The organism is Rhodococcus zopfii NBRC 100606 = JCM 9919 (assembly GCF_001895025.1).
In the GTDB taxonomy this organism is placed as follows: domain Bacteria; phylum Actinomycetota; class Actinomycetes; order Mycobacteriales; family Mycobacteriaceae; genus Rhodococcus; species Rhodococcus zopfii.
Map to the genome: position 1 here is coordinate 56,883 of NZ_BCXI01000008.1, position 88,875 is coordinate 145,757.

Consider the following 88,875-nt stretch of genomic DNA (forward strand, 5'->3'; position numbering starts at 1 on the left):
TACACAGATCTGTTGTGGCCCACGCTGCAGGCGGTCATCGCCCTCGGCGGGTCCGGTGTCATCGAGGACATCGACGCCGAAGTGATCGATCGCGCAGGCCTGCCCGACACGGTGCGGACCGTGCTCCACGGCGACGGTCCCGGCACCGAGATCGAATACCGGGTGGCGTGGGCGCGCACCTACCTCAAGGGTATGGGTCTGCTGTCGAACACCCGCCGCGGTGTCTGGAGTGTGACCGACCGGGGACGGGCGGTGCGCGAATCCGAAATCAAGCCCATGCAGGTGGCGTACACGGCGGAGAAGCGCCGCAAGCGGCTGGTTCGCACTGCGTCGTCGGGCGCTCAGGTCGTGCCGCTCGCGGCGGCACCCGAAGATCCCGAGCTCTGGCGCGAACCGGTCCTGGCCGCCGTCGCCGAGCTGCCCGCCGACGGCTTCGCGCGGATGGTCACCTCGGTGTTGCGCGCCGCCGGCTTCACGACCCTGACGATCCCCGCGCCCGGTTCCGTGCCGGACAACGAACCGGACGACGCGGATGCCGACGTCGAGGGCACCGGTGTGCTGCGGATCTCGCTGCTCAGCTTCTCCGTCTTCTTCCGGTTCGTGCGCGGCCCCGAGCGGGCCGGAGCCGACGTCGTCCGGGAGTTCCGTGCCGCGATGGTGGGTCGCGGCGACAAGGGTCTGCTCGTCTCCACCGGTTCGTTCGCCGATGACGCACGGGCCGAGGCGCATCGGCACGGTGCACCTCCGATCGACCTGATCGACGGTGACGGTCTGTGCGACCTGCTCAAGGAGCACGGGCTCGGGGTGCGGACCACGGTACGGACGGTGGAGGACGTCGCGCTGGTGCCGGCGTACTTCGCGGACCTCGCCGGGCGTTAGGGACCCGCCCGTCCGGCCCCTTTCCCGTGTTGCCCCTGTGACTGCTGGGGATGTGGTGCAATAACGGATGGTGCCCACGACCGAACCGGCTGAAGCGAGGTGCGATGAGTCTTTCTCGTCGAGAACTGTTGCGGTATGCGGCAATCGGCTCGGGAGCGGTGTGGCTGTCCGCCGTCGCTGCGCCCGGTGTCGCCCAGGGCAGGGAGGTCCTCGGCACGATCGTCGACTATTCGGCGGATGTGCCGTCGCCGCAGTCGATCCGCGCGGCCGGGCACATCGGCGCGATCCGCTATGTGTCGGATCGACGGCCCGGCGCCGAGTGGATGCTGGCCAAGCCGCTGACCGCGTCGGAGGCGACGGAGCTGACCCAGGGCGGGCTCGAAGTCGTGTCCTGCTATCAGTTCGGCAAGGCGGACACCGCGGATTGGCGGGGCGGTTTCGACGCCGGTGTCGAGCATGCGACCCGCGGTCTCGAACTGCATCGGGCGGCCGGGGGACCCGACGACCGTCCGATCTACGCGTCGATCGACGACAATCCGACGCCGGCCGAGTTCGCGACGATGATCGCCCCGTATCTCCTGGGCTGGCAGTCGGTGGTCGGCCGGGAGAACACCGGGGTCTATGCGAACTCTCCGACGATCGACCACGCCGTGGTCGCGCAACTCGGTTCGTACTACTGGCAGCACGATTGGGGTACCCCGAAGGGATACGTCCATCCTCTGGCGAACCTGCATCAGATTCCGGGGCAGAAGGCGATCGAGGGGATCGGCATCGACGTCAACCACGTGCTCACCGCGGACTACGGGCAGTGGTCGCTCACAGCCGGGTAGAGCTCCCGGGTATCAGCTCTGGCAGTGTTGCGCCGGATCGGTTTCGGCGGCGGTGACCACGAGGGTGGGATGCTCGGATTCGGGTGCGGTGTGGTCGCCGCGCCACGACAGCAACGACCAGCGGGACAACCCGGACAGGGCCGAGCCGAGACTGCCGAACGACAGCGACGACAGGGCCGAGCCGGCCGACCCGATGGACAGGATCGAGCCGACACTGCCGATCGACAGGATCGAGTAGGCGGATCCGATCGACAGGATCGAGCCTTCCGAACGAATCGACAGGATCGACCGGTGCGACCCGATCGAGCGGATCGAGCGGGTCCGGTCGTCGCCGCGGCGATTCCGGGCACCGCAGGAGATTTCGGCCATGCTCCGGTCTACCACGCCGTGACGGCTGACCGGAAGCGTTCACGAAACGACGAGACCGCCGGAGCGGGTGCCCCGGCGGTCTCGATCGACACGACGGTCTAGCTCGACGCGGTGTTGCGGATCAGCGCACCGAGATCAGGCCGATGGTCGGCAGGAAGGTGCACGAGCGCGGCTCGGCATCCGCCTTCTGAGTGGTGATACCGCCCGAGATCACGGCGACGACGTTGCCGGATCCGGTGTCGGCGATCGCGCTGAGGGTCGCCGGGCCGTCCGGATTGATCTTTGCCTCACCGGTGAGCGGCTGCGAGCCGGTCCGGCCGTTGGAGACGTTGATCCAGCTCACGGTGAGCGGGCTTTTCTGAGTGTCGGCGAGCGGCGCGGTGCCCAGCGCAGTGAAGACGAAACCGGTCTGGCCTGCGGCAGGTCCCGGAGGCGGCAGCTTCGACGGGCCGGGGACGGCCAGGGCCGTGCCGACCGAGTCTGCGGTGTCGCTGATGCAGCCGTCACCGAGGGTCGGGTACAGGAACTGCGTGATCACGACGCTGTTCGGGTCCGGGAGGTCGGGGCCGCCGCCGCCGCTGCCGTCCAGGAACGTGATGACACGCTTCAGCGTCGCCTTGATCGAGTCGGGCAGCTCGGAGTTCTCGAGCAGCTCCTTGGCCTGCGCGAGCAGGTCGTTCTTGCCGTCGTCCGCGATATCGGAGGGGCCGGCAGCGGCACCGGCGATGGCCGGGGCGAGGGACGCGAGCGCCTCGATCTCCGCGGGATTCGCGACCTGGTTCGCGAACAGGTTGGTCAGCGCCTCGATGGACAGGTCCGCAGGCACCTCGAAGGGCAGGGCACTCGTGATCTGGGCCAGATCGGGAATGGCCGGGGCCGGTGGAAGCGGTTGCGCGACCGCGTGCGTGGGCACGATCAGTCCCGCGGTGGCGGCGAGTGCGCACGTGATGAGCGCCCGTCGCATTCCTCGAGTACGAAGCACTGTTCCCCATCCTTGTCGTTGACGCCCTCGGCGACCCTGCGGGCCAACGAGAGCTGACGGCTCGAGGAGACACTCTATGTAGGCCCCCCGTTCGGTACAAGCCATAGCGCTTGATTTGCGCCGACGGCAGGACCTGCGGGGAGTGTAACTACAGTGTCTTCCGAATGGTGGTATCCGGTAGACCGTAACCCCTCCCGCGTGTTACTGCTGGGGTTGGAGATAAAACTGTTACTCCCCGGACCAGCACTTTCGGAGCGTTCGCACCGAGCCGATAGTCTCTATCCCCGGTCCTCGGGTGAGCGGGGGCCTCTGGGATGCGCCCGGTTCTCGGGTGCGCCCGGGCCGACGACCACGGGAGGCTGCGCCGCAGTGCCACAATCCGTCCGCCCCCCGCACAGGCCGAATTCGCAGCGCGTGTCGTGGTGCGCGGCACTGCTGCTCGTGTCCGTCACCGCCCGGCTGCTGTGGGCCTTCCTCACCCCCAACGGCCTGAACCTCGTCGACCTGCACGTCTACGTCGAGGGCGCGGCGAGCCTGCTGCAGGGCGATCTCTACGACTTCACCTACTCGCAAGACACCCCCGACTTCCCGCTGCCGTTCACCTACCCGCCGTTCGCGGCGATGGTGTTCTTCCCGCTGCACTACCTGCCGTTCGGATTCGTCGGCCTCGTGTGGCAGCTGCTCACCGTCGCCGCGCTGTACGGCATCGTCCGGATCGCTCTCGAACTGCTCTTCGGCGCCGACGCGCATACCACCCGATGGACATCCGTAGCGCTGGCGTGGACCGCGATCGGCGTGTGGACCGAACCGGTCCGCATGACCCTCGACTACGGGCAGGTCAACGTCTTCCTGGTGCTCGGCATCATGATCGCCGCGCGCAGCAGCCGCTGGTGGCTCTCCGGCGGCCTCGTCGGAATCCTGGCCGGCATCAAACTGACCCCGGCGATCGCGGGGCTGTACTTCCTCGCGCGCCGCCGCTGGTCCGCCGCCGTGTTCTCCGGCGTCGTGTTCTTCGCGACCGTCGCGATAAGCGTGCTGGTCCTCGGTGAACAGGCCCGCAGGTACTTCACGACGTTCTTCGGTGATGCGGACCGGGTCGGCCCCGTCGGATCGGTGTGGAACCAGTCGCTGCGCGGCGCGCTCAGCCGCATCGTCGGCCACGATGTCGGCACCGGGCCGCTGTGGCTGATCGCGGTCGTGCTCTCCGCGGCGCTCGCCTACGCCGCGTGGCGTGCGCTCGGCCCCGACGACCGGCTCGGCACGCTCGTCGTCGTCCAGCTGTTCGGGCTGCTCGTCTCCCCGATCTCGTGGGCCCACCACTGGGTGTGGGTCGTCCCGATGCTGGTGTGGCTCGTCTACGGCCCTCTTGCGCAGCGACGCGGCACCCGCGTGATCGCGGCGTGCTGGGCGATCACCACACTCGTCGGAGTGCCCTGGCTGCTCGGCTGGGCCCAGGACTCCATCTGGGAAATCTCGCGGCCGGCCGTCCTCTCATGGCTCGGCGCCGCGAACGCCGTCGGCGCGCTCGCGGTCTACGCGTGGATCGTCCACGCCGGACGGACACAGCCACCCGCGGAACCGGTCACTCCCCGGCCAGCGAGTCGATCCGGCGGGCGAGAGCCGGATCGGCGGCCGTGATCCCGCCCGCGGAGTGCGTCGAAAGCCTGTACGTCACCTTCCGCCACCGGATGTCGATGTCCGGATGGTGGTTCGCCTCCTCGGCGGCCTCGGCCACACGAGACACCAGGGCGATCGCGTCCGGAAAGGTTGCCGATTCGATGGTCCTCACCAGTGAATTCCCCTCCCGGCTCCAGCCCGGAAGGCCGGTGAGTGCGGCGTCGATCTCGGTATCGGAGAGAAGGTCGGCCATGACCCATTCTGGGACGATGCAGCGCGTGACCGCAACGGTGAGGAGCAGGCGATGACCGACCGGCCGGGCGAAGTGGTGGCGGCCGCGCTGTTCCGCGACGGCCGGCTGCTGCTAGCGCAACGCACCCGGCCCGCCGAACTCGCGGGACTGTGGGAACTACCCGGCGGCAAGGTCGAACCCGGGGAAACCGTCGAGGACGCGCTGCGCCGCGAACTGCGCGAGGAACTCGGCGTCGAGGTCTCCGGCGGCGAACGCATCGGAGCGGCAGTGCCCCTTCCGGACGGACGGATGCTGTGCGCCTACCGCGTCCAACTGGTCGCGGGTGTTCCCGCCCCGCTCGAACACTCCGCGCTGCGATGGGTCGATGCGGCGGAACTGTCGACCGTGCCGCTGGTGCCGAACGACCGCGAATGGCTACCGGACCTGCAGGAACATCTACTGCGGAGACAGTAGAATCCGCGCCGCGCTCAGGCCGCGCGGGAAGTCGATGCGCTCAGGCCGCGCGCGCCTTCGCGAGCCGTTTCTCGAGTTCCTTCTTGCTGAGATCCTCGTGCTCGATCTTCTTCATCCGCATGATCACCACCGGGCACTTGATGCACCGGACCTTCTTGCGGCAGCACTTCTTCTTCGGGGTGAGACGCGCGACCTTGCGCACCTTGACCTTGCCCACTCGCGTCCCACCCTGCCTTCCACGGACGTCATCGCAGTCGCCGACCGTGGAAGGCAGGTTAGCATTCCCTTATCGGGTGGGGCGAGGGCCGTGCACGGGGAAGTTCCCTCGCACGACGCAACGCGGATCCGTCGATTCCTTCACGTCGCGCAGGCGGCGCAACGTGTCGGGCGCGAACGCGAGATCGACGCCGTCGTGGTGCCCGAGCATCGACAGGGTCGTCGGCCCGGCGTACCACGGCTGCAGGATGTCGAGGGCCACGTCGATCGCCGCCTGTGCCGGCGCCGTCGCCTCGGGCACCGGTGCCATCGCCAGCATCATCGCGACATACTCGCCCGCGACCGGTCCAGACGCTGCCGGCAGCGTGGGATCGTCACGGAACGCGCCACCCAGATGCCGGATCTGAGCCTGCACCAGCCCGCAGGCGGGATCGGACGCGTGGGTCAGCAGCGCGGTGAGTGCGTCGTCGTCCAGCGAGACCAGCGACGCGGACCCGGTCACCGCCGGTGTCGGATCGACCGGCTCCTCGCACACGTCGCCGATCGCGCTCGGCTGCAGCGCGCCGATCGTGCTGCGCAGCAGCGTTCCGGCACCGGCGATCGGGCGCAGCAGCATCGCAAGGGTCGCGGCGCCCCCCAGCAACACCGCGTCCACCGCGCAGAACGACCGACCCCGAATCTCCTCCGGCAACTCCGGGATCGGCGGGAAATGCAGCACCGACGCGAAGAGCGTGAGCTCCCGCGGTGCCACCGTCGTGACCTCGGCGAAGGCCCGCCAGACGCGGGGAGCGTCCTCCACCGGGAACAGCAGTCGCCCGCCGGTCAGCTCCGGTGCCGGCACCAGCGCGATCTCCATTGCCGTGACGATTCCGAACTCGCCGCCGCCGCCGCGCAGCGCCCACATCAACGACGCGTCGGTGGAGTCGTCCACCCAGCGGTGGGCTCCGGTCGCGTCGACCAGCTCCACCGCCCGGATCGTGGCGGCCCCGGTGCCGTGGGCGCGACCGAACCAGGACAGGCCGCCGCTGAGACAGAAGCCCACGACCGTGACGTCGGGGCTCGAGCCGACCAGGCCGGTCAGGCCGGTGCCGTCGAGCGCGGACTGCAGTTGTCCCCACTTGACGCCGGCGCCGACCCGCGCGACGCGGGCGTCGGCGTCGATCCAGATGTCGTCCAGGGCGGCGGTGCGGATCAGCAGTGATCCGTCCGTCGCGGTCGTGGCGCCGTGCCCGCCGGGCTGCGCACTCACCGGCAGCGAATGGTCGATCGCGAAGCGCACGGCGTGCACGACGTCGGCCGCGGTCCGGGCGTGCAGCACCGCGCACGGGTGTTGCGGCACAGCCAGGTTCCAAGCCTGCGCGGCGTGGACGAACTCGTCGTCGGCGGGCAGAGTCAGGGCGCCTTCGATGCGGGCGGCAAGGTCGGGGAACGGGATCCGCGAGGCGGTCGTCGGTGTTGTGGTCATGTGGAGAAGCGTCGCCGGGCCGGGCCGGTGGCAACATCCCCGGAATGCGGGTAATTCCATCCCCCAGGTTTCTGGGGTGTACCCCGTCTGGCAGGTCCTGCACACTTACCCGGTGAGGACCTTCCGCGCCGAGGCCGCCCGTGCCGGCATCGAGACCCTGTCCCGTGCCGGTCTGCCGTGGGACATGTTCGGGATGGAGGCGCTCGACGTCCTGGGGAGGGCGGTGCCGTTCGAAGGGGTGTGCTTCGCCACCATCGATCCGGCGACCACCCTCGTCACCAGCTCCATCAAGGTCGGGATCGACGATCCGTGCGAGGAGATCTTCGCGCACCACGAATACGTGGAGGATCGGGTGAGCCTGTTCACGGATCTCGCCCGCCGCGATGTGGGCGTGAGCATCCTGCACGACGAGACCGCAGGCGACCCGCACCGCAGCTCCCGGTTTCGCGAGCTCATCGAGCCCGTCTTCGGATTCGGGCACGAGATGCGCGTCGCAATGAAGGCCGGCCGGAAGACCTGGGGTGGGATGGCCGTGTATCGGGCCCACGAATCCAGCGGCTTCAGCCCCGCCGAGGCGGATTTCGTGCGGAGCGTGTCCGGGCTGATGGCGCTCGGGGTCCGCGCCGGGCTGATCGCCACCACCGCGCAGGCGAGAACGGATTGGGCGGCACCGCTGGACGGACCTGCCGTCGTGATCTTCGACGCTGCCGGCGATGTGGAGATGGCCACACCCGGTGCCGAGCAGCGCGTCGAGGAGCTCGGGGGATCGTTGTGGACGAGTCCGCCGCCCGCGCTGACCTCCACCGTCGCAGCCGCGCGTTCGCTGCAGGCCGGCCGGACAGGCTCGGTGCCGCGACTGACCGTGCGCTCGCGGACCGGCGAGTGGCTCGTCGTGCACGCGTCGCCCCTGGCCGGTCGCGGCGAGGGCACCCGGATCGCGGTGACCATCGAGAAAGCCGGGGCCTCGGCGCTGTTTCCGCTGGTCGTGGCCGCGTTCGGGCTGACCGGTCGCGAAGGCGACGTCGTCGAGAGGGTGCTGCGCGGTGACAGCACGACGGAGATCGCGCGACGTCTGCACCTGTCGCCCTACACCGTGCAGGACCATCTCAAGTCGGTGTTCGCCAAGGCGGGCGTCACCAGTCGCCGCGAACTGATGTCGACGGTGTTCTTCGACCACTACGCCACCCGCAAGAACGGTGCAGTGGGCTGCGACGGATGGTTCGACGACGCCGCCCCGGACGCCGGATAGACGTGGCGAACATCACGTTGTAGCGCCTGGGCTGGCATAACCGTGGTTCGTCGGCGCGGAGACGGCTCTGCGGCCTGTAGGATATTCGAGGCCGCAGTGCCTGCGTGGGCCGGTTCCGGTCGCGTCGGTGTTTCGCATTCGCGTCGCGGCCACCGATACGAAATGCCGTACGGGCGAGGTGCCGACCGGGTCCAGTGCCGTGTGGCCGGACTACAGCCAGGAGAGCCATCGCGTGAGCACCGCTGATTTTCGGAACGTCGCCATCGTCGCGCACGTCGACCACGGAAAGACCACCCTCGTCGACGCCATGCTGCGCCAGTCGGGCGCCTTCGCCGAACGTGCGGAACTCGTCGACCGGGTCATGGACTCCGGCGACCTCGAGCGCGAGAAGGGCATCACCATCCTCGCGAAGAACACCGCCGTGCACCGCCACCACCAGGACGGTGCGGTGACGGTCATCAACGTCATCGACACCCCGGGCCACGCCGACTTCGGCGGCGAGGTCGAGCGCGGCCTGTCGATGGTCGACGGTGTCGTGCTGCTCGTCGACTCCTCCGAGGGCCCGCTGCCGCAGACCCGTTTCGTGCTGCGCAAGGCGCTCGCCGCCTCGCTGCCGGTGATCCTCGTCGTCAACAAGACCGACCGCCCCGACGCACGGATCGCCGAGGTCGTCGAGGAGAGCCAGACGCTGCTGCTCGACCTCGCCTCCGACCTCGACGACGAGGCCGCCGAAGCCGCCGAGCTCGCGCTCGAGCTGCCGGTGCTCTACGCCTCCGGTCGCGAGGGTAAGGCCAGCCGGAAGCAGCCCGAGAACGGCCAGGTTCCCGACGCCGAGAACCTCGACGAGCTGTTCGACGTCCTGCTCGAGTGCATCCCCGCCCCGAAGGGCAACCCCGAGGCCCCGTTCCAGGCACACGTCACCAACCTCGACGCCTCCGAGTTCCTCGGCCGCCTCGCGCTGCTGCGCGTCCACAACGGCAAGCTCCGCAAGGGCGACACCGTCGCGTGGATGCACGCCGACGGCGTGAAGAACGTCAAGATCACCGAGCTGCTCAAGACCGTCGGTGTCGACCGTCAGCCCGGTGAAGAGGCCGTCGCGGGCGACATCGTCGCCGTCGCCGGTATTCCCGACATCATGATCGGCGACACCCTCGCCGACGTCGACAACCCGGTCGCGCTGCCGACCATCACCGTCGACGAACCGGCCATCTCGATGGTCATCGGCACCAACACGTCGCCGCTCGTCGGCCGCGTGAAGGGACACAAGCTCACCGCCCGCATGGTGAAGACCCGCCTCGACTCCGAACTCGTCGGCAACGTGTCGCTCCGCGTCCTCGACATCGGGCGCCCGGACGCGTGGGAGGTGCAGGGCCGCGGCGAGCTGGCACTCGCCATCCTCGTCGAGCAGATGCGCCGTGAGGGTTTCGAGCTGACCGTCGGCAAGCCGCAGGTGGTCACCCGGACCATCGACGGCAAGCTGCACGAGCCCTACGAGGAGCTGACCATCGACAGCCCCGAAGAGCACCTCGGCGCCATCACCCAGCTCCTCGCCAACCGCAAGGGCAAGATGGTCCAGATGATCAACCACGGCACCGGCTGGGTCCGCATGGAGTTCATCATTCCGTCGCGCGGCCTGATCGGTTTCCGCACCGACTTCCTCACCGAGACCCGCGGGACCGGCATCTCCAACGCGATCTTCCACGGCTACGCGCCGTGGGCCGGCGAGATCCGTGCCCGGCACACCGGTTCGCTGGTGTCCGACCGTGCCGGCTCGGTCACCCCGTTCGCGATGATCCAGCTCGCCGACCGCGGCACGTTCTTCGTCGAGCCGGGCAGCGACACCTACGAAGGTCACGTCGTCGGCATCAACCCGCGTGCCGAGGATCTCGACATCAACGTCACCCGCGAGAAGAAGCTCACCAACATGCGCTCTTCGACGGCAGACGTCATGGAGACCCTCGCCAAGCCGATCGAGCTCACCCTCGAAGCCGCGCTCGAATTCTGTGCCGTCGACGAGTGCGTCGAGGTGACGCCGGAGGACGTGCGCGTGCGCAAGGTGCACCTGTCGGCGACCGACCGTGCCCGCGCGCGTTCGCGCGAGAAGGCCCGGAACAAGTAGCAGCCCGGGTGGTGGGCCCCGGTCGATGGGGCCACCACCGAGGCCGTTTCCGACAGAGGGAGGCTCGGTTGTTGCGTTCGCGCGTCCGGAGACGGCGGTGGCCACTGATCATGGCCGCTGTGACCGCTCTGGCCACGGGGTTGTCCGGCTGCACTGCCGATCCGCCCCCGCCGATCGAACAGACCGAGCCGACCCAGACCCCCGCGCCCGTCCCGCAGCGCAACACCGTCGTCGTCGCGATCGACGACATCGGCGCCGGGTTCAACCCGCACCTGCTCGCCGATCAGTCGCCGGTCGGCAACGCCGTGGCCGAACTGGTGCTGCCGAGCGCATTCCGGCCGGTGCCGAACCCCGGGAACCCGGCGATCGTGGACCGGGTTCCCGACGAGTCGGTGCTCGTGTCGGCCGAGGTGACCTCCCAGAACCCGTTCACGGTCACCTACCAGTTACGCACCGACGCCCAATGGTCGGACAGTGCCCCGATCGCCGCCGAGGACTTCCGCTACCTGTGGCAGCAGATGATCACCCAGCCCGGGGTCGTCGACCCGTCCGGGTACCGGTTGATCGAGAACATCGCCTCGTCCGGGGGCGGCAAGACCGTCACCGTGACCCTGCGCGAGCCGTATCCGGCGTGGCGGGAACTGTTCACCGATCTGCTCCCCGCGCACCTGGTCAAGGACACGCCCGGTGGGTTTGCCACCGGACTGGCCGAGTCCATCCCGGTGTCCGGGGGCCGCTTTTCCGTCGACTCGGTGGACCGCGGCCGCGGTGAGATCCTGCTCGAGCGCAACGACCGCTTCTGGGGGCTGCCCGCACGGCCCGACGAAATTCTGCTGCGCCGCGGCGGCACCGACTCGCAGCTGACCGACTCGATGCGCACCGGCGACGTTCAAGTCGCGCAGATTCACGGCGGCTCTGCCCTGCTCGCCCAGCTGGGTGCGGTTCCCGGCGTCCGGGCCGGCACACAAATGCAGCCGCGCACCCTCGATCTGACCCTCAACGCGCGGACCCCGGAATTCGCCGATCCGCGCGTGCGCCGTGGCGTGCTGGGTCTGCTCGACCCGGACCTGCTCGCCACCGTCGCGGCGGGAACCGAATCCGCGGTCGTCCCCGCCCGCGCCCAGGTGTTCGCGCCCTCGGACCCCGGCTACGCGCCGTCGGCGCCGCCGCGACCGACCCGGGAACAGGCCCTCGGCTTGCTCGCCGAAGCGGGATATCTGCCGGTGGCACCGGCGGTTCCGGTCGACGTTCCGGACGGGCTGCCCGTGGCGACCACGGCCGCCCCCGCGACCACACCTGCCCCGGCACCCGAGACCGAAACCGAAGGACTGCTCGTCCGTGACGGGGTGCCGTTGAGCCTGGTGATCGGTGTCGCCGAGGACGCCGGGGTTCCCCTCGCGGTCGCGCGCACCGCGGCCGACGTCCTGCGCGGCGCAGGCATCCGCACGACGGTCACCGCGCTGCCCGCCGACGAGCTGTACGGCGAAGCCCTCGTGGAAGGCAGCGTGCACGCCGTCGTCGGCTGGATGCGCGCCGGGAACGATCCGGCGACCGCCGCACTGTCGCGATTCGGTTGCCTGCCCGTTCCGCCGGCCGCGAGGGATACGACCCCGCGGGACACTGCCGACGCCGACCCGGCGGCCACCCCGGCCTCGGCCGCGCAGACCACCCCCGACGCCGAGGTCATCGAGGAGGACGCGGTGATTGCGCAGCTCGAGGCTCCCAGCAACCTGAGCTCGGTGTGTGACCCGACGCTGACCGCGGACCTCGACGCGGCGGTCCGCGGCACCGGCGACGCGCGCGAGATCCTGACGGCCGCCCAGCCGAAGCTGTGGGATCTCGCCGTGAACCTGCCGATCCTGCAGGACCGCACGGTCGTCGCGGCCGGCCCCGGAATCGACGGGGTATCGCTCGCCGGTGCGGTACCCGCGGGTGTCGTCGCGGACGCCCACGACTGGTGGAGGGCGACCCCGTGACCGCTGCTGCCCGCCGGCTGCTGCTCGTACATGCCCATCCCGACGACGAAACCCTCACCACCGGCGGCGTCATCGCCCGATACGTGGCCGAGGGCGCCGAGGTCACCGTCGTGACCTGCACGCTCGGTGAGGAGGGCGAGGTCATCGGCGACGACTGGGCGCAGCTCGTCGCCGGTCGTGCCGATCAGCTCGGCGGCTACCGGATCCTGGAACTGACCCGCGCGCTCGCCGCGCTCGGTGTCGCCGCACCCCGCTTCCTCGGCGGTGCCGGCCGCTGGCGGGATTCCGGCATGGCCGGCACCCCGTCGGCGGAGAACCCGCGAGCCTGGGTCAACGCGAACCTCGACGAGGCGGTGTCCGCTCTCGTCGCCGTGGTGCGGGAACTGCGCCCGCACGTCGTCGTCACGTACGACCCGGTCGGCGGCTACGGCCATCCCGACCACATCGCCGTGCACGAGCGTGTGACCGCCGCGGTCGAGGCCGCCGCCACCGATGCGTATCCGGACGCGGGGGAGCCGTGGGCCACCCCGAAGCTGTACTGGACCGTCACCGAACAGAGCGCACTGCGGGACGGGCTCGCCGCCCTCGGCGACCTCCCTGCCGGCTGGGCCGCACCGGGCGCCGGCGAGCTGCCGAGCGTGCCCGACGAGCAGGTCACCACCGCCGTGGACGTGAGCGGGGTGCTCGACGCGAAGCGGACCGCGATGGCCGCGCACGCCACCCAGGTGGTCGTCGCGCCGGGCGGCGCGGCGTTCGCCCTGTCGAATCTGATCGCGCAGCCGGTGCTCGCCGAGGAGCATTTCGTGCTCGTGCGGGGCACGCTCGGGAACGTCGACGTGTCCGGTCGAGAGCGTGACCTCTTCGCCGGTCTGACGTAGTGTGACGGCTGTCGCTCCGGAGTGACTCTGCTCACATTCGTTGTCCGGGTGGCCCTGATCACGGGGAGATGTGGATGTACAACTGGTCCGTCCAGAACCAGATCGTCGCGTTCGTGGATTCGTTGCGGCCCTACGCCGATCAGATCCACGCCGACTACTACCACGCGCTGTACGGTTTCGCCGATCAGCAGAGTCACCTGCTGACGATGCTCGGCTATCCACCGGTTCCCTGATCGGGCGCGCCTGCGAACCGCCCCCCGAGGTGCGCGACGACGGTCGAGAGGCGCACTATCGAAGCCATGACGGTCGATCCCGCCACCGCAGCAGCCGACGCGCCCCCCTCCGATGCCCCACCCCGGACCGGGGTCGTGGCGTTGCTCGTCGTCGACGGCCTGATCTGTGCGGTGCTGTCCGTGCTGTTCCTCGGCATGTACATCGGCTCGGTGCCGTTCCCGATCTCGATCCTCGTGGCCGCGGTCGTGAATCTGCTGCTCGTGATGGCGGTGCGCACCGAGACCGGATCTCTGGGGAAGGCCACGTGGCCGCTCGTGGCCTGGGCCGTCGGGTTCGTGTTGTGCCTGGCCGGTGGGCCGGGCGCCGATCAGCTCGCGGTCGCGGACTGGCGGATCCTGCTGCTGCCGATCGCCGCGCTCGGCCCGGCCGGGCTGTACCTGTTCAGCGCGCGCATCAATGCCATCACGAACGCAGTCCGGCAGTCTCAGCCGCAGAAGTGAGCACGTCCGTCAGCATCGCCGGGGTCAGCCGCCCGGTGAACGTGTTCTGCTGACTGACGTGATAGCACCCGAACAGATGCAGCGGTTCCCGGTCCGGGGACGCCGCCGGCAGTTCGGCGTGCGCGCCGTGCCCGAACCGCGGTAGCGGTCGCGGGATCACCCAGCCGGCGGCGGCGAGGACCGGTAGCAGTGCCTGCCAGCCGAAACCCCCGAGCACGATTACCGAGCGCAGGGTCGGGGCCAGCAGTGTCAGTTCCCGGTCCAGCCAGTGGCGGCACGTGTCGCGTTCCGCGGTCGTCGGACGGTTCGCGGGCGGTGCGCAGTGCACCGGCGACGTGATCCGGGTGCCGTGCAGGACCAGACCGTCGCCGGGGCGGGTCGCGGTCGGTTGCGACGCGAGCCCCGCCTCGTACATCGCGGCGTACAGGAAATCTCCGGACCGGTCGCCGGTGAACATCCGGCCGGTGCGATTCGCGCCGTGCGCAGCCGGGGCCAGCCCCACGATGAGCAGCGCCGCGTCGGCCGGTCCGAAACCCGGCACCGGGCGGCCCCAGTACTCCTCGTCGCGGAACGCGGCGCGTTTGTCGCGCGCCACCTGCTCACGCCAGGCCACCAGCCGCGGGCAGGCGCGGCAGTGCACGAGCCGGTCGTCCATCTCGGCGAGGGTGTGCAGATCCTCGTCGGGAGGCCACGTCATCGGTGCTCCCTCGCCCACACGTCGCCGGCGCCCGGGGTTACCGCCTCGACCAGCGACCACGCCTGTTCCACCGGCAGATCCAGGACCTCGTAGTGCCCGACGCCCGCGGGTGTCGCAGCAACGACGGTGGCGACGCCGGCCCGCCGCTGGAAGAACGACTGCCGCACGGTCCAGCCGATGATGCCGTCGGCTTCGAGGCAGACCCGCTGCCGATCCAGCGACCCGCTGCGGGTGATCAGCCACCCGGGCAGGACGGCGTGCCCCAGACTGCGGTACCGGTCCCAGGCCAGGCCGGCCGCGACCGGTATCAGCAGAGCGGCACCGATCCACACGGGGAGTGGAACCGTCCGTCCGGTGACCGCCGTCGCGACGGCCGCGACCGCGAGGGCGGCGAGGACGGGCAGGACGGCCCGGGTGTAACGGCGCCGCCGCGCGGCCGGGCCGTGCGGCCGCAGCGGTGTCGCCGGCAGCGCCGGGTCGCGCACCACCGCCGTCGCGACGCGGTGCGCCTCGGCGGCGGGAGCCGCGGGCAGCAGCAGCGAGGATTCACCGCGCTCGGCCGCGACACCGGTCATGATCGCGTCGAGCCGGGCCCCGCCGGCGATCCGCAGGGCGAGCGGTTCGCGCAGCACCGCGCCGCGCAGCCGCGCCCGGTCCAGCGTGGTGTGCCGCACCCGCAGCAGACCGTGACCGATGCGCAGGGTGCGGCCGTCGTCGGTGACGAGCAGATTTCCGTAGAGCAGCAGGTATCGCACGCAGGCCGCGGCACTCGCGACCGCGAGCAGCGCGGCGACCGCGACCGCGACGGCGAGGACCGGTCCGGCCGCGGTGGCCCACGAGATGCCGCGCTGCACGGTGCGGGACTCGGCGAGGCGTTCCCCGATCCCGTACTGGAATGCCAGGCCGGCGACCGCGGCGACCGCGACGAGCCCGGTCGTGGAGAACGGTGCGTACCGCACCCAGGAGGGTTGCAGCCGGGCCAGCTCGGTTTCGGTGGGGGCGGCCGCGGCGGCGGGACCGTCGCCCGGGGCGGTGTGCGCGGACAGCAGCGACTCCCGCAACGCCGGCACCGCGCCGATCGCGAGGCCGTCGAGTTCGAACCGGTTGCGGTCGCGGCCGCCGCCGGTGGCCTGGCCGGTGCCGATCCGCACCGACGCGAGCCCGAGCAGCCGGTGCATGACGCGACGGTCGACGTCCACCGAACGGATGCGGCTGCGCGGAATCGACAGCACCTGCCGCTGGAGCAGCCCGCGCCGCAGCTCGACGTGCGCCGGCCCGATCCGGTAGGTGGTGGTGAACCACCGCAGGACACCGATGACGACGAGCAGCCCGGCGACCGCCAGCCCCCATCCGTGATTGCCGCTGCTGCTCCCGACGACCACCGACACGGCAAGCACCGGCAGCAGGCGGAGAATCTCCTGGACGGGATGGACCAGCAGCATCCGGGGATCCAGGCGCAGCCACGGCTGTTCCGCTTCGGCGGCGAGCGCGGCGGGACTCTCCGATTCCGGGGGGACGGGGTCGATGCTCATGTCGCATCGACCCCGTTGCGGCCGGCGATCTCGGTGAGCCGCGCCGTCGTGGCGTCGGCGACCGCGACGTCGAGTGCGGCGATCTCCACGGCCCCCGCCGACGACGCGGTGGTGACGGTGACCGTCGCGAGTCCCAGCCACCGGTCGATCGGGCCGCGCTCGGTGTCGACGGTCTGGATCCGGGAGATCGGCGCGATGCGGCGTTCCTGCGTGAACCATCCCGATCGGGTGTAGACGGCGGTGTCGCTGATCTCCCAGCGGTGCACCCGGTACCGCCACATCGGGACGATGCCGACGTGCGCGGTGGCGAGCGCGACCGTCGCGACCGCGGCCGCGACGTGCCACGGCCCGCGCCCGTGGTCGACGATCGCCCACACGATCTGCACGCCGACGATCGGAATCCACAGCAGCGCGGCGTTCACGGCCCACAGCAGACGGGCCTTCGGGCTCGGCCGCCAGGCGGGATCGGCCATCGGCACCGGGGCCGGGGGAACGGTCCGGGCGTCGGGTCTGCCCACGTCGGAATCCGGTGTCAATTCGTGCTCCTCGTCGCAGGGCGGGTCGTCCCCGAGTATCTCGCAGTGCTGGGGCCCGGAGTCAGGCCTTCGGTTCGGCGGGTGGTGGGAGGTGATCACGGGCCCGGATCGGTCGCAGCCGTTAGGCTCGGTCGTACCGGCAGGCCCGGCACGCGGGCCGGCCGGTCGAAACGAGGAGGACTGTGATGACCGGATCAGCACGCCCCGACGAATTCGCCGGACTGCCCGAGGCCGATCGGATCGAGCAGGCCACCGACGCATACGACGACGAAGCCGCAGACGACGTGGTGCCGGACCAGGTTCCGCTCGAGGTCGATCCGGGCGATGCCGTCGAACAGAGCCTGTCCGTGCCCGAAGACGAGGACTATCCCAGGGAGTGAACACCCGAAGGTGGCACCCGTCGGAGTCGTGGCGCATGATCGGCCAATGACCCGCTCCACTGACGACGACGCTCCCGTCACAATTCTTCCCATGCCTTCGGTTCGCCCCGGCGCCGCCGGGCGGGCCGGAGAGCGGGCTGTGCCGGGGATGCGACGCGCGTTGCGCCGGGCTCGCGACGGGGTGACCCTCAACGTCGACGAGGCGACCGTGCTGTTGCAGGCGCGGGGCGCGGACCTGGACGATCTGTGCGCGTCCGCGGCGCGGGTGCGGGACGCGGGTCTGCTCGCGGCGGGACGTCCGGGCATCGTCACGTATTCGCGGAAGGTGTTCGTACCGATCACCCGCCTGTGCCGCGACCGCTGCCACTACTGCACGTTCGTCACCGTGCCCGGCAAGCTGCGCGCGGAGGGGCGAGGCATGTACCTCGAACCCGACGAGATCCTCGAGATCGCGCGGCAGGGAGCCGAGCTGGGATGCAAGGAAGCGTTGTTCACGCTCGGTGACCGGCCGGAGGACCGGTGGCCCGAGGCGCGGCAGTGGCTCGACGAACGCGGCTACGACTCGACCCTCGACTACGTGCGGGCCATGGCGATCCGGGTGCTCGAGGAGACCGGCCTGCTGCCGCACCTGAACCCGGGCGTGATGAGCTGGGCGGAGATCTCACGGCTCAAGCCGGTCGCGCCGTCGATGGGCATGATGCTGGAGACGACGGCCGAGCGGTTGTTCACCGAGAAGGGGCAGTGCCACCACGGTAGCCCCGACAAGGACCCGCAGGTGCGTCTGCGGGTGCTCACCGACGCCGGCCGGCTCTCGGTGCCGTTCACCACCGGCATCCTCGTCGGCATCGGTGAGACGTTCACCGAACGTGCCGAGTCGATCGCTGCGATCCGTAAGTCGCACAAGGCATTCGGTCACATCCAGGAAGTCATCGTGCAGAACTTCCGGGCCAAGGACGACACCGCGATGCGCGAACACGACGACGCCGGGCTCGACGAGTTCCGGGCCGCGATCGCTGTGGCCCGTCTGGTGCTCGGACCCGGGATGCGCATCCAGGCACCGCCGAACCTCGTCTCGCACGACGAGTGCCGGGCTCTGCTCGCCGCCGGTGTCGACGACTGGGGTGGGGTGTCGCCGCTGACCCCCGACCACGTCAACCCGGAGCGGCCGTGGCCGAACCTGGACACGCTCGCGCAGCTCAGCGCGGACGCCGGATTCACCCTCACCGAACGGGTCGCCGCGCAGCCGCAGTATGTGCTGGCCGGCGCGCCGTGGATCGACCCGCGCATCGCAGCCCACGTGCGCGCCCTGTCCGATCCGGCGACCGGGCTCGCGAAGGACGTGATCCCGTCCGGGCTGCCGTGGCAGGAACCGGACATCGACTGGGAGTCGTCCGGGCGTATCGACCTGAACTCCGAGATCGACGTCACCGGCCGCAACACCGAGCACCGCTCGGACCTGGGCAGCGCGTTCGGTGACTGGGAGACCGTGCGCGAACAGGTCCTCGCCCTCGGGGCGAGCGCGCCCGTGCGGGTCGACACCGATGTGCTCGCGGCCCTGCGCGCGGCCGAACGCGACCCCGCCGGCTGCTCCGACGCCGAGTACCTGGCTCTCGCGACGGCCGACGGTGCGGGCCTCGAAGCGGTCGTCGCCCTCGCGGACACGCTGCGCCGCGACACCGTCGGCGACGACGTGACGTACGTGGTGAACCGGAACATCAACTTCACCAACATCTGCTACACCGGCTGCCGGTTCTGCGCGTTTGCGCAGCGCAAGGGCGACGCCGACGCGTTCACGCTGTCCGCGAGCGAGGTCGCGGACCGGGCGTGGGAGGCGCACGTCGCCGGTGCCACCGAGGTGTGCATGCAGGGTGGCATCGACCCGGAACTGCCGGTCACCGGCTACGCGGACCTCGTACGTGCGGTCAAGGAGCGCGTTCCGTCGATGCACGTGCACGCGTTCTCGCCGATGGAGATCGCGAACGGCGTCGCGCGCAGCGGCATCTCCACCCGCGACTGGCTGATCGAACTGCGCGAGGCCGGCCTGGACACCATCCCGGGCACCGCCGCCGAGATCCTCGACGACGAGGTGCGCTGGGTGCTCACCAAGGGCAAGCTGCCGACCGCCGAATGGATCGACGTCGTCACCACCGCGCACGAGGTGGGGCTGCGGTCCAGTTCGACGATGATGTACGGGCACGTCGACCAGCCCCAGCACTGGGTGGGGCACCTGAACGTGCTCCGCGGCATCCAGGACCGCACCGGCGGTTTCACCGAGTTCGTGCTGTTGCCGTTCGTGCACCAGTCGTCGCCGCTGTACCTCGCGGGCGCGTCCCGTCCCGGCCCGACGATGCGCGACAACCGCGCTGCGCACGCGCTGGCCCGCATCATGCTGCACGGGCGGATCGACAACATCCAGACGAGCTGGGTCAAGCTCGGTGTCGCCGGGACGCAGGCGATGTTGCAGGGCGGCGCCAACGACCTGGGCGGCACGCTCATGGAGGAGACCATCTCGCGGATGGCGGGCTCGCAGCACGGATCGGAGAAGACCGTCGCCGAACTCGTCGCGATCGCCGAAGGGATCGGCCGTCCGGCACGCCAGCGCACGACCGCGTACGCGCCCCGCGCGATCGGCGTCAGCGTTCGCTGACAACCACGTCCGGGACACTTCCACGCAGGCCTCCGGACGGGTCAGGGCACCCTAATTCGCGGGGGTGGCCGACCGGCGGGGGATACTGGACGGCGTCGGGGGCCGCGAGCAACCGATCCGGGCGGGACCGCGCAGGTCGGCGGGCACAGTGAGAGGCAGGGAGAACAGCAGTGACGTACACGATTGCGGAGCCGTGCGTGGACGTGATGGACAAGGCATGCATCGAGGAATGCCCCGTCGACTGCATCTACGAGGGCGGTCGCATGCTGTACATCCACCCCGACGAATGCGTGGACTGCGGTGCGTGCGAACCGGTGTGCCCCGTCGAGGCGATCTTCTACGAGGACGACGTGCCGGACGAGTGGTCCGCGTACGTGAAGGCGAACGTCGACTTCTTCGACGACCTGGGCTCGCCCGGTGGTGCCGCCAAGCTCGGCAAGGTCGACTACGACCCGCCGTTCATCAAGGCGCTGCCTCCCATGGGCGAGGATTGAGTTGTCCGCTACGGTGACCACACGCGCACGACGTTCGGTGGCGAAGACCCTGCCGGACTTCCCCTGGGACTCGCTGACCGACGCGAAGGCGAAGGCGTCGGCGCATCCGGACGGCATCGTCAACCTCTCGGTCGGAACCCCGGTCGACCCGGTTGCCCCGGTGATCCGCGAGGCACTCGTCGCGGTCGCGGAGGAGCCGGGCTATCCGACGACCCACGGCACCGCCGAACTGCGGGCCGCCGCCGTCGGAGCGCTGGCCCGCCGCTACGGCATCAGCGGTCTCGACGAGTCGGCGATCCTGCCGGCGATCGGGACCAAGGAAATGATCGCGTGGCTGCCGACCCTGCTCGGTCTCGGCGCCGACGATCTCGTCGTCATTCCCGAACTGGCCTACCCGACCTACGAGGTGGGGGGTCTGCTCGCCGGCGCGCGACTGATCCGTGCGGACGGCCTCAACCGGCTCGGCCCGGAGGGCGCGGCGCTGGTGTTCGTGAACTCCCCGTCGAACCCGACCGGCAAGGTGCTCGGCCTCGACCACCTGCGCAAGGTCGTCGACTGGGCCCGCAGCCGCGGCGCGATCGTCGTGTCCGACGAGTGCTACCTGGGTTTGACCTGGGAAGGCGAAGCGCTGTCGATCCTGCACCCGAGCGTGTGCGACGGCGACCACACGGGCCTGCTGGCCGTGCACTCGTTGTCGAAGACCTCGAACCTGGCCAGCTACCGCGCCGGGTTCGTCACCGGAGACGCCGACCTGGTCGCGGACCTGCTCGAGGTGCGTAAGCACTCGGGCATGATGCTGCCGCTGCCGATCCAGTCCGCGATGACCGCGGCGCTGCTCGACGACGAGCACGAGAACGTTCAGCGCGAAAGGTATCGCGCGCGACGTGAGGTGCTGCTCGCGGCGGTGCGCGGCGCCGGCTTCACCGTCGACCATTCGGAGGCCGGGCTGTACCTGTGGGCGACGCGCGGCGAGGAGTGCCGCGCGACCGTCGACTGGTTCGCCGACCGCGGAATTCTGGTGGCGCCGGGCGAGTTCTACGGTCCCGGCGGTGTACAGCACGTGCGGATCGCGCTGACCGCGACGGACGAGAGGATCGCCGCGGCCGCATCCCGACTCGGCTGAACGGGCTCGGTAACCCGAACAACCGGTCACCCGCAGGTAGATTGGCGCCCGTGAGCACCTCAGGCGACGATCCGCGATCTGTGGTGCTCTATGTCCTGTTCGTGATGCTCGCGACGCTGCTTGCGCTGCGGTGGTCCGGCGCACGGGATTTCCGGACGTTCCTGTGGCCACCGCCCCTGGCCGCGACGGTGCTGTGGCTCGTCGTCGCGGTGCCGTCGCTGCTGCAGCTCGCCGTGCCCGCGCTGAACGAGATCTTCCGGCGCAACCCCGTGCAGATCCGCGACGACGGCGAATGGTGGCGGGTCGTGACATCGGCGTTCGTCCAGGACGGGGGAGTGGCCGCGACCTTCGCGAACCTGATGTTGCTCGCTCTGCCGGCCGTCGCGGGCGTGCGCGTGTGGGGGCCCGGCCGTGCGATCGCATTGTTTGCCGCCGGGCAGTTGCTGTGGGGGTTGTTCACGTCGTTCGTGTCGCCGTCCGCCGGGGCCGGTTGCTCCGCGGCGGCGTTCGCACTGGCGGCCGCGACCGCGGGACTGTGGTTGGCGGTCGGTGCGCGCCGGATCGAGCTGGCGATGTCGCTGGCGATCCTTTCGATGGGCGCGTTGCTGCTGCTGATCGACGACGCGCACGGTGTGGCCGTGCTGTGCGGAATGCTGCTCGGTGCGGTGCTCGGCACCGTGATGCCGCCGACTCGTCAGGTCCCGGCAGCGGCGGTCGGCGCCTGAGCGTGCGGGCTGTGGGAAGGTGATGCGGTGTCTGCACTCCTGTCCTCGCTGAACCCCCTCGCCGTCGCGCGCGGCGACGACCTGCCCGACGCCGTCCGCATCGACGGGCACACCCTGTCCCGCAGCGACATCCTCGGCGCTGCGACCGCCGTCGCGGCGCGGGTTGCGCGGGCCGAGCGGGTTGCCGTGCTCGCGACCCCCACCGCGGCGACGGTCGTCGCGATCGTCGGCGCGCTGCTGGCGGGGGTGACGGTCGTTCCGGTGCCGCCGGATTCCGGTCCGGCCGAGCGCGCCCACATCCTGAACGATTCCGGTGCGCAGGCGTGGCTGGGTGCGGCACCCGAACCGGACGGAGCCGGCCCGCAGCTGCCGGTGATCGCGGTGCGGCTGCACGCACGGGACTGGCACGCGCTGCCCGAGCCGGACCCGGCCCGTATCGCGTTCGTGCTCTACACCTCGGGCACGACCGGAGCGCCCAAGGGTGTGCTGCTGAGCCGTCGCGCAATCGCCGCGGGTATCGATGCGCTCGCGGAGGCGTGGGAGTGGACGGGCCGGGACACCCTGGTGCACGGGCTGCCGCTGTTCCACGTGCACGGGCTGATCCTCGGTGTTCTGGGGCCGCTGCGAGTGGGCAGTCGATTGATCCACACCGGCAAGCCGACTCCGCAGGCGTACGCGGAGGCGCAGGGAACCTTGTACTTCGGGGTGCCGACGGTGTGGTCGCGGGTCGTCGAGGACGAGGAGGCGGCACGGGCGCTGAGCGGGGCGCGGCTGCTGGTGTCCGGAAGCGCCCCGTTGCCGGTGCCGGTGTTCGAACGGCTGCGCGAGCTGACCGGTCTGACCCCGATCGAGCGGTACGGGATGAGCGAGACGATGCTGACGTTGAGCACCCGCGTCGACGGGGAACGTCGTCCCGGATGGGTGGGGACGCCGGTGCGCGGAGTGCAGACCCGGTTGCGGGACGAGCACGGTGCCGGGGTGCCGCACGATGGCGAGAGCATCGGAGTACTGCAGGTTCGCGGGCCGATGCTGTTCGACGGCTACCTCAACCGCCCCGACGCGACCGCGGAATCACGAACCGACGACGGCTGGTTCGTGACCGGCGACGTGGCTGTGATCGATCCCGACGGCTTCCACCGCATCGTGGGGCGCGAATCGACCGATCTGATCAAGTCGGGCGGGTTCCGGGTCGGGGCCGGCGAGATCGAGACGGTTCTCCTCGGGCACCCCGCGGTGCGTGAGGTCGCGGTCGTCGGGGTGCCCGACGACGACCTGGGGCAGCGCATCGTCGCGTTCGTCGTACCGCGTCCCGGTGGTCCGGCGGTCGACGAAGGAGAACTCATCAATCTTGTAGCGCAACAACTTTCGATCCACAAGCGACCGCGCGAAGTGCGGGTGGTGCGGGACCTTCCCCGCAACGCGATGGGGAAGGTGCAGAAGAAGCTGCTGAGCGGGTAGGGTCCGCTGCCGGGGATGGGCCCCGACGGTGGCGGAGTTCCGTGAGAAATCTGTGACTCGGGGTTGCGCATTCCGCCCCCGAGGGCGGATTGTTCTCTGCACAGTAGGTTCGTCTACTCATTGGGGGGTTGAAACATGTCTGTGACCGATCACGTGCGTCCGACGGTTCCGGGGGGAGGCGAACCCGCCTTCGTCGTCGACGGGAAGCCGGCATCGATACCGCTGCGTGATCTGCCGGCGGTCGCGCGGAAACTCGTGGCGCACTTCGCCGACCACGTCGCGCCGTGCTCGTTGCGGCCCGGCGACTCGCTGCGCGGCGACGTCACCGACGTCACCGTTCGATGCCTGCGCATCGCGATCCACCTGCTCGACGCGGGCGAACTGCCGTCGGACGCGGACCTGGCCGAGCTGCGCAGCAGCGCCGCTCAGTGGGCGCGCGCCGGTTTCCGGCTCGAGTACATGCTGCGCATCTACCACGAGGGCATCCGCCTCGGCTGGGAACTCGTGACCGACCGCGCCGGTGAGGGCGACATCGAGTCCGTCGCCGCCGCATCCCGGTTGTGGATGGCGCTGCTCGAGCGTGTCACCGTCGCGGCCACCACCGGTTTCGTCGCCGAACTCGACGCGATCAAGCGGGAACGGGACGTCGCCGCACAGGAACTGGTCACCGCCCTGATCAGCGGGCAGGACGCGGCCGCGGTCGCACGGCGGTCCGGGCTCGAGCTGGCCGACGGATATACGGTGCTCGGCCTGGCACTGGCCCGGCACCCCGACGCCCGCAATCCGCACGTGCGGCAGGACGTCGTCGCCCGTCGTACTCTGCGTCGCGTCGAGGTCGAACTGGAGGCGGCGTGCGAGGGGCGGCAGTTGTCGCTGCTCGGGCCGGAGGGCGGCACGGTGCTGCTCGCGGGTGCGCGCAGCGACGAGGCCATCGCGATGCTGCGCGAGCGTATCGAGGTGGTCGCGGGTGTACCGGTGACGATCGTGCTGGTTCACTCGACGGTCTCCGAGGTGCCGGTGGGGGCGCAGCAGGCTCACGAACTGCTCGATCTGGTCCGTCAGCTCGGGCGCCCGGCCGGGGTGTACCGCATGCAGGACCTCGCGCTCGAATACCAGCTCACCCGCCCCGGCCCGGCGCGCGAGTACCTCGCGCGGGTGCTCGAGCCGCTCGACGAGACCCCGGAACTCGTCGAGACTCTCGAGACGCACATCGCCCACGATCTCAGCCGGCAGCTCACCGCCCGCACACTCCACGTGCACGCCAACACCGTCGACTACCGGCTCAAGCGCATCGCGCAGCTGACCGGGTTCGACCCCACCCGGCCGTCCGGGCTGCGGCAGTTGCAGGCAGCGATCGTGGCTCGCAGGCTGGAGGGCATTGTCGCAGAACAGACGACCGGCCTCACGATCTTGTAACGATTGCATTTCGTGACCGATATAGTGTGACTGGCGTCATATCGGGGGGTATAGCCCTCCACGTCGAATCGGTCTCGGGAGGAGTCGTATGGCGGTGCCCGACGCACGGAAGCGTCGCCCCACGAGGCGGGCCGCGGCGTATCTCGTGGTCGTTGCGGTCCTGCTCGGGCTCGGTGCCGGTGTGGCGGGAGCCGTCCGCTCCTGGCAGGACCGGTGCGAAGTCGTCGACCGATACGCCCTCGCGGTGGCTCCCGGGATCGCGGACGCGGTCACCGACGTGCTCGCCCGTGCCGACACCGGATGCACGAGCTTCACCGTCTCGGTCGCCGAACCCGGCGACGTCACCGGCCTGCTCGGCACCGGCGAAGGGGCACCCGACCTGTGGATTCCGGATTCGGGCTCGTGGGCGACCCGCGCGTCGGCAATCGCGTCCGGTCCGGTGCAGACGATCCTCACCCCGATCGCGACCACGCCGGCGGTTCTGGTCGCCCGCGTCGGGCAGGTGCCCGAGGTGGCGACCTGGCGCGCCGCTCTCGCCCTGCCGAACCTGCGTCCGGGCAATCCGTTGCGCACCGGGATCGCGGCGTCCGCGATCCGCGCGGCACTGGCCGAAACCGAGGACGATGCCGTCGCGATCGGAACCGTCCGCACCGCGATGGCACCTCTCGCCCAACGCGAGAGCGACCGCGTCGACGAGCCGCCGGCCGGATCTGTGCTGTTCGACCTGATCGCGTCGGACGGGGGTGTCGGCGTCGGAACCGAGCAGCAACTGCAGGAGTACATCGCGAGCCACGCGCCCGAAACGGCAGCGCCCGGAACCGTCGCGCTCGAGGCCGTGGTGCCGGACAACGGAAGCATCCTGCTCGACTACTCCCTGGTGGTGACGTCCCCGGAGCCGGAGCGACACCGCGCGGCGACCGCTGCGGCGCGGGTGCTTGCGGATGTGTTCGCAACCCAGTGGGCGCGGGATGTCTTCGTCGAGCACGGATTCCGCGATCCGGCCGGTCACGCCCTGCCCGACGGTGCCGGACTCGGGGAGATCACCACGATGACCCTCACCGACGAGAGCATCGCCCAGGAGACGCTGCGAGCCTGGGCAGTGCTGGCTCTGCCGATCCGCACGCTGGTCGCCGTCGACGCCTCCGCCTCGATGAACACATCGGTCGGCGGATCCACCCTCCTGCAGCTCACGGAACAGGCGGCGCGCTCCGGAACCGCGATGTTCCCGGGCAGCGTGCAGGCCGGTCTGTGGGTGTTCGCCGACGACCTCGGCGAGAACGGGCAGGACCACCGCGAGGTACTGCCCATCCGGCGGCTCGACGCCACGGTGGGCGGGCACACGCAGCGGGAACTGATGAACTCGCTCAGCACGGCGGTGGGCTCGACGGCCGGCGACCGCAGCGCCGTCTACGACACGACTCTCGCGGCGTTCCGGCAGATGCAGGCCACGTACGATCCGCGCGCGATCAACAGCGTCATCGTCCTGACCGACGGTGAGGACGACGAACCGGACGGCATCAGCGAGGAAGACCTGATCGCGACCCTCGAACGCGAGCAGAACCCGGCCCGGCCCGTCATCGTCGTCACGGTCGGCATCACGGCCGGTGCCGACGCGGAGGCGCTCGCGGCGATCTCCCACGCCACCGGCGGTACGAGCTACATCGCGCAGGAACCCGGCGACATCTCCGCGATCTTCGTCAGTGCCCTCGCGGACCGGGCCGGTTAGGGACCGGCCGGGTGCGCCGTTGCCACATCCATCCGATCGCGGCGATCACCAGGAACAGCACGAGCGTCGACAGCAGTTGGACGCGTGCGGTGTCGTCGAACAGCATCAGGACGATGAACATCCCGAGCAGGGCGAGCGTGACCCAGCTCAGGTAGGGGAACGCCCACATGCGGACCGTGAGGACGCCCTCGCGCTCGAAGCGGGGCCGCAGACGCAACTGTGCCACGACGATGAAGATCCAGATCGCGAGCAGTGCGGAGCCGACCGCGTTGAGCAGGACCTCGAGCAGCGTCTCCGGGAGCAGCCAGTTCAGCAGCACGCTGACGAATCCGAAGAACACCGACAGCAGCACCGCGTTGCGCGGCACCCCCGTCCGGGATAGCCGGCCCAGGGCGGCGGGACCGTCACCGCCGCGGGACAGAGCGAACGCCATCCGCGACGTTCCGTAGACGTTCGCGTTGAACGCCGACAGCAGCGCCACCACCACGACCAGTTCCATGAACCCGGACACGTACGGGATGCCCGCCATGTCGAGCACGGACACGAACGGCGAATCCTCGTTGCTGCCCGCGACGGTCCACGGCAGTACCAGCACCATGATCGCGATGGAACCCAGATAGAACAGGCTGATGCGCCAGACCACGGTGCGCACCGCGGTCGCGATGGACCGTTCCGGGTCGCGGGATTCGGCGGCGGCGATGGTGACGATCTCGATGCCGCCGAACGCGAACGCGACCGCGAGCAGACCCGCGGCGATCCCGGCTATACCGTTGGGCGCGAATCCGTCGCCGTCGCCGAGCAGATGTGTCAGCCCGACCGGTTCGGTCCCGGGCAGCAGGCCGAACACCAGCAGCACACCGATGACGAGGAACCCGATGATCACCGCGACCTTCAGTGCGGCGAACCAGAATTCGAACTCGCCGAAGTTCGCGACCTTCGCGAGGTTGACGACAGCGAAGAACGTGACGAACACCAGGGCGACGACCCACTGCGGCACCCCGGGCATCCACGAGCTCACGATGCTCGAGGCGCCGGTGATCTCGACGCCGAGCACCATGATCAGCATGAACCAATAGAGCCAGCCCATCACGAAGCCCGCCCACCCGCCGATGCCGATGCGCGCGTAGTGGGAGAACGAGCCGCTGGCGGGCAGTGCGGCACCCATCTCGCCGAGCATCCGCATCACGAAGATGATCATGATGCCGGCGAGGACGTACGAGACGATCACCGCGGGACCGGCGGCGGCGATGCCGACACCGGACCCCAGGAACAGTCCCGCGCCGATCGCCGAACCGAGCCCCATCATCGTCAGGTGCCGGACCTTCAGGCCGGTACCGAGATCCTCGATGTCCGTTCGCGATCGACCGGCTTCCGTCACGGTTCTACTCGACGATGGGTGCGAATCAGTCGTTGGCGTGCAGGGCAGCGTTCAGCTCGACTCCGGTGCCCTTGTTGGGGACGACCTCGACCGCACCGCTGACCGAGTTGCGGCGCAGCAGCAGGTTCGACGCGCCACTGAGGTCCTTGGCCTTGATAACGGTGCCGTCCGGGCCGGTGACCTTGGTGCCTGCGGTGACGTACAGCCCGGCCTCGACGATGCAGTCGTCGCCGAGCGAGATGCCGACACCGGCATTGGCGCCGAGCAGGCAGCGCTTGCCGACCGAGATGACTTCCTTGCCGCCGCCGGAGAGCGTGCCCATGATCGACGCGCCGCCGCCGACGTCGGAGCCGTCGTCGACGACCACCCCGGCCGAGATCCGGCCCTCCACCATCGAGCTGCCGAGCGTGCCGGCGTTGAAGTTCACGAAGCCCTCGTGCATGACGGTGGTGCCGGGCGCGAGGTGCGCACCGAGGCGCACGCGGTCGGCATCGGCGATGCGCACACCGGACGGCACGACGTAGTCCACCATGCGGGGGAACTTGTCGACCCCGAACACGGTGACGTGACCGCGGATGCGCAGACGGGAGCGGACGATCTCGAAGTTCTCGACGGCGCACGGGCCGAAGTTCGTCCACACGACGTTGGCGAGGAGACCGAAGATGCCGTCCATGTTCTGCCCGTGGGGCTGAACCAGGCGGTGCGAGAGCAGATGCAGGCGCAGGTACGCGTCGTGGGCGTCGACCGGAGCCCGGGAGAGGTCCGCGATCGTGGTGCGCACCACGACCTGGGTGACCTCGCGGGCCTCGTCGGTGCCGACCAGCAGCGCAAGGTCCGACGGGATGTCGGTTCCTTCGAGTCGCTGCGTGCCCGTCTCGCCGTATTCACCCAGCGTGGGGGCCGGGTACCAGGTGTCGAGGACGGTGCCGTCCGCCGCGATGTTCGCGATGCCTACTGCTGATGCTCCCTGTGCACTCACGGTCGAGAAGATTACGCGAGGGCATCGTCCTGCTGCGCCTGCCCTGTGAAAATCAGGCGTTCCGTATCGTGCATCTATGCCCGTACCGCGTCTGAACCTGCACGCCGATCCCGTCGAGTTGACCGCTGCCCTGGTGGACATTCCCAGCGTGTCGCAGGACGAGGCGGTGATCGCCGACGCGGTCGAGACCGCTCTGCGCGAGCAGACCGCCGGGTTCGAGGTGGTGCGCTGCGGCAACGCGGTGCTCGCCCGCACGAATCGCGGTCTGGGCAGCCGCGTCATGCTCGCCGGGCACCTGGACACCGTGCCCATCGCCGACAACGTCCCGTCCCGCCGCGACGGTGATCTGCTGTGGGGCTGCGGCACCGTCGACATGAAATCGGGCGACGCGGTGTTCCTGCATCTGGCGGCGACGGTCACGGACCCCGCGCACGACCTGACGCTCGTCTTCTACGACTGCGAGGAGATCGCGGCGCAGTTCAACGGCCTCGGCCGGATCGAGAAGGAACTGCCGGACTGGCTGGCTGCGGACGTCGCGATCCTCGGTGAGCCGACGGCCGGCCAGATCGAGGCGGGTTGCCAGGGCACGCTGCGGGTACGGCTGACCACGTCCGGGGTGCGGGCGCACTCGGCCCGGTCATGGCTGGGGGACAACGCGATCCACCGGCTCGCCCCGGTGCTCGAGCGGCTGTCGCGGTACGCCGCGCGGTCGGTGGACATCGACGGTTGCGTGTACCGGGAAGGGTTGTCGGCGGTGCGCGTCACCGGCGGTGTCGCCGGGAACGTCGTGCCCGACGCCGCCGACGTCGACGTGAACTTCCGGTTCGCGCCGGATCGCACGGTCGAACAGGCGCTCGCTCACGTGCGGGAGGTGTTCGACGGTCTCGACGTCACGCTCGAACTGACCGACGCCTCGCCCGGTGCGCTGCCCGGCCTGTCGGATCCGGCGGCGGCCGCGCTGGTCGAGGCCGCCGGCGGCCGGTTCCGCGCCAAATACGGCTGGACCGACGTCTCGCGGTTCGCTGCGTTGGGCATTCCCGCCGTGAACTACGGGCCGGGCGACCCGAATCTCGCGCACAAGCGTGACGAACATGTCCCGGTCCAGCAGATCACCGATGTGGCCGCGGTGCTGCGCGCCTACCTGTCCCGATAGCGTGGCCCCCATGTCAGGCGACTCCGAATCCGAGCGGCGGAAGTCCCGCGCCAAGATCGTTCAACGCGGACCCGTGCAGTTGCGCGGTGATCGCGCGGTCGAGACCACCACGATGGACCAGCGTCTGCTGGACCGTCGCGGACCGACCGACTGGGTGCACACGGATCCGTGGCGGGTGCTGCGCATCCAGAGCGAATTCATCGAAGGATTCGGGTCGCTCGCCGAGGTGCCGCGCGCGGTCGCGGTATTCGGGTCGGCGCGCACGCCGGAGGACCATCCCGAGTACGCGCTGGGGCGGAAGCTCGGCGCGGCGCTGGTCGAGGCGGGATATGCGGTCGTCACCGGTGGTGGTCCGGGTGCGATGGAGGCCGCGAACCGCGGTGCCAGCGAATCCGGCGGGTTCTCGATCGGTCTCGGTATCGAGCTGCCGTTCGAGCAGGCCCTCAACGAATGGGTCGATCTGGGCCTGAACTTCCGGTACTTCTTCGCCCGCAAGACCATGTTCGTCAAGTACTCGCAGGCGTTCATCTGCCTTCCCGGCGGGTTCGGGACGCTCGACGAGCTGTTCGAGGCGGTGACCCTCGTGCAAACCCACAAGATCACCCGGTTCCCGATCGTCCTGCTCGGCTCCGGCTACTGGTCGGGACTGCTCGACTGGATCCGCGACGTCATGGTGCACGACGGCAAGATCTCGCCCGGCGACCTGGATCTGCTGTCGGTCACCGACAGCGTCGAGGAGGCGGTGCGCATCGTCGTCGAGGCTCACCGCGGGGACGAGGCGGAGTCGGTGTACGAGGAGAACGTCTCGTGGTGAGCGGGGCGCCGATCGCGCTGTCGGTATGCGTGTACTGCGCGTCCGGACCCGTCGACGAGCAGTACCTGGAGCTGGCCGCGGCCGTGGGGACCGAGATCGGCCGGCGCGGCTGGCAGCTCGTGTCCGGCGGCGGCAACGTGTCGATGATGGGCGCGGTCGCCGAGGCCGCCCGTGAGGCCGGTGCACACACCGTCGGGGTGATCCCGAAGGCGCTGGTGCATCGCGAGGTCGCCGACATCGACGCGGACGAGCTGATCGTCACCGAGACCATGCGTGAACGCAAACAGGTGATGGAGGATCGGGCGCACGCGTTCATCGCGTTGCCCGGCGGGATCGGCACCCTCGAGGAACTGTTCGAGACGTGGACGGCCGGATACCTGGGCATGCACGACAAGCCGGTGGTGCTGCTCGATCCGGTGGGACACTACACGGGACTGCTCGAGTGGCTCCGATCGATGGTCGGCACCGGATTCGTCGCACAGCGCGCACTCGACGGGCTGCAGGTCACGGCGGATGTTGCGGAGGCTCTGGATCGCTGCGCGGCCGGTGTTGTGAGTTAGCGCACCTTCGCCCCTCGCCAGCGTGCTTACTCTCAAGTAGGTTGGGTGGCCGACGCTGCCCTTCGACGCCTGTGCGGCCCCTCCGAGAGGATGTCAGTGACCACCGAGCACAAATCGACGATCTCCCTGCTGGGCCTTGCCGGCCAGCTTCCGGCGATGCTGCCGGACCTGCCCAGCTTGCTACGCGGTGCGCTGGGCCTGACCCGACGTCCCGACGCCCGAGAATCGATCGGTCTGGTCTTCCAGCGCGTCGCCGACCGCCGGCCGGACCGGCCGTTCCTGCGGTTCGAAGGCGACACGCTCAGCTACGGAGACGCCAACGCCCAGGTCAACCGCTACGCAAGCGTCCTGGCGCAGCGAGGAGTGCAGACCGGCGACGTCGTCGGCATCCTCATGCAGAACCGGCCCGAGGCCCTGCTGATAACACTCGCCGCCGTCAAACTCGGTGCCGCCGCGGGCATGCTCAACCACCACCAGCGCGGCGACGTCCTCGCCCACAGCCTCGGCCTCCTCGACAGTCGGGTGCTCGTGGTCGGCGAGGAATGCGAGGACGCCGTGTCTTCGATCGACTCGGCATCCCTCGGCACGTCCCCGCACGCCGTCGACGTGCTGCGGGTCGGCGAACTCGACGCCCTGGCTGTCGGCGCCGACGCCGCGAATCCCGCGGTCACCGAGCGTCTGCAGGCGCACCACATCGCGTACTACATCTTCACCTCCGGCACGACCGGCCTGCCCAAGGCCAGCCGGATGAGCCACTTCCGCTGGCTCAAATCGATGTCCGGTCTCGGCAGCCTCGGCGTCCGGTTGCGCCGCGACGACACCCTGTACTGCTGCCTGCCGCTGTACCACAACAACGCCCTGACGGTCGCGCTGTCGTCGGTCCTCGCGTCCGGTGCGACGCTCGCGCTCGGCCGTAAGTTCTCGGCCTCCGGGTTCTGGGCGGACGCGAAACGCAACGGCTCGACCGCGTTCATCTACATCGGCGAAATCTGCCGCTACCTGCTCAACCAGCCGCCCCGCCCCGACGACCGCGACAACGACATCCGGCTCGTCGTCGGCAACGGGCTGCGCCCCGAACTGTGGAACGAGTTCACCGAACGGTTCGGGATCGACCGGGTCGCCGAATTCTACGGCGCCAGCGAATGCAACATCGCCTTCATCAACGCCCTCAACCAGACGCACACCGCGGGGGTGTGCCCGCTGCCGTACGCCGTCGTCGACTACGACCACGACACCGGCAAGGCCCGCCGCGGCCGGGACGGCCGACTCCGCCGTGTCGGCAACGGCGAGGTGGGGCTGCTGCTCGCGAAGGTCACCGACCGGGCACCGTTCGACGGCTACACCGATCCCGACGCCACCGAAGCCAAACTGGTCCGTAACGGATTCGCCGACGGCGACACCTGGTTCGACACCGGCGATCTCGTGCGCAGTCAGGGCTTCATGCACGTCGCGTTCGTCGACCGCCTCGGCGACACCTTCCGGTGGAAGGGCGAGAACGTCGCGACCACCGAGGTCGAAGCCGCGGTCTCCGGGCACGTCGCGATCTCCCAGGCCGTCGTCTACGGCGTCGAGGTCCCCGGCACCGACGGCCGGGCCGGAATGGCCGCCGTGACGTTGCATCCCGGCGCCGAATTCGACGGCGGGCGGCTCGCCGACGAGCTGTTCGCCTCGCTGCCGGCGTACGCGGTGCCGCTGTTCGTGCGGATCGTCGACGAGCTCGAGCACACCAGCACGTTCAAGAGCCGCAAGGTGGATCTGCGCGACGAAGGATTCAGCAAGACCGGAGACGACCCGCTGTACGTCCTCGAAGGGCGGTCCGGGGGATACCGGCGCGCCTACGACGGGTACACCGAGGCCGTCGCGCGAGGAGAGCTGCCTTCCTCGCGCTGACGCCGGACGCGGCGCGGGCACAGCCGGTTCGCGCCGCGGCGGCCGGTCCTCGGCTCCGTGCGTTTCCGGTGCGTGCCAGGATGGGGTCATGATCGGCCCTGCCACCTCCGGTGACACTCGTCCCGTCTCCCAGCGCACCCGCCCGGCATCCGCCGCCCCCGCGCAGTCGCCGGTGGGCCCGCTGCCGACGCTCTGTGGCCGGCCCGTGGCGACCGATCGGGCACTGGTGATGGCCATCGTCAATCGCACCCCGGACTCGTTCTACGACCGTGGTGCCACGTTCACCGACGAGGCGGCACTGGCCGCGGTCGACCGCGCAGTCGCCGAGGGCGCGGACCTCGTCGACATCGGCGGGGTCAAGGCAGGACCGGGCGAGGTCGTCGACACCGCGGAGGAGATCCGGCGTGTGGTGCCGTTCGTCGCCGCGATCCGGGCGCGCTACCCCGAGGTGATCATCAGCATCGACACATGGCGCGCGGACGTGGCCCGGCGCGCGGTCGCCGAAGGCGCAGACCTGATCAACGACACGTGGGCGGGCGCCGACCCGGGCCTCGTCGCGGTCGCCGCCGAGCTCGGTGCCGGCATCGTCTGCTCGCACACCGGCGGCGCGGTGCCGCGGACGCGTCCACACCGCGTGCGCTATCCCGACGTCGTCGGGCAGGTGACCAGCGAGGTGGTTGCCGCGGCCGAGAACGCTGCCCGGACCGGTGTCGCGGCGGACTCGATCCTCATCGATCCGACCCATGATTTCGGAAAGAACACCTATCACGGGCTCGAGTTGTTGCGGCACGTGGACGTTCTCGTGAATACCGGGTGGCCGGTGCTGATGGCGCTGAGCAACAAGGACTTCGTCGGGGAGACTCTGGGGGTGGAACTCGCCGACCGGTTGGAGGGCACCTTGGCAGCGACAGCATTGGCCGCCGCGGCAGGCGCGCGGATGTTTCGAGTTCACGAGGTCGCAGCGACCCGCCGGGTCGTCGACATGGTCGCCGCGATCGCGGGCACCCGCCCCCCGGCCCGTACGACCCGGGGCCTGGCATGAGCGCCCCGGCCCGCACCGGAACGGGCGCGCCGGCCCCCGCGTGGAACGAGACGAACAGCTGGGATCAACCGGGCTGGACGGTCGCCGAGCTCGAGCGCGCGAAGGCCGGCCGCACCGTGTCGGTGGTGCTGCCGGCGTTGAACGAGGAGAAGACGGTAGGCGGTGTCGTGGACACGATCCACCCGCTCCTCGGCGGCCTCGTCGACGAACTGATCGTGCTCGATTCGGGGTCCACCGACGCCACCGCCGAGCGCGCACGGGCCGCGGGTGCGCGCGTGCTGTCCCGCGAGGAAGCCGTGCCGGGCGTCGACCCCGTTCCGGGCAAGGGCGAGGTGCTGTGGCGTTCCCTGGCTGCCACCACCGGCGACCTGATCGTCTTCGTCGACTCCGATCTGATCAAGCCGGACCCGGCGTTCGTGCCGAAACTGCTCGGCCCACTGTTGCTCGGCGACGGCGTCCATCTCGTCAAGGGCTACTACCGGCGACCGCTGCGGGTGAGCGGCACCGAGGACGCGAACGGCGGCGGTCGCGTCACCGAACTGGTGGCGCGTCCGCTGCTGGCTGCGTTGCGCCCGGAACTCACGTGCGTGCTGCAGCCGCTCGGCGGCGAGTACGCCGGTACCCGTGAACTGCTGACGGCGGTGCCGTTCGCACCCAGCTACGGGGTCGAGATCGGGTTGCTCCTCGACACCTACGACCGCCTGGGGCTCGGCGCGATCGCGCAGGTCAACCTGGGGGTCCGCAAACACCGGAACCGGCCGCTGTCGGATCTGGGGGTCATGAGCAGGCAGATCATCGGCACCATGCTGCGCCGCTGTGGCATCCCCGATTCCGGCGCGCCGCTGACCCAGTTCCTCGTCGACGGGGATTCGTTCGTGCCGGTCGCCCGACACGTCGAGCTGACCGATCGGCCACCGATGAACACCGTGATCGGCAGCCCCGGGGCTTGATGTCGGTGGTCCGTGCCAAGATCGGACCATGCTGACGGTTCTGCTGTACGTCGTCGTCATGGTGGTCGTCGGCGCGGTGTTGTTCGCGACCGCGAGCGCGGTGTTCGGTCGGGGAGAAGTCCTGGCGCCGATCCCTCCGGGGACCACGGCGACGGTGCTGCCCGCCACCGACGTCACGGGCGTCGACGTTCGCGACCTGCGTTTTCAGCAGGTGGCCCGGGGTTACAAGACGTCCGAGGTGGACTGGGCACTGGACCGCCTGGCCCGGGAGATCGACGGTCTGCGCGCCCGTGTCGCCGAGTACGAGAACGCCGCCGAATACGAGAACGCCGCCGAATACGAGAACGCCGGGGAGTCGGGGACCGACGACGGTAGCGTCGACGCGGACGCCGAGACCGAAGCGATCGCCACCGACGCCGTTGCCGCCAGAGCGGAGGCGGCCCGAGCCGAGAAAGCGGGTTCCGAACCGGGGGAGGAGAATCCGTGAGCGACAACCTCGTGCGGTGCCCCTGGGCGATCGACACGCCCGGCTCCACCCTCTACCGCGAATACCACGACACCGAATGGGGCCGGGAGCTGCACGGCCGCGACGCACTGTTCGAACGTCTGTGCCTCGAGGCGTTCCAGTCCGGGTTGTCGTGGCTGACGATCCTGCGCAAGCGGGAGGCGTTCCGGCAGGCCTTCGCCGGTTTCGACGTCGACGTGGTCGCGGGCTTCGGTGGCGCCGACGTCGATCGCTTGCTCGGCGATGCCGGAATCGTCCGGAACCGCCGCAAGATCGACGCTGTGATCGCCAACGCCCGCGCCGTGCTGGATCTGTCCGGGACGGACCTGGACACGCTGCTGTGGTCGTTCGCGCCGCCGCGACGCACGGCACGGTTCGCGACGATCGCGCAGGTACCTGCCGTCACCGACGAATCCATCGCGATGGCCCGTGAGCTCAAGCGTCGCGGGTTCCGGTTCGTCGGCCCGACCACGGCATATGCGCTCATGCAGGCCACCGGAATGGTCGACGACCACCTCGCGGACTGCTGGGTCCAAGTGGACGCTTGATCAGAAATTGTGATGTGACCGAGGAGTCAGCTACCCGGTCGATGCCCGGATAGGGAAGAATGGGAAGGCGAGCCCGCCGATAAACTGTCCGGGCACAACGGTAACCCAGGCGCTCGGTAGTCGAGCGCAGATTTGGAGGGAGCAGAGGATGGCGGCCATGAAGCCCCGGACCGGGGACGGTCCCCTCGAAGCAACCAAAGAGGGACGAGGAATCGTCATGAGGGTTCCACTCGAGGGAGGCGGACGTCTGGTCGTCGAGCTCACGCCGGAAGAGGCCGCGGCCCTCGGTGACGAACTCAAGAGTGTTACCAGCTGATCTGTCCGATTGCGGACGATCCGGGCCCTGCGCTCCACGGTGCGCGGGGCCCGGTCGCGTATCCCGGACCCATCGACCCTGTGAGGAGCGCCGGTGCTCGACGCGGTGACCGATCTGCTTGCGTGCCCACAGTGCGGACTCGGTATGGATCTCGACGGCTCCGCCCTGTTGTGCGAGAGCGGACACAATTTCGATGTTGCGAAACAGGGCTATGTCACGCTCCTCACCGGCGCCGCGACCCGATTCACCGGCGACAGCGCCGACATGATCGCCGCGCGCGGCGATTTTCTCTCTGCGGGTCATTACGACCCCATCCGTGACGCCGTCGCCCGGGCCTGCGCCGACACGGTTTCCGGCGACAGCCCCGTCCCGCCTCGGATCCTCGAGGTGGGGGCGGGCACCGGCCAGTACCTCGCCACCGTCCTCGACGCCCTGCCCGGCTCGCGTGGCATCGGACTCGACGTCTCGAAGCCCGCGGTGCGCCGCATCGCCCGCAGTCACCCGCGCGTCGGCGCCGTGCTCGCCGACGTGTGGCGACAACTCCCGGTGCGGTCCGGATCCCTCAGTCACGTCCTGTCGATCTTCGCGCCGCGCAACGCCGACGAAACCCACCGCGTGCTCGAACCCGGCGGGCGGCTCGTCGTCGTCACGCCGACGAGCGAGCATCTGCGGGAACTGGTCGCGTTGCCGGGCATGGTGCAGGTCGACGACCGGAAGACCGAACGTCTCGGTGCGGCCCTGTCCGGCGCCTTCGACCGCACGGCTCGCCGCGAGGTCCGGTTCCCGATGGCGCTGCCGCACCCCGCGCTCGCGCTGCTCGCGGGGATGGGGCCCTCTGCCCATCACGTCACGGCCGATCGCCGTGCGGCGCTCCTGGCGGACCTGCCGGAACCGTTCCCGGTGACGGCGTCGGTCGTCGTCTCGGTGTGGACTCGGCGTGACTGACACCGGCCCTACGGCTCACCGCCGCGCGGTCACATCCTGATAGACGGCGAGTGTCTGCCGCGCGATCTGCGCCCACGAGAACTCGGCGATCGCGCGATCGCGGCCGGCGTGACCCAACCGGGCGGCGAGATCCGCATCGAGCGCGATTTCGTCGACGGCCGCTGCGAGCGCACGCTCGTAGACCTGCGGCTCGTACGAGTTGTAGTGCACGAGGCGTCCCGTGACACCGTCCTCGACGACCTCCGGGATCCCGCCGACATCGGATGCGACCACCGCGGTTTCGCAGGCCATTGCCTCGAGGTTCACGATCCCGAGCGGTTCGTACACCGACGGGCACACGAACACCCTTGCCGCCGAGAGGATCTCGCGGACCGATTCGGTGGGCAGCATCTCCTGTACCCAGAACACGCCGCCGCGCCGCTCTCGCAGTTCGGCGACCGCGCGTTCGGTCTCGGCGGCGATCTCCGGCGTGTCCGGGGCGCCGGCGCACAGCACCAGCTGGATGTCCGGATCGAGATGGTGCGCCGCCGCCACCAGATGGCCGACACCCTTCTGCCGGGTGATGCGGCCGACGAACGCGACGATCGGCCGGTCCGGGTCGACACCGAGCCGTTCGAGCGCCGACTCGGAGCCTCTCGCCGGGCCCGGATGCCACACCCCGGTGTCGATGCCGTTGCGAACCACATGCACCCTCGCCGGATCGACGAACGGGTATGCGTCGAGGACATCGAGCCGCATCCCGGCGCTGACCGCGATGATCGCGTCGGCGTATTGCACGGCATTGCGTTCGGACCATGAGGAGATGCGGTAGCCACCGCCGAGTTGCTCGGCCTTCCACGGCCGCCGCGGTTCGAGCGAGTGGGCGGTGAGCACGTGGGGCACGTCGTACAGTTCGGCCGCGAGGTGCCCGGCCAGGCCCGAATACCAGGTGTGCGAATGCACGACGTCGACGCCGCTCGCCGCCTGCGCCATCCGCAGTTCCGCCGACAACGTCGTCAGCGCGGCATTCGCGCCGGCGAGCGCCGGATCCGGGTCGTGGACGAAAGCGCCCTCGCGGGGCGCGCCCATGCAGTGCACGTCGACTTCGCACAGCCTGCGCAGCTGCGCGACCAGCTCGGTGACGTGCACTCCGGCGCCGCCGTAGACCTCAGGCGGGTACTCCCGCGTCATCATTGCCACCCGCACCCGCCCAAACTATCGGTCCCGCGATGTTCCGGCCACCGGGGTGTTCCCGCGTGTCGATGTGCCGCATCGCTGGCGGCGCTGTGGGGTGGCGGATAGGTTGACTGTGTGAGGAGCCAGCCCCATGTGCTTGGAATCGTGCTCGCCGGCGGCGAGGGCAAACGCCTGTACCCGCTCACGGCGGACCGGGCCAAGCCCGCCGTGCCGTTCGGCGGCGCCTACCGCCTGATCGACTTCGTGTTGAGCAACCTGGTGAACGCAGGCTATCTGCGCATCTGTGTGCTGACGCAGTACAAGTCCCATTCGCTGGACCGGCACATCTCCCAGACGTGGCGGCTGTCCGGCTTCACCGGCGAATACATCACGCCGGTCCCGGCGCAGCAGCGGCTCGGTCCGCGCTGGTACACCGGCAGCGCCGATGCGATCCTGCAGTCGCTGAACCTGGTGTACGACGAGGATCCCGAGTACATCGTCGTGTTCGGCGCCGACCACGTCTACCGCATGGATCCCGAGCAGATGGTCCACCAGCACATCGAATCCGGCGCCGGAGTCACCGTCGCCGGTATCCGGGTGCCGCGCAGCGAAGCATTCGCGTTCGGGTGCATCGACAGCGACGAACAGGGCCGCATCACCCAGTTCCTGGAGAAGCCGGCGCACCCACCCGGCACCCCCGACGACCCGAACGTGACGTTCGCGTCGATGGGCAACTACGTGTTCACCACCAAGGTGCTCGTGGAGGCGCTGCGCGCCGACTCCGAGAACCCCGACTCCGACCACGACATGGGCGGTGACATCATCCCGGCGCTGGTCGCGCAGGGTGCCGCGCACGTCTACGACTTCAACGACAACGTCGTGCCCGGAGCCACCGAACGCGACCGCGCCTATTGGCGGGACGTGGGGACACTCGACGCCTTCTACGACGCGCACATGGACCTGGTGTCCGTGCACCCGATCTTCAATCTCTACAACAAGCGCTGGCCGATCCGCGGCGCCGCCGAGAACCTGCCGCCCGCGAAATTCGTCCAGGGCGGGCTCGCGCAGGAATCGATCGTCGGGGCCGGCAGCATCCTGTCCGCCGCGACCGTCCGCAACTCCGTGCTCAGCTCGAACGTCATGGTCGAGGACGGCGCGACCGTCGAGGGCAGCGTGCTCATGCCGGGCGTGCGCATCGGCAAGGGCGCGGTGGTGCGCCGCGCGATCCTCGACAAGAACGTCGTGGTCGGCGACGGCGAGATCATCGGTGTCGACCTCGAACGCGACCGTCAGCGGTTCGCGGTCAGCAACGGCGGGGTCGTCGCCATCGGCAAGGGCGTGTGGATCTGACGGTGCTGGTCCCGGTCAGCTGATCCGCACCGCGCACAGCAGTCCGTCGCCGAGGGGCAGCACCACCGGTGCGAGGCGGTCGTCCGCCGACACGGCGCGCGCCGCATCCCGGACCGACAGAACTGTCGCGTCCCGTTCGGCGGGATCGGCGACGCGGCCGCCGAGCAGCGCGTTGTGCAGGACAAGGACGCCCCCCGGGCGCAGCAGGCGCACGCCTTCGCGCACATAGTGCGGATGATCGGCGGGGGTCGCGTCGACGAAGATCAGGTCGTATCCGGAATCGGCGAGCCGCGGCAGCACGTCCAGGGCCCGGCCGTTGATGAGCCGGGTACGCGACGCCGTGATCCCGGCTTCGCGGAACGCCTCCTTGGCCGCCCGCTGATGCTCGGGCTCGCTGTCGATCGTGGTGAGCACGCCGTCCTCACGCAGGCCGTGCAGCAGCCACAGCCCGCTCACCCCGGCGCCGGTCCCGATCTCGACGACGGTCTTGGCGTCGAGCATCCGGGCGAACAGTGCGAGCGTGGCGCCGACAGACGGGGGGGATCGGATCGGCACCCAGGTCGAGGGCACGTTCCCGCGCCGCGACGAGCTGCTCGTCCTCGACGACGACATTCTCGGCGTGGGCCAGGATCCGTTCGGCATTGGTCTGCACGCGTCGAGGCTAGCGTCGAGAAGACGTTCACGCAGGCAGGCGCGCACGACCGGGGGAAGGATTCTCAGGTCCGCCTCAGGCTACTCATAGGGCCGGCACATGGCGAAGGGGGAGGGTGAAGACACGGCACACAGCAGACCGCGCTGAAACGGTCGACGGTTGTCACGCGCCGGCCGGGAACAATCCGGCTGTCCCGGGCGTTGCCCGGGATACGTGGCAGTTCTCAGATCGGCGGTCCCGAAGAGGAGGATCCAGCGATCCACATGGTCGAAACCCACACGAGCGACACCCGCACCCTTCCCGGCGTCGACCTGCTCGACGGCAGTGCCCTCGGCGGTGCCGAAGCCGTTGACGGTGGCGAAGCCGTTGCAGAGCTGACCGGCACCGCGGTGTTCGACGCCACCGGTGATCGCGGGTCGATGCCGTCATGGGACGAGCTGGTCCGTGAACACGGCGACCGTGTGTACCGGCTCGCCTACCGGCTGTCCGGCAACGCCCAGGACGCCGAAGACCTCACCCAGGACACGTTCATCCGAGTCTTCCGGTCCCTCCAGAACTACCAGCCCGGCACGTTCGAGGGCTGGCTCCACCGCATCACCACCAACCTCTTCCTCGATATGGTGCGCCGCCGTAACCGCATCCGCATGGAGGCGCTGCCCGAGGACTACGACCGGGTCCCGGCCGAGGGCCCGAACCCCGAGGAGATCTATCACGACGCGCGTCTCGACGCGGACCTGCAGTCCGCGCTCGATGCGCTGGCGCCGGAGTATCGTGCGGCAGTGGTGCTGTGTGACATCGAAGGACTCTCGTACGAGGAGATCGGTGCCACACTCGGCGTCAAGCTCGGAACGGTGCGCAGCCGCATCCACCGAGGTCGCCAGGCGCTGCGTGAGCATCTCCGCGAGAATGCGGAGATCGAGTCCGGTCGAGTCCGTGCGGGGTAGCCGCCAGGAGGGTTTGATGACGATGGCGTACCCGCCCCGACAGTTCGGCTCCACCGAGCATCTCGCCAGCGAGGCCGTCGCGGCGTATGTCGACGGCGAACTCCGGATGAACGCGTACCTGCGCGCGTCGCAGCACCTGTCGATGTGCCCGGAGTGCGCAGCCGAGGTCGAGGCCCAGCAGCAGGCCCGGCACGCACTGCGCAACGCCGCCCAGCGAGCCCCGCAGATGCCGAGTTCCCTGCTCGGCGCCCTCAGCAGCATCCCCACCCACCTCCAGGACACCGCCCTCCAGGACACGGCCGGGCAGAGCCCGCAGCCGCTGTGGCCCGGTCAGGACCAGATTTGGCCCGGGGGCCGGCGCTGGTCGATCCGCCGGCGCCGTTGACCCACCCGTGCACGAGTCCGCCCGCCGCGACCGGCCGGGCGGAGTCGGTAGCTCGGAGACCGGGGCCGTCGGTGATACTGGGCTCATCGGTGATACTGGGCACCGTGACTGACCACGACGGGGGAGACGGACACGCGTGACCGCGGAATCAGTGAAGCAGCCCGGGTGGCGAGCCACCGACACCGACGGTGAGCCGGCCGCCCGCGCCGCCGCCTCCCCGTCGATCGAACGTCCGGCGGACGCGCCGCGCCTGGAACCGCGACCGGTGTACCGGCCCGCGGTCGACCCTGCCGCGGCCCGTGTGTTCGGCCGGCCCTCGGGAACGGCCGGATCGTTCACCGACGCCGCCCGCGCCCGAGCCGCCGAACCCGCCGTCGAGCACGTCGCGCCGACCGACCCGGTCCTCGCCGAGGCGTTCGGCCGGCCCGAGGACGCCGACGACACTCTGCAGCGACCGCCCACCGGATCGGACACCGACGCCGGGGACGAGGCTCCCGAACCCGACCCGTGGCGCGATCCGTCGACGCCGGTACGGCTCGGACCCGCCGCGCAGCAGACCGGCGAGCAGGTGCTGCCGCCCGGCCGGAAGCTGACCCTGCGGGAAGTGCTGTTCGACCGTCGCATCGAGCCCCGCGCCCTTGCGACCCTCGCCGCGGTCGCGGTCGCGATCGGCATGGTGGGTGGCTTGATCGTCGCGCTGGTGACGTCCGACAACGGATCGCTCACCAGCCGGGGTGTGGCGCTGTCGCAGATCGCGGGAGACGACGAACTCCCGACCGGGCAGGTCGCGCGGGTCGCCGACGCGGTGCTCCCGGCGGTCGTGTCGATCCAGGTGACGCTCGGCGACGAGGCCGGCACCGGTTCCGGTGTCGTGATCGACGGCGCCGGCTACATCGTCACCAACAACCACGTGGTGTCGATGGCGGCGACAAGTCCCGACGCGAAGATCCAGGTGACGTTCAACGACGGCACCAAGATGCCCGCCTCGATCGTCGGCCGCGACATCCACACCGACCTCGCGGTGCTGGCAGTCGAGGACGTCGACAACCTGACGGTCGCCGAACTCGGACGGTCCGCCGACGTGCAGGTCGGTGAGGATGTCATCGCGGTCGGCTCGCCGCTCGGTCTGAGCAAAACCGTCACGCGCGGCATCGTCAGCGCCCTGCATCGGCCGATGCGTCTGGGTGGGCAGGGCACCGACACCGACGCCGTGATCGATGCGGTGCAGACCGATGCCTCCATCAACCCCGGTAATTCCGGTGGCCCCCTCGTCGACGCGGACGGTCGCGTCATCGGTATCAACTCGGCGATCAAGACCGAGACCGGCGGTTCGGTCGGGCTCGGTTTCGCGATCCCCATCGACACCGTCACGCAGGTTGCGCAGGAACTGATCCGCAACGGCGAGATGCGTCATCCGGAGATCGGGGTGAACGCCCGCACGGTCGTCAACGACACCGCCAGCGGAGCAGAGGTCGCGAACGTCCAGGCGGACAGTCCGGCCCAGCGTGCCGGGATCGTCGAGGGCGATGTGATCGTCAAGGTCGGCGACCGCACCGTGACCAGTGCCGATGAGCTGGTCGTGGCGGTTCACGAGCAGCGGATCGGGGAACCGGTCACCGTCCAGCTCGTGCGCAGCGGCCGCCTCGTCGACGTGCAGGTGACGCCGGAATCCGATTAGCCCGGATGGGAGGGCGATCCGGATTCGCCATGGACCGACTGTGACCTGCGCACGTCACCGCCCAACCCGGCCGCCGACCACGTAGGCTGGGGCGGTGTTCGGCAACATCGGTTGGGGCGAGTTCATGGTCCTCCTCGTCGCGGCGCTCGTGGTTCTGGGACCCGAGCGTCTGCCCGGCGCGGTCTCGTGGGTGACGAAGTCGCTGCGTCAGGTGCGGGACTACGCGTCCGGTGCCCGGCAGCAGCTCAAGGACGAACTCGGACCGGACTTCGAAGACCTGCGCAAGCCACTGTCCGAGCTCAACGAGCTGCGGGGGATGACCCCGAAGGCCGTCATCACCAAGCATCTGCTCGACGGCGACGATTCGATCCTCACCGGAAACTTCGACAAGCCGGCACAGAAGCCGCCGGCGTCGAACCCTCTCGGGGTGGGGGAGCGGCCCCCGATCGACACCGACGCCACCTGATCGTCCGATCGCCGACCCGGCAGGGCCGTGCGCTAGAGGTGACGGGTCGTGTCGATTCCCAGGGACATCCCGGCCAGGCCGCGGCGCCGCACCGCGAGCTTCTCGGCGATCTCGCGCAATGCCGTGCCGGCGGCTGAGTCCGGTGCACTGAGCACGATCGGGGTTCCGGCGTCGCCGGCCTCCCGGACCGCCGGATCGAGCGGGATCTGCCCGAGCAGCGGGACCTGGGCGCCGACCGCGCGGGTGAGACGCTCGGAGACGGCCTGGCCGCCGCCGGAGCCGAACACGTCCATGCGGGTGCCGTCGGGCAGCTCGAGCCACGACATGTTCTCCACGACACCGGCGATGCGCTGACGAGTCTGCAGCGCGATCGAGCCGGCCCGCTCGGCTACCTCCGCGGCGGCCTGCTGGGGAGTGGTGACGACGAGGATCTCGGCGCCCGGGATCAACTGGGCCACGGAGATCGCGACGTCGCCGGTGCCGGGCGGCAGGTCGAGCAGCAGCACGTCCAGATCGCCCCAGAACACGTCGGCTAGGAACTGCTGCAACGCCCGGTGCAGCATGGGCCCGCGCCACACGACGGGTGTGTTGCCCTGCGTGAACTGGGCGATGGAGATCATCTTCACGTCGTGCGCGATCGGCGGCATGATCATGCGCTCGACCTGCGTCGGCTTCGCGTCGGTGCCGAGCATGCGCGGGATCGAGTGGCCGTAGATGTCGGCGTCGAGGACACCGACGGACAGGCCGCGCGCGGCCATCGCGGCGGCGAGGTTGACCGTCACCGACGACTTACCGACACCACCCTTGCCCGACGCCACCGCGTAGACGCGGGTCAGCGATCCGGGCTGGGCGAACGGGATGACAGGTTCGCTGGAGTCGCCGCGCAGCGACTTGCGCAGTTCGGTGCGCTGTTCGTCGCTCATCACGTCGAGGGTCACGTCGATTGCGCCGACACCGGCGACGTCGGCGACGGCCTTGGTGACGCGTTCGGTGATCTCGGTGCGCAGGGGGCACCCAGCGGTGGTGAGGTAGACGGCGACGGCGACGTTGCCGTCGGCGTCGATGTCGATGCTCTTGACCATCCCGAGTTCGGTGATGGGTTTGCGGATCTCCGGATCCTGCACTCGCGCGAGTGCGTTGCGGATGTCGGATTCACTCACTGCCATGGCGCCCATCGTAGGCGGGCGCGGGTCAGTGGATGCGCGGCAGGTCCACGGGGCTGGGCTCGATACCGGTCGAATAGGCCGCGGACCAGGCGAGGACGTTCGCGACGTACGCCATCGAATTGTTGTAACGATGGATGGCTTTGGTGGCCTGTGCGACATTACGCATGTCGAGGCCGCCGTCGCACAGGTACTTGGCGGTCGTCAGGGTGGAGTCGAACAGATTCTGCGGATCGGCGACGCCGTCGCCGTTGCCGTCCCCCGCGTACTGGTTCCACGTGGTGGGGATGAACTGCATCGGACCGACCGCGCGGTCGTAGACGGTGTCGCCGTCGAGGGCGCCGCCGTCGGTGTCACGGATGGTGGCCTGTCCGCGCAGGCTGCCGTCGAGCGGAAGCCCGATGACGGGCTCGAAGAGGTTGCCGTCGTCGGCGGCGCGGCCGCCGTTGGCGTGGCCGGATTCGACGCGGCCGATGCCGGCGAGCAGCGTCCAGTACATGCCACAGCCCGGATTCTCGGCGGCGAGAATGCGTTCGGCGTTCTGGTAGGCGGCGAAGTTGACGGCGGGGATCCCGAGCGGCCCTTGCTGCCGGACGGCGGGGGCGGCCGGTTCGGGCTCGGGCGCGGCCTTCGGGGCGGGGGCGGCGGCCGGTTCCGGCGCGGTCATCAGGTCGGCGACCGGCGCGACGGACTGGATTGCCTTGGGGTTCCCGGCGCCGGTGCCTGCGGCGGCTTCGGCGTCGGCAGTCTCGGCGGTCCGATGGATCCCCAGGATGCTCTTCGAGGCCGCACCCGCGGTGGTGGCGGCCGCGGCGACCAGGCCGACGGGCACGAGTCCTGTTACGGCGATGACGGAGTTTCGTCGCAGCTTGGACGTCGTAGCTTTGTTGTGCCGGCCCACTCGATACCTCCCTCGGGCATCTCGTCGAGATGCCTCCGTTATCTGGCGGACCGACGATAACACGAGCCGAGACGCTTCCGTTATTCAACTGTGATGTAACGCGCCGCGCGGGGCGCCGCGTTTCCTCCGGGTGACCGGCCTTTTCCGAGGGGATATTGCGAGGGTGTGGAGGCGGCGTTCTACTGTCCGCAGAGGGCCGGGACCAGGCAGGGAATCTCCGGCAGCGCCGGCGGAACGGGACCCGCAGGCACCGGTGTGGACTCGGCGTGAGCAGGCTCGGGGGCCTGTTCCTCTACGGTGACCGGGTGGGGCGACCCGGGCTCGGGCGCTGCGACGTCCGCGGCGCCGGGAACCGGTCGCGCGGTGGGCGTGGGGACCGGCGGCGGGCTGATCACACCCGGCGAGGTCGCCGCGCCCTTCTCGTAGGCGGCCGACCACGCCTCGACGTTCTTCAGGTACTCCGGTCGGGTGTCGAACAGCGCGACGGCCCGAGTGCGACCGTCAGGTTCCCGCAGGTCGGCTTCGTTTGCGCACATCCAGTGGCCCGCGGCCAAGGACTGGTCGAACACGTTCTGCGGATCGGCGTGTCCGTCGGCATTGCCGTCCGCCGAATACTGTTCCCACACGGCCGCCGGAAGCTGCAGGGGCCCGAGTTCGCCGTTCGGTGACACCTTCGGGGTGCTCAGTGTGCCGAGCACGTCGGTCCGCCCTCCGCCCGCGTGCCCGGATTCGAGCCGGCCGACCGCGGCAAGCAGATTCCACTGCAGTCCACATCCGGGGGTGTCGATCTGCAGCTGCATCTCCGCCGCGCGATACGCGTAGTAGACAAGTTCGGGCACCGCGAGCGGACCCTCGGCCGCGAGGACCGGAGACGGTTCCCCGGGCGGGACCGTGACGTCCGGCGGGAACTGTGCCAGCGGGTCGGCCGGGTTGCCCGTCGGCGTGGTCGCCGGGCCACGCGGGACGGCACCCGGTGCAGGGGTGAACGGGACGATCCCGACCGATGCGGCCGTCGCGGCCACCGCGTCGCCGGGCGCGGCAGGGGCGGGGCCGGCCGGCGGCGCTGCCGACGCCGCGGCCGCATATCCCGCTGCGAGAATCACCGGCACCGCGATCAGACCCTGCCACCGCACACGACCACCCCTTGCCTTGCCCCGCACACCGTCACGAACAACAGACACATGCCGCCCATCCCGGGGCAGGTCTGTGACGGAGATTACAGAACAACCGAGCCGAGCGCCCGCTCGGGTGACGTCAGCGTCGTGCGGTGCGGGCCTTGGCCTGGGTCCCCGCCTTCGCGGACTCGTCCTCCGAGTCGACGAGCAGGGCGCGCAGGTCGTCGAGTTCGCGGCGCAGATAGTCGCGGGTCGCGACCTCACCGACAGCGAGCCGCAGGGCGGCGAGCTCCCGCGCGAGGAACTCGGTGTCCGCCTTCGTCTGTTCGGCCCGCGCCCGGTCCTCCTCGAGCGAGACCCGGTCGCGGTTCTCCTGACGGTTCTGTGCGAGGAGGATCAACGGCGCCGCGTACGCAGCCTGGGTCGAGAACGCCAGGTTGAGCAGGATGAACGGATACGGATCCCACTGCAGTTCGACGGCCACGACGTTCAGGAAGATCCACACCACCACGATGACGGTCTGGATCAGCAGATAACGACCGGTGCCGAGGAACCGGGCGATCGACTCGCTGACCCGGCCGACGGCCTCGACGTCGAAATTGACCCGGAACCGGGAGGACCGGGGCGTGTCGAGACGCTGGCTGGCCAGAGCGGTGCGGTCACTCATCGTCTGTCTCCTCTTCACGCCAGTCCTCGGGCAGCAGGTGATCGAGCACGTCGTCGACCGTGACGGCTCCGAGCAGGTGCTGCTCGGCGTCGACCACCGGCCCGCACACCAGGTTGTACGTTGCGAAGTATCGGGTGACGGCCGTCAGCGAGTCGTCGGGATCCAGCCGCGGCAGGTCGTTGTCGACGATGCCGCCGACCAGGCTCGCGGGGGGCTCGCGCAGCAACTGCTGCAGGTGCACGCAGCCCAGGTATCGGCCCGTGGGGGTAGCGGTGGGGGCACGCACCACGAACAGCATCGACGCCAACGCCGGCGTCAGATCCGGGTTGCGGGCCCGCGCCAGCGCCTCGGCGACCGTCGTGGCGGGGGTGAGCACCACCGGCTCGGGGGTCATCAGACCGCCGGCGGTGTCGGGGGAGTGTTCGAGCAGGCGGCGAACCGGCTCCGAATCCTCGGGGTCCATCAACTGCAACAGCGATTCGGCTTCGGTCTCGGGCAGCTCGCCGAGGAGGTCGGCCGCATCGTCCGGGTCCATCGCCTCGAGCACGTCGGCCGCGCGGTCGACACCGAGACTGGTGAGCAGATCGGTCTGGTCGTCGGCGGGAAGCTCCTGCACGACGTCGGCGAGGCGTTCGTCGTCGAGCGCGACCGCGACCTCGTTGCGTCTCTTCTCGGGCAGTTCCCGCAACGCCAGCGCGACGTCCGCGGCGCGCATGTCCTCGAACTGCAGCAGCAGCTGCGAGACGCCCTGCCCCGGCATCGCCAGCGCAGCCGCGGTGAGCCCGGAAATGTGCTGCCACTGCACGACGTGGATCGCCGAGCGTCGCGCGAGCCGTCCCCGGTGCTGGCGCACCGCGACCCGTGCCACCAGCCAGTCGCGGGTGCGGGTGAGCTCGATGCCCAGATCGACGACGACCGCGTCGACCCCGGCAAGTTCGGGCAGTTCGGGGTCGTCGACCCGGACCTTCGAATCGAGCACCTGGGCCAGGGCGAGGATCTCGGTCGGGCGCTGATTGAAACGGCGCAGACTGACATTGCCGGTCGTGAGGGTCACCGCGCCCGGCTCGATCGCCGTGACGCGCAGCATCGGCACGAAGATCCGTCTCCGGGTCGGCAATTCGACGACGAGGCCGATGACCCTCGGCTGCTGGCGACCCATCCTGATGGTGAGCACGACATCGCGGACGCGACCGATCGATTCCCCGTCGGGTCCGAGTACGACCAGGCCCGCAAGCCTGGCCGCGAATACCTTGCTCACTGCCGCCAAGTGATCACTCCCTGCCGAGTCGCGTTCCGGTCGAGCCAAGCATAAGAGCGGCTCCGGGCGGTGCACGTGCACCGTCCGTCGGACTCGCGCGTTTCGGCCCGCCCTCACGAGCCCGCCCCGCACGGCGGCCGTCCTCGGGTTCGCCGGGATCGATCGACGTATCGGCCGTATCGGCGGCCGTGGAGTAGCCGCGCACCCCGCCCGATCGCGTGCGTGGGCCTCGGCAGCGCTTTGTTACGGTCGTCACGCACGGTTGCCAGGAGCAATCGCCGCGTCGCCGAATCCGGAACACGGAGGTCCGTCCAGCTCATGTCGCTCTCGTACAAGCCCCGCCGATCCGTACTCGCCGTCCCCGGCAGCAGCCGCAAGATGATCGAGAAGGCGAAGGGGCTGCCCGCCGACGAGATCTTCCTGGACCTCGAGGACGCGGTGTCACCGCTGGCGAAGGAGGGGGCCCGCACGAACATCGTCGAGGCCCTGGCGGAGGACGGCTGGGGCGAGCAACTCAAGGTTGTGCGCGTCAACGACTGGACCACCGACGCCACCTATCTCGACGTCACGTCCGTCGTCGGCGGCGCAGGCGCCCACCTCGACGCGATCCTGCTCCCCAAGGTGCCCGACGCAAGCCACGTCAAGGCCCTCGACCTGCTGCTCACGCAGGTCGAGAAGGCGCACGGTCTCGAGGTCGGCCGGATCGGCATCGAACCGCAGATCGAGAACGCCATCGGCCTGACCAACATCAACGAGATCGCGACCGCCAGCCCGCGTGTGCAGACGCTCGTGTTCGGCCCCGCCGACTTCATGGCGAGCATCAACATGCGCACCCTCGTCGTCGGCGAACAGCCCGACGGCTACGACCGCGGCGACGCGTACCACCACATCCTGATGACGATCCTGATGGCCGCGCGCGCCCACGGACTGCAGGCCATCGACGGTCCGTACCTGCAGATCCGCGACGTCGACGCGTTCCGCCGGTCGGCGCAGCGCACCGCCGCGCTCGGTTTCGACGGCAAATGGGTGCTGCATCCGAGCCAGATCGACGCGGCCAACGAAGTGTTCAGCCCGCGGCAGGACGACTACGACAAGGCCGAGATGATCCTCGACGCCTACGAGTGGCACACCTCCGATGCCGGTGGTGCACGGGGTGCGGCGATGCTCGGTGACGAGATGATCGACGAGGCCAGCCGGAAGATGGCGCTGGTGATCTCCGCGAAAGGCCGCGCGGCCGGCATGACGCGCACCACCGTGTTCGACCCGCCGCAGTAGTTCGGACTCGCCGCAGTAGTCCGAACCGCTGCAGTAGCCACACGGGAGTCGTCAACCGGGCAGAATGGACAGGTGCGCACCGCTCGAGCTGTGCGCTGCCCTGGAAGGCGCGGCGACTCGTCGCGCCGCGAAAAGGAGTTCATGCCCATGACGAACCCTCTCGGACAGCCCGGCCGGCCCGCCCCGGGCCTGCCGACCCCGCCGAGCGGTTGGCCGGTCGGCTCGTACACGACCTATGCCGAGGCCCAGCGCGCCGTCGACTTCCTGTCCGACGAGAACTTCTCGGTCCAGGACGTCACGATCGTCGGTGTCGATCTCATGCAGGTCGAGCGCGTCACCGGCCGGTTGACATGGCCGAAGGTGATCGGTGGGGGAATCGTGTCGGGTGCCTGGCTCGGTCTGTTCTTCGGCCTGCTGCTGGGAATCTTCTCCACCGATTTCCTCGGCCCGCTGCTCGTGGGTCTGGTCGGCGGCATCGTGTTCGGTCTGATCTCGGCGTCGATCCCGTATGCCGCGACGCGCGGCCAGCGGGACTTCTCGTCGACGATGCAGCTGGTCGCGGGCCGCTACGACGTGCTGTGCGAACCGAAGACCGCCGAACGCGCCCGCGATCTGCTCGCCAAGCTGGCCCTGTAGCACCGCAGAGGCGGCCACCGTGGATCCGGGCGAGATCGCCGACGAGCTGTACGGACTCGACCCGAACGAGTTCGTCGCGGCGAGGGACGAGCGCATCGCGCGGGCCCGCAAGGCCGGTGACCGGGACTCGGCGGCGGCGATCGGCAAGCTGCGCAAGCCGACGGTCGCGGCGTGGCTGGTGAACCTGCTCGCCCGCGACCGCGCCGACGAACTCGCCGCGCTGCTCGACCTCGGCGCTGCCCTGCGTACCGCGCAGCGCCGGCTGTCAGGCCGCGATCTGCGCAGACTCTCGGGGCAGCGTCGTCAGGCGGTCGGGGCGCTCGAACGTGAGGCGGGCCGGCTCGCCGTCGCGCACGGACGACGAGTGAGCGAGGCAGCGTTGCGCGAGGTCGGGCAGACCCTCAATGCCGCTCTCGCCGATCCGGACATCGAGGAGCGAGTGCGGGCCGGCCGGCTCGAAACCTCCTTGGAATACAGCGGATTCGGAGATGCGGGCACGGCTCCGCTGTCCGTCGTCCGCGACCGGGCGAAGGACATCGGCGCCGAATCGGGAGCGGAGGACGAGCAGGCACGCGCGGCCGCGAAGGAGAAGGAACGGGCCCGCGCGGCCGAGCTGGAACACGCGGTCGCCGAAGCGGAAGCCGCCCGCGCAGCCGCCGACGAAGCCCGGGCCGCGGCCGAACGAGCCGAACAGGAACTCCCCCGCCACGATGCGCGGGTGCGGGAGCTGCGCGAGCGACTCGCGCATGCCGAACAGCAACGCGAGTTCGCGCGCAGCGCAGCCACTGCAGCGGCGCAGGACAGGACGGCCGCGGAGCGCGCATTGTCGGCGGCGAATGCGGCCGTCGCGCGGCTGCGTGGCGAGTGACTGCGCGACCGGGGTTGCCTTCGAGCGGTGATCCTCTACGGAACCTCGCCGCCGGCGGCGTCCCCGGCCGGTTCCCGCAGCCAGCGTCGCCGGTGTTCGCGCAGCTCGGTGTCGCGGCGGGCGCGGTAGTGCGCCAATGCCGCGGACAGTAGATCCCCGAGATGGTGCCGGTGGTTGACCCGCGGTGTCCGTTCCGGGTCGATGTGCGGGGGCGGGATCCAGTCGGTGCGGCCCGGATACTCCCACTCTGTTGGTGCGACTCTCGTTTGCCGGCCGCCGGGTCCCTCGTGCACCAGCGCGTGGCAGGCGTCGCAGGCCGGGTCCTCGTGCTGATGTCGGTGGGGCCGCCGTCCTTCCAGACAAAGTATCCCAAACAGTACACCACCGAGCTCATAATCTACGCTGGTCAAGGCCCGATTACACAGAACTCGCCCCCGGCATTAGACCGCACCGGGGGCGAGTGTTGCGCGCTGGCCGCGCGTCAGAAGATCGACGGGCTGGTGTACTCCGCCGCCTCCGTGATTTGGAGGACAGCAGCAGCGCCGCGACGCTTGACGCCGACGCCGAAGCCGCGCGAGTAGTAGGACTCGATCAGCGGGTACGCGTTATCGGAGCCGGGGAACAACTGCAAGCCACGCAGCCCCGGCTGGGTGTGCTCGCGGAATCCCAACGGTGCAGACTGCGCGCCCGACGCAATCGCTGTCACGTACCCCGACGGCACGAAGTGGTTCGTCACGACGTACGCCTCGCCGTACGAACCGAGGACCTTGAGGCCCTCATACGATGCGGGAGCGCGATCACCGATGATCGCCTCATTGCTGAGGAACGCAGGGGCATTGGCCGCAGGGATGAAGTCATTCGCCGCTTTGCCGCCGTCTGCTGCGACCTGGCCGGCTCGGAACGTCGTGATGATGTCCGCGTCATCCGGGTGGGCGAGAATGACGATCTGCGAACCGAAGTCAGCCCCGTAGCCGTGCTCGGTCACGTTGCGGATCAGGTAGTCGAGATCGACTGCCTCGAACGCTCCGCTGGTCGTGGCGTAGTGGTTGTGACCAGGAGCGAACGACTTGCCCGCATAGCTCGGCGGTGTCGAATCCGCTTCACCGTCCCAGAGTGAGTACACGGGGACGTTGTACTCGTTGACCGGGCGCGTGAGGGGGCCGGTCTTGGTCATCAGCGCGCCCATGACGTGCTGGAAGATCAGACGGTTGTCACCTTCGAGCACCGAAGCGTGGAGAGTTTCGAGCTGCCCAGCCTCAACCTGCGCAAGGTACATCCGAGTCCACGACTTGCGAATGTCGTACCAGCGCAACGGGTACCCGACTTCGAGCAGCGACGGCGATACCCTCGTGCTCTTCGGAACGCCGAACTCGCTGGCCTCCTCGAAGTCTGCTCCGCCTGTCGCCTGTTCGGTGTCGTCCTGCGCTCGGGTCGTGTTCTCCGTGAAGAGGTTCACGACCGCGCTACGGTTCGTGTTCAGCAGTTCCAGTGTCGTCTGGAACTCGGACCAGATTGTCCCCCAGTCTTTTCCGTCCTTGGTGGTATGAACGTCGCCGACTGTTGAGTAGCCTTGTGCGGCCATGAGAGCCTCCCTCTCGAAGTGGTTCGTAGGACCTTCCAGCAGCGACGATACGCGGATTACGTTGCGTAACAGACGATTTGCGGTACCTAGCGCGCTAGACTGGACGCAGGTACCCAACACCAAGGGAGAGCAACATGATTGACGCCATCATCCGATCCGAAGCGCTGTGGCCGTACAACGCTCACCTGCTGGAACATCCACGCATTGAGGATTACGTACGGTTCGTGCTGCGCGGTCGGGGAGACGCGACCTACGACGGTCCAGCATTGATTACCCCTATCGGACTTGGTGATACGCCGAGCCGAGGTCACCGCGATCTACCGGGGTTCGCAGATGTCGAGTGCCTGACCGACCTACAGACGAACGTGGCGATGTATCCCGTCGATGATCCGGCCGTGATGATCGCGAAGATGGCGTACATCATCAGCAAGGGGAACGCGTGCAACGCTTCGGGATTCGCCTGCGCGACCTGTTCTCATCCGCTGTCGGACTTCGAGATCCTGTGGGTCAGCGCGCCACCGAGCATTATCGGCGTCCCCCTGTGCTCGACCTGCGCACCGGCGATCATCCTCGATTACAACCCAGTGAGGATCTGACGTGCCAAAGTGCAACGCAACCACGCAGTTCGACAACCGAGGCAGAGGCGGCAAGCCGTGCACCCGGTGGGCCGTGAACGGTAGCACCAAGTGCTTTGCGCACGGAGGTACCAAGGACACCACCACGCCGGAGGCTGTGGCGACTCGCCCCGACAACACTCGACAGCCGTGCAACGCTCGACGGGCGGACGGTGAACCCTGCGGCAACTACGCCATGCAAGGGGGCACCGTCTGCGTCAAGCACGGCGGACGAGTGCCCCTGACGAGGCAGTCCGCAGCAGCACGACTGCTCGACCTGCGCCTGCGCGCCATCGGCGTTGTAGACGGAATGCTCGATGACGAATCACTCGAGCCTGCCGTACGACTGCGCGCAGCCCAGCTCGTGCTCGACCGCACCGGGCTGGGGCCGACCAGCCGCATCGAGCACGAGGTAGGCGACATCAAGCCCTACGAGCGACTGCTGACCGAGGTGAAGCGAGACGTAGCGCTCCCTCCCGGCGAGTCGGACGCGGACGAACCCCAACACGAGATCATCGACGCCGAAGTGGTCGAACCTACGGAGTCAGCGCAGGACTGGCCCGTGGGTAAGCCGGCCTGGGACCCGAACAGGAAGTACACCGAACCTGAGCCAGAGCCCGAACCCGAGGAGAACCACGTGGTCGTGGCGTTCCCGCGACCACCGAGGAACCATTACTAACAGCCTGTGGATAACTTCCTGCACCTCGTCGCCCGGACCGGTAGGTTCGGGCGATGACGTTCTCTCGGGAGTTCCTTGCTGAGTTCCACGCTGGCGTCCATCCGGACGATCCCCAGCTACTCGCTCGCATCTACGCAGATGAGCGCGCTGTCGCCTATCTGGAGGCCCTGGAGGGCGTGACTGATCTGTTGCGCCAGTACGGGCGCGGCCCGATCTCCCGATCAGGCTGAGCTGTCGCACCCTGTCGATACCATCACGAACGTGACAAGCACGGACAGCCGCATCAATACCTGCAAAGTGGACGGCTGCGCCCGTAAGGTCTCGATTAAGAGGCATGCACTATGCGAGAAGCACTACCAAGCCTTCTGGAAGTACGGCGACCCGAACGGCAGCGACAAACGCGTTCAAGGAGGCCCGTGCGCAGTACCCGACTGCGGACAACCCCGGAGTAGCCGCGAGGGGTACTGCCAGAAGCACAGACTCCGGTTCCTCCGCACGGGCTCGCTCGAAAAGCGGAAGCCACTCGACTGCGCGCAACCACACTGCGCACAGCCCGCGAAAGTTAAGGGCCTATGCCAGCGGCACTATGACAAGGCACGAGGGTCCGCTAGGAATACCACGCGTATCTGCACCGTGGAGGGGTGCGATAGACCTACCAAAGCGCGCGGTCGGTGTCCTCGTCACTACTCGGAGTTGCAGCGGGCTGGAGCACTTGACTCCGCGCCCCTATTGTCCGACGAGCGGACCTCCTCCTCCCCCGCGGAGTGCGTAGAGTCCAACTGCACCCGGACGCCCACCAAAGATGGGCGCTGCGTGATCCACCACAACCGGTTTCGCGCAGGCCACCGTATCGACCGGCTGTGCAGAGGTTGTGGTGCGGATCTCACGGGTAAGCCCAGCGGCCAGCGGTACTGCACCAGGGACTGCAAGCCTCGATGCTCTGGTCCCGAATGTGACCGCATCGCGATCGGACGTGGACTCTGCTCCTCACACCTGAAGCAAAAGAATGCGGGGGAGGTTCTACGCCCAATTGGGACTCGTGTCGCGAGGCCGTCCAATGCCCCCTGCGATTGGTGCGACGATCCGGTCGGGGAGAACAACACCGGTAGGTTTTGCTCTGTTGTGTGCCGAAATCTAGCTAGAAGGCATGCAGCGGCTGCTATTTCAGGAGAATGCGCACAGTGCGGAACGACTATCGACTATCTCGCTCCAGCCAACGGAGGAAAGAGACTAACCCCTGTCTCCAAGCGCCTATGTGACGATTGTCGACACCGGAGCGCATCGTTGTACATGTCCGCTGAGGCGCTTCGCGAACGAGACGGCGACGACTGCTCCCTGTGCGGTCTACCCGTTCCGAAAGATGCAGTAAGGCCGCACCCGCTGGCACCTGAGGTAGACCACGTGCTGCCGATTTCGCGCGGTGGAACGCACGACCCAGAGAACCTCGCGCTGGCTCACAAGACTTGCAATATCACGAAGGGCAACAAGCCCGCTCGATGGAAGCGCAACCCCGACGAGGTCGCACCACTCCTCGCCGAATGGGAAGCAAGCGGCATGATACCAACGCGAACCGAGTGCTCCGTCGATGACTGTGACCGTCGCGCCGAGTCGTATGGGATGTGCCAGAAGCATCGGCGTCGATTCCTCAAACACGGCACAACTGAGCTACCACCGAAACCCACGATCTGTTCCGAAGACGGTTGCACGAAACCCATACGCGCTCGCGGCCTTTGCAAGCCTCATTACCAACGCGGTCTCAACAGAGGGAAGACCTGCTCAGAGGACGGATGCGAAAAGGAATCCAACACACGGGGACTCTGCAAACCGCACTATAACCGGTGGTTGCGCGACCGACCCGCTCGCACGTAACGCATACGCAGAATGCGGCGCGACAGCCGGCCGCCCTTGTAATGGACGGTCGGCCACGTCATCTGAACCTACCCCGGCTTCGGCACGCGTACCCAATAGCTCGACCTTGCGTCGCCAGCGAGCATTAGGCCAACGGGTAGCGACAGCTCTCGTCCTTTCCGATGGTCTACGACCTTGACCGCCTTCATCAGGGCCTCGTCCCACAAGGGGCCACCCGAACGACGCTCGGACGTCTTCACGTACGTCACCTCCACAGTCCCCGACCTTTCCACCACCTCGTTGGGTGGCTCTGGAACTTCATCCGGCACCAATATTTTCCGCTCCCTGGATGGCTGGGATTTGGGCGGTTCGCTTGCGTTGGCAAGCAACGCTTTACGTGTTTCCACGATGGCGTTGTAGAACGCATCCGATACGGTGATCCGGTCCAGATCGGTCAACCCCAGTGCGTCCAGATCGATCATGGCCGCGATGGTGTAGTCATCGACTGCACTGTCGTCCTCGTCCCACTCATCGAAGTAGCGCCGCCGAATGTCATGGGAGTTGCCACCCCTCGCGACATAGGTGACGTGGCTGTCCATCGCACGACCGGACGCACTGATGGCGCGAACCTGTAAACAGTCGCGATCACTTAGCTCCTGCCAGATCCGCTGCGCCAACTGCTCGGCACCGTGGCGATCGTGGTGAGTCTTGAACAGCCGGAAAGCAAGTGGCTTGCGTCTGGCGCTCATGGCAGGGCCTCACGTCCGAGAAATGACAACTGGGTGTCATAGGTGACGTCGATGTCTACGGCTTCGACGTCACCGACCCAAACCTGCGTACGGATGAACTCGACCGACGCGACACTCGTGTGTAGTGCGTCAGCGATTGCTTTCCCGATCGTCACCGCTTCGGAGACGTGGTCATAGCGCGGATTGTCGTGGGCAAAAACGAGGTCCATCGTGTTCCCACCGCATAGGTACACATCGTGGAAATGCGGGGTGGCCTCGAACTGCTGCATGCCCAGACCGTCGATCCACTGGTCAAGTATCGCACCGGGAAGGCGGTTCGGCGAGTTGAACTCGAAGGAGACAGCATAGGTGCTGTCGTAGCGATCGTTCATAGGTTGCGCCCCTTGGGTCGGGAACCAATCCGAACCTGGGCACGAACGAACCCAGCTCGGATTCGTTCGGTACGTGCAGCGGAGCAGTGCTGCGCCGTCCATGATGCACGCCGAGACGGGCCAGGTCAAACCCTGAAACCTATTGACAAGCGCAGCCTAACCTCACGAACCGCGCCGACCAGCGGGGTCGTTGTCTGACGGGCCTCGCTCGGCTAACGTGGCGTCTGGTCGAACGATTTCGACCCCTACGCGTTCTCCGTCCAAGTGCGGAGAGGCAACCACGGATCACTTCGCCTGCTCGTAGCGAAGAACCGAGAGTGGCGCGACGGTACGGGCTTCCATTTCGCTCTGGGAGCACCCTATGCCTCGCGCAGTCACTACCTTTGGCCCTCATGGTCGGCAACCCCTCGCCGACTTCATCGCCCGCGATAGGTGGACGTACGTCCTACTCGGCGATGAACTCGGCGTCAGCGAGCGCCACGTCCGAAACACCGTCAACGGGTGGACGCGTCCGAATGCGATACTTCGCGAACGCCTTCCGGAACTCTTCGAGGTTCCGCTGTCGGGCCTGTTCACCGAGTCGGCCATCGCCGAAGCTTTTGCGACCCGCCCGAAGCGCACGGCGTCGGCGTCATGACCGCCGAAGAGTTCGCACAACGTGCCCGTGAGTCCGCCCTCGCAGGTGCAGCAGCGCAAGGGTTCTCGCCTACGGTCAGCGACCCGGACGCGGTGCGTCTGCTGCGCACACTGCTGCGTGGGGGTGAGCATGTCCGGACATGAACAATGGGCCCCTCACCGAAGCGAGAGACCCAATGCCCAAGGGGGATACAACACCGAACGGGGATCCAATCCGCTCGATCTCGATTTTATCGGGCGAACTCCCCTGAACGACTGCGCCTCGCAGGAGTGGTCACTATGACGGAAACCATGCGGGGCGCGACAGACTCGGTACGCACAGGCGATGATACCGAGCCTGCCGCTGACTCGAACAATATTCGGCTGCAATCGCTTCTGTCTCTCACCCAACGCGGATGGCTACTGTTCCCGTGTCATTCGATGAACCGAGGCCGGTGCTCCTGCGGGAAGGGAGACGACTGCACGAGCCCCGGCAAGCACCCGCGAACAGCACGCGGAGTCAAGGACGCCACCAATGACGTTGACCGTCTGCGTGCTTGGCACAGCGCCTACGGTGACAGCGCGAACTGGGCACTGGCAACAGGCCGTGAGTCCGGGGTGTTCGTTGTCGATGTCGACAGAAAGCACAACGGCTTCGAGTCCTTCGCAGCATGGGAGGCCGAGCACGGGGAGCTGACGACTCCGCTGCGCTCCCTCACGGGAGGCGGCGGTAAGCACTTGTTCTTCGAGCCCCCCGATGACGTCGTGATCGGCAACCGGACAGGCTGGCTTCCCGGCGTCGATGTTCGAGGTGAGGGCGGGTACGTTCTCCTGCCTCCGTCGAATCACCAGTCTGGCGGAGCGTACTGCTGGCAGAGCGACGGAGAGCCCGCGAAAGCGCCGCTGACGCTCACGCAGAGCATCGCAAAGCGCGAGCGCGACAACTCGACTGCCAGCGCAGAAACGGACCTCTACGCGCCCGTTCTCGAAGGAAACCGTAATGACGAGGTGTTCAAGCGCGCGTGCCGGCATTTTCGGGAACTCGGCCAGAGCCGGGACGAGCAATGGCGACGTGACGAGGTATTTCGCAGAATCACGAGCTGCGAGATCGAGTCTCGTAAGACGTTCCCAGACGACGAGATCATGCGGACCGTCCAGAGTGCGCAGGACGCTGTGCGTGCGAAAGGCGAGGATCTCCCGAGCACCAAGCGGGACAAGCTCATCCAGGATCGACTGGACTGGCACGAGGCCAATAAGGAAGCACTGCGCCTGATCAGCGAGCGCGACGCACAGGACAGCAAAGGACGAGTCGGTCGCTTCTCCCGCGGCGGATCGTTCATTCTGGACCAACCCGAGGTCCCCACCGCTGTCTGGGGTTCAGGTGAGCAAGTGCTCTGGGCAGAGGGTGAGGCCCTGATGCTCACCGGTCATCAAGGAACCGGGAAGACCACCCTTGCGCAACAAGTCATTCTGCACAGGCTGGGTATCCGCTCCGGCCCGTTCCTGGGGTTCGACGTTCCCGTCGTGATGCGGCCCGTCCTGTACCTCGCAATGGACCGGCCAACCCAGGCTGCTCGCAGCATGCGGCGCATGGTCGGCGAAGAACACCGGGCAGTCCTCGATGAGTACGTGGTCGTGTGGTCTGGGCCGTTACCGTTCGATCCGCTTGGGTCGCCGTCCATCGTCGCCGACTGGGCCACGGAGTACGTCCCCGACCTTTCGGTCGTCGTCGTGGACTCGGTCAAGGACTACGCAGCCATGCGCAGCCTCTCGGATGACAGCATCGCGTCGGGCCTCAACTCGTCGTGGCAGGAGTTGATCGCCCGCAAGATCGAGGTCGTGTTGCTCCATCATGAGCGCAAGGCAGCCAACGGCGAGAAGCGACGCATCGCACTCGACAACGTGTTCGGGTCCACTCTGCTGACCTCGGGCACAGGAAGCGTCTTCGGCATCGAAGGCAACCCCGGCGATGAGGTCGTCACGCTGCACCATCTGAAGCAACCCGCCGAGACGCTGCCTCCGTTGGAGGTCCACCACGATCACCCGTCGGGTACGAGCACCGTCCACAGCGGTCCTCGCACTGTGCGCGAAGTTCTGGCACTCGCAGGCGACAACGGCGCGACCGCAGCAGAGATCATCGCACGACTCGGCCTGAAGGACACGGAGAACAACCGCCGCAAGGTCCGCAAGGAGATCAGCGACATGGCCGATACGGCAGTTATTCCAGGGGGTCAGAACCCCGACGGACGCGGCAAACTCCCCGACCGTTATCGGTTGATCGCACCAACGACCACGCGACAGACCACGCGACAACCCGACTTGTGAAAACCACCCGACGACCACGCGATACCACGCGACGACAGATCCGAAAAGCGCTGGTAGACCACGCGACGACCACCAGATTTCACGAGATGCGCTGACCACCAGACAAAAGCGCGCGCTTTAACAGCGCGCTTTGACTGGTGGTGGTCGGTTGGTGAAGGGATGCATCACACGTACCTATCGACCGAACCGACTGTTGAACAAGTTATTTCGCGAGGATAGCTCCGATACGACTGCTCCCGCGTACACCACAAGGCCCAGTGGCCGGCCAGGTAACCCAATCCCGAACGGAGACGCCAATGATCACCTGCTTCCTCTGTAAGCGCCAGTGGCCGAAGAGTAGGTCCGTCCACGTCGAGCGAGGCCACTGGGTCTGTGGAGAACCACGCCACTGTCGCGAGTACGCGCATACTCCCGCCGCACGCCAACTCATTCGAGATCCCCGCCCGCTGTGGCAGCGCGACCGTCAGGAGTACGAATCGCAGCGCCGAGAGGCTCCCTGACGGACGTTCTGGCTTGCGTCGATAGTTGGTTGGCTGATCACGCTAGGCGCATCTGAGGGCATCTGAGTCCGCCTGTTTGCGTTCGTCACCGTCGCCTTTTTCAATCAATCGCTCGATGGTTTACATGCCATTGGTTGACGACAGGAGGATGGGCAGATGAAGGTGATTGGATACGGCCGCGTTTCGACTGGCCGACAAGAGGTTTCGCTTGACGTGCAGCGCGCAGCGGTCTAGTCGGAGGCGGCGCGTCGCGGGTGGGATGACCTGATGTGGCTGGAGGACAAGGGCATCAGCGGCGCGACGGTCAACCGAGCTTCCTTGCGGGCAGCACTGGCACTGCTCGAAGCCGGGCAAGCGGAGGCGCTGGTCTGCACGAAGGTGGACCGTCTGTCGCGCACGGTGGCAGACTTCGCCGATCTGCTCTCTACCGCGCAACGGCAGGGATGGAACCTGATCGTGCTGGACCTGGGCATCGACCTTGCGACACCGATGGGACGCGCAATGGCGCAGGTCGCAGCGGTGTTCGCCGAGCTGGAACGATCGATGATCGGGCAGCGAACGCGAGAAGCGCTGGCCGTCAAGCGGAGTCAAGGAATCCGGCTCGGCAGGCCAGCGACGACGCCCTCCGACGTGATCGCCCGCGTCCTGCGCGAACGGGCGAGCGGAGCGACGCTGCAAGCCATTGCGGACGGGTTGAACGCTGACGACGTGCCGACCGCGCAAGGGGGAGCGAGTTGGAAGCCTGGGACAATTGCTGCGCTACTCAGACGCGCCGCTGCCTGACTCATGCCACGACAAAGGTCCGCTACTCGCTTGAGTGGCGGACCTTTGCGTTGCGCGCGAGCGGTTTACGCCCGCCATAGGATCGTCACGCGCGCCTCGAGGACCGCGAGTTGATGCGCTCGCTTGCGATCAGCGAACTCCTCGGCGGTCTCCGACTTGCGATGGTGCAGCGTGTAGGGCATACCCTCGGGGTAAGGCCCAATGACGATTCTGTCGATCACCGCGCCGAGGATGGCGTTGCGCCGGGCGACGGTCTCGTCCTCCCAGTTGGCGCGCAACTGCTCGACCGACTCGATACCAGCGAGGACGGATGAGCGTGCCGCGTCGAGGAGTTGAGCCTCGTTGGAGGCGATCCGGCTGGTGATCCGCTCGCGCTGACGAACGTATCCCGTCTTATCGCCGTCGAACAGGCCGTCATAGTAGTCGTCCTCGAGTCGTCGCAGCGCGTGGTGATCCTTGTCGATGGTTGCGCGTAGCGCCACGTGTTCGTCGCTGACCTGCTCGTCGGGTTCAAGCGCGGGAGTGTCGAGGCGGGCAAGTGCGCCCTCGACCACCCAGGTTTCCAACGGCTCGCGGGCGATTCGCGAACTGTTCGTGCAGCCCTTGGTGCGCGACATGGCACAGACCCAACCACGCGTGCCGCGCCCACCGCTGTAGACCGAAGCGACCATTGACCGACCACAGCCACCGCAGCGCACCAAACCGGACAGCACGTACTTGCCTTTGCCTGGTCCTTCGCCGAACCCCTTGCCTGTGCGGGCGGGATCCGAGAGCAGTGTCCGCAGTTTGTCCCAGTCGTCCTTGGAGACCAGGGCGGGCCAGTCCGCAGGGTACAGCTGGCCGTCATACTCGCGCATCGCGATGATCGTTGGCGTCATCAGCGCACGCTTGAGCGGTGAGCTGCGCCACGCGTTGCCGCGGTTGGTCTTGCGCCCTTCCTCGTTCCAGCGCTTGACAATCGAGTTCAGGCTGCCGCCGCTGAGTAGGTGCGCGTATGCGTCCCGTAGCATCGCCGCGTGCTCGGGATGCTCGCGCAAGGTCAGGACTTTACCGTCCTCGTCCTTGACCAATTCATAGCCGAACGCTGCGCCTGCTCCGTGGTACTTCCCTTCCTGCGCACGTTGTTTCGCTGCGCGCTTCACGCGACGGCTCGTGTCCCGACTCGACTTGTTCGCATGTGCGACCTCGCCGCGCGCCGAGTAGATGCCGTGGTCGGTGTCCAACTGCATGTTGCCCGTCGAGGACTTGATCGCCCGCCCGAATTGCTCGGCGATTTCGATAAGGTTCTCCAGGTCACGCGGTTCGCGTGCGACCCTGTCGAGGTCATACGCGATCAGACCGTCGTGCTCGCCGCGGCGTAATGCTGTGAGCATCTGCTCGAACACAGGCCGTACGTTGCGACGGACCTTGGACCCGTCGGGTAACTCGACGGTGGTTTTCCTCCATGCGGAGGTGTCGTTGTCCACGTACACGTGGGTGACAGTCCAGCCCAGATCAGCGGCGAGTTCCCGGCAGTCCTGCTCCTGGCGCTCGACGCCGACCATACGGTCGTCGCGGTCCGAGCTGATGCGCACGTAGATGGCGGTTCGTTCGTTCATAACCTCGAAAATACGCGGCGCTGTACTGTCTGTGACACTTTGACCATTCGGTGATGTGATGCACCGCGGTCAAGGTGGCCGGTGCGTCGCAGCCGGGTCGGGTGCAGCCATGCGAGGCGGCGTGCCACCCCGACCTTCCGGGCGCCGTTGACGCGGCGGGCGGCGTCGGCGGCGGAGATCGGCAGGGTGCCGATGAGGAAGTCGTTGATCGAGCGGCACCCACCGACATTCAGGTTCGGGGAATCACCGTCCAGTCCGCCGCGCCCCGGTCCTCGCTGCCGGGCTGCTTTCACTGTCACCTTCCCGGTTTCCGAATCGTCATACAGGTGACGGGACGGAGTTCGGTGCCCGGCTCTCGTCGCCGCGTCCCGACCTACCAACCCGTTCCGATTCCCAGGACTGTCGGACGGAGAGACTCATGGTCACCACATACATCGCAGTCACCGTCGTCGCCGCCATCGTGATGGCGAGTGCTGCCGGGCTGAGCTTGCTTCAGCACAACTCGGTCCTGGCCGCAGCCGACGTCGTGGAGGTACCTCGGTCGTGGATGCCCCGATTGGGTGTACTCCTCGGGGCAGGTGCAGTCGGACTGATCGCGGGGTTCGCGGTCCCCGTGCTCGGCGTGGCCGCGGCGGTCGGTCTCGTGCTTTACTTTCTCGCAGCCGCCGGGGCCCACATGCGGGTGCGCGACCACGATCCGCGGCGGATTGCGAACGTCCTCACGTTCCTCGGACTCGCGATCGCTGCCCTCGTCTCGGGCCTGCTGTACCACGCCCCGTGGTGATTCGCCGGTCCGTCCTCGGGCCGGAGATCGGCCTCGATTGCAGAGCCTGGTCCGGCGCGGTCGCCACCGGTCGGATCGTTCGGTGAGAGACCTACTGGCGCCTACACCGGGAATTCCCGTTTCGGGAGCTCTGCCGTGCCCGCGAGATCAGCTCTCCCGACGGTGGCTGTCCGGCCGCCCGCGAGCCCGCCGACTGCGGCCCATTCCGCGGCCAGCGCAGTCGCATCGACCTCGTCTTCCTCGGCGTCGGTGAGCGTTCGCGTGGGTGTGCGCACGGTGGCGAACACCAGGAACGCGGCTACCGTGGCGGCGACCGCGGCGAGCCCGAACGCCGCGACATAGGCGGTCTGTTTCACGAAGCCGCCCGCGGTGACTTGCGTCGCAAGCAGAGTGGTGACCAATGCGCTGCTCAGCGAGCTGCCGACGGTGCGCGCGATGGAGTTGATGCTGTTGGCGACGCCGGTTTCGTCGGCCCGGACCTCCGCGACGAGCAGTGCCGGGAGCGCTGCGTAGGCGAGGCTGACGAAGATCGAGACGAGAATCCCCGAAACGATGATGTGCCAGCTGCGGTCGTGCAGCACGGCGATGAGCACGAACCCGGCCGTGCCGATCACACAGGACACACCGAGCACTCGCTTCGCGGTGAAACGGTGCACGAGGCGGCCCGCGAGCGCCGCTGCAGCCACCCCGACCAGTGCGCCCGGCAGCATGTACACGGCGGTCGCTTCGAGCACCGTCGAACCGAATCCGTAGCCCGCGGCGGAAGGTGTCTGAACGAAGTACGAGGTCGCGAGGAAGTTCACGAACATCGCGACTCCGACGAGCAGCGCCGCCAGATGCAGCACGAGCACGGGCCGGTGGGTGAGCATGCGCGGCGGCACGAGTGGCTCGTCGACGCGGAGTTCGAACGCGAACCAGCCGGCGAGCACGGCCAGGCCGCCGGCCGCGCACAGCAAGGTCGCCGGTGAACCCCAGCCCCACGTGCCGCCCTCCGACAGAGCCAGCAGCGCGAGGGCCAGACCGATCGACAACAGAACCGCGCCGGCCCAGTCGATCCGTCCGTGTGCGGCCGCGGCGCGTTTCGGGACGACGACCAGCGCCAGCACCAGCCCGACGATGTTGAACACCACCACCAGCCAGAACACCCGCCGATAGTCGGTGTCGCCGGAGACGGTCGCGCCGGTGAGAACCATGCCGACCGCTCCGCCGACCCCCATCGTTCCGGACAGCAGACCCATCGCGCCGACGAGCCGATCCGGTTCCATCTCCTCGCGGAGCACCGCGATCCCGACGGGGAACAGCGCGAACGACGCACCCTGCAATACGCGTCCGGCGACGAGCAGTGCGAACGAATCGGTGACGGCGCACAGCAGCGAACCGGCGAGCACTACGCACAGGATCCCGACGAGGACGGCGCGTTTGCCGCGCAGGTCGGCGAGGCGCCCGAGTACCGGGGTTGCGACCGCCGCGGCGAGCAGATTCGCGGTGAGTAGCCAGCCGGAGGCGGTGGTGCTCACGTCGAGCTGGTCGCGGATGGTGCCGACGATCGGCACCACTACGGTCTGCATCACCGCGACGGTGGTGACGACCAGGCACAGCGCGGGCAGCAACAGTCGGGTGCGCACAGCGCCGGGTCGTTCCATTCGCTGACCGTAGCAGTGCTAAAGACCTGTGCGCCTACGGAAATCCGGCAGGCAGGACGTGGCGGTGCCAAGGTATGTCCGTGACACCGCGCATTCTCACGACCCGGGAGCTCGGCCGCGCCACCCTCGCGCGCCAGCACCTGCTGCGTCGCAGCGACCTCGAGCCGCTGCCGATGATCGAGCACCTGCTGGGTTTGCAGGCGCAGGCACCCGTCCCGCCCTATCTCGCGTTGTGGACCCGGATCCGCGGCTTCTCCGCCGATTTCCTGTCCGAGCTGATCGCCTCCCGCGCGGTCGTGCGGATCGTGCTCATGCGCGGCACGATCTTCGCGGTCTCGGCGGCCGACGCGGCTGCGCTGCGTCCGTGGGTGCAGCCGCTGCTCGATCGCGACCTCGACGTCAACACCGCCTATGCGTCCGCGCTGGCCGGGGTGGACCGCGACGCCCTCGCCGCGGCCGGCCGCGACCTGGTCCGCGACGTGCCGCGCAGCCAGCAGGAGCTGCAACCGCTGCTCGCCGAACGATTCCCGGGCCGCGACCCGAAAGCCCTCGCGCACGGGGTGCGCGGGCTGGTGCCGATGGTGCAGGTGCCGCCGCGCGGTCTGTGGGGCCGGTCCGGACAGCCGCGGCTGGCCGCGCTCGACGAGTGGACCGGTCGCCCGCAGGCAGTGCCCGACCCGGACTCGTTGCTGCTGCGCTACCTCGGGGCGTTCGGTCCGGCGAGTGTGCGGGACGCGCAGGCGTGGTGCGGGCTCACCCGGCTCGACGAGGTGTTCGAGCGGCTGCGTCCGCGGCTCGAGGTGTTCCGCGACGAGCGCGGCGTCGAACTGTTCGACCTGCCCGACGCCCCGCGCCCCGACCCCGCGACCCCCGCCCCGGTGCGCATTCTCGCGCCCTACGACAACGTGTTGCTCTCGCACGCCGATCGGTCCCGGCTGATCTCCGACGAGAATCGGCGCCGCATCATGACGCAGAACGGCATCGTCAAGCCGGCGGTACTCGTCGGCGGGACCGTCGCCGGTATCGCCGATCTGAACGTCACGAAACACGCTGCGGCACTGAATATCACACCGTGGCGGAGATTGACGGCATCGAACCGGTCCGCCCTCGAAACCGAAGGGCTTCGGTTGCTGGACTTCACGGCGCCGACGACCGGCGACCATCGGGTGCGATTCGTCGGCGACGACCACTGACCGGGCACAGGACACCCATCGCGCGGGCGTAGATTGCAGGAGTGACCGACGCCGTGCTCCCCGCAGTCCGAGCCCACCTGACCGGCCATGTCTCCGGATCGTCCGGCACCGAACCGGAATCGGCATCGGTGACGTTCCTGGGCCTCGAACCCATCGAGGTGCTGCGCTACCGATCGGACGACTCCGGGGTCACCCGGTTCGTCACGCTCGGCTGTTCCCGGCACCCCATGGGCGATCCCGCGGCGATGGTCGCCGATCCGACGCGGGGACCGCGCGCCGAGCTGATCCTGAGTCTGCGCCACGCGGAGGGTCTCACTGCCGGCGTGCACCGCACCCTCGCGATCCTGGCGGCGCTGCCCGCCGTCGAGGGTGTCGTGCTGACCGATGACGCACTGCTCGATCTCGGCGAACCGCTGTGGGAGAACGCGCCGTTCACCGCGGTGCTGCTCGGCCCCAGCGACGTTCCCGACCTGGTGTTGCCCGAGCCCGCCGATCCGGTCCGGTTCTTCGACGCCGTGCCGCTGACCGGGACCGAGGCGGCGTGGAAGCGACTGCGCGGCGCCGGCGCGCTGCGCGATGCGTGGACCGAAGCCGGTATCGACGTGCGCGACCCGAACCGCGGGCAACCTGCGATGTGACCCGATCCACTCCCGGCAGGGGATGTGATCCGGCTCGCCGCTGCTCTACAGTCGCGTCCATCCGATCATCACGGGAGGTACGGATGGACAAGGACGTCGTCGTCGTCATCGGCGTGGGCGGCATGGGGCTGGCGATCGCTCGCCGGCTGGGCAGCGGCCGGAAGGTTCTGCTCGCCGATTTCAACGAAACCACCCTCGCGGCGGCGGGCGAAACACTGCGCGGTGAGGGCCACGACGTCACGGAGCAGACCGTCGATGTCTCCGAACGTGATTCGGTCGTGGTCCTGGCGGACGCCGCGGCCGGCCTCGGGCGCGTCACCCACATCGCGCACACCGCGGGACTGTCGCCGGTGCAGGCGTCCACCAAGGCGATTCTGCGCGTCGACCTGCTCGGTGTCGCGCTCGTCCTCGAAGAGTTCGTACGCGTCGTGGCGTCCGGCGCTGCGGGTGTCGTCATCGCCAGCATGGCCGGGCACATGTCGGGCGGCCTGCCCGCCGACCAGGAGAAGGCGCTCGCGACCACCCCGACCGACGATCTGCTCGACCTGCCGTTCCTGGCGCCCGAGACACTGGGGCATCCGGCGATGGCGTATGTGGTCGCCAAGCGCGCGAACGCGCTGCGGGTCCAAGCGGCCGCCGCCGCATGGGGCGCGCGTGGCGCCCGCATCAACTCGATCAGCCCCGGCGTCATCTCCACCCCGATGGGACAGGAGGAACTCGCGGGCGAATCCGGCGCGAACATGCGCGCGATGGTCGAGATGTCCGCGACCGGTCGTCTCGGCACCCCGGACGACATCGCCGCCGCGGCCGCGTTCCTGCTCGATCCGCAGGCCGGTTTCGTCACCGGCACCGACCTTCTCGTCGACGGCGGTGCCGTCGCTGCGGTGCGCGCGGTCGGCTGGGCCGGCTGACGGCTACCGGCCGACCCGGCTACTTGGGCACGACGACCCCGACCGGACCGCCCCCGAGACACACGGCCGGTCCGGTCGCGGGGGAGCGCACCTGCAGTCCGGTGCCGCCGCCGGGGACCCGGACGTAGACGGTTCCCGGCCCGGACTCGACCGAGACCCGGGTATGGGCCGCGCCCGGGAAGCCGGCCTCGATCTGCCCGGAACCGGCCGCGAGATAGTTCAGCTGCACGGTCCAGTCCAGTTCGATCATCGGGCCGTCCAGCGGCAGCACGACGGTCGTGCCCGGTGAAAGCCGGTACCCGCAGCCCGATTCCGGCCCCGGCGGCACCCACCGCACGGCGAACAGGTCGGCGGCGACGAGCGCGCCGGAGTCGTCGAGCACCGCCAGATCGTCGACACTGTCGGTGATCTCGGCGCGACCCGGCAGCGCCGAGAACACCGACCCGAGAAGATTGTGCGGGTGGGTGACCGGCAGCAGGACCCACACCGACACCGGATGGTCCAGGATCGGCACGTCCGGGTGCGCGGTCAGCGCGGTGCGGGCGGCGGCGAGATAGTCGCCGGTCGGATTGTCGACCCAGCTCCGTGTGAACGTCACGGTGGACCACAGCGAACCGACCGTGAACGCGACCGCGCAGATCGCGGCGACGAGAGGGGCGGCACCGGTCGGTGCACGACGCGGCGGGGCCCGCAGGACCAGCGCGGCCGCGATCGCGCCGACCACCGCCGAGTCTGCGAAATAGCGCAGCGTCTGGGCGAGCTCGTAGGTTGTCTCGGCACCGAACCGGGTGCTGATCATCGCCGCGAGCGAGGCGATCACGTACGCGAGGGTCGCGGCCCACACCCATCCGGTTCGCCGACGACGACGCAGGCTCCACACCAGCGCCGCGACCACCGCAGCCCAGCCGACGACGACCAGAACCATCGGCGGTGTCGCCCACGGCGGGCTCGGATTCCAGCGTTCCCACAGCCAGGGCCCGCCGAGCAGCGTCGGCACCAGCCCGTACGAAAGCCCGTGGTGTGTCAGCCCGGACACCATCGCGAGATCCGGCACCCCGAACCGGGATTCGACGACGCTGACGTAGCAGGCCGCCCATCCGGCGAACAGCGCTGCCGAGCCGATCCACAGCATCCGCCCACGCCGGGCCGCGAGTCGCACCGGCCGCGGCCGGCCGTCGACCCGGTACGCGAGCGCGACGGTCGCGAACGCGACGAACGGCACCAGGATCGACTTCTCGAAGAACAGCAGCGCGATCGCGGTGACCACGATCGCGGAGAGCACGTAGCGGCGTCGTCCGGTGCGGGCCAGCAGCAGGGCGTCGCCCGCGACCCACGCCAGCGCCGCCTGCAGCGGCAGGGCGTTGAGCCCCGCGGCCCACCACGCAAACGCCGGCAGCGTCAGCGGCGTGAACAGGTAGAACAGCAACGGTCCCCACAGAACTCGGCGTGGGCCGAGCAACAGCCACAGCACCCGCAGCACCGCGAGCGATGCCACCGCCTGCCCGACCACCAGCGACACCGCGGCGGGCCACCACTGCAGCGGCGCGACCGCGCCGGCGAGGGCGGCGACGGCGAACGCGCCGGGCATGAGGTGCCCGTCGTGGTCGTGCAGCAGCAGATCCGCGGACCACAGCGGATACGTGCCCGCGCGGCCGATCAGGATCAGATCGTCCCAGTAGAGTTCGCCGGTCGCGGCGACGACCGCGCGTAGCGCCACCTGCACGGCGACGAGCGCGAACCCCACACCGAGGACCAGGCGTACACGATCCCGCCGGTCCGCCGACGCGGCCCGGGACGGGTCGAGCACGGCCGTGGTCAAAGCCACTTGTTGTGCCGGAACGTCAGGAACAGTCCGACGGTGATCGCCACGATCACCCCGATGACCGAGTAGTAGCCGTACTCCCAGTGCAGTTCCGGCATCTCGTCGAAGTTCATGCCGTAGATGCCGGCGATCATCGTCGGGACCGCCGCAATCGCGACCCACGCCGAGATGCGCCGCATGTCGGTGTTCTGCTGCACCGTGACCTTCGCGATCGCCGCATCGAGCAGGGTACTCAGCGTTTCGTCGAACGTCGCGATGCGTTCGGCGACAGTCGTGTGGTGATCCGCGACGTCCCGGAAGTAGCGGCGCACGTCCTTCGGGATCGGGTTGCCCGGGGCCCGGGTGAGCTGATGCAGCGGCGCGGCGAGCGGCACCACCGCGCGGCGCAGTTCCACAATTTCGCGTTTGAGCAGATAGATCTGCTCGACGGCGATGCGGGTGCTGGGAGTGAAGACGAGTTCCTCGAGGTCGTCGACGTCGGGTTCGATCAGGGTGGTCACCGCCAGATACGAGTCCACGACGTGGTCGGCGACGGCGTGCAGAACCGAGGCGGGTCCCAGCGCCAGCCGATCGGGCGACTGTTCGAGCCGGTGCCGGACCTCGGACAGGCCGGAGTGGTCGCCGTGCCGCACACTGACCACGAAATCGGATCCGGTGAAGATCATGATCTCGCCGGTCTCGACGATCTCGCTGGTGGTGGTCACCGATTCGTGCTCGACGTAGTTGACGGTGCGCAACACCAGGAAGATCACGTCGTCGTACCGCTCGAGCTTGGGTCGCTGATGGGCGTGTACGGCGTCCTCGACCATCAGTTCGTGCAGCCCGAACGTCCGGGCGACGCTCGTCATCTGGTGCTCGTCGGGTTCGTGCAGGCCCAGCCACACAAACCCCTCGCCGCGGCGGCGGACCTCGGCGAGTGCGGCGGAGTGTGTGTACCGGCCGGGCAGTCGCCGCCCGTCGACGTAGATCGCGCAGTCCACGACGGCGCGTTCGGCGGGCACAGGAATCGGCCGGGGGGCGGGATCGCGGCGGGACGGCAGGCTCGGCATCGGTTCCCTTCCGCGCGGCAGCTCGGGCCCGGCAATGCTAACCCGCCGGCCGACGCCCGAGCCGTCGCCCTGAGCGGTTGTACCGCCCCGGCCTGACAGACTGGTGTGGTGCGCATCGATCTGCATTCTCATTCGACGGCTTCCGACGGAACGGACACACCGGCGGATCTCGTCCGGACCGCCGCGGCGGCGGGACTCGACGTCGTTGCGCTGACCGACCACGACACGACCGCGGGCTGGGACGAGGCGGTCGCGGCCTTGCCGTCCGGGACGACGCTCGTGCGTGGCATGGAGATGTCGTGCACCGGCCGCGGTGAGGACGGGTATCCCGTCGCGGTGCACCTGCTCGCGTACCTGTTCGATCCGGCCGACCCGCTGTTCGCCGCGGAACGGGAGCGCCTGCGCCGCGAGCGGGTTGCCCGGATCCGTGCGATGGCGTATCGGATGGCCGAGGACGGCCTGCCGATCGACCCGGAGAGAGTCGTCGAGGCCGCGGGTCCTGTGGCGGGGCGGCCCCACCTCGCGCGGGCGCTGGTGGAGGCCGGGGTGGTCCCGACAGTCGGTGCAGCGTTCACGGATCTGTTGTCGCCGCGGGGTCGCTACTACGTGCCCAAGGACGACACCGCCCTCGAGGATGCGGTGCGCATGGTGACGGCGGCCGGGGGAGTGACGGTGCTCGCGCACGCCCGCGCGCGGGCGCGGGGCCGGTTGCTGGCCTTGGACCATGTCGAGGAGCTCGCCGAGTACGGACTCGGCGGGCTCGAGGCCGAGCATCCCGATCACGACGCCGCGGATGTGCGGTTGATGCGGGACATGGCGGCGAACCTCGACCTGTTCGTCACCGGGTCGTCGGACTATCACGGTGCGAACAAGGACATCGGGATCGGCAGGTTCACGACGCATCCGGCGGCGCTCGAGGAACTGGTCGCTCGCGCATCGGGTGTCGAAGTGGTCGCCGGATGAATGCGTGGGGCCGGCGCGGCGGGGGACCGTACGACGAAAACTACGACGACGAGTACTACGACGACGAGTACTACCAAAGCGAGTACTACGGCGACAATTACTACGCCAGTGAGTATTCCGATGCGCCGACCGAGGTTTTCGATCGCGCCGGGCGACGGCGGGACAACGTCGTCGTGCGGGCAGTGCGGGCGCTGTCCGGGCTCGTGTGCGGAGCGGTCGTGGTTCTCGCGATCGTCGTGGGCATCGCGCAGTACCTCAGCGGCAATCGCGGCGTGCCGGGACCGGGCGCCGAGTCGGTGGGGGCTCACGTGGTCGCCGCGATCGTCGTGATCGCGGCTCAGCTGTCCGCGGACCGTCGTCGCGGACCGGCGGTTCTGCTCGGATCTGCTGTGGTATTCGTCACTGCCGTCTTCCTGATGTTCACGCAGTGGTGGGGATGATTTCGGGTATCTTCCCCGCTACCCGTCGGTAATTCGTCCGTTACGTGGACAACACCCGGTGAATCGTCGAAACTCACAGGTGGAACGCTCGAAAAGTGAGACCTTCGCAATGAGTGGCGATTTGATTGTTCCGTTGTGAAGGTGGCAAACTTGCGGCCAATCCGGCACCGGAACTACCCCCCGATGGCGGACGAAAGATGGCAGACCCTGTTCATCCAAAGGGCTCGTCGCCAGGGCTCACCCGCCCACGGCGCCATCACGCTCCGGAAGTCGTACAGCGTTGTACAGCGGTAATCGTGATCGCGCCCGGACGCTTCATCCATTTTGTCCTCGGCGAAGCATCTGCGAACGAAATGCAAGTCGTCGCAGCTACTTCGCAGTAACCGCGACCCGGGTGGTCACGGAATAAGCAGGAGTGTCATCGTGTCTATCGTGTCCGACGCACCAACGCCCCGCAAGGTCGAACTGACCGACGAAGAGATCTTCGACGCGCACATCGACGGGAAGCTGTCCGTCGAGCTCACGTCGCCGCTCGAGAGCCAGCGCGACCTGTCGATCGCGTACACCCCGGGTGTCGCCCAGGTCAGCCGCGCGATCGCCGCGGACGAGACCCTCGCGGCCCGCTACACCTGGACCAACCGACTCGTGGTCGTCGTCAGCGACGGCACCGCCGTGCTCGGTCTCGGCGACATCGGCCCGCGCGCCTCGCTGCCGGTCATGGAAGGCAAGTCCGCGCTGTTCAAGAAGTTCGCGGGCCTGAATTCCATCCCGCTGGTGCTCGACACCAAGGATCCCGACGAGATCGTCGAGACCCTCATCCGGCTGCGTCCGAGCTTCGGCGCCGTGAACCTCGAGGACATCTCTGCGCCTCGTTGCTTCGAGATCGAAAAGCGCGTCATCGAGGCCCTCGACTGCCCCGTCATGCACGACGATCAGCACGGCACCGCCATCGTGGTGCTCTCCGCGCTCATGGGCGCCGTCAAGGTTCAGAACCGAAACATCGCCGACCTGCGCGTCGTCATCTCCGGCGCCGGCGCCGCCGGTGTCGCCTGCACCAACATGCTGCTCGCCGCCGGTGCCACCGACGTCGTCGTGCTCGATTCGAAGGGCATCGTCTCCCGCGAGCGCAAGGACCTCGGCCCCATCAAGGCCGACCTCGCCGAGCGCACCAACCCGGCCGGACGCCACGGCGGGCTCATCGAGGCACTCGCCGGAGCCGACGTGTTCGTCGGTGTCTCCGCGGGCACCGTGCCGGAGGAGATCGTCGCGACCATGGCCGACGACGCCATCGTGTTCGCACTGTCAAACCCGGATCCGGAGATCCACCCGGAGGTCGCGAGCAAGCACGTCGCGATTGTCGCGACCGGACGCAGCGATTTCCCGAACCAGATCAACAACGTGCTGGCCTTCCCCGGCGTGTTCAAGGGCGCGCTCGACGCCGGTGCCCGTCGCATCACCGAAGGCATGAAGCTCGCTGCCGCCGAGGCCATCCTGTCGGTTGTCGGCGATGAGCTGGCGATCGACAAGATCGTCCCGAGCCCGCTCGATCCGCGCGTTGCACCCGCCGTCGCCGAGGCCGTTGCGGCCGCGGCGAGGGCAGAGGGTGTCACCGAATAGCGGCATCGCACCGCACGCCCCGGACGGAGCCCACACCAGGGCCCCGGACCGGGGTGTTCGGCGTTGCCGGGCGGTACGCGAGGATGACACGGTGACGACGAACTCGAAGCGCACGGCACGCGGCAGAACCCTGATCGCAGCGGCGGCATCGATCACGGCGGCCGTGTCGACGGCGCTCGCCGGGTGCGCCTCACCGGTCCTCGACGACGCTCCCGGGCCGTCCGGCGTGGTCGTCGGTGCGGGCGCCGGGACCGACGGTGAACTCCTCGCCCACCTGTATGCGGGGGCGTTGCGGCGCACCGGAATCGACGTGACGGTCCGCGATCCGGGTGACCGAGCCGGGGCACTCGCCGCGCTGGACTCCGCCGAGGTCACGCTCGTTCCCGGCTACACGGGCCGCCTGCTCCGGTACTTCGAACCGGCCGCACCGCAAACCGACGCCGAGGACGTGTTCACCGCGCTCGGCCGGGCGCTGCCCACGGACCTGACGGTCGCCGACTACGCGACCGCTCAGGACCGCGCCGTTCTCGTGCTGAGCGACGCGACCTCGACCGCGCTCGGTGTCACGGATATCGACGCGATCGCCGGCCGCTGCGCCGAACTCACGGTCGCGGCGACCGCGGCGTTCACCGAGTCCGGGGGACTCGACGCGCTTGCGTCCGTCGGATGCGTGCCCGCCGCAGTCGAGCAGGTCGGCGACGCCGAGGCCGTGCGCGCAGCGAGAGGGCGCGGTGCGCTCGGCGCGCTCACGACCGCGTCACCCGCGCTCGTCGGGGCCGACGTCGTCGCGCTTGCCGACGCTCCGGACCGCTCACCCGGTGAGGGCGAGACCGGGGAGGACACGCGGGCGCCGGTGTTCCCGGCGCAGAACGTCGTCCCGTTGTTCCGGCGGGACGTGTTCGGGGAACGCCAACTCGACGCGCTGAGCATGATCGCCGGCGAACTCACCACCGCCGACCTCGCCGGCATGCTCGGCCGGGTCGACGCAGGCGAGGACTCAGCGGCCGTCGCCGACGAGTGGCTCGGCGAGCATGTGTGAACGCAGGAACGCACCCAGATCGACGATCGCCTCGGCGGCCTCGCGGACCAGCGACGCCTGCAGGTGCGCGACGTGCCACAGTCGAGGCTGTTCGGTGACCCGCACGTCGACGCCCGCCGCCTGCAACCGCCGCGCGAATTCGGAGACCTGCGGGTAGAGCACCTCGGTCGTGCCGACCTGGATCAACGTCGGCGGCAGCCCGCTCAGGTCGCCGCGCATCGGCGCGAATCCGGGATCGGCCGGGTCGCCGCCGCCGAGGTACGCGTCCGCGGACGGGAACACCCACCCGGTCGTGAGGACCGTGTCGCGGTCGAAGGGCACCGTGCGGGAGCCCGGATCCACCCACGGCGACAACAGGCCCAGCGCTGCCGGGGTCACCCCGTGCCGGTCCGCGAGCCGTCGGGCCGTCGCGACCGTCAGGCCGCCACCGGCGGAATCGCCGGCGATCGGAGTGCTCGCGGCGTCCACGCCGTGTTCGGTGATGAGCTCGAGGTACGCGGCGACCGCGTCGTCGAGCGCCGCCGGATATGGATTCTCGGGGGCGAGACGGTAGTCCAGGACGTACACCGCCGACCCGGTCGCTGCCGCCAGGTGCGCGGCGAGGGACCGATGCGTGGCCGGTGACCCGGCCGTGTAGGCGCCGCCGTGCAGGTACAGCACCGCGGTGCGCCGCTCGGTCGCGCCGACCGTGATCCGTTCGGCCGGCCGGCCGGCGAGGGCGGTCTGCTGGACCACCGTGCCCGACGGCAGCGTCTGGATCGGCGCCGCCAGTTCGAGCAGCCGCCGCCGCATCGGATAGGACAGCCGGGGGTTGAGCGTGAGCCGGTACATCGGACGCAGGGCCGCGCGGACGAGCGGCAGCGGGAACTGGGGCATGTCGGTATCTAACCCTTCGGCATCACGCGGCCGGCGATGATCGCGACCACTCGCTGGTAGGACGGTCCGACCAGCCGCACCCACGCGTCGAGCAGCTTCGCGTCGGTACCGATGAGCACCTGCGCCCGGTTCTTGCGCACCCCGTCGACGATCGTCTTCGCGGCGTCCTCCGGGGAGGTGCGGGCGAGCTTGCTGTCGAAGAACTGCGCGAAGGACGCCTGGTCGTCACCGTCCGGCACGGCCGCGTTGCGGGCGATCGCGGTCTTGATGCCGCCCGGGTGCACACACGTGACGCGGACCGGGTAGCCGGCGATCAGCATCTCCTGGCGCAGCGATTCGGTGAACCCGCGGACCGCGAATTTCGCTGCGTTGTAAGCACTCTGACCGGGAATCGACAGCAGGCCGAACAGCGACGAGACGTTGATCAGATGCCCGTCGCCGGACGCGATCAGGTGCGGCAGGAACGCCTTGCTGACATTGACGACGCCCCAGAAGTCGACGTCCATGATGCGTTCGATGTTCTTGAACTCGGTGCGTTCGAACTCACCGTGGTACGCGATGCCGGCATTGTTGTAGACCTGATTCACCGTACCGAACCGCTCGAGCACCGCGTCGGCGTACGAAAAGACCGCTTCGCGCTGGGTCACGTCGAGATGGGCGGAGTGGACCTCGGCCCCGAGATCCTTTACCTGCCGGACGGTTTCGGTCAGGCCGACGGTGTCCACGTCGGACAGGGCGAGTCGCGCGCCCTTCGCGGCGAGCGCCACGGCCAGTGCTCGGCCGATACCGGAGCCGGCGCCGGTGACGACGGCGACCCTGCCTGCGAATTCGCTCATCGGACTGCTGCCTTCCCGGTGCCCTGCTCGGTCTGCTCGGTGGTCACGGCGGTCGCGGTGGCCGCTGCGGCCGGCGGGGTCAGGTCCGCGGCCGCGACGCCACGATACGCCTCGAGATCGAAATTCTTGGTCAAGCGCCGGAATTCGAACGTGAAGCCGGGCCACAGGGTGGTGTTGTTGCCGTGTTTGTCGAGGTACCAGCTCGCGCAACCGCCGTTGTTCCATACGCTCTTCTTCAGCGCTGCCTGCAGGTTCCGGTTGTACTGGTCCTGGGACTCCTGCCGGACCTCGATCGTCCCGATGCGGTGCCGATCGAGGGTGTCGATCGCGTCGACGATGTAGTTGAGCTGCGATTCGATCATGTACACCATCGAGGTGTGGCCGAGACCGGTGTTCGGGCCGACGAGGAAGAACAGATTGGGGAAACCGGCGACGGCGCTGCCCTTGTAACCCTGCATGCCGGTCTCGTCGAAGACCTCCGCCAGTGAGCGGCCGTTCTTGCCGACGATGCCGGCGAACGTGGGGGAGTCGGTGACGTGGAAGCCGGTCGCGACGACGATCGCGTCGACCTTGCGGACGGTGCCGTCGCGGGTGACGACCGAGTCGGGTCGGACCTCGGCGATGCCGTCGGTCACGAGGTCCACGTTCGGGCGGGTCAGCGCCGGGAAGTAGTTGTTGGAGATCAGCATTCGCTTGCAGCCGATCCGGAAGTCGGGGGTGACCTTGCGGCGCAGCTCCGGATCGGAGATCTGGCGGCGCAGGTGCCGGCGGGCCGCGAACTCGAGGGGTTTCATGAAGATCGGGGCCTTGGCCAGGCCCACCACCTGCGTCTCACGGGTGAGGTACTGCAGTGCCCGCGACAGTCGCTGCGCTCCCGGCACGTACTTGAACGCGAGGTGCTCGATCGTCGTGTACTCGCGGTCCGCGCGGGGCAGGATCCACGGCGCGGTGCGCTGGTACACGTCCAGGCGCTCGACGCAGCCGGCGATCGCGGGCACGATCTGGATCGCAGAGGCGCCTGTGCCGATCACCGCGACGCGCTTGCCGGTCAGGTCGGCGTCGTGATTCCAGCGTGCGGAATGGAAGATCTCGCCCCCGAAGTCCTCGATGCCGGGGATGTCCGGCAGCGACGGCTCGCACAGCGCGCCGACCGCGGAGACGAGGATCTTCGCGCTGTAGTCGCCCTTGGTGGTCTGCACGTCCCAGCGAAATGTCGCGGTGTTCCAGCGTGCTCCGAGCACGTCACAGCCGAACACGGTGCGACGCCGGACGTCGTACTTGTCGGCCACCGAGGTGATGTAGCGCTGGATCTCCGCCTGCGGCGAGAACGAGCGGGTCCAGTCCGGGTTGAGGGCGAACGAGTAGGAGTAGAGATTCGACGGCACGTCGCACGCGGCACCCGGATAGGTGTTGTCGCGCCACGTGCCGCCGACCTCGGTTCCGCGTTCGAGGACGAGGAAGTCCTTGCCGGCACGGGTGAGCCGGATGGCGGCCCCGAGTCCGGCGAACCCGCTGCCGATGATCAACGTCTCGACCTGCCGTGCGGCGGTGCCGGCAGCGGAGGTATCTGTAACCGGAAGACTCATGTATTCGAGCGTAGGTGGCTATTGAGGGATGGTCAATAGCACTGTTGACTCTAATTCAACAGAGGTGTTTGCATGGCAGTTGTGAACAGCACCGGTACCAAACGCACCAGGCTCAGCCCCGTCGAGCGGCGCGCGCAGTTGATCGACCTGGGCGTGCAGATGCTGTCGGAACGGCCCCTCGAACAGATCTCCGTCGACGACATCGCCGACCAGGCCGGGGTCTCCCGGGGACTGCTGTTCCACTACTTCGCGAGCAAGCACGATTTCCACGTCGAAATCGTCCGGCACATCAGCCGTGACATGCTCGACCGCACCGCACCCGACGAGAGCCTCGATCCGATCGCGATGCTGCGCGGCACCCTCGTCGCCTACGTCGACTACGTCACCGAACGCCGCGACACCTACGTGTCGATGCTGCGCGGCGCCGGCAGCAGCGACCCCGACATGACCGCGGTCTTCGAGCAGACCCGGACCGCGATGGTCGACCGCACCGCCGCGCACCTGCCGCTTCTCGGGATCGAGGTGACCGCCGCGGTCCACCTCGCGGTGCGCGGGTGGATCGCGTTCGTCGAGGACACCACCATCGAATGGCTACGCGAACCGCAGATCACGCGTGAGGAATTCATCGACCTCGCCGTCGGCGCACTGCCCGCGGTGGTCGTGGTCGCCGGTGCCCCGAACGGCGCGGTGCCGGAGGCGCGCTGATCGGGTCACCGATACGCGGGAGGCGTTGCCCGAGCGCCTCACGGGGGAGTCCCGAAACGGCGCGAACCGGGCCGGCCGACCCCGAAGGGCAGGCACGACCCGGCTCGCATGAGAACCGTCTTTCGAAGAAAGGCGGGGTTTGCCGAGAAGACCCGGGCTACTGCCCGAACGCCTTCTCGAGGATTTCCTGCTGCTCGACCGCGTGGACCTTGCTCGAACCCGACGACGGCGCGGACATCGCGCGACGCGACACCCGCTTGATGCCCGCGAGCTTCTCCGGCAGCAGTTCCGGCAGCGCCAGACCCAGGAACGGCCACGCGCCCTGGTTGGCCGGCTCTTCCTGCACCCAGAAGAACTCGGTGGCGTTCGGGTACTGCTCGAGTGTCTCGGCGATGCGGCGACGCGGCACCGGGTACAGCTGCTCGATGCGGACGATCGCGATGTCGTCGCGGTTTTCCTTCTGCTTCTTCGCGAGCAGCTCCCAGTAGAGCTTGCCGGAGGTCAGCAGGATGCGGGTGACCTTCGTGCGGTCGGCGGTGCCGTTCTCGAAGGGCACCTCTTCCAGCAGCGAGCGGAACTTGCCCTGCGTGAAGTCCTCGACGTTGCTGACCGCGGCCTTGTTGCGCAGCATCGACTTCGGCGTGAACACCACGAGCGGCCGGCGGATGCCGTCCAGGTGGTGCCGGCGCAGCAGATGGAAGTAGCTGGCCGGGGTCGAGGGAACCGCGACGGTCATCGAACCCTCGGCGCACAGCTGCAGCCAGCGCTCGATGCGGCCGGACGTGTGGTCCGGGCCCTGGCCCTCGTGGCCGTGCGGCAGCAGCAGCACGACGTCGGAGAGCTGACCCCACTTGGCCTCACCGGACGAGATGAACTCGTCGATGATCGACTGCGCGCCGTTGACGAAGTCACCGAACTGCGCCTCCCACAGCACCAGCGCCTCGGGGTTGCCCACCGAGTAGCCGTACTCGAAGCCCAGACCGGCGAACTCGGTCAGCGCCGAGTCGTAGACCATGAAGCGGCCGCCGTTACCGGACTCCGCCGCGAGCGTGGCGAGCGGGTTGTAGTCCTCGCCGGTCTTGCGGTCGATGAGCACCGAGTGGCGCTGCGTGAACGTGCCGCGACGCGAGTCCTGGCCGGCCAGGCGCACGAGCGCGCCCTGCTCGGCGAGCGAACCGAACGCGAGCAGCTCCGCGAAGGCCCAGTCGATGTGGCCCTCCCGGGCCATCTCGCGGCGCTTCTCGATGACCGGCTTGACGCGCGGGTGCACGGAGAAGCCCTCGGGAACGTTCGCGAACTGGTCGCCGATGCGTTCGAGCATCGACTTGTCCACGGCGGTGGTCAGGCGCGGCGCCGGGGTCTGGTCCAGCTCCACCGACTCCGACGGCTCCGGCTTGAACTTCTCGAGCTCGCGAACCTCGTTGAACACGCGTTCCAGCTGGCCCTGGTAGTCCCGCAGGGCGTCTTCGGCTTCCTTGAGCGAGATGTCGCCGCGGCCGATGAGGGCCTCGGTGTAGCTCTTGCGGACGCTGCGCTTGGTGTCGATCACGTCGTACATTGCCGGCTGCGTCATCGACGGGTCGTCGCCCTCGTTGTGGCCGCGACGGCGGTAGCAGATCATGTCGATCACGACGTCCTTGTGGAACTTCTCGCGGAAGTCCACGGCGAGCTGCGCAACCCAGACGCACGCTTCGGGGTCGTCGCCGTTGACGTGGAAGATCGGCGCACCGATCATCTTCGCGACGTCGGTGCAGTACTCCGACGACCGCGAGTGCTCCGGCGCGGTCGTGAAGCCGACCTGGTTGTTGACGACGATGTGCACGGTGCCGCCGGTGCGGTACCCGCGCAGCAGCGCCAGGTTCAGCGTCTCGGCGACGACACCCTGACCGGCGAATGCGGCGTCGCCGTGCAGCAGCAGCGGCATGACGGTGAATCCGCCCTCGCCCTTGTCGAGGATGTCCTGCTTGGCGCGAACGAGACCCTCGAGCACCGGGTTGACCGCTTCCAGGTGCGAGGGGTTCGCGGTCAGCGAGACCTTGATGTCGTTCTCGCCGAACATCTGGATGTAGGTGCCCTCGGCGCCGAGGTGGTACTTGACGTCGCCGGAGCCGTGTGCCGCGGCCGGGTTCAGGTTGCCCTCGAACTCGGTGAAGATCTTCGAGTACGGCTTGCCGACGATGTTGGCGAGCACGTTGAGGCGACCGCGGTGCGGCATCGCGATGGCGACCTCGTCGAGCTGGTGCTCGGCGGCCTGATCGATGATGGAGTCCATCATCGGGATGACCGACTCGGCGCCCTCGAGCGAGAACCGCTTCTGGCCGACGTACTTGGTCTGGAGGAACGTCTCGAACGCCTCGGCGGCGTTGAGGCGGCTCAGGATGTACTTCTGCTGCGCGACCGTCGGCTTGACGTGGTGTGCCTCGACGCGCTCCTGCAGCCACTGCTGCTGCTCGGGCTCGAGGATGTGCGTGTACTCGATGCCGACGTGGCGGCAGTACGCGTCGCGCAGCACCGACAGCACGTCGCGCAGCTTCATGCGCTGCTGGCCGTGGAAGCCACCGACGTTGAACACGCGGTCGAGGTCCCACAGGGTCAGGTCGTGCGTGGTGACGTCGAGATCCGGGTGCGAACGGAACTTGTCCTTGACGAACTGCAGCGGGTCGGTGTCGGCCATCAGGTGGCCGCGGCTGCGGTACGCCGCGATCAGCTCGAGCACGCGGGTGCTCTTGTCGACCGCGCCCTCCGGCACGTCCTTGCGCCAGCGGACCGGCTCGTAAGGGATGTGCAGGGTGTGGAAGATCTCGTCGTAGAAGTCGTCGGAGATCAGCAGCTGGTGAACGGTCTTGAGGAACTCACCCGACTCGGCGCCCTGGATGACGCGGTGGTCGTACGTCGAGGTGAGGGTCAGCAGCTTGCCGACGCCCAGCTCCGCGATGCGCTCGTCGGAGGCACCCTGGAACTCGGCCGGGTACTCCATCGCGCCGGCGCCGATGATGGCGCCCTGACCGGCCATCAGACGCGGCACCGAGTGCACGGTGCCGATACCGCCGGGGTTGGTCAGTGAGATCGTCACACCCGAGAAGTCGTCGCCGGTGAGCTTGCCGTCGCGGGCGCGGCGGACGATGTCCTCGTACGCCGAGTAGAACTGCGCGAAATTCATGGTTTCGCAGTTCTTGATCGCGGCGACCACGAGCGAACGTTGTCCGTTCTTGCCCGGAAGGTCGATCGCGAGACCGAGGTTCGTGTGCGCCGGCGTCACCAGGTTCGGCTTGCCGTCGATCTCCGCGTAGTGGTTGTTCATGTTCGGGAACGCCTTGATGGCCTGGATCAGGGCGTAACCGAGCAGATGCGTGAACGACACCTTGCCGCCGCGGGTGCGGGCGAGGTGGTTGTTGATGACGATCCGGTTGTCGAACATCAGCTTCGCAGGGATGGCGCGAACGCTGGTAGCGGTGGGGATCGAGAGCGAGGCGTTCATGTTCTTCGCGACGGCGGCGGCGGCACCGCGGAGGACCTTGTTCTCCTCGGTGGCGGGCTTGTCGGAAGAGGTGGCAGCGGGCTTCGGGGCAGCGGCTGCGGGCTTCGCCGGGGCGGCGGGGGCGGCTGCGGTCTTCGCCGCGGGCGCTGCGGTCTTCGGCGCGGGAGCGGGAGCCGGTGCGGGCTTCGGGGCGGGAGCCGTCGCAGTGGCGGTCGGGGCGGAAGCGGTGGCGGTCTCGGTGCCGTTTGCACCACCTGCGACCGCTGTTTCGGGGGAATAATCTGTCAGGAATTCGTGCCAACTCGCGTCCACGGACGAAGGATCGTCCTGAAAGCGCTGGTACATTTCGTCAACCAACCACTGGTTCTGTCCGAACTGTGATGTAGAGCTGCTGCTCACGGCAGTTGTTCGCCTCGTTTCTTTCTTCGGTACCCGATCGGAGCGCCTGTATTCATGAGGCTAGCCCGTCCGTCCAGCGATCGTAATTGATCGAACATGCGGCGAGATCTACCTCACAATCTGTGCTTCGACTTCGACGGGATCTCCATCGATGACGGTTCTCGACGACCGATTATTCCCTGCCCGGGTTTCGGCCGCATCACAGAGGGTCTGGTATACGCCACCTGCGTAACGCAGCGCCGCGTGCGGCCCGGTTTCGACGATCCGCCCGCGGTCGACGACCACGACACGGTCGGCGCGGGCCGCGGTTCCCAGCCGATGCGCGACCACCACCGCGGTCCGTGACCGTGCGACCTTCTCGCCCGCGTCGAGAACGGCCCGCTCGGTGCCCGGATCGAGTGTCGCGGTCGCCTCGTCGAGCAGCAGCAGGTCCGGGTCGACGAGTTCGGCGCGGGCCAGCGCCACGAGCTGCCGCTGTCCCGCGGACAGGCCCTGCCCGCGTTCGCCGACCGGGTGGTGCATTCCCCCGGACAGGCCCGAGATCATGCCCAGCGCACCGACCGCGCGGGCCGCGGCCTCGATCTCGGCGCGGTCCGCGTCGGGGCGGCCGTACGCGATGTTGCTCGCGACGGTGCCGGTGAACAGGTGTGCCTCCTGCGGCACGACACCGAGCCGCCCGCGGTACTCGGGGAGCCGATAGTCCCGCAGGTCGACGTCGTCGACGCGTACCGAACCGGAGGTCGGATCGTAGAAGCGGGCGAGGAGCTTGACGATGGTGGACTTGCCGGCGCCGGTGCGGCCGACGAGCGCGACCGTCGAACCCGCCGGGATGTGCAGGTCGACGTCGGTGAGCGCGTCGGTGTCCGCGCCGGAGTAGCGGAAGCCGACGTCGGTGAGATACACGTCGCCGCGCAGATGCCCGGTCACCGGCACCGAGCCGGGAGGACCGGTCTCGAGTGAACTCTCGGTGCGCAGCAGATCACCGATGCGGCGGAGTCCCACGCGGGCCTGCTGATAGCCGTCGAACACCTGGGAGAGCTGCTGGATGGGGCCGAACAGCAGGCTCAGGTACAGCACGAACGCGACCAGCACACCGGGGGTCGCCTCACCCGCCGCGACCTCCCGCGCGCCGACGTACACCACCGCCGCCAACGCCAGATCCGACAGCATCGTGATGAACGGGAAGTACAGGGAGATCGCCCGCTGCGAGCGCATGCGGCTGCGCCGGTAGGCGTCGGCGCGTTCGGCGAAACGCTGCGCGGCGAACGCCTCGCGCCGGTACGCCTGCGCGGCACGCAGCCCGGTGACGTTCTCCTGGAAGTCCGCGTTGACGATGGAGATGCGCTCGCGGGAGATCGCGTACGCCGACGACGACACCTTCCGGAACCAGAGGGTCGCCATCAGCAGCGGCGGTACCACCGCCAGCGCCACCAGCCCGAGCGAGAAGTCGGTGACGAGCAGCGCCACCGAGATCCCGGTGACCGTGAGCACGCTGACGACCGCGGTCGACAGGCCGGTCTGGATGAACGAGGACAGCGCGTCGACGTCGGTCGTCATCCGGGTCATGATCCGCCCGGACAGTTCCCGCTCGTAGTAGTCGAGTCCGAGCCGCTGCAGATGGGCGTAGCTGCGCACCCGCAACCCGAACAGCACCCGTTCACCGGCGCGGGCGGTGAGCACCGTCAGCACCGACACCACCGCCCAGCCGAGCAGCGCGAGCAGCACTCCGGCGCCGACCGCGCCCCACAGCCGGGCCGGATCGCCGGGCGTGACGCCCTGGTCGACGGCGTACCGCACGATCGACGGGAACCCGATCGAGGTCAGGGACTCGACGGTCAGGCACAGCACGACCGCGGCGAGCAGCAACCGGACCGGACGCAGCGTCGTCCACAGCCGGAACCCCGGGTCGGGGAGGCGCAACGATCCGGACTGCAGATCGGGATGCCGGCCCGGGCTCTCGGTCGCCGGGGGCAGCGCCGCCACCGCGGTCCGGAGTTCCGGGGTGGGCGCGACCGCGCCGAGCGCCCCGCTCATCGGGCCACCCCCGCCGCGGGGACCACCCCCGCCCGGGCCGCCGCCGGGGGCCGCGGGCGGGGCGGAGGCAGCGGTCACGCCGGCATCGTCCGGGTCGCCGGGCACCTCCGGCCACAGCTGCTCGGCCGACGGCTCGGGTCCCGGCAGGACGGGATCGGTGTCGGGTTCGTCGTCGCCGGTGCCGGTGAGCAGTGCCCGGAACAGGGCGTTGCGTTCCTCGAGTTCGTCGACGGTCCCGATGTCGACGATGCGGCCCGCGTCGAGCACCGCCACCCGGTCCGCGAGCGACAGGGTGGAGCGACGGTGCGCGAGCACGAGGGTGGTGCGGTGTTTCTGTTCGCGCAGCGCCGCGAAGATCGCCGCCTCGGTCTCGGCGTCGACGGCGGAGGTCGCGTCGTCGAGGATCAGCACCCGCGGATCCAGCAGCAACGCCCGGGCCAGCGCGACCCGCTGCCGCTGCCCGCCGGACAGGGTCAGGCCACGTTCCCCGACGACGGTGTCGTATCCGTCGGGCAGCGCCTCGACGAACTCGTCGGCGCGGGCCGCGACCGCCGCGGCCCGGATCTCGTTGGGAGTGGCGTCCGGCCGGCCCAGCGCGATGTTCGCGGCGATGGTGTCGGAGAACAGGAACGGTTCGTCGAACACGAGACCGACGGCTTCGCGCAATTCGTCGCTGCGCAGCGAGCGCACATCCAGCTCGGTGCCGGCTCCGGTCAGGCTCACCGAGCCGGTGTCCGGCGCGTAGAAACGCGGCAGCAGCAGCGACAACGCGGTCTTCCCGGACCCGGCCGGTCCGACCACGGCGACGGTTTCGCCGGGGGCGACCTCGAGATCCACCCCGCGCAGGACGTCGCGGCCGGTTTCGAACCCGAACGTGACCTCGCGCAACGCCAGCCCGAGCGGACCCGCGGGCAGCGGCACCGGGTGCGGCGGGTCCGCGACGTCGGGTTCGGCGTCGATCACCTCGTAGACGCGTTCGACGGCGGCGCGGGAGAGCTGCGCCATGATGATCACCGACGACAGGGTGCGGGTCGTCGCGCTCATCGTCGCCAGGTACGCGGTGAACGCGAGGAACGTGCCGATGGTGACGGTGCCGTGCAGCGCCAGCCATCCGCCGAGGGCGATGGTCGCGACCAGCCCGAGTTGCGGGATCGCACCCATCGGGGCCGTGAACCGCGCGTTGATGCGGGCCGCCCGCATCCGTTCGGCGTACAGCGCCAGCCCGTGCCGTTCGAGTTGGTCGACGGCGCGGTCCTCCTGCCCGAAGCCCTTGACCACGCGCACGCCGGTGACGGTTTCCTCGACGTGCTGGGCCAGATCGGCGGCGCGTTGCTGCGCGGACCAGGTCGCGGCGAACAGTTTCGGCCGGACCGTCCGGACGATCAGCGCGATGAGCGGCACGGTCACGACGGCGATGAGGGTGAGCAGGGGCGACAACACCGCCATGATGACCAGGGCCAGCAGGAACTGCAGCAGTGCCCCTGCCGACATCGGCACCATCGCGAGCAGTCCCTGTACGAGCTGAAGATCGGTGATCGAACGGGACACGACCTGGCCGGTGCGGAGCTGGTCCTGGCCGCGACCGTCGAGCCGCTGCAACGACCCGAGCAGCCGCAGCCGCAGGTCGTGCTGCACATTCAGCGACAGCTGTCCGGCGAGCATCCGGCGGCCGTACTGGCAGCCGAACCGGACCAGCGCACCGCCGGCGATCGCGGCGGCGGCAACCCCGATCAGGTGCAGGTCGGCGCCCTGCGGGTGGGTGGCGCTGTCGAGCGCGAGTTTCGTCAGGAGGGGGAAACCGATGTCGATGAGCGCGGCGAGGACCGTCGCCGCCAGTGCTCCGACGGCGACGGCACGGTGCCGGAAGGATTCGGTGCTCAGGCGGCGGATCCAACCGGGGGTCTGCGAGTGCTGTGGCATCGCTGCCGACATTAGCGCTAGGCGCCGACACCGCCCGTGTGCGCGGATCAGGCGAGGTCGCGGCTGCGAACCCGCCACCAGCCGAGCGAACAGACGAGCAGGGCCCAGCCGATCAACGCGAGCGGCGCCGCCGGCCACCGAACGGCCATGTCACCGGCTTCGGGAATGTCGATGACCCCGACGATCGTGTACCAGGTGAGCTGCACCGGAAGCAGATCCGCGACCGTGCCCAGCCCGAGGCCGTGCAGGATCAGCGACACGATCAGCTCGCCGAAGGGAACCCACGCGGAGATCGCGAGGACGCTGCCGACCGTGGAACCGGTCAGCAGACCGAGCCCCGACCCGATGAGCGCCCACAGCACGGCGCACAGCACGCCGGTGGCGAGGACCGCCGCGAGCTGCCCGAGATCGGATCCGGTGGAGGTGCCGCCGTCGCCGCCGGCGAACATCAAGACGGTCAGGACCGCCGCGATCTCCACGACGACGCAGTACAGCAGCCCGAACGCCGCGGCGGTGGCGTACTTGGCGGCGACCACCCCGTCACGACCGCGTGTGGTGAGGAAAGTCGTCACCACCGTCCGGTGCTGGAACTCGGTGCCACCGTTCACCGCGCCGAACACGGCCGCGAACAGGAACACCAGCGCCAACGCCAGCGCGATCCCGATCGCGGCCGCCACGGTCGACGCGAAACCCTCACCGACGATGTCCTCGACCTGGCGGGCGAGGGGAAGGGTCAGCGCGCCGGTGAACAAACCCACCACGACCGGCGCGATCCCGAGGATCCACCAGTAGCGCAAACCGAGGACCTTGCGGAACTCGGCGTTCAGAAGCGCGGTCAACGTTGGAATCCTCCCGGTCCGAACGGCGGCTGGTGGGGTGCAGGCGCCCCCGGTGGGTACTGCTGCGGCGCATACCCGGCCTGCTGGTACTG

Annotated in this window: 81 protein-coding genes and 2 pseudogenes (1 of these 83 cut by a window edge); 52 read left to right on the top strand and 31 right to left on the bottom strand. The window is 68.9% G+C overall.

Annotated features, from left to right (window positions below; translation table 11 throughout):
• Positions 1–879, top strand: the 3' portion of a protein-coding gene (locus RZ1_RS05285; RefSeq protein ID WP_072809867.1) for a restriction endonuclease. It extends 69 nt beyond the left edge of the window; 879 of the gene's 948 nt are visible here — the last part of the coding sequence; the start codon falls outside the window, past its left edge; it ends in the stop codon at positions 877–879.
• A 104-nt stretch (positions 880–983) separates the two neighbouring features.
• Complete coding sequence (locus tag RZ1_RS05290) at positions 984–1,709, top strand: DUF1906 domain-containing protein (RefSeq protein ID WP_072809869.1); 726 nt, start codon at positions 984–986, stop codon at positions 1,707–1,709.
• 12 nt (positions 1,710–1,721) lie between these two features.
• Here the strand turns inward: RZ1_RS05290 and RZ1_RS05295 are convergent, their stop codons facing one another.
• A complete protein-coding gene (locus RZ1_RS05295) occupies positions 1,722–2,078 on the bottom strand; it encodes a hypothetical protein (protein ID WP_072809871.1) in 357 nt (118 codons plus the stop codon).
• Positions 2,079–2,199: 121 nt separating this feature from the next.
• The gene (locus RZ1_RS05300) at positions 2,200–3,042 is read right to left on the bottom strand and encodes an Rv1157c family protein (protein WP_072809873.1); all 843 of its coding nucleotides are present in this window, start codon (positions 3,040–3,042) and stop codon (positions 2,200–2,202) included.
• A 387-nt stretch (positions 3,043–3,429) separates the two neighbouring features.
• Here RZ1_RS05300 and RZ1_RS05305 point away from each other — a divergent pair, with 387 nt between their 5' ends.
• A complete protein-coding gene (locus tag RZ1_RS05305) occupies positions 3,430–4,698 on the top strand; it encodes a mannosyltransferase (protein ID WP_072809875.1) in 1,269 nt (422 codons plus the stop codon).
• Here the strand turns inward: RZ1_RS05305 and RZ1_RS05310 are convergent.
• Positions 4,643–4,930 (bottom strand): 4a-hydroxytetrahydrobiopterin dehydratase, encoded by a 288-nt coding sequence (locus RZ1_RS05310; protein WP_072809877.1) that lies wholly within the window; start codon positions 4,928–4,930, stop codon positions 4,643–4,645. The genes RZ1_RS05305 and RZ1_RS05310 overlap by 56 nt on opposite strands.
• Positions 4,931–4,981: 51 nt before the next feature.
• On the opposite strand from RZ1_RS05310, the gene RZ1_RS05315 reads away from it, so the two are divergent.
• Positions 4,982–5,383, top strand: coding sequence for a (deoxy)nucleoside triphosphate pyrophosphohydrolase (locus RZ1_RS05315; protein ID WP_072809879.1), 402 nt, complete (start codon positions 4,982–4,984; stop codon positions 5,381–5,383).
• A gap of 40 nt (positions 5,384–5,423) precedes the next feature.
• Here the strand turns inward: RZ1_RS05315 and RZ1_RS30420 are convergent, their stop codons facing one another.
• Positions 5,424–5,600 (bottom strand): hypothetical protein, encoded by a 177-nt coding sequence (locus RZ1_RS30420; RefSeq protein ID WP_169917863.1) that lies wholly within the window; start codon positions 5,598–5,600, stop codon positions 5,424–5,426.
• A gap of 69 nt (positions 5,601–5,669) precedes the next feature.
• Complete coding sequence (locus tag RZ1_RS05320) at positions 5,670–7,064, bottom strand: FAD-binding oxidoreductase (RefSeq protein WP_072809881.1); 1,395 nt, start codon at positions 7,062–7,064, stop codon at positions 5,670–5,672.
• Between the two features lie 112 nt (positions 7,065–7,176).
• Here RZ1_RS05320 and RZ1_RS05325 point away from each other — a divergent pair, with 112 nt between their 5' ends.
• The 6 genes from RZ1_RS05325 to RZ1_RS05345 all read left to right on the top strand — a co-directional run bounded on the left by RZ1_RS05325 (position 7,177) and on the right by RZ1_RS05345 (position 14,020).
• Complete coding sequence (locus tag RZ1_RS05325; RefSeq protein WP_072809993.1) at positions 7,177–8,313, top strand: helix-turn-helix transcriptional regulator; 1,137 nt, start codon at positions 7,177–7,179, stop codon at positions 8,311–8,313.
• A 232-nt stretch (positions 8,314–8,545) separates the two neighbouring features.
• Complete coding sequence (gene typA, locus RZ1_RS05330) at positions 8,546–10,432, top strand: translational GTPase TypA (RefSeq protein WP_072809995.1); 1,887 nt, start codon at positions 8,546–8,548, stop codon at positions 10,430–10,432.
• A 110-nt stretch (positions 10,433–10,542) separates the two neighbouring features.
• Positions 10,543–12,408, top strand: a complete 1,866-nt coding sequence (locus RZ1_RS05335; protein WP_072809883.1) for an ABC transporter family substrate-binding protein — start codon at positions 10,543–10,545, stop codon at positions 12,406–12,408.
• The gene (mshB, locus tag RZ1_RS05340) at positions 12,405–13,286 is read left to right on the top strand and encodes an N-acetyl-1-D-myo-inositol-2-amino-2-deoxy-alpha-D-glucopyranoside deacetylase (RefSeq protein WP_072809997.1); all 882 of its coding nucleotides are present in this window, start codon (positions 12,405–12,407) and stop codon (positions 13,284–13,286) included. Before RZ1_RS05335 ends, mshB begins: the two co-directional genes overlap by 4 nt.
• Before the next feature lie 74 nt (positions 13,287–13,360).
• Positions 13,361–13,519 carry a hypothetical protein gene (locus RZ1_RS30425; RefSeq protein WP_169917865.1) on the top strand — a complete coding sequence of 53 codons (159 nt, stop codon included), beginning with the start codon at positions 13,361–13,363 and terminating at the stop codon, positions 13,517–13,519.
• Between the two features lie 66 nt (positions 13,520–13,585).
• Complete coding sequence (locus RZ1_RS05345) at positions 13,586–14,020, top strand: hypothetical protein (RefSeq protein ID WP_072809885.1); 435 nt, start codon at positions 13,586–13,588, stop codon at positions 14,018–14,020.
• Here the strand turns inward: RZ1_RS05345 and RZ1_RS05350 are convergent.
• From RZ1_RS05350 to RZ1_RS05360, 3 genes are read right to left on the bottom strand one after another with little or no spacing between them, the layout of a single operon-like run.
• Entirely contained in the window at positions 13,983–14,717 is a 735-nt protein-coding gene (locus RZ1_RS05350) for a uracil-DNA glycosylase (protein WP_072809998.1), read from the bottom strand. The genes RZ1_RS05345 and RZ1_RS05350 overlap by 38 nt on opposite strands.
• Complete coding sequence (locus tag RZ1_RS05355; protein ID WP_072809887.1) at positions 14,714–16,249, bottom strand: PH domain-containing protein; 1,536 nt, start codon at positions 16,247–16,249, stop codon at positions 14,714–14,716. The genes RZ1_RS05350 and RZ1_RS05355 overlap by 4 nt, the downstream gene beginning before the upstream one ends.
• Positions 16,246–16,722, bottom strand: a complete 477-nt coding sequence (locus tag RZ1_RS05360; protein ID WP_072810000.1) for a PH domain-containing protein — start codon at positions 16,720–16,722, stop codon at positions 16,246–16,248. Before RZ1_RS05360 ends, RZ1_RS05355 begins: the two co-directional genes overlap by 4 nt.
• 248 nt (positions 16,723–16,970) lie before the next feature.
• Here RZ1_RS05360 and RZ1_RS05365 point away from each other — a divergent pair, with 248 nt between their 5' ends.
• The 8 genes from RZ1_RS05365 to RZ1_RS05400 all read left to right on the top strand — a co-directional run bounded on the left by RZ1_RS05365 (position 16,971) and on the right by RZ1_RS05400 (position 26,754).
• Positions 16,971–17,165 (top strand): Rv3202a family protein, encoded by a 195-nt coding sequence (locus RZ1_RS05365; protein WP_072809889.1) that lies wholly within the window; start codon positions 16,971–16,973, stop codon positions 17,163–17,165.
• Positions 17,166–17,211: 46 nt separating this feature from the next.
• Positions 17,212–19,812 carry a bifunctional FO biosynthesis protein CofGH gene (locus RZ1_RS05370; protein ID WP_072809891.1) on the top strand — a complete coding sequence of 867 codons (2,601 nt, stop codon included), beginning with the start codon at positions 17,212–17,214 and terminating at the stop codon, positions 19,810–19,812.
• Positions 19,813–19,982: 170 nt separating this feature from the next.
• Entirely contained in the window at positions 19,983–20,306 is a 324-nt protein-coding gene (gene fdxA, locus RZ1_RS05375) for a ferredoxin (RefSeq protein ID WP_072809893.1), read from the top strand.
• Between the two features lie 13 nt (positions 20,307–20,319).
• The gene (dapC, locus tag RZ1_RS05380; RefSeq protein WP_238072024.1) at positions 20,320–21,429 is read left to right on the top strand and encodes a succinyldiaminopimelate transaminase; all 1,110 of its coding nucleotides are present in this window, start codon (positions 20,320–20,322) and stop codon (positions 21,427–21,429) included.
• A 50-nt stretch (positions 21,430–21,479) separates the two neighbouring features.
• Positions 21,480–22,154 carry a rhomboid family intramembrane serine protease gene (locus RZ1_RS05385; RefSeq protein WP_072809896.1) on the top strand — a complete coding sequence of 225 codons (675 nt, stop codon included), beginning with the start codon at positions 21,480–21,482 and terminating at the stop codon, positions 22,152–22,154.
• A gap of 27 nt (positions 22,155–22,181) precedes the next feature.
• Positions 22,182–23,612 carry an acyl-CoA synthetase gene (locus tag RZ1_RS05390; protein ID WP_072809898.1) on the top strand — a complete coding sequence of 477 codons (1,431 nt, stop codon included), beginning with the start codon at positions 22,182–22,184 and terminating at the stop codon, positions 23,610–23,612.
• A gap of 135 nt (positions 23,613–23,747) precedes the next feature.
• Positions 23,748–25,028: a PucR family transcriptional regulator gene (locus tag RZ1_RS05395; protein ID WP_072809900.1), complete on the top strand. Its 1,281-nt coding sequence runs from the start codon at positions 23,748–23,750 to the stop codon at positions 25,026–25,028.
• Between the two features lie 94 nt (positions 25,029–25,122).
• Entirely contained in the window at positions 25,123–26,754 is a 1,632-nt protein-coding gene (locus RZ1_RS05400) for a VWA domain-containing protein (RefSeq protein ID WP_238072023.1), read from the top strand.
• On the opposite strand, the gene RZ1_RS05405 is transcribed toward RZ1_RS05400, so the two are convergent.
• The gene (locus tag RZ1_RS05405) at positions 26,726–28,060 is read right to left on the bottom strand and encodes an amino acid permease (RefSeq protein WP_372481622.1); all 1,335 of its coding nucleotides are present in this window, start codon (positions 28,058–28,060) and stop codon (positions 26,726–26,728) included. The two genes, RZ1_RS05400 and RZ1_RS05405, sit on opposite strands and share 29 nt — an antisense overlap.
• 97 nt (positions 28,061–28,157) lie before the next feature.
• Complete coding sequence (gene dapD / locus RZ1_RS05410) at positions 28,158–29,111, bottom strand: 2,3,4,5-tetrahydropyridine-2,6-dicarboxylate N-succinyltransferase (protein ID WP_072809904.1); 954 nt, start codon at positions 29,109–29,111, stop codon at positions 28,158–28,160.
• A gap of 76 nt (positions 29,112–29,187) precedes the next feature.
• Here dapD and dapE point away from each other — a divergent pair, with 76 nt between their 5' ends.
• From dapE to RZ1_RS05460, 10 genes are all read left to right on the top strand, one after another.
• Positions 29,188–30,264, top strand: a complete 1,077-nt coding sequence (gene dapE, locus RZ1_RS05415) for a succinyl-diaminopimelate desuccinylase (RefSeq protein ID WP_072809905.1) — start codon at positions 29,188–29,190, stop codon at positions 30,262–30,264.
• Positions 30,265–30,274: 10 nt separating this feature from the next.
• The gene (locus tag RZ1_RS05420) at positions 30,275–31,078 is read left to right on the top strand and encodes an LOG family protein (RefSeq protein WP_072809907.1); all 804 of its coding nucleotides are present in this window, start codon (positions 30,275–30,277) and stop codon (positions 31,076–31,078) included.
• A complete protein-coding gene (locus tag RZ1_RS05425; RefSeq protein ID WP_238072022.1) occupies positions 31,075–31,638 on the top strand; it encodes an LOG family protein in 564 nt (187 codons plus the stop codon). Before RZ1_RS05420 ends, RZ1_RS05425 begins: the two co-directional genes overlap by 4 nt.
• 90 nt (positions 31,639–31,728) lie before the next feature.
• On the top strand, positions 31,729–33,528 hold the full coding sequence (locus RZ1_RS05430; protein WP_072809911.1) for a long-chain-acyl-CoA synthetase: 1,800 nt from the start codon (positions 31,729–31,731) through the stop codon (positions 33,526–33,528).
• 88 nt (positions 33,529–33,616) lie between these two features.
• Entirely contained in the window at positions 33,617–34,570 is a 954-nt protein-coding gene (folP, locus tag RZ1_RS05435; protein ID WP_072809912.1) for a dihydropteroate synthase, read from the top strand.
• A complete protein-coding gene (locus RZ1_RS05440) occupies positions 34,567–35,520 on the top strand; it encodes a glucosyl-3-phosphoglycerate synthase (protein WP_072809914.1) in 954 nt (317 codons plus the stop codon). Before folP ends, RZ1_RS05440 begins: the two co-directional genes overlap by 4 nt.
• Before the next feature lie 28 nt (positions 35,521–35,548).
• Positions 35,549–36,007, top strand: coding sequence for a DivIVA domain-containing protein (locus RZ1_RS29555; protein WP_083583535.1), 459 nt, complete (start codon positions 35,549–35,551; stop codon positions 36,005–36,007).
• A complete protein-coding gene (locus RZ1_RS05450; RefSeq protein ID WP_072809915.1) occupies positions 36,004–36,573 on the top strand; it encodes a DNA-3-methyladenine glycosylase I in 570 nt (189 codons plus the stop codon). The genes RZ1_RS29555 and RZ1_RS05450 overlap by 4 nt, the downstream gene beginning before the upstream one ends.
• Positions 36,574–36,721: 148 nt before the next feature.
• A complete protein-coding gene (locus RZ1_RS05455) occupies positions 36,722–36,889 on the top strand; it encodes a DUF3117 domain-containing protein (RefSeq protein WP_006554284.1) in 168 nt (55 codons plus the stop codon).
• A gap of 93 nt (positions 36,890–36,982) precedes the next feature.
• Positions 36,983–37,834 carry a putative RNA methyltransferase gene (locus tag RZ1_RS05460; protein WP_072809917.1) on the top strand — a complete coding sequence of 284 codons (852 nt, stop codon included), beginning with the start codon at positions 36,983–36,985 and terminating at the stop codon, positions 37,832–37,834.
• A gap of 15 nt (positions 37,835–37,849) precedes the next feature.
• On the opposite strand, the gene glgA is transcribed toward RZ1_RS05460, so the two are convergent.
• Positions 37,850–39,019, bottom strand: coding sequence for a glycogen synthase (gene glgA / locus RZ1_RS05465; RefSeq protein ID WP_072809919.1), 1,170 nt, complete (start codon positions 39,017–39,019; stop codon positions 37,850–37,852).
• Between the two features lie 105 nt (positions 39,020–39,124).
• Here glgA and glgC point away from each other — a divergent pair, with 105 nt between their 5' ends.
• On the top strand, positions 39,125–40,339 hold the full coding sequence (gene glgC / locus RZ1_RS05470) for a glucose-1-phosphate adenylyltransferase (RefSeq protein WP_072809921.1): 1,215 nt from the start codon (positions 39,125–39,127) through the stop codon (positions 40,337–40,339).
• Positions 40,340–40,354: 15 nt separating this feature from the next.
• Here glgC and RZ1_RS05475 read toward each other — a convergent pair.
• A pseudogene (locus RZ1_RS05475) lies at positions 40,355–40,991 on the bottom strand (O-methyltransferase).
• A gap of 311 nt (positions 40,992–41,302) precedes the next feature.
• Between RZ1_RS05475 and sigE the strand changes: the two are divergent.
• From sigE to tatB, 4 genes are all read left to right on the top strand, one after another.
• Entirely contained in the window at positions 41,303–41,935 is a 633-nt protein-coding gene (sigE, locus tag RZ1_RS05480; protein ID WP_072810003.1) for an RNA polymerase sigma factor SigE, read from the top strand.
• Between the two features lie 16 nt (positions 41,936–41,951).
• A complete protein-coding gene (locus tag RZ1_RS05485) occupies positions 41,952–42,320 on the top strand; it encodes a zf-HC2 domain-containing protein (protein WP_072810005.1) in 369 nt (122 codons plus the stop codon).
• Between the two features lie 136 nt (positions 42,321–42,456).
• Positions 42,457–43,998, top strand: a complete 1,542-nt coding sequence (locus RZ1_RS05490) for a S1C family serine protease (protein WP_083583536.1) — start codon at positions 42,457–42,459, stop codon at positions 43,996–43,998.
• A gap of 94 nt (positions 43,999–44,092) precedes the next feature.
• Positions 44,093–44,464, top strand: a complete 372-nt coding sequence (tatB, locus tag RZ1_RS05495; protein ID WP_072809922.1) for a Sec-independent protein translocase protein TatB — start codon at positions 44,093–44,095, stop codon at positions 44,462–44,464.
• A 32-nt stretch (positions 44,465–44,496) separates the two neighbouring features.
• Here tatB and RZ1_RS05500 read toward each other — a convergent pair whose 3' ends face one another.
• The 5 genes from RZ1_RS05500 to RZ1_RS05520 all read right to left on the bottom strand — a co-directional run bounded on the left by RZ1_RS05500 (position 44,497) and on the right by RZ1_RS05520 (position 49,577).
• On the bottom strand, positions 44,497–45,630 hold the full coding sequence (locus RZ1_RS05500; protein ID WP_174565168.1) for an Mrp/NBP35 family ATP-binding protein: 1,134 nt from the start codon (positions 45,628–45,630) through the stop codon (positions 44,497–44,499).
• A 25-nt stretch (positions 45,631–45,655) separates the two neighbouring features.
• Entirely contained in the window at positions 45,656–46,528 is an 873-nt protein-coding gene (locus RZ1_RS05505) for a lytic transglycosylase domain-containing protein (protein WP_072809926.1), read from the bottom strand.
• Between the two features lie 179 nt (positions 46,529–46,707).
• Positions 46,708–47,661 (bottom strand): lysozyme family protein, encoded by a 954-nt coding sequence (locus tag RZ1_RS05510; RefSeq protein WP_072809927.1) that lies wholly within the window; start codon positions 47,659–47,661, stop codon positions 46,708–46,710.
• Positions 47,662–47,782: 121 nt separating this feature from the next.
• On the bottom strand, positions 47,783–48,310 hold the full coding sequence (locus RZ1_RS05515) for a DUF1003 domain-containing protein (RefSeq protein ID WP_072809929.1): 528 nt from the start codon (positions 48,308–48,310) through the stop codon (positions 47,783–47,785).
• Positions 48,303–49,577: a magnesium transporter MgtE N-terminal domain-containing protein gene (locus RZ1_RS05520; RefSeq protein WP_072809931.1), complete on the bottom strand. Its 1,275-nt coding sequence runs from the start codon at positions 49,575–49,577 to the stop codon at positions 48,303–48,305. The genes RZ1_RS05515 and RZ1_RS05520 overlap by 8 nt, the downstream gene beginning before the upstream one ends.
• Positions 49,578–49,886: 309 nt before the next feature.
• On the opposite strand from RZ1_RS05520, the gene RZ1_RS05525 reads away from it, so the two are divergent.
• The 3 genes from RZ1_RS05525 (at position 49,887) to RZ1_RS05535 (ending at position 52,347) form a co-directional block, all read left to right on the top strand.
• The gene (locus RZ1_RS05525; protein ID WP_072809932.1) at positions 49,887–50,843 is read left to right on the top strand and encodes an HpcH/HpaI aldolase/citrate lyase family protein; all 957 of its coding nucleotides are present in this window, start codon (positions 49,887–49,889) and stop codon (positions 50,841–50,843) included.
• Between the two features lie 147 nt (positions 50,844–50,990).
• Positions 50,991–51,479 carry a YflT domain-containing protein gene (locus RZ1_RS05530; protein WP_072809934.1) on the top strand — a complete coding sequence of 163 codons (489 nt, stop codon included), beginning with the start codon at positions 50,991–50,993 and terminating at the stop codon, positions 51,477–51,479.
• Between the two features lie 19 nt (positions 51,480–51,498).
• Positions 51,499–52,347, top strand: coding sequence for a hypothetical protein (locus RZ1_RS05535; RefSeq protein WP_072809936.1), 849 nt, complete (start codon positions 51,499–51,501; stop codon positions 52,345–52,347).
• Positions 52,348–52,382: 35 nt separating this feature from the next.
• Here RZ1_RS05535 and RZ1_RS05540 read toward each other — a convergent pair whose 3' ends face one another.
• Both RZ1_RS05540 and RZ1_RS05545 read right to left on the bottom strand, forming a co-directional pair.
• Entirely contained in the window at positions 52,383–52,640 is a 258-nt protein-coding gene (locus RZ1_RS05540; protein ID WP_072809938.1) for a hypothetical protein, read from the bottom strand.
• A 188-nt stretch (positions 52,641–52,828) separates the two neighbouring features.
• Positions 52,829–53,929: a hypothetical protein gene (locus tag RZ1_RS05545; protein WP_072809939.1), complete on the bottom strand. Its 1,101-nt coding sequence runs from the start codon at positions 53,927–53,929 to the stop codon at positions 52,829–52,831.
• A 134-nt stretch (positions 53,930–54,063) separates the two neighbouring features.
• Between RZ1_RS05545 and RZ1_RS29890 the strand changes: the two genes are divergently transcribed.
• The 4 genes from RZ1_RS29890 (at position 54,064) to RZ1_RS31815 (ending at position 57,091) form a co-directional block, all read left to right on the top strand.
• Entirely contained in the window at positions 54,064–54,525 is a 462-nt protein-coding gene (locus tag RZ1_RS29890; protein WP_139281769.1) for a hypothetical protein, read from the top strand.
• A gap of 253 nt (positions 54,526–54,778) precedes the next feature.
• Positions 54,779–55,222 (top strand): hypothetical protein, encoded by a 444-nt coding sequence (locus RZ1_RS05555; protein ID WP_139281770.1) that lies wholly within the window; start codon positions 54,779–54,781, stop codon positions 55,220–55,222.
• A gap of 53 nt (positions 55,223–55,275) precedes the next feature.
• A complete protein-coding gene (locus RZ1_RS30430) occupies positions 55,276–55,452 on the top strand; it encodes an RsmA family anti-sigma factor (RefSeq protein ID WP_169917867.1) in 177 nt (58 codons plus the stop codon).
• Positions 55,453–56,512: 1,060 nt separating this feature from the next.
• A complete protein-coding gene (locus tag RZ1_RS31815) occupies positions 56,513–57,091 on the top strand; it encodes an HNH endonuclease (protein WP_072809945.1) in 579 nt (192 codons plus the stop codon).
• 68 nt (positions 57,092–57,159) lie between these two features.
• On the opposite strand, the gene RZ1_RS05565 is transcribed toward RZ1_RS31815, so the two are convergent.
• Both RZ1_RS05565 and RZ1_RS05570 read right to left on the bottom strand, forming a co-directional pair.
• Complete coding sequence (locus RZ1_RS05565) at positions 57,160–57,819, bottom strand: hypothetical protein (RefSeq protein ID WP_072809946.1); 660 nt, start codon at positions 57,817–57,819, stop codon at positions 57,160–57,162.
• The gene (locus tag RZ1_RS05570; RefSeq protein WP_072809948.1) at positions 57,816–58,190 is read right to left on the bottom strand and encodes a hypothetical protein; all 375 of its coding nucleotides are present in this window, start codon (positions 58,188–58,190) and stop codon (positions 57,816–57,818) included. The genes RZ1_RS05565 and RZ1_RS05570 overlap by 4 nt, the downstream gene beginning before the upstream one ends.
• Positions 58,191–59,105: 915 nt before the next feature.
• Here RZ1_RS05570 and RZ1_RS05575 point away from each other — a divergent pair.
• The 3 genes and pseudogenes from RZ1_RS05575 to RZ1_RS31625 all read left to right on the top strand — a co-directional run bounded on the left by RZ1_RS05575 (position 59,106) and on the right by RZ1_RS31625 (position 62,413).
• Positions 59,106–61,130 (top strand): bifunctional DNA primase/polymerase, encoded by a 2,025-nt coding sequence (locus RZ1_RS05575; protein WP_072809950.1) that lies wholly within the window; start codon positions 59,106–59,108, stop codon positions 61,128–61,130.
• Between the two features lie 752 nt (positions 61,131–61,882).
• A pseudogene (locus RZ1_RS31620) lies at positions 61,883–62,212 on the top strand (recombinase family protein); the annotation flags it as partial.
• Between the two features lie 48 nt (positions 62,213–62,260).
• The gene (locus RZ1_RS31625) at positions 62,261–62,413 is read left to right on the top strand and encodes a recombinase family protein (protein WP_280522814.1); all 153 of its coding nucleotides are present in this window, start codon (positions 62,261–62,263) and stop codon (positions 62,411–62,413) included.
• A 65-nt stretch (positions 62,414–62,478) separates the two neighbouring features.
• Here the strand turns inward: RZ1_RS31625 and RZ1_RS05585 are convergent, their stop codons facing one another.
• Positions 62,479–64,011 carry a recombinase family protein gene (locus RZ1_RS05585; protein WP_072809952.1) on the bottom strand — a complete coding sequence of 511 codons (1,533 nt, stop codon included), beginning with the start codon at positions 64,009–64,011 and terminating at the stop codon, positions 62,479–62,481.
• 418 nt (positions 64,012–64,429) lie between these two features.
• On the opposite strand from RZ1_RS05585, the gene RZ1_RS05595 reads away from it, so the two are divergent.
• Positions 64,430–64,795 (top strand): DoxX family protein, encoded by a 366-nt coding sequence (locus RZ1_RS05595; RefSeq protein WP_072809955.1) that lies wholly within the window; start codon positions 64,430–64,432, stop codon positions 64,793–64,795.
• A gap of 101 nt (positions 64,796–64,896) precedes the next feature.
• On the opposite strand, the gene RZ1_RS05600 is transcribed toward RZ1_RS05595, so the two are convergent.
• Positions 64,897–66,438, bottom strand: a complete 1,542-nt coding sequence (locus RZ1_RS05600; RefSeq protein ID WP_072809957.1) for an MFS transporter — start codon at positions 66,436–66,438, stop codon at positions 64,897–64,899.
• A gap of 80 nt (positions 66,439–66,518) precedes the next feature.
• Here RZ1_RS05600 and RZ1_RS05605 point away from each other — a divergent pair, with 80 nt between their 5' ends.
• From RZ1_RS05605 to RZ1_RS05615, 3 genes are all read left to right on the top strand, one after another.
• A complete protein-coding gene (locus RZ1_RS05605) occupies positions 66,519–67,631 on the top strand; it encodes a winged helix DNA-binding domain-containing protein (RefSeq protein ID WP_083583542.1) in 1,113 nt (370 codons plus the stop codon).
• A gap of 41 nt (positions 67,632–67,672) precedes the next feature.
• Positions 67,673–68,269 carry a suppressor of fused domain protein gene (locus RZ1_RS05610; RefSeq protein WP_072809960.1) on the top strand — a complete coding sequence of 199 codons (597 nt, stop codon included), beginning with the start codon at positions 67,673–67,675 and terminating at the stop codon, positions 68,267–68,269.
• Positions 68,270–68,352: 83 nt separating this feature from the next.
• Positions 68,353–69,180: an SDR family oxidoreductase gene (locus RZ1_RS05615; RefSeq protein WP_072809961.1), complete on the top strand. Its 828-nt coding sequence runs from the start codon at positions 68,353–68,355 to the stop codon at positions 69,178–69,180.
• A 19-nt stretch (positions 69,181–69,199) separates the two neighbouring features.
• Here the strand turns inward: RZ1_RS05615 and RZ1_RS05620 are convergent, their stop codons facing one another.
• Positions 69,200–71,005 carry a hypothetical protein gene (locus tag RZ1_RS05620; RefSeq protein WP_373863692.1) on the bottom strand — a complete coding sequence of 602 codons (1,806 nt, stop codon included), beginning with the start codon at positions 71,003–71,005 and terminating at the stop codon, positions 69,200–69,202.
• Positions 70,996–72,051, bottom strand: coding sequence for a magnesium/cobalt transporter CorA (gene corA, locus RZ1_RS05625; RefSeq protein ID WP_072809963.1), 1,056 nt, complete (start codon positions 72,049–72,051; stop codon positions 70,996–70,998). Before corA ends, RZ1_RS05620 begins: the two co-directional genes overlap by 10 nt.
• A gap of 108 nt (positions 72,052–72,159) precedes the next feature.
• Between corA and RZ1_RS05630 the strand changes: the two genes are divergently transcribed.
• From RZ1_RS05630 to RZ1_RS05645, 4 genes are all read left to right on the top strand, one after another.
• On the top strand, positions 72,160–73,014 hold the full coding sequence (locus RZ1_RS05630; protein ID WP_072810008.1) for a PHP domain-containing protein: 855 nt from the start codon (positions 72,160–72,162) through the stop codon (positions 73,012–73,014).
• A complete protein-coding gene (locus RZ1_RS05635; protein WP_072809964.1) occupies positions 73,011–73,454 on the top strand; it encodes a hypothetical protein in 444 nt (147 codons plus the stop codon). The genes RZ1_RS05630 and RZ1_RS05635 overlap by 4 nt, the downstream gene beginning before the upstream one ends.
• A 423-nt stretch (positions 73,455–73,877) precedes the next feature.
• Positions 73,878–75,071 (top strand): NAD(P)-dependent malic enzyme, encoded by a 1,194-nt coding sequence (locus tag RZ1_RS05640; RefSeq protein ID WP_072809966.1) that lies wholly within the window; start codon positions 73,878–73,880, stop codon positions 75,069–75,071.
• A gap of 91 nt (positions 75,072–75,162) precedes the next feature.
• Positions 75,163–76,110 carry a glycine betaine ABC transporter substrate-binding protein gene (locus tag RZ1_RS05645; RefSeq protein WP_072809967.1) on the top strand — a complete coding sequence of 316 codons (948 nt, stop codon included), beginning with the start codon at positions 75,163–75,165 and terminating at the stop codon, positions 76,108–76,110.
• Here RZ1_RS05645 and RZ1_RS05650 read toward each other — a convergent pair.
• The 3 genes from RZ1_RS05650 to RZ1_RS05660 are packed head-to-tail and all read right to left on the bottom strand — an operon-like array spanning position 76,069 to position 79,408.
• The gene (locus RZ1_RS05650; protein WP_072809969.1) at positions 76,069–76,986 is read right to left on the bottom strand and encodes an alpha/beta hydrolase; all 918 of its coding nucleotides are present in this window, start codon (positions 76,984–76,986) and stop codon (positions 76,069–76,071) included. The genes RZ1_RS05645 and RZ1_RS05650 overlap by 42 nt on opposite strands.
• An 8-nt stretch (positions 76,987–76,994) precedes the next feature.
• A complete protein-coding gene (locus tag RZ1_RS05655) occupies positions 76,995–77,822 on the bottom strand; it encodes an SDR family NAD(P)-dependent oxidoreductase (RefSeq protein ID WP_072809971.1) in 828 nt (275 codons plus the stop codon).
• The gene (locus RZ1_RS05660; protein WP_072809973.1) at positions 77,819–79,408 is read right to left on the bottom strand and encodes a flavin-containing monooxygenase; all 1,590 of its coding nucleotides are present in this window, start codon (positions 79,406–79,408) and stop codon (positions 77,819–77,821) included. The genes RZ1_RS05655 and RZ1_RS05660 overlap by 4 nt, the downstream gene beginning before the upstream one ends.
• A gap of 72 nt (positions 79,409–79,480) precedes the next feature.
• Here RZ1_RS05660 and RZ1_RS05665 point away from each other — a divergent pair, with 72 nt between their 5' ends.
• Positions 79,481–80,113 carry a TetR/AcrR family transcriptional regulator gene (locus tag RZ1_RS05665; protein WP_072809974.1) on the top strand — a complete coding sequence of 211 codons (633 nt, stop codon included), beginning with the start codon at positions 79,481–79,483 and terminating at the stop codon, positions 80,111–80,113.
• A 157-nt stretch (positions 80,114–80,270) separates the two neighbouring features.
• Here the strand turns inward: RZ1_RS05665 and RZ1_RS05670 are convergent, their stop codons facing one another.
• From RZ1_RS05670 to RZ1_RS05680, 3 genes are all read right to left on the bottom strand, one after another.
• A complete protein-coding gene (locus RZ1_RS05670; protein ID WP_072809976.1) occupies positions 80,271–83,990 on the bottom strand; it encodes a multifunctional oxoglutarate decarboxylase/oxoglutarate dehydrogenase thiamine pyrophosphate-binding subunit/dihydrolipoyllysine-residue succinyltransferase subunit in 3,720 nt (1,239 codons plus the stop codon).
• A 108-nt stretch (positions 83,991–84,098) separates the two neighbouring features.
• On the bottom strand, positions 84,099–87,944 hold the full coding sequence (locus RZ1_RS05675; protein ID WP_072810011.1) for an ABC transporter ATP-binding protein: 3,846 nt from the start codon (positions 87,942–87,944) through the stop codon (positions 84,099–84,101).
• Between the two features lie 47 nt (positions 87,945–87,991).
• Positions 87,992–88,783, bottom strand: a complete 792-nt coding sequence (locus RZ1_RS05680) for a DUF2705 family protein (protein ID WP_072809977.1) — start codon at positions 88,781–88,783, stop codon at positions 87,992–87,994.
• Between the last annotated feature and the right edge of the window lie 92 nt (positions 88,784–88,875).

Excerpts from the sequence above, each read along its gene's own strand:
- RZ1_RS05290 (WP_072809869.1), top strand. The coding sequence starts at position 984 with ATGAGTCTTTCTCGTCGAGAACTGTTGCGGTATGCGGCAATCGGCTCG.
- RZ1_RS05295 (WP_072809871.1), bottom strand. The coding sequence starts at position 2,078 with ATGGCCGAAATCTCCTGCGGTGCCCGGAATCGCCGCGGCGACGACCGG.
- RZ1_RS05300 (WP_072809873.1), bottom strand. The coding sequence starts at position 3,042 with ATGCGACGGGCGCTCATCACGTGCGCACTCGCCGCCACCGCGGGACTG.
- RZ1_RS05310 (WP_072809877.1), bottom strand. The coding sequence starts at position 4,930 with ATGGCCGACCTTCTCTCCGATACCGAGATCGACGCCGCACTCACCGGC.
- RZ1_RS05315 (WP_072809879.1), top strand. The coding sequence starts at position 4,982 with ATGACCGACCGGCCGGGCGAAGTGGTGGCGGCCGCGCTGTTCCGCGAC.
- RZ1_RS05320 (WP_072809881.1), bottom strand. The coding sequence starts at position 7,064 with ATGACCACAACACCGACGACCGCCTCGCGGATCCCGTTCCCCGACCTT.
- RZ1_RS05335 (WP_072809883.1), top strand. The coding sequence starts at position 10,543 with ATGGCCGCTGTGACCGCTCTGGCCACGGGGTTGTCCGGCTGCACTGCC.
- RZ1_RS30425 (WP_169917865.1), top strand. The coding sequence starts at position 13,361 with ATGTACAACTGGTCCGTCCAGAACCAGATCGTCGCGTTCGTGGATTCG.
- RZ1_RS05345 (WP_072809885.1), top strand. The coding sequence starts at position 13,586 with ATGACGGTCGATCCCGCCACCGCAGCAGCCGACGCGCCCCCCTCCGAT.
- RZ1_RS05350 (WP_072809998.1), bottom strand. The coding sequence starts at position 14,717 with ATGACGTGGCCTCCCGACGAGGATCTGCACACCCTCGCCGAGATGGAC.
- RZ1_RS05355 (WP_072809887.1), bottom strand. The coding sequence starts at position 16,249 with ATGAGCATCGACCCCGTCCCCCCGGAATCGGAGAGTCCCGCCGCGCTC.
- RZ1_RS05360 (WP_072810000.1), bottom strand. The coding sequence starts at position 16,722 with ATGGCCGATCCCGCCTGGCGGCCGAGCCCGAAGGCCCGTCTGCTGTGG.
- RZ1_RS05365 (WP_072809889.1), top strand. The coding sequence starts at position 16,971 with ATGACCGGATCAGCACGCCCCGACGAATTCGCCGGACTGCCCGAGGCC.
- RZ1_RS05370 (WP_072809891.1), top strand. The coding sequence starts at position 17,212 with ATGACCCGCTCCACTGACGACGACGCTCCCGTCACAATTCTTCCCATG.
- RZ1_RS05395 (WP_072809900.1), top strand. The coding sequence starts at position 23,748 with ATGTCTGTGACCGATCACGTGCGTCCGACGGTTCCGGGGGGAGGCGAA.
- RZ1_RS05405 (WP_372481622.1), bottom strand. The coding sequence starts at position 28,060 with ATGATGGGGCTCGGTTCGGCGATCGGCGCGGGACTGTTCCTGGGGTCC.
- dapE (WP_072809905.1), top strand. The coding sequence starts at position 29,188 with ATGCCCGTACCGCGTCTGAACCTGCACGCCGATCCCGTCGAGTTGACC.
- RZ1_RS05420 (WP_072809907.1), top strand. The coding sequence starts at position 30,275 with ATGTCAGGCGACTCCGAATCCGAGCGGCGGAAGTCCCGCGCCAAGATC.
- RZ1_RS05430 (WP_072809911.1), top strand. The coding sequence starts at position 31,729 with ATGTCAGTGACCACCGAGCACAAATCGACGATCTCCCTGCTGGGCCTT.
- folP (WP_072809912.1), top strand. The coding sequence starts at position 33,617 with ATGATCGGCCCTGCCACCTCCGGTGACACTCGTCCCGTCTCCCAGCGC.
- RZ1_RS05440 (WP_072809914.1), top strand. The coding sequence starts at position 34,567 with ATGAGCGCCCCGGCCCGCACCGGAACGGGCGCGCCGGCCCCCGCGTGG.
- RZ1_RS29555 (WP_083583535.1), top strand. The coding sequence starts at position 35,549 with ATGCTGACGGTTCTGCTGTACGTCGTCGTCATGGTGGTCGTCGGCGCG.
- RZ1_RS05455 (WP_006554284.1), top strand. The coding sequence starts at position 36,722 with ATGGCGGCCATGAAGCCCCGGACCGGGGACGGTCCCCTCGAAGCAACC.
- RZ1_RS05485 (WP_072810005.1), top strand. The coding sequence starts at position 41,952 with ATGACGATGGCGTACCCGCCCCGACAGTTCGGCTCCACCGAGCATCTC.
- RZ1_RS05500 (WP_174565168.1), bottom strand. The coding sequence starts at position 45,630 with ATGGCAGTGAGTGAATCCGACATCCGCAACGCACTCGCGCGAGTGCAG.
- RZ1_RS05515 (WP_072809929.1), bottom strand. The coding sequence starts at position 48,310 with ATGAGTGACCGCACCGCTCTGGCCAGCCAGCGTCTCGACACGCCCCGG.
- RZ1_RS05525 (WP_072809932.1), top strand. The coding sequence starts at position 49,887 with ATGTCGCTCTCGTACAAGCCCCGCCGATCCGTACTCGCCGTCCCCGGC.
- RZ1_RS05530 (WP_072809934.1), top strand. The coding sequence starts at position 50,991 with ATGACGAACCCTCTCGGACAGCCCGGCCGGCCCGCCCCGGGCCTGCCG.
- RZ1_RS05545 (WP_072809939.1), bottom strand. The coding sequence starts at position 53,929 with ATGGCCGCACAAGGCTACTCAACAGTCGGCGACGTTCATACCACCAAG.
- RZ1_RS29890 (WP_139281769.1), top strand. The coding sequence starts at position 54,064 with ATGATTGACGCCATCATCCGATCCGAAGCGCTGTGGCCGTACAACGCT.
- RZ1_RS30430 (WP_169917867.1), top strand. The coding sequence starts at position 55,276 with ATGACGTTCTCTCGGGAGTTCCTTGCTGAGTTCCACGCTGGCGTCCAT.
- RZ1_RS31815 (WP_072809945.1), top strand. The coding sequence starts at position 56,513 with ATGTCCGCTGAGGCGCTTCGCGAACGAGACGGCGACGACTGCTCCCTG.
- RZ1_RS05565 (WP_072809946.1), bottom strand. The coding sequence starts at position 57,819 with ATGAGCGCCAGACGCAAGCCACTTGCTTTCCGGCTGTTCAAGACTCAC.
- RZ1_RS05570 (WP_072809948.1), bottom strand. The coding sequence starts at position 58,190 with ATGAACGATCGCTACGACAGCACCTATGCTGTCTCCTTCGAGTTCAAC.
- RZ1_RS05575 (WP_072809950.1), top strand. The coding sequence starts at position 59,106 with ATGACGGAAACCATGCGGGGCGCGACAGACTCGGTACGCACAGGCGAT.
- RZ1_RS05585 (WP_072809952.1), bottom strand. The coding sequence starts at position 64,011 with ATGAACGAACGAACCGCCATCTACGTGCGCATCAGCTCGGACCGCGAC.
- RZ1_RS05595 (WP_072809955.1), top strand. The coding sequence starts at position 64,430 with ATGGTCACCACATACATCGCAGTCACCGTCGTCGCCGCCATCGTGATG.
- RZ1_RS05600 (WP_072809957.1), bottom strand. The coding sequence starts at position 66,438 with ATGGAACGACCCGGCGCTGTGCGCACCCGACTGTTGCTGCCCGCGCTG.
- RZ1_RS05615 (WP_072809961.1), top strand. The coding sequence starts at position 68,353 with ATGGACAAGGACGTCGTCGTCGTCATCGGCGTGGGCGGCATGGGGCTG.
- corA (WP_072809963.1), bottom strand. The coding sequence starts at position 72,051 with ATGCCGAGCCTGCCGTCCCGCCGCGATCCCGCCCCCCGGCCGATTCCT.
- RZ1_RS05635 (WP_072809964.1), top strand. The coding sequence starts at position 73,011 with ATGAATGCGTGGGGCCGGCGCGGCGGGGGACCGTACGACGAAAACTAC.
- RZ1_RS05650 (WP_072809969.1), bottom strand. The coding sequence starts at position 76,986 with ATGCCCCAGTTCCCGCTGCCGCTCGTCCGCGCGGCCCTGCGTCCGATG.
- RZ1_RS05655 (WP_072809971.1), bottom strand. The coding sequence starts at position 77,822 with ATGAGCGAATTCGCAGGCAGGGTCGCCGTCGTCACCGGCGCCGGCTCC.
- RZ1_RS05660 (WP_072809973.1), bottom strand. The coding sequence starts at position 79,408 with ATGAGTCTTCCGGTTACAGATACCTCCGCTGCCGGCACCGCCGCACGG.
- RZ1_RS05665 (WP_072809974.1), top strand. The coding sequence starts at position 79,481 with ATGGCAGTTGTGAACAGCACCGGTACCAAACGCACCAGGCTCAGCCCC.
- RZ1_RS05675 (WP_072810011.1), bottom strand. The coding sequence starts at position 87,944 with ATGCCACAGCACTCGCAGACCCCCGGTTGGATCCGCCGCCTGAGCACC.